Here is a 115,343-nt window from a genome sequence, read left to right on the forward strand (position 1 = left end):
GCTCCAGTCCGGCGGCGTCTACTCCGGCGCCCGCGCGGACGAGATGCTCCGCCACGTGGCCCGGTTGCACGCGCACCCGCTGGACGTGGACGCGCTGATCGAACGCCTCGGCCTCGGCAGCTGCGGCCGGACCTCCTACCGTCGCCTCTCCGGCGGCCAGCAGCAGCGGCTCGCGCTGGCGATGGCCGTGGTCGGGCGCCCGGAACTGGTGTTCCTGGACGAGCCGACCGCGGGCCTCGACCCGCAGGCCCGCCGCGCCACCTGGGATCTCGTACGGGACCTGAAGGAGGACGGCGTCTCCGTGATCCTCACGACCCACTACATGGACGAGGCCGAACAGCTCGCGGACGACGTCGCGATCATCGACGGGGGCAGGGTCATCGCCCAGGGCTCCCCCGAGGAGCTGTGCCGCGGCGGCGCCGAGAACACCCTGCGCTTCACCGGCCGCCCCGGCCTCGACGTCGGCTCGCTACTCAAGGCGCTCCCCGCGGACTGCGCGGCCGCCGAGCTGACGCCGGGCTCGTACCGGGTGGCCGGCAAGGTCGATCCCCAGCTGCTGGCGACGGTGACCTCGTGGTGCGCACAGCACGGGGTGATGCCGGACCGGATCTCGGTGGAACGGCACACCCTGGAGGACGTTTTTCTCGAGCTCACGGGCAAGGAGTTGCGCTCATGATTCCGGCCAGCACGCGCGTCTGCCGGGGGTCCGGCCCGCGGCGCAGCCGCAAGGGGATGCAGCGTCCCCCGGGAAAGCACAGCCTGGAGCTGGCCGGCAAGGAGCTGCGCTCGTGACGATCACGGCCGACAAGGGCATGTACGCGCCGAAGCCCGGCGCCGCCCCGCTCTCCCGCATGATCACGGCGCAGGCGGCGCTGGAGACGAGGATGCTGCTGCGCAACGGCGAGCAGCTGCTGCTGACGGTGATCATCCCGACGCTGCTGCTCGTCCTGTTCAGTGCGGTCGACATCGTCGACACCGGTGCCGGCGAGGCCGTCGACTTCGTCGCGCCCGGCATCCTCGCGCTCGCCGTGATGTCGACGGCGTTCACGGGCCAGGCCATCGGGACGGGCTTCGAACGCCGTTACGGCGTGCTCAAGCGGCTCGCCTCCTCGCCGCTGCCGCGCTGGGGGCTGATGACGGCGAAGACGGCGTCGGTCCTGGTCACCGAGGTCCTCCAGGTACTCCTGGTGACGGTGATCGCCTTCGCGCTGGGCTGGTCGCCGCACGGCAACCCCCTCGCCGTGCTCCTCCTGCTGATCGTCGGCACGGCGGCCTTCTCGGGCCTCGGCCTGCTGATGGCCGGAACCCTGAAGGCGGAGGCCACGCTGGCCGCCGCGAACCTGGTCTTCCTGCTGCTGCTCGTCGGCGGCGGGGTGATCGTCCCGCTGGACAAGTTCCCGGACGCCGCGCAGAGCGCGCTGGGCCTGCTGCCCATCTCGGCGCTGTCGGACGGCCTGCGGGACGTGCTCCAGCACGGGGCCGGGATGCCCTGGGGCGATCTCGGGATCCTCGCCGCGTGGGCGGTGGTGGGCCTGGCGGCGGCGGGGAAGTTCTTCCGTTGGGAGTGAGGGACGAGCCTCCCCGGGACCCCTCGTGAAAGCGTGCACAAGCCCCCGCCTACGATGGTCGGCGTGCCAAACGTGACCCGCGCCGACGCAGCAGCCGCCGCGCGCAACCCCCTCGCTTTCATCGCCGCACGCTGGACCCCGACACCCCGGACGGTTCAGCGGGCGGCCCTCGCCGCGCTCGTCATGTCGGTGGTCATCGTGGTCACCGGCGGCGCAGTACGGCTGACCGGCTCGGGCCTCGGCTGCCCGACCTGGCCCAAGTGCACCGCCGACTCCCTGACCGCCACCCGGGAGATGGGCCTGCACGGCGTCATCGAGTTCGGCAACCGCCTGCTCGCCTACGTGCTGTGCGCCGCGGTCGGCTGGGCGATCATCGCCGCGCGCTCCGAGAAGCCCCGTCGGCGCAGCCTGACCCGGCTGGGCTGGGCGCAGTTCTGGCTCGTCATGGGCAACGCGGTGCTCGGCGGCATCGTCGTGCTCGTGGGCCTCAACCCGTACACGGTCGCGGCCCACTTCCTCCTGTCGTCGGTCCTGATCGCGGTCGCCACGGTGATGTGGCGGCGCACCCGGGAGGGCGACGAGGCGCCGCGTCCGCTGGTCGGCAAGGTCGTGCAGCAGCTGGTGTGGGTCCTGGTCGGCGTCACCGCCGCGCTGATCGCGGTCGGCACGGTGGTCACCGGCACGGGTCCGCACGCGGGCGACTCCAGCGAGGTGCCGCGCATGGACCTGCCGATGGGCATGACCTGGGAGGACGTCAGCAAGGTGCACGCCGTCCTGGCCTGGGTCGTGGTGACGCTGACCTTCGCCCTGTGGTTCGTCCTCAAGGCGATCGCCGCCCCCAAGGGTCCGCTGAACCGCACGCGTGACCTGTTCCTGATCCTGCTCGCCCAGGGCGCCATCGGCTACGTCCAGTACTTCACGGACCTCCCCGAGGTGCTGGTCGGCGCGCACATGTTCGGCTCGTGCCTGGTGTGGATCGGCGCGGTGCTCGTGCTGCTGTCGCTGCGTGAACGCGGGCCGCTCGACCAGGCCGACGACGTTTCGGCGCCGACGACTCAGGCGTACGCCGCGACCAGCGCGTCGATGGCCGACCCCAGGTAGCTCCTGGTCAGCTCGCCCCGCCGGGCCGTCCACTGCTCGGCGGGCGGGGCGGGATCCCCGTAGCGCCGCCGACGGATGTCCTCGACCACCTCGACGGGCGCCCCGAGAGCGGGCAGCACCTCCAGGGCCTCCCGCTTGGTGATCAGACGGCCCTCCCGCAGGGTGACGCTCGCGCGGGCGAAGGTCGTCAGGCCCACGTCCACCCAGTCGTCCTGCGTCCACGGCCGCGCCCTGCGCACCACCGGCCGCCAGAACTCCCGCTGGTCGCGGACGACGAAGTCGTTGAGCTCCCGGTCCGACACGGGCGGCAGCAGGCCAGCCGGTGGCGCCCCGTGCAGAACCCGGCCGAAGGTGTGCAGTTCGCGGCGGGTGACGGGGGTGACCGGCCGGCGCATCAACCGACGGTGGGCCCAGGTCAGATGCGGTCGCCCGGAGTCGTCGAGAGCGTCGGGAGTGAGATAGCTGCAGTGCAGCTTGGCGGCGAGCGGCTCGGCGCGCAGTCGGTTGTGCAGCACCGCCACACGCCACACGGCGCTCGGCGTCAACGGCCCCGGCACCACCGCGATCAGGTCGAGGTCACTGCGGCCCTCCTGGTAGTCGCCACCGGCGAGCGAGCCGTGCGCCCAGACGGCGACGGGGGCCAGAGCCCGGAGCTCGGTGAGAAAACGGTCGAGTAACGCAGCGGTCGGCATGAACCCAGTCTGGACACCTCACTCCAGCCCGTACACCCTGCGCGCGTTCCCCGCCGCGATCAGCCCGGCGACCCGCTGCGCGTCCTCCAGCGACCAGGCGCCGTCGGCCACCCAGCTTCCCAGCACCCGTCCCAGGGCCTCCCGGAACAGGCGCGCTCCCACCACGTGCAGCTCGGGCAGCCCTTGGGCGCCGCTGGAGAAGAGGATCTTGCCGAAGGGGGCCAGCTCCAGGATCTCGGCAAGGACGGTCGCAGCCCGGGCGCCGGTGCGCACCAGGGCCGCGCCCGAGTCGGCGTAGACATGCGGGAAGACGCCGGCGAGGTGGGCGGCGTGGCGGTGGTACGGGTAGCCGTGCAGCAGGACCAGGTCGGTGCCCAGGCCGGCCGTCGCCCGCACGAAATCGGTGAGCAGCACCGGATCCGTACGGTCGATGCGCAGTCCCGGCTCACCGAGTCCCGCGTGCAGTTGGAGCGGCAGCCCGGAGGCGACCGCGATCCACAGCAGGTGCCGTAGCAGCACCGGGTCGCTCAGCTCCCCGCCGACCCGGCGTGCGGCCAGCCAGCGGCCCGCCGCGCCCCGTACCTCGCCCGGCCCCGGCGGCTCGGGCGCGAGCGCGAGGCCGTGCCGCACGCCCGCCACGGACGTGAAGGCGACGGCGTTCGCGGCGGCTCCGTGCACCGACTCGGCGAGGTTGGCGAGGAACGACTCGACGGTGCCGGAGGTGTCGGCCACCTGCTCGGCCAGCAGCTCCAGACGGACGATCTCACGCGCCTCGGCGGCCGAGGCGGAGGCCATCTCGGAGGGGCCGGTGAGGTCGCCGGGCAGCCCGGTGTCGACCAGATACGTGGTGATTCCGCTGCCACGCAGCAGACGCCGGACCGCATCCGGTACGCCGAGTTCGCGACGCCGGGCGAGATAGCGGGCAGGCGGGCAGTGCGGCTCCAGGCCGAGCAGCGGGGGGCACCATCTCCGTACGGCGAAGCCGGTCTGGGTGTCGAAGAGGGTGGTGCCGGGGGCGGGTGGGCCCTCGGTGCGGACAGCTGGGCCTCGAAGGTGCCGAGGCCCAGCTCTGTTGTCAGGACGCCGTGGCAGTACTGGTCCACCAGGGACGGCGTTTCGATCATCCGGGCTCCCCGTGGCTCGTGCGGTTACGAGTCCTAACGGGTGAACCGGGGGTGAGGTGTTGCGTTCGGGTGCCTGTTCGGCCGCGGGCCCGTGGTTCAGCCGCCCACCTGGATGCCGGCCATGCGCTTCCACTCGTACGAGCCCGTCTTCACCTTCGCCGCGAACTCGCCGTCGAAAGCCTCGTGGACGGTGATGCCGGACTTCTGCACGGCCTGCTCCGCGATCGCGTACGTCGGCGCCACCAGGTCGCCCCAGCCGCCGTCCTCGCCCACCAGGACGATCCGGGCGCCGCGGTCGCCGATGTACGCGACCTGGCCCTCGGCACCGCCGTGGGCCTTGGCGAAGGCGTTGATCTGCTTGGCGAGGCGGGCCACCTTGCGCTCGGCCTTCGCGTCAACCTGCTGCGTGTCTCCCATGGTCAGGATGCTACCGACGAGTAGATCAAACGGCGACGGGCGGGGTGCGTGGCCTTGGCCACGCACCCCGCCCGTCAACGAGTGCTATCGCAGGAAGGGGTCCACCGCCACCGCCACGAACAGCAGCGACACATAGGTGATGGACCAGTGGAACAGGCGCATCTCCTTGAGCTTGGCGCCCGTGACCTCGGCCTGGGCGCGCGCCTGCAGCGCGTGGGCCTCCCACAGCCACCAGCCGCCCGTCACCAGGGCCACCACCGTGTAGAACCAGCCGGTGTAGCCGAGCGGCTGCAGGAGCAGGGACGCACCGACCATCACCCAGCTGTAGAGGACGATCTGCCGGGCGACCACCTTGTTCGAGACGACGACCGGAAGCATCGGCACGCCCACGCGCGCGTAGTCGTCCTTCACCTTCATCGACAGCGGCCAGTAGTGCGGCGGCGTCCAGAAGAAGATGACGAGGAAGAGGATGGCGGCGGCGTACGACAGGGAGTTCGTGACCGACGACCAGCCGATGAGGACGGGCATGCAGCCCGCGATGCCGCCCCACACGATGTTCTGCGACGTACGCCGCTTCAGGATCATCGTGTAGACGACGACGTAGAACAGCAGGGCGCCCAGCGACAGCCACGCGGACAGCCAGTTGACGAGCAGTCCGAACCAGAGCGTGGAGACGACGGCGAGGGTGATGCCGAAGACGAGGCCCTCTCGCGGGGAGACCATGCCGGTGACCAACGGCCGCTGCGAGGTGCGGTCCATGAGCGCGTCGATGTCACGGTCGATGTACATGTTCAGCGCGTTGGCGCCGCCCGCGGACAGATAGCCGCCCATGCAGGTCGCGAGTACCAGCCAGAGGTCCGGCACACCCTGCTCGGCAAGGAACATCACCGGGACCGTGGTGATGAGCAGAAGCTCGATGATCCGCGGCTTGGTCAGCGCCACGAACGCCTTCACACGGGCCCCGAACGGCCGGTGGGTCGGGCTCGTCCCGGTTACTCCCGCAGGACGGGATTCAACGGCCGTCACGCACACCCCTGACAGAGACATCCCAGCAAGCCTCCCCGTGTGAAGTCCCGGTAAAGGCTCGCGCGTACCACGCCACTGTAGACGTTGCCCATACTGCGGCCTTCGCGGGGGTGGGTCGTGTTGGGCGGTGTGCTCAGGGGTGCATGTCGGGGGCCGATTGAGCAGTCGGATGAGCGGCTCCGTATTCATTTGCCGAATGCGGAATGGCCCGGTCGGGGGGCGGATCCCCGCGACTCCCGGCAGTCTGGAATGACGCGAGAAAACGCACGTTCTTACGGGGGTAGGCTCGACAACGGCCGGTGGGCGCGATGTACACCGGCAGCCGGTGTACGTCCAGGTCACCGGCCTTCGACATGTGGAGAGGAGCCCTGACCCAGGGTGAGCACCAAGCCGACCACCACAGACCTCGAGTGGACCGAGCTGGACCAGCGGGCCGTCGACACCGCCCGTGTCCTGGCCGCCGATGCCGTACAGAAGGTCGGCAACGGCCATCCGGGTACGGCGATGAGCCTCGCGCCGGCCGCCTACACCCTCTTCCAGAAGGTGATGCGGCACGACCCGGCGGACGCCGACTGGGTGGCGCGGGACCGTTTCGTGCTGTCCGCCGGCCACTCGTCCCTGACCCTCTACACCCAGCTGTACCTGGCCGGCTTCGGCCTGGAGCTGGACGATCTGAAGGCCTTCAGGACGTGGGGTTCGAAGACCCCGGGCCACCCGGAGTACGGCCACACCGTGGGCGTCGAGACCACCACCGGCCCGCTCGGCCAGGGTGTCGCCAACGCGGTGGGCATGGCGATGGCCGCCCGCTACGAGCGCGGTCTGTTCGACCCGGACGCCCCGCAGGGCGCGTCCCCGTTCGACCACTTCATCTACTGCATCGCCGGTGACGGCTGCCTCCAGGAGGGCATCTCCGCCGAGGCCTCCTCCCTCGCGGGCCACCAGAAGCTCGGCAACCTGGTCCTGCTGTGGGACGACAACCACATCTCGATCGAGGGCGACACCGAGACCGCCGTCTCCGAGGACACCGTCAAGCGGTACGAGGCCTACGGCTGGCACGTCCAGCGCGTTGCTCCGAAGCCGGACGGCGACCTCGACCCGCACGCGATCTACAACGCGATCGAGGAGGCCAAGAAGGTCACGGACCGGCCGTCCTTCATCGCGATGCGCTCGATCATCGCCTGGCCCGCCCCGAACGCGCAGAACACCGAGGCCGCCCACGGCTCGGCGCTCGGCGACGAGGAGGTCGCGGCCACCAAGCGCGTCCTCGGCTTCGACCCGGAGCAGTCCTTCGAGGTCGCAGGCGAGGTCCTCGCCCACACGCGTCAGGCGCTCGACCGCGGGCGTCAGGCCAAGGCCGAGTGGGAGAAGTCCTTCCAGGAGTGGCGCAACAACAATCCCGAGCGCGCCGCCGAGTTCGACCGCATCAGCAAGGGCGAGTTGCCCACCGGCTGGGAGGAGAAGCTCCCGGTCTTCGAGCCCGGCAAGGGCGTCGCCACGCGTGCCGCGTCCGGCAAGGTGCTGCAGGCGCTCGGTCCGGTCATCCCCGAGCTGTGGGGCGGCTCGGCCGACCTGGCCGGCTCGAACAACACGACGATCGACAAGACGTCGTCGTTCCTCCCGGCGGACAACCCGCTGCCGGAGGCCGACCCGTACGGCCGGACCGTCCACTTCGGCATCCGCGAGCACTCGATGGCCGCGGAGATGAACGGCATCGCGCTGCACGGCCACACCCGTATCTACGGCGGCACGTTCCTCGTGTTCTCCGACTACATGCGCAACGCGGTGCGCCTGTCCGCGCTGATGCACCTGCCGGTGACGTACGTGTGGACGCACGACTCCATCGGCCTCGGCGAGGACGGTCCGACCCACCAGCCGGTCGAGCACCTGGCCTCGCTGCGGGCGATCCCGGGTCTGAACGTGGTCCGCCCGGCGGACGCCAACGAGACGGCGATCGCCTGGCGCGAGATCCTCAGGCGCTACACCAAGGAGTTCGGCAAGGGTGCCCCGCACGGCCTCGCGCTCACCCGCCAGGGCGTGCCGACGTACGAGCCGAACGACGATGCGGCGAAGGGCGGTTACGTCCTGTTCGAGGCCGAGGGCGGCAAGCCCGAGGTCATCCTGATCGCGACCGGTTCCGAGGTGCACGTCGCCGTCGAGGCGCGCGAGCAGCTCCAGGCCGACGGCGTGCCCACGCGGGTGGTGTCCATGCCGTCCGTGGAGTGGTTCGAGGAGCAGGACCAGGGGTACCGGGACAGCGTCCTGCCGCCGTCCGTGAAGGCCCGTGTCGCGGTCGAGGCCGGTATCGGTCTCACCTGGCACAAGTACGTCGGGGACGCCGGTCGCATCGTTTCCCTCGAGCACTTCGGTGCGTCGGCCGACGGCAAGGTCCTTTTCCGCGAGTTCGGCTTCACTGCCGAGAACGTGGCCGCCGCCGCCCGGGAATCGATCGCCGCCACCCGGCGCTGACGCTCATATACGACACGTAGGAGATGCAATTTCCATGACAGACGCACTGAAGCGCCTCTCCGATGAAGGCGTCGCGATCTGGCTGGACGACCTGTCGCGCAAGCGGATCACGTCCGGCAACCTCGCCGAGCTGATCGACCAGCAGCACGTCGTGGGCGTCACCACCAACCCGACGATCTTCCAGAAGGCGATCTCGTCGGGTGACGGGTACGAGCAGCAGCTCGAGGACCTCGCCGCCCGCAAGGTCACCGTCGACGAGGCCGTCCGCATGATCACCACGGCGGACGTCCGGGACGCCGCCGACATCCTGCACCCGGTGTTCGAGGCGACCGGCGGCAAGGACGGCCGGGTGTCGATCGAGGTCGACCCGCGTCTGGCCCACAACACCAAGGCGACGATCGCCGAGGCCAGGCAGCTGGCCTGGCTGGTGGACCGGCCGAACACCCTGATCAAGATCCCGGCCACCAAGGCGGGCCTGCCGGCGATCACCGAGACGATCGGCAACGGCATCAGCGTCAACGTCACGCTGATCTTCTCGCTGGAGCGCTACCGCGAGGTCATGGACGCCTACCTCTCCGGCCTGGAGAAGGCGAAGGAGAAGGGCCTCGACCTCTCCCTGATCCACTCGGTGGCGTCCTTCTTCGTGTCCCGGGTGGACACCGAGATCGACAAGCGGATCGACGCGCTCGGCACGCCCGAGGCCAAGGCGCTGCGCGGCAAGGCCGCCGTCGCCAACGCACGGCTCGCCTACCAGGCGTACGAGGAGGTCTTCTCCTCCGACCGCTGGAGCGCGTTGGAGAGCGCGGGCGCGAACAAGCAGCGTCCGCTGTGGGCGTCGACCGGTGTGAAGGACAAGGCGTACAAGGACACCATGTACGTCGACGACCTGGTCGCGCCGAACACCGTGAACACCATGCCGGAGGCCACCCTGCTGGCCACCGAGGACCACGGTGAGATCACCGGCAACACTGTGGCCGGTACCTACGAGCAGGCCCGTGCCGACCTGGACGCGGTCGAGCGGCTCGGAATCAAGTACGACGACGTCGTCCAGCTGCTGGAGGACGAGGGCGTCGAGAAGTTCGAGGCGTCCTGGAACGACCTGCTGGCGTCGACCGAGGCCGAACTCAAGCGCCTCGCCCCTTCGGAGGGCTGAAACCTTGTCGAGCAGCAACCCGCTGCGTGACCCCGCAGACCGACGGCTCCCGCGTATCGCGGGGCCGTCGGGCCTGGTCATTTTTGGCGTCACGGGCGATTTGTCACGAAAGAAGCTGATGCCCGCGGTGTACGACCTCGCCAACCGGGGTCTGCTGCCGCCGGGCTTCTCGCTGGTCGGGTTCGCCCGCCGCGAGTGGCAGAACGAGGACTTCGCGCAGGAGGTCCACGACGCGGTCAAGGAGCACGCCCGGACGCCGTTCCGCGAGGAGGTCTGGCAGCAGCTCATCCAGGGCATGCGCTTCGTCCAGGGCACCTTCGACGACGACGACGCCTTCGACCGGCTGCGCGGCACGATCGAGGAGCTGGACAAGGCGCAGGGCACGGGCGGCAACTTCGCCTTCTATCTGTCGGTGCCGCCGCGGTCCTTCCCGGTGGTCATCCAGCAGCTGAAGAAGCACGGCCTTGCCGACCAGCGGGGCGGCTCCTGGCGGCGCGCGGTCATCGAGAAGCCCTTCGGCCACGACCTGAAGTCGGCCGAGGAGCTCAACAAGGTCGTGCACGAGGTCTTCGCCCCGGACCAGGTCTTCCGCATCGACCACTACCTGGGCAAGGAGACCGTCCAGAACATCCTGGCGCTGCGCTTCGCCAACACGATGTTCGAGCCGATCTGGAACCGGTCCTTCGTCGACCATGTGCAGATCACGATGGCCGAGGACATCGGTATCGGCGGCCGGGCCGGCTACTACGACGGCATCGGCGCCGCCCGTGACGTCATCCAGAACCACCTGCTCCAGCTGATGGCGCTGACCGCGATGGAGGAGCCCGCCTCCTTCGGCGCGGACGCGCTGGCAGCGGAGAAGACCAAGGTGCTCGGCGCCGTGCGGCTGCCGAAGGACCTGGGCCGCGACACCGTCCGCGGCCAGTACGCGGCCGGCTGGCAGGGTGGCGCGAAGGTCATCGGCTATCTCGACGAGGACGGTATCGACGCCCAGTCGAAGACCGACACCTACGCCGCGATCAAGCTGGGGATCGACAACCGCCGCTGGGCTGGCGTCCCCTTCTACCTGCGCACCGGCAAGCGCCTCGGCCGCCGCGTGACGGAGATCGCGGTGGTCTTCCAGCGCGCCCCGCACTCCCCCTTCGACACGACGGCCACCGAGGAGCTGGGCCAGAACGCGATCGTCATCCGCGTCCAGCCCGACGAGGGCGTCACCGTCCGCTTCGGATCCAAGGTGCCCGGCACCTCGATGGAGATCCGGGACGTCTCCATGGACTTCGCGTACGGCGAGTCCTTCACGGAGTCCAGCCCGGAGGCGTACGAGCGGCTCATCCTGGACGTCCTGCTCGGTGACTCGAACCTCTTCCCGCGCACCGAGGAGGTCGAGCTGTCCTGGAAGATCCTCGACCCGATCGAGGAGTACTGGGACTCCAACGGCAAGCCCGCGCAGTACCCGGCGGGAACGTGGGGTCCCGTCGAGGCGGACGACATGCTCGAACGAGACGGACGGAGCTGGCGCCGGCCATGAAGATAGACCTCACCGACACCACCGCCAGCAAGATCAACAAGGCGCTCGTGCAGGGCCGCCGCGCCATCGGCACACCCGCCGTCGGCATGGTCCTCACCCTGGTCATCGTCACCGACGAGGAGAACGCCTACGACGCCCTGAAGGCCGCGAACGACGCCTCGCACGAGCACCCCTCGCGCACCCTCGTCGTCATCAGGCGCGTCTCGCGCTCGCCGCGCGACCGCACGAAGTCCCGCCTGGACGCCGAGGTCCGGGTGGGCGCCGACGCGGGCACCGGCGAGACGGTCGTGCTGCGGCTGTACGGCGACGTGGCCGACCACGCCCAGTCGGTCGTCCTGCCGCTGCTGCTGCCCGACGCCCCCGTGGTCGTCTGGTGGCCGGTGAACGCGCCCCTCGACCCGGCACAGGACCCCCTCGGTGCGCTGGCCCAGCGCCGGGTCACCGACTCGTACGCGGCCGAGCAGCCGGTGCGGGACCTGGCCGCCCGCGCCAAGACCTACACCCCCGGTGACACGGACCTGTCGTGGACCCGCATCACGCCCTGGCGCTCGATGCTGGCCGCCGCCCTGGACCAGGTGGACTGCGAGGTCACGGGCGTCGAGGTGGAGGGCGAGGAGTTCAATCCGAGCTGTGAGCTGCTGGCGATGTGGCTCGCGGACCGGCTGGACGTCCCTGTCAAGCGCTCGCTGTCCTCCGGCCCCGGTCTCACCGCGGTCCGCATGGACACCGACTGCGGTGCGATCGCACTCGACCGCGCGGACGGCTCCCTGGCGACCCTGTCCATCCAGGGGCAGCCGGACCGTGCGGTGGCGCTCAAGCGCCGGGAGACGGCCGAGCTGATCGCGGAGGAGCTGCGGCGGCTGGACCCGGACGACACCTACGCGTCGGCGCTGCGGTACGGCGTGGACCGGCTGAACCCGTCGAGCGGCAAGGCTGCGGAGGCCGGGCCGCCGGCCAAAGGAGAAGCAGTCGCGGTCCGGGCTCCCGTCGACACGGCTGCGAAAGCTCCCGCGAAGGACGCGGCGTCGCCGGCACCGGTGAAGAAGGCGGCGGCGAAGTGAACACTCCCCAACTCGTGGTCCACCACGACAAGGAGCTGATGGCGCAGGCCGCCGCGGCCCGGCTGATCACGAAGATCGTGGACGCCCAGGCCTCGCGCGGCAGTGCATCCGTCGTACTGACCGGCGGCCGCAACGGCAACGGCCTGCTGGCCGCACTGGCCGCCGCGCCCGCCCGGGACGCCATCGACTGGGGCCGCCTGGACCTCTGGTGGGGCGACGAGCGCTTCCTTCCCGAGGGCGACCCCGGCCGCAACGTCACCCAGGCCCGCGAGGCTCTCCTCGACTCCGTCCCGCTGGACCCGAAGCGCGTGCACGCCATGCCCGCGTCGGACGGCCCGTACGGCTCGGACGTGGACGCCGCCGCAGCCGCCTACGCCGAGGAACTGGCCCGCGCGGCAGGCCCGGAGAACCACGGCGCGGTCCCCACCTTCGACGTCCTGATGCTGGGCGTCGGCCCGGACACCCACGTGGCCTCGCTGTTCCCGGAACTGCCCGCCGTACGGGAGACGGACCGCACGGTCGTCGGCGTCCACGGCGCCCCCAAGCCGCCGCCGACCCGGGTCACCCTCACGCTGCCCGCCATCCGAGCGGCGCGTGAGGTCTGGCTGCTGGCGGCCGGCGAGGACAAGGCCAATGCCGCGGCGATCGCCCTCTCGGGCGCCGGCGAGATCCAGGCCCCGGCCGCCGGCGCGTACGGCCGCGCCCGCACCCTGTGGCTGCTGGACTCGGCGGCGGCATCCCAGCTGCCGAGGTCGCTGTATCCGCCGGCGTCACCGTGACGGACGGGGCGGCACGGGGTTCCGGCCCCTGCCGCCCCTGCTTCTACTTCACCGATCCCGCCATCACCCCCTGCACAAAGTGCCGCTGGAAGGCGAAGAACACCGCCACCGGCACGATCAGCGACACGAAGGCGCCCGGCGCCAGTACGTCGATGTTGCTGCCGAACTGCCGGATCTGTGACTGGAGTTCGACGGTCAGCGGCTGCGCGGAGCTGTCCGCGAACAGCAGGGCCACCAGCATGTCGTTCCAGACCCACAGGAACTGGAAGATGGCCAGGCTGGCGATGGCGGGCCGGCCCACCGGCAGGATGAGGCGGGTGAAGATGCGCCACTCGCTGCCGCCGTCCATGCGTGCCGCCTCCAGCATCTCCTTCGGTATCTCGGCGAAGTAGTTGCGCAGCAGGAACACCGCGAACGGCAGACCGTAGGCCACGTGGAAGAGCACCACGCCCGGGATCGTGCCGAACAGCCCCAGCTGGCCGAAGAGTTTGGCCACCGGCAGCAGGCCGATCTGCACCGGCACCACCAGCAGCGCGACCACGAGCAGGAAGAGCGGCTCACGGCCGGGGAAGTCCAGCCAGGCGAAGGCGTATCCGGCGAGTGCCGCGATGACGACGACCAGCACCGTGGCCGGGACCGAGATCAGCACGGTGTTCCAGAACGCCTGTGTGATCCCGGCGTTCTCCAGCAGCGCGGAGTAGTTGTCGAAGGACAGTTGGCCGGGGCTGGTGAACACCGTCCACCAGCCGCCCTTCGCCGTGTCCTCGGCGGACCGCAGCGACGACAGGAACAGCCCGGCCAACGGGGTGAGCCAGATCAGACCCACCACCACGAGGAAGGCCTGGACCAGGCTGTTGCCCAGGCCCCGTCGGACGGCGTTCATCGCTGACTCCTTCGGAAACGGCGGACGTTGAAGACCATCGCGGGGATCACCAGGAGCAGGAGCAGCACACCGAGCGCACTGCCGAGCCCCTGGTCGTTGCCCCCGCCGAAGGACACCAGCCACATCTGCGTCGCCAGGACGGTCGCGTCCTCCTGCACCGGGCCGGGCGCGATGATGTAGACGAGGTCGAAGACCTTCATCACGTTGATCATGAGGGTCACGAACACCACGGTCAGCACCGGCGCGAGCAGCGGCACCGTGATCTTCCGGAAGATCTGCCACTCGTTGGCGCCGTCCATCCGCGCCGCCTCCAGCGCGTCCCGGGGCAGCGTCGACAGCCCTGCGCCGATCAGCACCATCGCGAAGCCGGTCCAGATCCACAGATACGCGCCGATGATCGCGGGCGTCACCAGCGCCGGCCCCAGCCAGGAGACGCCCTCGTAGGGCGGCGCGAAGTTCGAGGCGGGCAGCCGCACCGTGTACGAGCCCGCCTCCAGCCCCTCGAAGCGGAAGGAGCCGTCGGACGCGGTGGTCGTCGTGCCGGCCGTCCTCCCGTCGCGCACCGCTTCGACGGTCATCTCCGGCAGCCCGCTCTCCCGCCGGTCGACCCTGCCCTGCTCCCCTCCGCCGCCGGGCGTGAAGTCCAGGTACACGACTCCGCGCAGCTCACCGGGGGCGGCCTTGCGTTCGGCCGCCGGGTACGCGGGCCCGGCATCGCCGGGCAGGTCACCGGGCAGCACGCCGACCAGGCCGAGCGCCACCGTGTCCCCCGGCGACACGCCCGCGGTCGTCCGGTACGCCCCGCCCGCCTCCTTGGTCATGCCCTGGCCGTCACGCGCCCGGGCCGTCGGATAGGACGACGTGCCCTGGAAGGCGTCGTGGACGCCGACCACAGCGGCGTTCAGGACACCCTTGTCCGGATCCTCGTCGTAGGCGAGCCGGAAGATGATGCCCGCGGCGAGGAAGGACACCGCCATCGGCATGAACAGCAGCAGCTTGAACGCCGTCGCCCAGCGGACCTTCTCCACCAGGACGGCCAGGATCAGCCCCAGCCCGGTCAGCAGCGTCGGCGCCACCACGACCCAGATCGCCGTGTTGCGTACGGCCTTGAGCGTCGCCGGGTCGCGGAACATCTCGGTGTAGTTGTCGCCGCCGACGAACTGTGTCCCGGAGGCGTCGAAGAAGCTGCGGCCGACGGAGAACAGCACGGGGTACACGACCAGCGCACCCAGCAGGAGCAGCGCGGGGAAGACGAACAGCAGGGCGACGATCCGCCCCCGACGCCGCGGGCGCCGGCCGCTTCCGGCACCGGCGGCGGCCGGAGGGCTCGCCTCTTTCACGAGCGTTGCGGTCATGGCGTCAGTTCCCGTACGCCTTGGCCGCCGCGTCCTCCAGCTCGGCGGCGGTGCCCTTCGGGTCCGAGGGGTCGCGCAGGAAGTCCTGCAGGATCTTCCACTCGCCCGCGCCCTTGGTGCCGCCGAAGGCCGCCGGCGCCTGGTCGGACATGTCGAAGCGGACCGAGTCGCCCGCGCCGACCAGGGACTCGGCGGTGGCCCGGGTGACGTCGTCGCCGTAGGAGGCGAGGTCGAGCTTCTTGTTCGGGGAGAGGAAGCCGCCCGCCTCGGCCCACACCGCCGCGGCCTCGGGGGTCGCGAGGTACTCCAGGAGCTCCATGCCGGCCTCGGCGTTCTTGCCGTCCTTCAGGACGACGGCCGCGTCGCCGCCGCTGACGACCGGCGCGGTGTTGCCGTCGACCGCCGGGAACGGGAAGAAGTTCGCGTCCTCGCCGATGCTCTTGCCGAACTGGTCCTTGGCGACCCCGGCGACGAAGTCGCCCTCGTAGACCATGCCCGCCTCGGGCTTCGGCCCGAACACCTTCTCCACCGAGCCCGGGAAGTCGGTGTTGAGGGCTCCCTTCTGCCCGCCCGCCACCAGCTGCTTGTCCTTGAACAGCTTGCCGAGCGTGGTGAGCGCCTCGACCACGGTCGGGTCGGTCCACTTCAGCTCGTGCGCGGCGAGGGCGTCGTACTTCTCGGGTCCGGCCTGGGAGAGGTAGATGTTCTCGAACCAGTCGGTGAGCGTCCAGCCGTCCTGCCCGGCGACCGCGAAGGCGGCGAGCCCGGAGTCGGAGACGGTCTGCCCGGCCTCCAGCATCTCCTCGTACGTCTTCGGCGGCTCGACCCCGGCCTGGGCGAGGGCGTCGGGGCTGTACCAGACGGTCGACTTGTGGGCCGCCTTGAAGTACAGGCCGTACAGCGTGCCGTCGACGCTGCCGTACGTCTTCCAGACATCGGCGTAGTTGGCGTCGACGGACTGCTGTGCGGTCTTGGACAGCGGCTTGAGCCAGTCCTCCTTCGCGAACTGCTGGAGCACGCCGACCTGCGGGACCATCACGACGTCGGGGGCGTTGCCGCCCTCGATCTTGCTGCCGACGACGGTGGAGACGTTGTCCCCGGTGGAGACGAACTGGGTCTTGGCTCCGGTCTTCTCGCTGAAGGCGTCGAGCACCTTCTGGAAGTTCTCCTGCTCGCTGCCGGACCAGACGCCGGCCACGGTGACCGTCTGGCCGCTGAGCGCCTTGTCGCCGCCGCCGGCCGTGACCGGGCCGCCGCCGCAGGCGGTCGCGCCGAGCGCCAGGACGAGGGCGGTGCAGCTCGTGAGCAGGGTGGTACGTCGTCGCATCATCGTTGATGTCCCTTCGAATCATGGGGAGTTGACGGAAGATCAGAGGTCGTTGATCCACCAGGCGGCCGTCGAGCCGGGCAGCACCCCGGCCGGACAGGGGCCGCTGGACAGCAGCGGGGTGCCGGAGACCGGCGCGGGCGTGGGGGCGGTGCCGAAGTTGACGGCACAGACCAGGTCGTCGCCGCGGACGAAGGCCAGGACACCGGGCGGGGTGTCCAGCCAGCGCAGCGAGCCCTCGCCCAACTGAGGCAGTGAAGCGCGCAGTTGGAGGCCGTCGCGATACAGGTGCCAGAAGGAGCGGGTGTCGGCGAGGGCGCGGTCCGTGGCGTGCTCGGCGAACCACTCCGGCTGCGGCAGCCACGGTTTGGCGCCCTCGACCCCGGAGGTGAAGCCGAACGGCGAGGCCTGTCCCGACCACGGCAGCGGCACCCGGCAGCCGTCGCGGATCCGGGCCCGGCTGCCGGTGCGGCGGAAGATCGGGTCGGTGAGCACGTCGTCGGGCAGATCGACGACCTCGGGCAGGCCCAGCTCCTCGCCCTGGTAGATGTACGCGGCTCCGGGCAGCGCCAGCATGAGCAGCGCGGCGGCCCGGGCGCGGGCTGCACCGAGACCACTGCCTTCGGTGGCGGGTTCGCCGTAGCGGGTGACGGTGCGGACCTGGTCGTGGTTGTTGAGGACCCAGGTGACCGTCGAGCCCGTGCCGGCTATGTCCTGCATGGCCTCGGAGATGACCTTGCGGAAGGCGTCGGTGTCCCAGGGGGCGCTGAGCAGGTCGAAGAAGAAGGCCTGGTGGAGCTCGTCGTGGCGGACGTACTGGGCGTGCTCGCGGGCGGTGGGCACGGACACCTCGCCGACCAGGAGCCGCTCGTGGCCGTCGCGGGCGGTGTACTCCTCGCATATGGAACGCCACTGACGCCATACGTCGTGCACTTCGGGCTGGTTCCAGGCCAGCGGGTTGACCGAGTCGCGGGTGCGGGCGTCGGCCTCGGGGTCCGGGGAGTCGGGCAGCTCCGGGTGCTTGAAGAGCCCGGCGGCGACGTCGATACGGAAGCCGTCGACACCCCGGTCCAGCCAGAAGCGCAGGATCCTCTCGAACTCGGCGGGGACCTCGGGGTCGCGCCAGTTCCAGTCCGGCTGCTCGGGCGTGAACATGTGCAGGTACCACTGGCCGGGCCGCCCGTCCGCCTCCGTCACCCGGCTCCAGGCCGGTCCGCCGAACATGGCGTGCCAGTTGTTGGGCGGCTCCGAGCCGTCGGGGCCATGGCCGTCGGCGAAGTGGAAGCGGGCGCGGGCCGCGCTGCCCGGCCCGGCGGCGAGCGCCTCGCGGAACAAGGGGTGCTCGCTGGAGCAGTGGTTGGGCACGATATCCAGCAGCACCTTGATGCCGAGCCGCCGGGCGGCCGTCACCAGCAGGTCGAACTCGGCGAGGTCGCCGAAGGTCGGGTCGACGTCGCAGTAGTCGGCCACGTCGTAGCCGTGGTCGTGCTGCGGCGAGGGATAGAAGGGGCTCAGCCAGATCCCGTCGACGCCGAGCTTCTTCAGGTACGGCAGCCCGGCCCGGACGCCGGCGAGATCGCCGATGCCGTCGCCGGTGCTGTCCAGGAAGCTGCGGACGTACACCTGGTAGATCACTGCGTCGCGCCACCAGTGGCGGGCTTCTGTGCGCTGGAGACTCACCCCGTTGACCTGTCTGTGCGAGCTGACGGTTATGCATGCATGTTAAGTAGGCATGTCGCGAGGGTGTCAACGAACAGACGGAAAGCTACTGGGAGGTTGGGCGATGAAATACTGACTTATCCGGGCATTGAGAGCACAGATGAGACGTCGGCGTTACCTAACATGTAACTCGCGAAGGGCTAGCGGCGAGAGATGGCGGCCAGCTCCCGCGCCAGCCGCCGCACCGCCGCCTCGGGCGTCTGCCGCCCGGTCATCGCGTCGTGCACGACCGCCTGCACCGCCAGGCTGACCTGGTCGTAGTGCGGGCTCTTGGGCCGTGGCGCGGCCGTGAGCACGCTCTCACGCAGGGTCGGCAGGTACGGGAACTCCCCGATGAGCTCGGGATCCTCGTAGAGGTCGGCCCGTACGGGCGGCAGTGCGCCGCGCGTGAGGACCTGGCGCTGGACGCGCTCGCCGGTGAGGTACGCGATCAGGCGCGCGGCGGTGTCGGGGTGCCGGGCGTGTGCGGTGACGGCCAGGTTGGAGCCGCCGAGGACACTCGTCCCCGGCCCGTCCGGCCCCGGCAGCGGTACGGCGCCGATCTTCCCGGCGACCTTCGAGCCCTCGGTGGAGGCACCGACGTACGCGTACGGCCAGTTGCGCAGGAAGAGCAGCCGGCCGTCCTGGAAGGCCTGCTTGGACTCCTCCTCCTTGTACGTCAGCGCCGCTTTCGGTATCCAGCCCTCGCGCACCCCCCGCGCGAGGAACCCGATGCCCTCGCGGGCCGCCGCCGAGTCCACGGTGACGCGCGCGCCCTCGTCGCCGAGGATCGTGCCGCCCGCCGAGTAGACGGCCTCGGCCGCGTTGACGGTGAGGCCCTCGTACGGCAGGAACTGGCCGGCGTAGCCGTCGAGTCCGTACTTCGGGGCGATGGTCCGCGCGGCCCGCTCCAACTCGGCCCAGGTACGCGGCGGTGGGACGCCCTCCTTCGCGAGGACGTCCTTGCGGTAGAGCAGCAGCCCGGCGTTGGTGACGTACGGGACCGCGTAGAGCTGTCCGTCGTAGGTCGCCGTGTCGACGACCGGCGGCAGGAAGGTCCCCAGCCCGAAGCGGTCGCGCGGAAGGGGCCGTATCCAGCCCGCCCCGGCGAACTCCGACGTCCAGTTGACGTCGATGTTGAGGACGTCGAACCGGCTGCGGTCGCCGCCGCGCAGGTCCGTGACCATCTGCGCATGGGTCTCGTCGGCCGAGTCGGGCAGCTCGACGAGGGTCACCTTCTCGTCGGGGTGGGTGCGGTTCCAGCCCTGGAGGAGGGGGCCGAGATAGTTGGTGAGATCTCCGGCGGTGGCGAGCGTGAGCGGGCCGCGGCCGCCTCCGGTGTCCTCCTGCGCCTGGGCGCCGGAGGCGACGTAACCGGTCAGGACCACGAGCAGAACGAGAAGGCCCCTACCGGCGGCGCGCATCCACCGCATAGGTTCCTCCCTGTACACCGGCCACGGGCACCTTCGCCCGGGTCAGAGGCCATGTATACCTGTTAGGTATGGGCGATACTAGGGCCTGGAGCACATTGCCGAGACAGGAGGACTGCACGCGTGCGCCTGCCCCTCCTGGCCCTTCTCGCCCGTGGCCCGGCCCACGGCTATGAGCTCAAGCAGGACCTTGAGCAACTGCTGGGCTCCGCGTACCCTCAGCCGAACGTCGGCCAGATCTACGTCACCCTCGGCCGCCTCGAGAAGCAGGGACTGATCGAGGGCGAGGACGTCGAGCAGTCCAGCCGGCCCAACAAGAAGGTCTACCACCTCACCGAAGCCGGGCGTGAGGCGCTGCGCGCCTGGTTCGAGGAGCCCGAGGACGAGCCGCGGGTGCGGGACGAGTTCTTCATGAAGCTGGCGCTCGCTCCGCAGACCGGTATCGCCGACCAGATCGCCCTCATCAACAAGCAACGGCGCCAGTATCTGAACACCATGCGTCAACTGTCGAAGCTGGCCGCCGCCGAGGACCGGGACAACCGCATCGCCCACCTGCTGATCGAGGGCGCGATGCTGCATCTGCAGGCCGACCTCGACTGGCTGGAGCGGTGCCAGGAAGAGCTGGAGGAGCTTCAGTGAGCAACGGTTCCGCTCCCGTGCTGCGCGCCGAGGGCCTGGTCAGGACGCACTACGGCGAGGGCGCGCCCGCCCATGCCGTGCGCGGGGTCGACCTGAGCGTGCGGCGGGGCGAGTTCGTGGCGATCACCGGCCCGTCCGGTGCCGGGAAGTCGACGCTGCTGCATCTGCTCGGCGGGCTCCAGCGGCCGGATGCGGGAAGCATCTGGCTGGACGGTGAGTGCACCGACGCGTACAGCGAGGCGCGCTGGGCGGTGGAGCGCCGGAAGCGGATCGGGATCGTCTTCCAGTTCTTCAACCTGGTGTCGAACCTGTCCGTCGCCGACAACGTCGAGCTGCCCGCTCTCCTCGCCGGGGTGCCGCCGAAGCGGGCGCGCGCCGAGCGGGAGCAGTTGCTGGCCGAACTGGGGCTCGCGGGCAAGGAGCGCAGCATGCCGGGCGAGCTGTCCGGCGGCGAGCAGCAGCGGGTCGCGCTCGCCCGGGCCCTGGTCAACCATCCGCCCCTGCTGCTCGCCGACGAACCCGCGGGCAGCCTGGACAGCAAGGGCACCCGTGAGGTGATGCGGCTGCTGTCCCGCTTCCACCAGCGCGGCCAGACGATCCTGCTCGTCACGCATGACGCGCGGCTGGCGAGCGCCGCGGACCGGGTGATCAGCTTCTTCGACGGGCGGATCGCAGACGACGCGGAACTGGACGGCGGTCCGCCCCCGCGCCGCTCCGGGATATCGGGTGTGCTGGAGCTCAGGGACTGACATGCGGGCGTACGACCATTGCGCTGCCGTCGGGCCGAGGGGCTGAGGCCCGTGCGAGCCACCCTGCGCTGGGCACACTCCGATCTGCGCACGCATCGCGGCGAGGCGCTGTTCCTCGTTCTCGCCACGGCGGGCATCGTCGTGTCGCTGCTGCTGGCCACCGCCCTCTTCGGATACGCCACCAACCCCTGGCAGCGGGTCTTCACGCAGGCCCGCGGCGCCCACGTCTGGCTGCACACCCAGACACCCGGAAGCTCGCCGCGCTGGACGGCGTCCAGTCCGTCGCCGGTCCCTGGCCCTCCGCCTCCGCCACCGTAGCCTCCCGGGGCACCCGGGCCTCCGTGGAACTGCGCGGCACCGGGAAGCTGCCCTCCGTCGGCCGCCCGCTGCTCACCTCCGGCCACTGGCTGGACCCCGCCACCCCCGACGGCGTGGTCCTGGAGAGCGGTCTCGCCCGCGCCCTGCTGGCCCAGCCCGGCGACCCGCTCACCCTGCCCGGCACCGCACGGAAGCTGACCGTCGTGGGCGTCGCCGACAGCGCCGAGCCCCGTTACCGGCCGGGTGAACAGCCCGGCCTGGTCTGGGCGCTGCCGTCCGCGGTGCCCGACCCCGGCGGACAGGTCATCGGCGTACGCCTGACGGACCCGGACGACACGGACTACGCCGTCCAGCGCGCCGTGACCCTGCTGGGCGCCGGGGCGATCGGCGAGGTCTCCACCTGGCAGCAGGCGCGCGCCGAGGCGCAGGGCGACAACCGGCTGCTCGGCCAGGTGCTGGGCCTGTTCGGTCTGGGCGCGCTGATCGCCGCCGGACTCGCCGTGCACGGGGCGATCGGCACCCGCATCCGCGGCCATCTGCGGGACATCTCCGTACTGAAGGCGATCGGCTTCACGCCCGGCCAGGTCGTCCGGGTCTTTCTGCTCCAGCATCTGGCGTACGCCCTGCTGGGCGCCGTGACCGCCGCCGCGCTCACCGAGGCGCTGGGCAGGCGGATCCCGGGGCGGTTCGGAGACGCGGTCGGCGTGTGGCAGGGGCTGCCCGGGCACACGGCCGCCCTCATCGCGGTACCGGTGGGCGCGGTGCTGTTCATCGGCGCGACCACCGGGCTCGCCGCATGGCGGGCGGGACGAGTGCCGCCGGTGCCCGTGCCCCGGCCCACGGCATCCCTCGGCGGCCGGCTGTCGGGCGTGGGGCGGCGCGCACTGGGCGTACGGGTGCCGCCCGCGTTGGTCCTCGGCTGGCACAAGGCGTTCACCCGCCGGCCCCGGCCACTGGGCACGGTCGCCCGGCTCGCGCTGCCGCTGCTGCTGATCGTGGTGGCGATGAGCGCATGGACCACCCTCGACCGCTTCCACAGCAGCCCCGAGCGGATCGGCCTGCCCGCCGCGCTGACCGTCCGGGCCGACGCGGGCCTGAACGGCCGGGACGCCCGCGCCCTGCTGGAACGCGACGCGCAGGTCGCCGCCGCCTACCCGGGCGTCGAGGTGGCCGCCCTGGTACCGGGCCAGACGGCGACCATCGCCCTGCGCGGCCTCGGCACCCGAACGGAGCCCTACCCGTACACGCTGGCCGAGGGCCGCCCCGCGCGCGGGCCCGACGAGGCGGTGGCCGGGCAGGGGCTGCTCGACCTGCTGGACGTACGGGTCGGGGACTGGGTGCGGATGACCGTCGGCGACCAGCCGCAGGTCCTGCACATCGTGGGCCGCAGCATCGAGCCGGAGAACGCCGGCCGGGTCGTCTCCACCTCCCTGGACACCCTCCGCGAGAACGACCCCGGCCTCCGCCCGACCCTCCACCAGCTCCGCCTGACCGCCGGCGCCGACCCGCACGAGGTCGCCGACCGACTCGCCACGGCCGGACGCGGCCACCTCGACGTGCACACCGTGACGAATCCGGCCGACGGGCTGTCCCCGCTGCGCGGAGTCGTCCTCGGGCTGATCGCCGTGCTCGCCCTGATCGGGCTCATCGAGCTGCTGACCGCGATCGGCGGCACGGTCCGCGAGGGCGAGCGGGACCTGCTGGCCCTGAAGGCGATCGGCCTGTCCCCACGCCAGATCACCGCGATCACGGTCACGGCCACCGGCTGTACGGCACTGGCGGCCCTGCTCGCCGCCCTGGCCCTGGGACTGCCGCTGGCGCACTGGCTGATCGACGCCCAGGGCAGATCCAGTGGCCTCGGCGCCGGCATCGCCCAGGGCCCCTCCCCCGCCCTGCTGCTGCTCCTCGGGGCGTCCGCCGTACTCGGCGCGACCGCTCTCGCCGCGCTCCCGGCCGCCCGAGCGGCCCGGCGCCGCCTCGCGGACACGCTCAGCGCGGTGGCCTGAGCGCGACTCCCGGTGTCGTCACCCGGAGACCGCGGTGACGCGCCGGTAGCTGCTGCCGTCGCGCTCGCGCACGAGCAGACCGTTCTCCACGCAGTAGCGGCGCAGCGCGGACGTGTCGTCATGGACGGTGCGGAACGCCTCGTTGACCTCGCGCTCGGTATAGCTGCGCTCGGCCGCGAAGAGGGTTTCCGTCAGATGCTCGAGCAGTTCACGGCGTACGACCGGACGGACCGGGATCGACGTCAGCCGCCCGTGGGCGAAGAACCCGGTCAGCCGCCGGGGCACGCCGGCCGCCGCCGGTTCGGCGGGGCGGGCGCGGCGGAAGACCGACGCGTCGGCCGTCAGGGAGCCGTCGGGACGGCGTTCCACGAGCCCGGCCGAGAACAGGCGCCCCAGGTGTTTGCGCACGGCGGGAGCGTCCTCCTCGCGTGGCGGCAGGTCCTGCAGCACGATGCGGGCGTACAGCTTCAGCCGTTCCGGGTCGGCGAGCGCGGCCAGGAGCTGGTCCATGGGGTTCCTTCCGGCAGGTGACGGAGCCGGAGCAGTGTCACCCGCCGGCCGGTGGCCGCGCATCCGAATAACGTCCGCGCGGCCACCCGGCGCCGACTCAACGTCCGCGCAGCTCCCGGTACTTGGCGACCAGCGTCTTGGTGGACGCGTCCAGGCCGGGCACCTCGGCGCCCTCGGTGAGCGCGGGCTCGACGCGCTTGGCGAGGACCTTGCCGAGCTCGACGCCCCACTGGTCGAAGGAGTCGATGTTCCAGACCGCGCCCTGGACGAACACCTTGTGCTCGTACAGCGCGACCAGCTGGCCGAGCACCGACGGCGTGAGCTCACGCGCGAGGATCGTGGTCGTCGGGTGGTCGCCCTTGAACGTCTTGTGCGCCACCAGCTCCTCCGGCACACCCTCGGCGCGCACTTCGTCCGGCGTCTTGCCGAAGGCCAGTGCCTGCGTCTGGGCGAAGAAGTTGGCCATCAGCAGGTCGTGCTGGGCCTTCAGCTCGTCGCTGAGCTCGGCGACCGGCTCGGCGAACCCGATGAAGTCCGCCGGGATCAGCTTCGTGCCCTGGTGGATGAGCTGGTAGTAGGCGTGCTGCCCGTTGGTGCCGGGCGTGCCCCAGACGACGGGGCCGGTCTGCCAGTCCACCTCACGTCCGTCCCGGCCGACGTACTTGCCGTTGGACTCCATGTCGAGCTGCTGGAGGTAGGCGGTGAACCTGGACAGGTAGTGGCTGTAGGGCAGTACGGCATGCGACTGGGCGCCCAGGAAGTTGCCGTACCAGATGCCCAGCAGGCCCAGCAGCAGCGGCACGTTGGACTCGGCGGGGGCGGTGCGGAAGTGCTCGTCGACCAGGTGGAAGCCGTCGAGCATCTCCCGGAAGCGGTCCGGCCCGATGGCGATCATCAGCGACAGGCCGATCGCCGAGTCGTAGGAGTAGCGGCCGCCGACCCAGTCCCAGAACTCGAACATGTTGGCCGTGTCGATGCCGAACTCCGCGACCTTCTCGGCGTTCGTCGACAGCGCCACGAAGTGCTTGGCGACGGCGGCCTCTCCCCCACTCTCGGCTTCGCTCGAGCGGGAGGTGCCCCCATCGAGGGCGGCCAGCAGCCACTTCCGCGCGGACGTGGCGTTGGTGACCGTCTCGATGGTGGTGAAGGTCTTGGAGGCGATGATGAACAGCGTCTCGGCCGGGTCCAGGTCGCGCACCGCCTCGTGCAGGTCGGCGCCGTCGACGTTGGAGACGAAGCGGACCGTCAGATCGCGGTCGGTGAAGGCGCGCAGCACCTCGTACGCCATCGCCGGGCCCAGGTCGGAGCCGCCGATGCCGACGTTGACGACGTTGCGGATCCGCCGGCCGGTGTGCCCGGTCCACTCCCCCGAACGGACCCGCTCGGCGAAGTCGGCCATCTTGTCGAGAACGGCGTGCACGGCCGGCACGACGTTCTCCCCGTCGACCTCGATGACAGCCTCGCGCGGCGCCCGCAGCGCGGTGTGCAGGACGGCGCGGTTCTCGGTCGTGTTGATCTTCTCGCCGCGGAACATGGCGTCCCGCAGGCCGAAGACGTCCCGCGCGGCGGCCAGCTCGCGCAGCAGCCGCAGGGTCTCGTCGGTGACGAGGTGCTTGGAGTAGTCGACGTACAGGTCCCCGACCTGCAGCGTGTAGCCGGAGCCACGCCCGGGGTCCGCCGCGAACAGATCCCGCAGATGGGTGTCCGCGAACTCCTCATGGTGCTTGGCCAGAGCGGTCCACTCGGGCGTCTGATTGAGCCTGGTACGGCCGTCTGCGTTCATGGTCCCAACCTAATTGATCAGCGGGAGACGTGAGCTGTCGTCGCGTCGTCGTGCCGTGCAACAACAGATACGTTCACCTTGACCACAGGTGTCAGCACCACAGGTGTCAGCCGTCGTGCCGGGCACGGCTCGGTGCCCGGCCGGAGCTCAATTCCTAGATCTCGCCCCGCAGTTTGGCGAGCGCTTCGGCGAGGATCGCCTCGCCGTCCGCGTCGCTGCGCCGCTCCCGTACGTACGCCAGGTGCGTCTTGTACGGCTCGGTGCGCGGCGGGGCCGGTGGGTTGTCCCGGTCCTGTCCGGCCGGGAACCCGCAGCGCGGGCAGTCCCAGGTGTCGGGAACCTGTGCGTCGCTGGCGAAGCTCGGCTGTGTTTCGTGCCCGTTGGAGCACCAGAAGGAGACGCGCAGACGGGGCGCGGACTCGCCGCGCTCGGCCTCGCCCATCGGCCCCGCCCCGACCCGGCTTCCTCGGATCGCGTTGCCACTTGCCACGGTCGTAACTCCCTGCGTGATGGTGCCGCGAAGCGAGTCGGCGTTTCGCTTCGCTGCGAGCGCCTCAGTCTACGTAAGGCCCAACGCGCGTCCAGTGATTGGAGTTACCGACCCCATATCAAGACGCAAGCCCCATGATAGGCCGCGCTCAGGTGCGCGTACCCCACATGGGGCGTTACGTACGGAATGTGTGTGCCGGTCAGTTGCTGACCTTCATCAGGATGCCCAGCACGACAATGCACGCGAACCACAGCAGACCGACCACCACGGTGATGCGGTCCAGGTTGCGCTCGGCGACCGAGGAGCCGCCGACGGACGACTGCATGCCGCCACCGAACATGTCGGAGAGGCCGCCGCCCTTCCCCTTGTGCATCAGCACCAGCAGCATCAGCAGCAGGCTGAAGACGATCAGGGCGATCGTGAACCCCATAACCACGGCTGGACCAACTTCCTCGGATCTGGATCGACGACGGGGTCCAGCATGCACTGCTGGACCCCGCAAGGGTACGACGTATCGCCGCTACCGCATACTCACTGGTCGCGGAAGCGGACGATCTTGACGAACTCGTCCGCGTCCAGCGAGGCGCCGCCGACCAGCGCGCCGTCGATGTCGGCCTTGGCCATGATCTCGGCGACGTTGCCGGACTTCACGGAGCCGCCGTACTGGATGCGGATCTTGCCGGCGACGTCCTGGGAGTACAGTTCGGCGATCTTGCCGCGGATCGCCGCGCAGACCTCCTGGGCGTCGTCGGCGCCGCAGACCTTGCCGGTGCCGATGGCCCAGACGGGCTCGTAGGCGATCACGATGGACTCGGCCTGCTCGGCCGCCACGCCCTTCAGACCGCCCTCGACCTGGGCGAGCGTGTGCGTGACGTGGTTGCCCGCGTCACGGACCTCCAGCTCCTCGCCGACGCACATGATCGGGGTCAGGCCGTGCTTGAAGGCGGCCTTGACCTTGGCGTTCACCAGCTCGTCGGTCTCGCCGTGGTACTGCCGGCGTTCGGAGTGGCCGACCGCCACGTAGGTGCACTTCAGCTTGGCCAGCATCGCGCCGGAGATCTCGCCGGTGTACGCGCCGGAGTCGTGCGCCGAGAGGTCCTGGGCGCCGTACTTGATCTTCAGCTTGTCGCCGTCGACCAGGGTCTGCACGGAGCGCAGGTCGGTGAAGGGCGGCAGGACGGCGACCTCGACGGCCTCGTAGTCCTTGTCGGCCAGGGCGAAGGCGAGCTTCTGGACGTGGGCGATGGCCTCGAGGTGGTTGAGGTTCATCTTCCAGTTGCCCGCCATCAGGGGCTTGCGGCCCTGCTCAGGAGCAGTCATTGAGGGTCAGTCCTCCAGTGCGGCGAGGCCGGGGAGCGTCTTGCCCTCGAGGTATTCGAGGGAGGCGCCGCCACCGGTCGAGATGTGGCCGAATGCGTTCTCGTCGAAGCCCAGGGTGCGCACGGCCGCGGCGGAGTCGCCGCCGCCGACCACGGTGAAGCCCTTGGAGTCGACGAGGGCCTGGGCGACCGCCTTGGTGCCCTCGGCGTAGTCGGGGTGCTCGAAGACGCCCATGGGGCCGTTCCAGAAGACGGTGGCGGCGTCGGCGAGCTTCGAGGCGTACAGCTTGCGGGTCTGCGGACCGATGTCCAGACCCTCCTGGTCCGCCGGGATGGCGTCCGCGGCGACGGTGGTGGGGTTCGCGGGGGCTTTGGTCTTCAGGTCCGGGAACTCGGGGGCGACCAGGACGTCGACCGGCAGGACCAGTTCGACGCCGGTCTTCTCGGCGCGCTCGATGTACTCGGTGACGGCCGGGATCTGGTCCTCCTGGAGGAGGGAGATGCCGACCTCGTAGCCCTTGGCCTTGAGGAAGGTGTAGGCCATGCCGCCGCCGATGAGGAGACGGTCGGCCTTGCCGAGCAGCTGGTCGATCACGGCGAGCTTGTCGGAGACCTTGGCGCCGCCGAGGGCGACGACGTACGGCCGCTTCACATCCTCGGTGAGCTTCTTCAGCACGCCGACCTCGGTCGCGATGAGGTGGCCGGCGTAGTGCGGCAGCCGGGCCGGGAGGTCGTAGACGGAGGCGTGCTTGCGGTGCACCGCACCGAAACCGTCACCGACGTACACGTCGGCGAGGGCGGCGAGCCGGTCGGCGAAGGCGGCGCGCTCGGCGTCGTCCTTGGACGTCTCGCCGGCGTTGAAGCGCAGGTTCTCGATGACCGCCACCTGACCGTTCGCCAGTCCGGCGACGGTGGCCTGCGCGGACTCGCCGACCGTGTCGGTGGCGAACTGCGCCTCGGTACCGAGGAGTTCACCGAGGCGCTCGGCGGCGGGCAGCAGCGAGAAGGCGGGGTCCGGGGCACCCTTGGGGCGGCCAAGGTGCGAGGCGACGACCACCTTGGCACCGGCGTCCGCGAGGGCCTTGACGGTGGGCAGTACGGCGCGGATGCGGCCGTCGTCGGTGATGACACCGTCGGCCAGCGGCACGTTCAGGTCGGCACGGACGAAGACCCGCTTGCCGTCCACACCTTCCGAGAGAAGTTCGTCGATCGTCTTCATGAGGGGACTCCTGAGAGGGCTGGTCGATCAGTACGTGCGGCAGGGCTCGGACAACGCGGTGTGCGCTGACCGAGCCCTGCTCTCACATCGAGGTGCCTGCTCCGGTGATCAGAGCTGGTTGCCGACGAAGACCGTGAGGTCGACGAGGCGGTTGGAGTAGCCCCACTCGTTGTCGTACCAGCCGATGACCTTCACGTTCTTGCCCTCCTGGACCATGGTCAGGGAGGAGTCGAAGGTGCAGGACGCCGGGGCGTTGACGATGTCCGAGGAGACGATCGGGTCCTCGGTGTACTCGAGAAGGCCCTTCAGCTCGCCCTCGGCGGCCTTCTGGAAGGCGGCGTTGACCTCTTCCTTGGTGACCTCGCGGCCGAGCTCCACGACCAGGTCGGTGACGGAGCCGGTCGGGACCGGGACGCGCATGGCGATGCCGTCCAGCTTGCCCTTGAGCTGCGGCAGGACCAGGGCGGTGGCCTTGGCGGCACCGGTGGTGGTCGGGATGATGTTCTCGGCGGCGGCACGGGCGCGGCGCAGGTCCTTGTGCGGGAAGTCCAGGATGCGCTGGTCGTTCGTGTACGCGTGGACGGTCGTCATCAGACCCTTGACGATGCCGAAGTTCTCGTCGAGGACCTTGGCCATCGGCGCCACACAGTTGGTGGTGCAGGAGGCGTTGGAGATGACGTGGTGGTTCGCCGGGTCGTACTTGTCGTGGTTGACGCCCATCACGATGGTGATGTCCTCGTCCTTGGCCGGGGCCGAGATGAGGACCTTCTTCGCACCGCCCGCGATGTGCTTCGCGGCGTCTTCCTTCTTGGTGAAGATGCCGGTCGACTCGATGACGATGTCGACGCCCAGCTCGCCCCACGGGATGTCGGCGGGGTTGCGCTCGGACAGCACCTTGATGGTGTGGCCGTCGACGGTGATCGTGTCGGCGGTGTGCGACACCTCGGCCTTGAGGCGGCCCAGGATGGTGTCGTACTTCAGCAGGTGAGCGGTGGTCGCGGTGTCACCCAGGTCGTTGACAGCCACGATCTCGATGTCTGCACCCTGCTCCAGCAGCGCGCGGAAGTAGTTACGACCGATGCGGCCAAAGCCGTTGATGCCTACGCGGATCGTCACGAACCGATCTCCTCGTTGGTACGCCGGTGTCTTGACGCCGGCGAGCTGTATGGGATGTCCCCGACCGCATCCGACCCTACCTCCCCGAGGCCCCCGGGGTGACATCGAGATGGCCCATACACGGCACTGCGGTCCGTACCCACCAGTAGGGGTACGGACCGCCCGGGCCGCGAGAGCCGATCACCCTGAATGACTACGCGGAGTCGGCGGTCGTTGACCGTCGTCGACCTTGGGAAACTCAGTCGTCGAGTGCTGCGAGTGCCTCCCCGATCAGGGCTCTGCGGTCGGCCGCCGCGGTGACGTGCTCCAGGCCGAAGCCCAGCAGCACGGTGTCGTCCGTGGTGACCGCTCCGTATGTCTTGAACAGTTCGCCGGACAGCCCCCAGTCCTTGACCACCGCGGGGCTGCCCGAGGGCGGTCCCGGGGTGCTCCAGGCGCCGAGCGATGTCTCGAAGCCCTCCGTCTGGCCCGCCGTACCGCCGATCACGACGGAGGCGTTGTCGGCGAGGACGCCGTGGCCGCCGGAGCCGGGGTCGGTGATGTAGGAGAGGGAGACCTCGACCGTCTTCCCGGCGTAGGCGGAGAGGTCGAACTCGACCTGCTGCCAGCCGTCCGAGGCGCCGGTGAAGCTGTTCCAGGAACCGCTCGTCCCGGTGGGCGTGCAGCCGCCCTCGCCCGGCGTCAGATACCGCTTGAGCGCCGGGTGGGCCTGGACGAAGTAGCCGGCCTCGCACTCGGTGGGCACGGCGGTGCCGGTGGCGCCGCCCTTCTCCGGGAGGGTGGTCCAGTCGTCCGCCCCGGCGGTGTGCGCCTCCAGGACGGCGTGGTCGTAACCCTGCTCGGTGTCCCACAGGAGCCGGGTGCGCAGCGTCGGGGCGTCGGCCGCGCTGACGGAGGTGAGGTCGATGGTCCGGGTCAGACGGTTCCAGGCGTAGTCGGAGTGCGTGACGGCCGCCATGGAGGCGCCTTCGTACGGGCCGTACGGGTTGACCGTCCCCGGGTACTGGCCCGCGCCCGCGCTCTCGAACTGCGGGAACGTCTCCACGGGCAGGGTGTCCGAGGTGACGCCGAAGGATCCGGCCGCGTTCAGCGGGTTGCCGGGCGCGTCGCCGAGGGTTCCCGTGACGCCCGCCAGTCTGCCGGAGCCGGTGAATGCCGTGGCGTTCGGCAGGGACGTGCGGCTGTAGGCGCCCAGGTAGTACTGGCTGAAGTCGTTCGACAGGGCGCCCGAGCCGAGGTCGACCGAGCCGCCGGCCGTCTCGCCCGCCTCGATCAGCCTGCCGCCCTCGTTGAGGTGGGCACGCAGTTCGAGCTGAGTGGCGACGCCGGGCCGGACCGCGCCGGTGTGGTGGACGACGGTGTCGAAGTGCTTCAGGACGCCCAGTGCGTCCGGGGCGCCCTGGGTGGCGACGTCCCAGACGAGTGCCTTCCTGCCGTTGGCCTTCAGGGCGTCCACGTACGTCTGTGCCTGGGTCGCGGGCGCCCCCTCCTCGGCGACGACGAGCGTGTCCGCGCGCGGGCGTTCGGCCACTGTGTACGTGAAGTGCTCGCTCTCGGTGCGCTTCCCGCTCTTCGTCTCGCCGATGAACCAGACCTCGACCCTGTCCCCGGGATCGCCGCCCGCGACTCTGGCCCGGTACTCGTCGAAGTGGAGGTTGTCGTCACCGCCGAACGTCTCGCCGCCCTTCCACGGCCTCAGCGCCACGTCCTGCGTACGGCCGCCGTTGATGCGGTACCTGAGCTCCTTGTCCCGCACGGACTTCCGTACGACGACGGAGACCTCCTGGTCGGCGCCGCGCGCGTACGACGTCGTGAAGGCCGCCGGTGTGAAGTCGGGGGCGTCGATGCCGACCGACGACTTCGGCCGGTCCGGCCGGGCAGCGGACTCGGCGACCGAGAGCGCGAACGGGATGTTCTTCTCGAACTCCTGCTGGATCAGCTTCTCGTCGTCCGGGAAGGTGAAGATCGACGCGCAGTCCGCGGGCTTCCAGGCGTCGTCCGGGTCGACGTTCGAGGCCGTCTGACAGGTCGACATCTCCGGTGTGAACATCGCGGTGCCGTTGATGTTGGCCGCGTGACCGTCCGCCTCGCCGTTGGTGGTGTAGAGCTCGGAGGAGAGCTGCGGGTGGTAGCCCGGGATCGCGGAGTTCTCCGGCGTACCCGCGAGGGCCTTGTAGAGCACGTCGTCCGGGGTCGGCGTGGCCACCTGCCAGCCGACCCCGTAAAGAAGGAGTTCGGCGGCGGAGTGGTAGTTGATGCCGTACTCGAAGCCGATACGCCGCTCGAAGGCGTCGAGCGCCTTGGTCTCGGGTTCGGAGTTCGGGCCGGGGCCTCGGTAGGTCTGGCTGGTGGGGTACGGGGACGAACCCTCGTCGTCATAGCCCCACTTGTAGGCGAAGTTGCGGTTGAGGTCGACACCGTCGCCGATCGTCCAGGCACCGTCGCCGTTGTTGTCGCGCATGTTCTTGCGCCACTGGCGGTCGCCTTCGGGGGCGTGGGTCCAGTCGTAGCCGTCGGGGTTGGCGACGAGGACGAACCACAGCTCGGTCGTGTCGACGATCTTCTTGATCCGCTTGTCCGTGGCGTAGTTGTCCAGGTAGTGGTGCATCAGCCGCCGGGTCATCTCCGGGGTGATCCACTCGCGCGCGTGCTGGGAGGACATGTACAGGGCGGAGGGCTTGGCTCCGTCCTTGGTCCGCTTCGCGTTCCTGGTGAGCTTGAGAGCGAGGATGTCCTGGCCCTGGACCGTCTTGCCGATGGAGACGACCTTGGTGAGGGACGGATGCTTCTGGCCGGTGCGGAGGATCTCCTCCTTGAGGCCGCCCGCTCCGCTGTACGGCCGGTAGACGCCGTCCCCGGCGGCGGCCACACGCGCGCGTGCCTGCGCCGAGAGCGTGTGCTCCTTGAGGTCGACGCCCTGCTTTTCGAGTTTCTCGGCCTGCTTGTCGGTGAGGTAGACCTCGACGGTGGCGGTGCCCTTGTCGGGAGCCTGCTCGCCGAGTTCGTGACCGTCCTGACCGGTTGCGAGCAGCAGGGGGATCTGCTGCTTGGTGACTTCGGCGCGGTAGACCTTGACCTCTTCCGCGTCGGGACCCGATGAACTGGTGCCCTGTGCCTGGGCGAAGGGTGCGATGCTCGCTCCACCGATCAGGAGCGCGCCGACAGCGAGGATCGATCTCGCTCTGTGTCTCATGAAGCCCCCTGGTACTGGATCGCCCCAGTGGCGAATAGGTGCCAGGCTCATGACAGTTCACGATCGAGTCAAGAGCGCCTCCGACACGCACACACGCCGGTGCCGACCACCCAAGTGGGCGTCGGCACCGGCGTGCTGATCGCTCGTCAGGTCATCCCGCGAGGTTGTCCGCCAGCTCCTCGGTGAGGTTGGCCTCCGTGCCCGGGATACCGAGGTCGGCGGCCCGCTTGTCGGCCATGGCCAGCAGGCGGCGGATACGGCCCGCGACGGCGTCCTTGGTCAGTGGCGGGTCGGCGAGGGCGCCCAGCTCCTCCAGGGAGGCCTGCTTGTGCTCCATGCGGAGCCGGCCGGCGGCGGCGAGGTGCTCGGGGACGTCGTCGGCGAGGATCTCCAGGGCGCGTTGGACACGGGCGCCGGCGGCGACGGCCGCGCGGGCGGAGCGGCGCAGATTGGCGTCGTCGAAGTTGGCGAGGCGGTTCGCCGTGGCGCGCACCTCGCGGCGCATCCGGCGCTCCTCCCAGGCGAGCACCGACTCGTGGGCGCCGAGGCGGGTGAGGAGGGCGCCGATGGCGTCGCCGTCCCGGACGACGACCCGGTCCACGCCGCGCACCTCGCGGGCCTTCGCGGCGATGGACAGCCGGCGGGCGGCGCCGACCAGCGCGAGCGCGGCCTCGGGGCCGGGGCAGGTCACCTCCAGGGAGGAGGAGCGGCCGGGCTCGGTGAGCGAACCGTGCGCCAGGAAGGCGCCCCGCCAGGCCGCCTCGGCGTCACAGGTGGCCCCCGAGACCACCTGCGGGGGCAGACCGCGGATCGGGCGGCCCCGGCCGTCCACGAGGCCGGTCTGCCGGGCCAGCTGGTCGCCGCCCGCGACGACGCGCACGACGTAGCGCGAACCGCGCCGCAGCCCGCCCGGCGCCATCACGATCAGCTCCGAGCTGTGCCCGAAGATCTCCAGGACGTCCCGCTTGAGGCGGCGGGCCGCCATCGCGGTGTCCAGCTCCGCCTCGATCACGATGCGCCCGCTGACCAGGTGGAGGCCGCCGGCGAACCGCAGAATGGCGGAGACCTCCGCCTTCCTGCAGCAGGTCCGGGTGACGGGGAGCCGGGAAATCTCGTCCTTCACCGCTGCCGTCATCGCCATGGGCCGATCCTTCCATGCATCCGAAAAATACGGTCGTACGCGGCAGCCAGCAGCTCCGGATCGTGCCGCGGAGTGCCGTCCCTCCGGGCCACCGGCGCCAGCTCGACCGCGGCCCCGAAACGCCGGGCGGCGTCGGTCAGCGAGTCGCGGTCGGGCACGGCGGCCTCGTCGGCCAGCACCACGTCCAGGGCGAGTTTAGGGGCGTGTCGCCCCAAAACCTCCAAATGACGCTGCGGGGAGAAGCCCTCGGTTTCTCCGGGCTGCGGGGCGAGGTTCAGCGAGAGTACCCGGCGTGCCTTCGTCTCCAGGAGGGCGTCCAGCAGTTCGGGCACGAGCAGGTGCGGGATGACCGAGGAGAACCAGGAGCCGGGGCCGAGCACCACCCAGTCCGCATCCAGGACCGCCTCGACGGCCTCGGGTACGGCGGGCGGGTCGTTCGGCACCAGGTGCACGGACTGCACCTCGCCGGGGGTGAGCGCCACGGTCGCCTGGCCGCGGACCGTCTCGATCTCCTCCGGCCGGTCCGGGTCGTGCCCCTTGACCAGGGCCTGGAGCTCCAGGGGCACGGCGGACATGGGCAGCACGCGCCCCTGCGCGCCCAGCAGCTTGCCGACCAGGTCGAGCGCCTGAACGTGGTCGCCGAGCTGCTCCCACAGGGCGACGATCAGCAGGTTGCCCACCGCGTGTTCGTGCAGTTCGCCCTGGGACTGGAAGCGGTGCTGGATGACCCGGGCCCAGGTCTGGCCCCACTCGTCGTCCCCGCACAGCGCGGCCAGCGCCTTGCGCAGGTCGCCGGGTGGCAGCACGCCCAGCTCGTCGCGCAGCCGGCCGCTGGAGCCGCCGTCGTCGGCCACGGTGACGACGGCGGTGAGGTCGCCGGTGATCCGGCGCAGCGCGGCGAGCGAGGCGGACAGGCCCATGCCGCCGCCGAGGGCGACCACCTTGGGCTGGGCGCCCCGGCGGCGCGCCCGGCCACCCCGGGGCTCGGCGAGCCGGCCGCCGCGCCCTTCCGGGGCGACCCCGCGCAGCCTGCTGAGCCGCGACGTACGTCCGGTCATTCGCGTCCCATGTCCCGGTGCACGATCACCGTCTCCACGCCCTCGGCCGCGAGGCGCGCGGCGAGCTTCTCCGACATGGCGACCGAGCGGTGCTTGCCGCCCGTGCAGCCGACCGCGATGGTCACATACCGCTTGCCCTCGCGCCGGTAGCCGGTCGCGATGAGCTGGAGCAGCTCGGCGTAGCGGTCGAGGAACTCCTTCGCGCCGGGCTGGTTGAAGACGTACGAGGCGACCTCGTCGTTCAGGCCGGTGAACGGGCGCAGCTCGGGCACCCAGTGCGGGTTGGGCAGGAACCGGCAGTCGACAACGAGGTCGGCATCGACGGGGAGGCCGTACTTGTAGCCGAACGACATCACGGTGGCCCGCAGCTCGGGCTCCTCCTCGCCGGCGAACTGGGCGTCCATCTTGGCGCGCAGCTCGTGCACGTTCAGGCTGGAGGTGTCGATCACCAGGTCGGCGTCGCCGCGCAGCTCGCGCAGCAGCTGACGCTCGGCGGCGATGCCGTCGACGATGCGGCCGTCGCCCTGAAGGGGGTGCGGGCGGCGCACGGACTCGAAGCGGCGCACCAGGGCCTCGTCGGAGGACTCCAGGAAGACGATGCGCCGGGTGACGCCTCTGCTGTCGAGGTCCGCGAGGGACTCGCGGAGGTTGTCGAAGAAGCGGCGGCCGCGGACGTCGACGACGACCGCGATCCGCGCCACGTTGCCCTGGGAGCGGGCGCCGAGCTCCACCATGGTGGGGATCAGGGCGGGCGGCGGAGGTTGTCGACGACGAACCAGCCGAGGTCCTCCAGACACTTCGCGGCCGTCGAGCGTCCGGCTCCGGACATGCCGGAGATGATCACCAGCTCGGGGATGGCCGTCTCGGGGACCCCGTTGCCTTCGACGCCCGTACCCACCTGTGCTCCGCTTTCCCGAGGCGCATCCTGCCGGGTGCGGTCCTCGCCGGTTTCCTTGTGCGTTTCCCTGGGTGCCTGATCTCGCTGGGCTGTGGGCTGCTTCTCGTGCTCGGTCATCTCTCCTGCCCCCGTCGCTCGTCCGGGGCGCCCGTGGGCACGGGCTCCCCTGGGGGACCCGCCGTCGTCTCGGGTGCCCCGTCTTCCACGTCATCCATGATCTCTCCAGTTGCCGTGTTCACGGCGGGCGCGGCCGGAGCCGCCTGGGCAAGGGCCACGGCGATGGTCTCGGCCGTTTTACGACCTATGCCTGGAACCTCGCAGATCTGGTCGATTGTCGCGGATCGCAGCTTCTTCACCGACCCGAAGTGCTTGATCAGCGCCTGTTTGCGGGTCTCGCCGAGCCCGGGCACATCGTCCAGGGGGCTCGCACGGAAGCGCTTGGCGCGCTTGGTCCGCTGGTAGGTGATCGCGAACCGGTGGGCCTCGTCGCGGACCCGTTGCAGCAGGTAGAGGCCTTCGCTGGTGCGGGGCAGGACGACCGGGTCATCGTCGTCCGGCAGCCAGACCTCCTCCAGGCGCTTGGCGAGGCCGCACACGGCGATGTCGTCGATGCCGAGCTCGTCCAGGGCCCGCTTGGCCGCCATGACCTGCGGCTTTCCGCCGTCGACGACGACCAGCTGCGGGGGGTAGGCGAAGCGCTTGGGGCGGCCGTCGTCCTCGGTGAAGGCGGTGGGTGTGCCGTTTCCGGCGGCGTCCGCGGTGCCGTTCGTGAGGTCGGGCTCGCCCTCGGCCCACTCACCGGTCTTCTCCTTCTCGGCGAGGTAGCGCCGGAAGCGGCGGGTGATCACCTCGTGCATGGAGCGGACGTCGTCCTGGCCCCGGAAGCCCTTGATCTGGAAGCGCCGGTACTCGCTCTTGCGCTGCAGCCCGTCCTCGAAGACGACCATGGACGCCACCACGTCGTCGCCCTGGAGGTGCGAGATGTCGTAGCACTCGATCCTGAGCGGTGCGCTGTCCAGCTCGAGGGCGTCGGCGATCTCCTCCAGGGCGCGCGAGCGCGTGGTCAGGTCGGAGGCGCGCTTGGTCTTGTGCAGGACGAGCGCCTGCTGGGCGTTGCGCTGCACGGTCTCCATCAGCGCCTTCTTGTCGCCGCGCTGGGGGATGCGCAGCGAGACGATCGATCCCCGGCGCCCGGTCAGCCACTCCTGCACCGGCTCCACCGGGTCGGGCAGGGCGGGGACGAGGACCTCCTTGGGGACGGCGTCGCCGCTCTCCTCCCCGTACAGCTGCTGGAGGGCGTGCTCGACGAGGGCGCCGGTGGTGATCTCCTCGACCTTGTCGGTCACCCAGCCGCGCTGACCGCGGACGCGACCGCCGCGGACGTGGAAGATCTGCACGGCCGCTTCCAGCTCGTCCTCGGCGACCGCGATCAGGTCGGCATCGGTCGCGTCCGCAAGCACGACCGCATTCTTCTCCATGGCCTTCTTCAGGGCCTCGATGTCATCGCGCAGCCGGGCCGCCCGCTCGTACTGAAGCTCCTCGGCCGCCTCGGCCATCTGCTTCTCGAGGCGACGCAGGTAGGTGCCCGTACGGCCGGTCATGAAGTCGCAGAACTCCTCCGCCAGGTCCCGGTGCTCCTCGGCGTCGACCCGGCCGACGCAGGGGGCGGAGCACTTGCCGATGTAGCCGAGCAGGCAGGGGCGGCCGGTGCGGGCGGCGTTCTTGAAGACTCCGGTCGAACAGGTGCGCACCGGGAAGACGCGCAGGAGCAGGTCGACGGTGTCCCGGATGGCCCACGCGTGCGCGTACGGCCCGAAATAGCGCACGCCCTTCTTCTTGTGCCCGCGCATCACCTGCACGCGCGGGAACTCCTCGTTCATCGTCACCGCGAGGTAGGGGTAGCTCTTGTCGTCGCGGTACTTGACGTTGAACCGGGGGTCGAACTCCTTGATCCAGGAGTACTCCAGCTGCAGCGCCTCGACCTCGGTGGACACCACCGTCCACTCCACCGACGCGGCCGTGGTGACCATGCTCCGGGTGCGCGGGTGCAGTCCCGCCAGGTCCTGGAAGTAGTTGGCCAGGCGCTGGCGCAGGCTCTTCGCCTTTCCGACGTAGATCACCCGGCGGTGCTCGTCACGGAACCTGTACACCCCGGGAGAGTCCGGGATCTGTCCCGGCTTGGGGCGGTAGCTGGAGGGGTCGGCCATGTCTCACACCCTACTGGCGAGCAGTGACACTCCGGCGAGCCTGTGGACAACGCCCACAGGTCCTGCGGGGTGGCCGGCGGACGCCCGCCCGAGGACACCGGTCGAAGCTCGGCCAAGAGGACGCCACGGTTGGGCATCAGGTGTTGTCGAGGCATGGTCAACACGCTTCAATGCGGGGGAACTCGGGAGGGCGGCGTACGGATGTGAAGAAGCCCGACGCCGACAGGGGGACCCGACACCCGCGCGAATGGTCTGACCAGCCGTTGTGATCCAGCACAGAAAGGCCCCTGCATGCCGCACGCCACACAGCACGCGGACACCGCCGCCGACGCCGCCGAAGACGTCGCCGCCGCCGCGGAACTGGACACGGTCCTGCAAGGCGGCCCCTTCCACGTCGCGCTGCGCGCCGCGATAGCCGCCCGCGGACTGCCCCTGCAGCGCGTGCAGCACCATCTGTCGCGGTACGGCGTGAAGGTCGGCGTCACCAGCCTGAGTTACTGGCAGCAGGGCGCCCGGCGCCCCCAGCGCCCCGAGTCGCTGCGTGCCGTGCGGGCCCTGGAGGAGATCCTCCAGCTACCCGAGGAGTCACTGATCCGGCTGCTCTCCGACACCGACGAGCGGGTCTCCGCGCGGCGCCGAGGGGCCCGCTCCTACCGTGCCCTCGTCGAGGCCTCGGGCGTCCTGGAACGGCTGCTCGCCGAGCTGGACACACCCCTCGACGGCGGGCTGCACATGCTCGGGCACCACGAGCACGTACGGATCGGGGCGGGTCGCGAGCTCATGGGGTGCGAGTCGCACCACATCGTGCGCGCCCACCGGGAGGGCGTCGACCGCTTCGTGGCCGTTCACCACGGCGACCCCGGATGCGCACCGGAGCGGGTGAGGGTGCACGCGCTGGAGAACTGCCGCACGGGACGCATCCGTTGGCACCACGAGACCGGGGTGCTCGTCGCCGAGCTGCTCTTCGACACCCGGCTGCGGGCCGGCGACACCTACCTCTTCCGCTACGGCGTCGAGGACGGCACCGCCGGCGCCTCGCGCGAGTACGTCCGCGGCTTCGGCCCCGCCGGCGGCCAGTACGCCCTTCAGGTGCGGTTCGCCGAGAACGCCCTGCCCGTGCGTTGCCACCGGTTCACCCAGCAGTCGGCGGCGGCCCCGCGCAGCGGCCGCCAGGAGCTGCCGCTCACGGACCGCCACCATTCGGTGCACCTCGTCGAGCCTCGGGTGCGGTCGGGGATCGTCGGCATCGGCTGGGACTGGGAGTCGTAGTGCTTCGTCAGGTACTGCCGGGGATCCTCCGGCGGATCAGGCTCCCGGCCCGGCCACGATCCTGCCGTTCTCGGTCCTGACCGGGAGTTCGCTCAGCGGCACGGTGGCCGGGGCGTGCAGCACTTCGCCGGTCGTGGCGTCGAACTCGCTGCCGTGGCAGGGGCAGACGAGTTTCGTCCCCTCCAGCTTGTTGATGGGGCACGCCGCGTGCGTGCAGATCGTGCTGTACGCCTTCAACGAGCCGTCCTCGGCCCGGCTGACCACCACGTTGTGATCGCGGTACAGCCTGGCGCTGCCCTTCGTGACCTCGGTCTCCGCGCCGAGCTCGACCGGCGCGGTGGGCGCACCGGCCGGCGCCCCGCCCCCCGGGGAACAGGCCGCGAGCCCGAGCCCGGCGACCGGCGCGAGGGCTGCGCCTCGCAGGACGGTGCGGCGGCTCGGGGTGGGGCGGGCGGGCATGGGGGTCTCCACGGGTCGGGGGCTCAGGGGCGCTTCAGGGATGGTTCGGGTGCAGGCCAGGGGTATCTGGGTGGTGCCTGCCGACGATAGCGGCCGGTGATCGAGCGGGGGCGTCTGGGGTGGGCTCGGGATCCCGGCGTAAACGCTTGCGCAAGCGTTTACGTCCGCCGCCGAATGGGATACGGTCCCGGCCAGAAGGCGCGCATCGGACCGCAGCGGGCGCGCTCGGGAGGGAACCCATGCCAACCATGGCCGACGTGGCACGCAGCGCCGGTGTCTCCGTCGCGACCGTGTCCCATGTGCTGAACGGCACCCGGCCCGTGCTCCCGGGGACCCGCCAGGCCGTCCTGGACGCCATCGACGAGCTCGGCTACACCCCGAACACCCTCGCCCGCTCCCTGGTGACCTCCCGCACCCGTTCCATCGGCCTCGCGGTGTCGGCCATCAGCAATCCCTACTTCACCGAGATCCTCCAGGGCGTCGAGGCGACCGCCCTGGAACACGGCTACAGCCTGCTCATCGCCGATCCGCACGACGACCCGCAGCACGAGCGCAAGGTCGTCCAGCTCCTGCACGAACGACGCGTGGACGGCCTGATCGTCGCGCCCTCGGCCAACCCGCGCGAACTCGTCACCTACCTGCATCGCCACAACGTCCCGACCGTGCTCCTGGACCGCCTGGTCGACCAGCCGGGGACCAGCGCGCCACGCTTCGACCAGGTCTGCGCCGAGAGCGCTGAACCGGTGGCCCGGCTGGTGAGCCATCTCGCCGGGCTCGGCCACCGCCGGATCGGCCTGGTCGCGGGCCGTCGCGGGCTCAGCACCACCGGCGAGCGCATCACCGGCTACCGCCACGGTCTCGCGGCCGCGGGGCTCCCCTACGACGAACGCCTCCTCGTACACGGCGACTCCGAGTCGGCCGGCGGCGAGCAGGCCACGGCGACCCTGCTGTCGCTTGCCGTGCGGCCCACAGCGCTCGTCACCGCCAACAACGCGATGACCATCGGCGCGCTGCGCGCCCTGCGCGAGCACGGCCTGTCCGTACCCGACGACATCGCGCTGTGCTGCTTCGACGATTTCGCCTGGGCAGACCTCTTCTCGCCCCGGCTCACCGCGATCGCCCAGCCCAGCAAGGACGTCGGCGCCCAGGCCGTGCAGGTCCTCCTGGAGCGCCTCACCGCGCCGGACCGGCCCGCCCGGACCGTGCGGCTTCCCTGCACCTTCGTCCACCGCACGTCCTGCGGCTGCCCCGAGCAGTCCGAGAAGGCCGACAAGGCCGAGCACCGAACCGCCCAGAAGGGACCCGTCTCGTGATCGTCGTCGCCGGTGAGGCCCTGATCGACCTGGTACCGCAGGGCCCGGGTGCCCTCGCCGGCCTGCAGCCGGCCCTCGGCGGCGGCCCGTACAACACAGCCGTCGCGCTCGGCCGCCTGGGCTCGCCCACGGCCTTCTGCTCCCGTACCTCCCACGACGCCTTCGGCGAGGCCCTGCTCGACGGGCTGCGCAAGGTCGGGGTGGATGTCTCGGCGGTACAGCGCGGCACGGAGCCGACCACCCTGGCGGTCGCCACGATCGACGGGAACGGCTCGGCCGCCTACTCCTTTTACGTCGACGGCACCGCCGACCGCCTGTTCACACCCCCTGACCGCCTCCCCGCCGGAGCACGCGCGGTGTCGTTCGGCACCTGCTCCCTGGTCCTGGAGCCGGGGGCGAGCGCCTACGAGAAGCTGATGCGCAGCGCGGCCGCGCAGGGAGTGTTCACCGCGCTCGACCCCAACATCCGGGCCGGGCTGATCCCCGACGCGGACGCCTACCGGGCCCGGTTCGCCGACTGGCTGCCGTCGGTGACGCTGCTCAAGCTCTCCGAGGAGGACGCCCGGTGGCTGGGCGGCACCCCGCGCGAGTGGCTGGCCGCGGGTCCCGCGGCGGTTGTGATGACCCGGGGTGGCGACGGGCTGACCGTCTTCACCGGGGACGGCGCGGAACACTCCGTGCCGGGCGAGCAGGTCGCCGTGGTGGACACGATCGGCGCCGGCGACACGGTGAACGCGGCCCTGCTGCACGGCCTGTCCACCTGGGACGCCCTGTCCTCCGACGCACTCAGAGCCCTCGGCGACGACGGCTGGACACGACTGCTGAGGTTCGCGGCACGCGCGGCGGCGATCACCTGCTCCCGTGCGGGCGCGGAGCCGCCGTACGCGTCGGAACTGGGTGAGCTGTAAGGCGGCTGACTGTGCAACGGGCGGCGTCCCGCCGGGAGTTCCCGCGGGGCGCCGCCCTTCGCATGGTTCTTGCGAGGTGTTGCTCAGGCCTTGCGGGCCCGCGTCGTCTTCTTCGCAGGCGTCGTCTTCTTGGTGACCCCGGCCGCCTTCGTGGTCGACGTGTTGTTGGCCGTCCTGGCCGTCGCCGTCTTCTTCGCCGACGCCTTGGCAGCCACCGTCTTCTTCACCGCGGACTGGCGCGGGACCTGCACCGCAGCGGCGTCGCTGATCCGGTCGGCGCCGAGGATCTCCCGCAGGAACTTGCCGGTGTGGCTGGTCGAGACCGCAGCGACCTGCTCGGGGGTGCCCTCGGCGACGACGAGGCCACCGCCGGCTCCGCCTTCGGGGCCCATGTCGACGATCCAGTCGGCAACCTTGATCACGTCGAGGTTGTGCTCGATGACGATGACCGTGTTGCCCTTGTCGACCAGGCCGGACAGCACCGTCAGCAGCTTGCTGATGTCCTCGAAGTGCAGGCCGGTGGTCGGCTCGTCCAGGACGTAGACCGTACGCCCCGTGGAACGCCGCTGAAGCTCACTGGCGAGCTTGACGCGCTGGGCCTCACCGCCGGACAGGGTGGTGGCGGACTGGCCGAGCCGGACATAGCCGAGGCCGACGTCGTGCAGCGTCTTCAGATGGCGGGCGATCGCGGGGACGGCCTCGAAGAAGTCGAGGGCCTCCTCGATCGGCATGTTCAGGACTTCGGCGATGGACTTGCCCTTGTAGTGGACCTCCAGCGTCTCCCGGTTGTAGCGGGCGCCGTGGCAGACCTCGCACGGGACGTAGACGTCCGGGAGGAAGTTCATCTCGATCTTGATCGTGCCGTCGCCCGAGCAGTTCTCGCAGCGGCCGCCCTTGACGTTGAAGGAGAACCGGCCGGGCATGTAGCCGCGGACCTTCGCCTCGGTCGTCTCGGCGAACAGCTTGCGGATGTGGTCGAAGACGCCGGTGTACGTCGCCGGGTTCGACCGCGGGGTGCGGCCGATGGGCGACTGGTCGACGTGCACGACCTTGTCGACGAGGTCGTCGCCGTCCACGCGCGTGTGCCGCCCGGGCACGTTCCTCGCGCCGTTCAGCTCGCGGGCCAGGTGCGTGTACAGGATGTCGTTGACCAGCGTCGACTTTCCGGAGCCGGACACGCCCGTGACCGCGGTGAACACGCCCAGCGGGAAGGACACGTCGATGTCCTGGAGGTTGTTCTCGCGGGCACCGTGCACGGTGAGCTGCCGGGACGGGTCGCGGGGGCGACGGATGTCCGGCATCGGGATGAACTTCTTCCCGGCGAGGTACTGACCGGTCTGCGACTCCTCGTTGGCGAGCAGTTCCTTCAGGGAGCCGCTGTGCACGACCTTGCCGCCGTGCTCGCCCGCGCCGGGGCCGATGTCGACGACCCAGTCGGCGGTCTTGATCGTGTCCTCGTCGTGCTCGACGACGATGAGCGTGTTGCCCATGTCGCGCAGCCGGACCAGGGTCTCGATCAGCCGGTGGTTGTCGCGCTGGTGCAGGCCGATGGACGGCTCGTCGAGGACGTACAGGACGCCGACGAGGCCGGAGCCGATCTGGGTGGCCAGGCGGATGCGCTGGGCCTCGCCACCGGACAGCGTGCCGGCGGCGCGGTTCAGCGAGAGGTAGTCCAGGCCGACGTCGACCAGGAAGCGCAGCCGCTCGTTGACCTCCTTCAGCACGCGCTCGGCGATCTTCTTGTCCCGGGCATTGAGCTTCAGCTCGCCCAGGAACTCCGCGCAGTCGCTGATCGACATCGCGGAGACCTCCGCGATCGACTTCTCCATGATCGTGACCGCGAGGACGATCGGCTTCAGGCGCGTGCCCTCACAGGTGGGGCAGGGCACCTCGCGCATGTAGCCCTCGAAGCGCTCACGGCTGGCGTCGCTCTCGGCCTCGCTGTGCCGGCGCTTGACGAAGGGGACGGCACCTTCGAAGGGCGTGGTGTAGACGCGCTCGCGGCCGTACCGGTTGCGGTAGCGGACCTCGATCTGTGTCTTGTGGCCGTGGAGCAGCGCTTTCCTGGCACGCTGCGGCAGGCCCGCGAAGGGGATGTCCGTCCGGAATCCCAGCGCGTCCGCGAGCGCGCCGATCAGGCGGCCGAAGTAGTCCTTGGTGTGCCCGTGCGACCAGGGGTGGATGGCGCCCTCGTCGAGGGACTTCTCCTCGTCCGGGACGATCAGCTCGGGGTCGACCTCCATGCGCGTGCCGATGCCGGTGCAGTCGGGGCAGGCGCCGAAGGGTGAGTTGAAGGAGAAGGAGCGCGGCTCCAGCTCCTCGAAGGAAAGGTCGTCGTACGGGCAGTACAGGTGCTCCGAGTACATGCGCTCGCGCTCGGGGTCGTCCTCGGGGAGGTCGACGAAGTCGAGCACGACCATGCCGCCGGACAGGCCCAGGGCGGTCTCCACGGAGTCGGTGAGGCGGCGCTTGGCGGAGTCCTTCACCGTGAGACGGTCGACGACCACCTCGATGGTGTGCTTCTCCTGCTTCTTCAGGGTGGGCGGGCTGGAGAGCTGGATCGTCTCGCCGTCCACCCGCGCGCGGGAGTAGCCCTTGGTCTGGAGATCGGCGAACAGGTCGACGAACTCGCCCTTGCGCTCGCGCACCAGCGGCGACAGCACCTGGAAGCGGCTCCCCTCCGGCAGCTCCAGGACCTTGTCGACGATGGCCTGCGGCGACTGCCGCGAGATCGGGCGGCCGCATTCGGGGCAGTGCGGCTTGCCGATCCGCGCGAAGAGCAGACGCAGATAGTCATAGACCTCGGTGATGGTGCCGACCGTGGAGCGCGGGTTGCGCGAGGTCGACTTCTGGTCGATCGAGACGGCCGGGGACAGGCCCTCGATGAAGTCGACGTCCGGCTTGTCCATCTGGCCGAGGAACTGGCGGGCGTACGAGGAGAGCGACTCCACGTAACGCCGCTGACCCTCGGCGAAGATGGTGTCGAAGGCCAGGGAGGACTTGCCCGACCCGGACAGGCCCGTGAAGACGATGAGCGAGTCCCGAGGCAGGTCGAGCGAGACGTTCTTCAGGTTGTGCTCGCGCGCGCCACGGACGATGAGACGGTCGGCCACGCCGGTCCGCACCTTTCTTGAGAGAAGTGACAGGGGCGGGGCCCCCGTGCTTTCTCAGACTAGGGGGAGCCACTGACAACGCCGGTCGGATTCCCGAGTTGCATAGCAATCCCCGACCATCCAGCATGCCCGACGCCACAGCCGACCATATAGCACGCGCATTCGATTTACGGGCCGGGTCCACCACCTTCACCCAAACGTGTGGCGGGAGCTAGGGTCGGCATCATGACTGATCACGCGCGTGACCTGGTGTCTGTACGTGAAGCGACCGAACGGCTGCTCATCGCAGTCGGCAAGCTGGACAACGCGTCCGTGTCGCAACCGTCACGGCTCCCCGGCTGGAGCCGCGGTCATGTTCTCGCCCACCTCGCCCGCAACGCGGACGCCCTCGTGAACGTCCTGGAGGGCCGTCCCATGTACGTCTCCGGTCAGGCCCGGGACGCTGACATCGAACGGGACGCGCCCCGTCCGCTGGACGTCCAGCTCGGTGATCTCCGCGAGAGCGCGGCCCGCTTCCAGGAGGCGGCGGCCGTGCCCGCCGACTGGTCGCGCACGGTGGAGCTGCGCAACGGCGTCACCGACTCCGCGTCCCGGTTGCCCTTCCGGCGGTGGGCCGAGGTCGAGCTGCACCATGTGGACCTCGGCATCGGGTACGAGCTGGAGGATCTGCCGACGGAGTTCGTGGAGCGGGAGATCGACTTCCTCGCGGACAGGTTCGCCGGTCATCCAGAGGTGCCGTCCACCCGGCTGACGGACGGCACGCGCGCGTGGAGCACGGGCAGCGCAGCACCTGAACCCGAGATCACCGTGACGGGATCCCGGGCCGACCTTCTGGGCCGGCTCGCCGGCCGCCGCGACGGAGCCGGCCTGACCGTGTCGGGCGGCCCCCTGCCGACGCTTCCACCTCTGTAGCCGACAGGCAGCTCACACTCCTCCGGGCCGGGGTCGTGCCCGCCGCTCCCGGCCGCCCATGGTGGTGGCCCCCTCGGCGGGCCCCGGCCCGGACTCCCGGCGATAGGCTGCCACCATGACGTACAGCGGACAGGTGACGGTCGGCGGCCCGGCGGACGTGCACGAGCTGAAGGACCTGATGATCACCAAGATCGCGGTGGGCCCGATGGACAACAACGCCTATCTGCTGCGCTGCCGGGCCACGGACGAGCAACTGCTGATCGACGCGGCGAACGACGCCCACACGCTGCTCGGCATGATCGGTGACGACGGCATCGCGTCCGTCGTCACCACGCACCGGCACGGCGACCACTGGCAGGCGCTCGCCGAGGTCGTGGCAGCCACGGGAGCACGCGCCTACGCGGGCCGGGACGACGCCGACGGAATCCCCGTACCGACCGACGTCCTGGTCGACGACGGCGACACCATCCGGGTCGGGCGCGTGGAGCTCACCGCGCGCCATCTGGTCGGGCACACGCCGGGCTCGATCGCCCTCGTCTACGACGACCCGCATGGGCACCCGCATGTGTTCACGGGGGACTGCCTCTTCCCGGGAGGTGTGGGCAACACCCACAAGGATCCCAAGGCGTTCGCCAGTCTGATCCACGACGTCGAGACGAAGATCTTCGACGTACTTCCGGACGAGACATGGGTCTACCCGGGACACGGCAACGACACCACGCTGGGAGCCGAGCGGCCGCATCTGCCGGAGTGGCACACGCGGGGGTGGTGACCCCCGTCCCGGGGGGCGTGAATCGCCAAACGTGCGCCCCGTGTGAATCCTCTGCACGCGTCGGCCTCCCGCGCGCACTCCCCGCGCACGCGGTTGCGCGGTCAACTGGATGCAGCCCCGCGCGGGATGACGGCACCTGCGCGGTATGGGCCGCCGGTCCCCATCGATCCCCGCCCTCGGCCGGCGGCCCGGGCAACACCCATACCCCAGCGCCACCTTGACGGCGCTTCAGGACTGTGTGTCGGCCTGTGCCGACCCGACCAGCGCCGCGACCCGCTCCACCCCGAACACATACCCCTGGACTCCGCATCCCGCGATGACCCCGTCGGCGCGCAGGGAGACGTACGAGTGGTGCCGGAACGACTCGCGCTTGTGGATGTTGGAGATGTGGACCTCCAACACCGGAAGGTCATCACAGGTGTTGAGCGCATCCAGGATCGCGACGGATGTGTGCGAGTAGGCGCCGGGGTTCATGACGATGCCGCAGTGATTCAGCCGCGCCTCGTGGATCCAGTCGACCAGCTCACCTTCGTGGTTGGACTGCCGGAAGTCGATCGTGCCGCCGTGCGCGGCCGCCGCCTTGGCGCACAGGGCCTCGACGTCGGCCAGGGTCTCGGAGCCGTAGATCTCCGGCTGGCGCTGGCCGAGCAGGTTCAGGTTGGGGCCGTTGAGGATCATGATCGGGGCGTTGGCCAGGGTGCGGGGCACGGTTCCTCCGGTCCGTTCGGGGTCGGGCGGTCCGTCGATGACCGCTGCTCAGACCCCCGGTTTATCACGCTGCACGGACCACTCCATGGGTCATACCCTCCGGGTATGACCGTGATCTCGTATCCGCCCAAGCCCTCCCCCGGCGACCGCATCGCCGTCCTCTCGCCTGGCGCGGGCCTTCCCGGTCTCTTCCCACGCCCCTTCGAACTGGGCCTGGAGCGGCTGCGCAAGGACTACGAACTCGAACCGGTCGAGTACCCGGCGACCCGCAAGATGGGCTCGACGCCGCAGGAGCGGGCCGACGACATCCACGCCGCGTTCGCCGGCCCCGACATCAAGGCGGTCATGGCGTCGATCGGCGGCGACGACCAGATCACCGTGCTGCCGCTGCTGGACCGGGAGTTGATCCGGGCGAACCCGAAGCCGTTCTTCGGGATGAGCGACAACACGAACCTGCTCATGTTTCTGCGCAACACAGGAATCGTCGGCTATCACGGCGCGACGGTGATGACCGCGCTGGGCCGCCCGGGCGCCATGGACCCGCTGACGGCAAAGTCGCTGCGGGCGGCGCTGTTCACGTCGGGCGAGTACGAGTTGAAGCCCGCCGAGCGTTGGAACGACGTCGACCGCGACTGGGCCGACCCGGCGACTTTCGAGGCGGAGCCGGAGACGCGGCCCGGCGCCGGGTGGAGCTGGGTGAAGCCCGACCGGGTGGTGGAGGGCCACAGTTGGGGTGGATGTCTGGAGATCGTCGGCTGGCTGCTGATGGCCGACCGGGAGATCCCGCACGACCTGTCGGAGTTCGACGGCGGCGTACTGCTCCTGGAAACCTCGGAGGAGATGCCGAGCGGCACGGAGGTCTTCCGCACCCTGCGGAACATGGGCGAGCGCGGGCTGCTCCAACGCTTCTCGGCGCTGCTGATGGGCCGTCCGAAGACCTGGTCCTTCGACCGCCCCAACAGCGCGGAGGAAGCCGCTCGTTACGCCGCCGGGCAGCGCGAGGCCGTCCTGCGCGTCATGGAGGCCTATGCCCCGGACACCACGATCGTCTTCGACGTCGACTTCGGGCACACCAGTCCGCAACTGGTGGTCCCTTACGGCGGCCTGGTGCGCGTCGACGGGCCCGCCCGGCGCATCACCGTCACATACTGACGGGGCCGATCACCCCCGCGCGCCCCCGTAACCCGTCGTCACTGTGGGTAGTTGACGCAACATGCGCGACGTACGCACCGTAAGGGCACCCTCCATGCTGCGGCTCGCAGCCGCCTCGCTCGCCGGAACGGCCATCGAGTTCTACGACTTCTTCGTCTACGGGACCGCCGCGGCGCTGGTCCTGGGGCCACTGTTCTTCCCGACGTTCTCGCCGGTGGCTGGGACCCTGGCCGCCTTCGCAACGTTCGGGGTGGGCTTTGTGGCGCGGCCACTGGGATCGGTGCTGTTCGGGCACATCGGGGACCGGCACGGACGCCGGCCGGTCCTCGTCGCCTCGCTGCTGCTGACCGGCGCCTCCACGGTCGCGGTCGGCTGCGTGCCCACGTACGACACGATCGGTGTGGCCGCTCCCCTGCTGCTGCTCGTGCTGCGCTTTCTGCAGGGGCTGGGGCTCGGCGGCGAATGGGGCGGGGCCGTGCTGCTGACCGTGGAGCACGCGCCTGCCGAGCGGCGAGGTCTGTGGTCGAGCTTCCCGCAGGTCGGGCCGGCGCTGGGCTTCCTGCTCGCCAACGGCGTGGTGCTGGGGCTGTCGGCCACGCTGTCCGACGCCGAGTTCGCCGCCTGGGGATGGCGGGTGCCGTTCTGGGCGGCGGGGGTGCTGGCCCTGCTGGGGCTGTGGCTGCGGTCGTCGCTCGCCGAGAGCCCCCGGTTCCTCGAGATCGACGACCACGCGCGCGTGCCGCTCGCCGAGGTGGCACGCGACCACTGGCGGCTCCTCCTGCTGACGGCCGGGGGGCTGTCCATCGGATACGCAATCTTCTACGCCGTGACGACCTGGTCGCTCGCGTACGCCACGGAGCGGCTCGGTGTGAGCCGCAGTGTCATGCTGACCTGCATCATGGGCGCGGTGGTGGTGAAGGGCTCGCTCACACCGCTGATGGCGCTGCTCGGCGACCGGTACGGGCGGCGGCCTCTGTGCCTGATCGGGTGCGCTGCCGCCGCCCTGTGGATGTTCCCGATGGTCGCGCTCCTCGCGACGGGCGCGCCGTTGCCGATGTTCCTGGGCTTCGTCGGGGCAATGCTCGCGTTCATCACGATGTTCGCCGTGATCGCCGCGTATCTGCCGGAGCTGTACGAGCCCCGGGTGCGCTGCACGGGCGCCGCGGTGGGCTACAACCTCGGCGGCGTCCTCGGGGGCGCGCTCACGCCGATCGTGGCGACGGCGCTGGCCGAGCAGGGCGGTCGGGTGCCCTGGGGCGTCGCCGCGTACCTCACCACCATTGCGTTGCTCAGCCTGGGATGCTTCGCGCTGCTCCCGGAGACCCGTCCGGTACGGGTGGCGGCGGCAGAGGCGACGGCCGGCTGACGCAGGACGTCCATGGGTGGCTCGTACGCCTCCTAGGGATTGATCGCAAGTTCCAGGTAGGCCGCGAACATCACCAGGTGGACGCCTCCCTGGAGGGGTGTGGCCCGGCCCGGCACCACGGTCAGGGAAGTCACCACGACGGTGAGCGCGAGCAGCACCATGTGGGTGGCACCGAGGCCCAGGACCAGGGGTCCGGAGAGCCAGATGGAAGCCAGGGCGACTGCTGGAATGGTCAGGCCGATGCTGGCCATCGCGGAGCCGAGGGCGAGGTTGAGGCTGGTCTGCACACGGTCGCGGCGGGCGGAGCGCAGCGCGGCGATGGTCTCGGGGAGCAGGACGAGCAGCGCGATGATCACACCGACGACGGCGTGGTGCAGACCGGCGGCCGCCACTGCGGACTCGATGGTGGGCGACACACCCTTGGCCAGTCCGACCACCCCCACCAGCGCGAGCCCCAACAGAGCCAGGCTGATCCAGGCGGTGCGCGCGGACGGCGCTTCGGCGTGGTCGTCCGCGGTGATCACCTCGCCCTGCCGGGTGATGGGCAGGAAGTAGTCGCGGTGCCGCACGGTCTGGGTCGCCACGAACAGGCCGTAGAGGATCAGCGAGGACAGTGCGGCGAAGGTGAGCTGTACGCCGGAGAACTCCGGGCCCGGCTTGCTCGTGGTGAACGTGGGCAGCACCAGGCTGAGTGTGGCGAGCGTCGCGACGGTCGCGAGGGCGGCGCCGGTGCCCTCGGGGTTGAAGACGGCCGTGCCGTGGCGCAGGGAGCCCACGAGGAGGCTGAGGCCGACGACGCCGTTGCAGGTGATCATCACCGCCGCGAAGACGGTGTCCCTGGCCAGGGTCGAACTCTTGGCGCCGCCGTCGGCCATCAGGGTGACGATCAGGGCGACTTCGATGATGGTGACAGCGACGGCGAGGACAAGCGAACCGAAGGGCTCGCCGACCCGGTGGGCAACGACCTCGGCATGGTGCACGGCGGCCAGGACCGCCCCGGCCAGCACCACGGTGACCACCGCTACGACCGCGGCCGGCAGATCCCGTCCCCAGGTGAGGACGAGCAGGACCACCGCGAGCACCGGCACGAGGGACGTCCACTGGGCCGTGAGCGACCTGAGCCGAGGGGTCATGCGGCGATCGTCGCAGACGGGCCGGGGCCCCGCATTCCGGTCGGTGTGGGCCTTGTCGTCTCGGGTTCGCTGCTTCACATCGCCTCCTCCTGCGCACGCCCTGCGCGTTGGAATCCATCACCACGGGACAGCGGTCGTCCTGGTCTCCTCCATCAGTTCGGTGGGTGCGGTCTCGGCATCAATGTCCGCACGAACGACCAAGGCGGTGGACGGCAATCCGCCGTACACCGCCCTGGCTGCGTTGCTCTCGCGTCTCCGCGCGGTCAGGCGTCGATGCTGTCCTTCGGAGCGCCCGCGCTCGGCGCCTGCGCCGCTTCGGCGGCCGCCTGCTTCCTGGAGGCCCTGAGGCTGGTGATCGTGGTGATGACCAGGACCGAGCAGATCACGCCGAGCGAGACCGGGATGCTGATCTCGGGGACGTGGACCCCCGACTCGTGCAGGGCGTGCAGCACCAGCTTGACACCGATGAAGCCGAGGATGATCGACAGGCCGTACGACAGGTGGACCAGCTTCTTCAGCAGGCCGCCGATGAGGAAGTACAGCTGCCTGAGGCCCATCAGGGCGAAGGCGTTGGCCGTGAACACGATGTACGGGTCCTGCGTGAGACCGAAGATCGCGGGGATCGAGTCGAGCGCGAAGAGCACGTCCGTGGTGCCGATCGCAAGGATCACGACCAGCATCGGGGTCATGACCCGCTTGCCGTTCTGCTGGATCCACAGCTTGGTGCCGTGGTAGCGGTCGGCCACACCGAAGCGCCGCTCGGCCGCCTTGAGCAGCTTGCTCTCCTCGTACTCCTCGTCCTCCTCCTCGGCCCGGGCCTCCTGGACGAGCTTCCAGGCCGTGTAGATCAGGAAGGCGCCGAAGATGTAGAACACCCACGAGAAGCTGGCGATGATCGCGGCGCCCGCGGCAATGAAGATCGCACGCAGTACGAGGGCTATGAGCACGCCGATGAGGAGCACCCGCTGCTGGTACTGCGAGGGCACGGCGAACTTCGCCATGATCAGCACGAAGACGAAGAGGTTGTCGACACTCAGCGACTTCTCGGTGATGAAGCCGGCGAAGAACTCACCAGCGGGCTGGCCTCCGCCGAAGACGAGCAGCCCGAGGCCGAAGAGGCCCGCCAGCACGATCCAGACGACGGTCCAGATCCCGGCTTCCTTGATCGATACATCGTGTGGCTTGCGGCCGATGAAGAAGTCGACCGCGATCAGCGCGGCCAGTCCTACGACGGTCAGGACCCACAGGGTCAGGGAAACATCCACTGCGCCTCCGGCAGTACGTAACGGCAAACAGTCAGTCAGCGTCGTCGCTGCCGGAGGTCTCTTCCACCCATAAGCGGGCCGACGCCCCGGGATCTGGCCTGATCCGTATTGACGGGTACGCCGCAGTAGTCAGGGAGTACTCCCCTCCGTGCTGAAAAGAGTACCCAATCACCAAGGAAAGGCAAAGTGGTTAGTAAAAGAATGACCAAGGATGCAGGTCAGAGCGCTTTGCATGCGCTTGGTGCAGGCGGCGGTGACGGTCACCGGTGCCACGCGCGGCGAGCCGCGGCCACCTGCGTGAGCACCTGCTGGAGCACCTGGCTGCCGGAGGGCACGACCGGCGGCTCGTACGTCCAGGCGTGCCCCACCCACGGGTCGGCGAGGTGGTCGTCAGCCACCGGAGTCAGTCGCAGAAGCGAACGCCACAGGGGGTCGAGCAGCGGTCCGTAACCCGCGGAGTCCTCGCGGTCGGCCACCATCATCAGATGGACGCCGACAGCCGGGCCCTCGTCGGCGAGATAACGCAGCTGGGTCACCGCCCGGTCGTCGAAGCCGTGCGGGAAGTCGTTGACCACCAGCAGGTGCTGGGAGGTGTCCACGCCCGGTGGCAGGGCGTCGGCCGCGCCGCCCCGCACCGCCATCTGCACGAGGTCGACGCGCTGAGTGAGTCCGGCCAGGGCGTCCGCCACACCGGCGGCACCTACGGCAGGCGGCGCCGCGAGCGCTCCGGTCTGCACCAGCGGTGCCAGCGCCTGCGCTCCGGAACCGGCCGGGTCGATCACATGCACGGTGAACTCGCCCGCCGGATGGATGGCGAGCAGCCGGGCCGCGTGGGCCACCGCCGATTCCATCGCCAGGCGCCGCAGATCGTGCGAGTCGGCGAACGAGCCGTCGAGCGCCCCGGCACGTCCGCTGTCGATCCACAGGCCGCGCTCCAGCGGCAACCGGACCAGCATCGGGATGCGCAGCTGGGCACACTCGGGCAGATGCAGCTCGCCCAGGCGCAGGGCCATCGGCATCTCCATCGGCACCCGGTAGCCGTGCCAGACGGGGTTGTCCCAGCCCGCGTACGCCGGTGGCAGCGCGGGTTCGACGACAGCGGCCTCGGCGGTGAGCTGGGCGACATCCCGGTCGAGGGCCTCTTTGGCCTGGTCGACGAGTTGGGTGTGCCGGGCGCGGGCGGCCTCGCGCGCGGCGTCGGCCTGCCCGCCGATCCGGCCGCGCGGGTCGGACAGGACCTGTTCCAGCTCCTTGTCCATGCGCGATTCGGCGAACTCGACTGTGCTGCGGTAGGCGGCCGTGGTGCGGGCCAGGTCCTCGAACATGCCCCACACCTGGTTGTAGAGCCGCTCGTCCATGGACCAGCCGGTGGCGTCGCCCGCGACGGGCTGGGCGGGCCGACCCGGCGCCGCAGGGGCGCGGTCGGCGGGGCGGGGGCGGCGCCCCGTTCTGCCGACGGGGATGGTTGTAGTCGATCGGGCCGGCGGCGGTGGGCGCGGACGGCTCCGTGAGGGCGGACGGGTCGGCCGAGGCCGGTCCTCCGGGGTAGCCCGTACGGGATCCCGCGCCGGTCTGGGGGCTCTGGGCGCCGTAGGGTGAGCCGCTCTGGTCCGGGCCGAGGGTGGGGGCGGCCGACTGCCTCGTGCGGTCACCGTCCGCCGTGCGCGGTGGGGGCGCCGCCACGGAGCGGGCCAGTCCGCGGGCCACGGCGTCGTTGATGGTGCCGGCAAGCTGGTGGGCCTGGGGCAGGTGCTGGTCGGTGAAGAGCTCGGCGAGCCCGCCTGCATAGCCCTGACCGACCGCGCGCACCTTCCAGGCACCCTGTCGGCGGTAGAGCTCCAGGGCGACGACGGCCGTTTCCGCTTCCAGGCCGGTGATCGTGTAGCTGGCGACCTCGGTTCCGTCCAGCCCGGTGACGGCGACGTAGGGGGCGGCCAGGGCACCGAAGCGGTTCGGCCCTCCCCCGACGCCGCCCGGCAGGGCGAGCAGCACATGGACGCGGTGCACCGTGTCCGGCATGGCGTCCAGATCCACCGCGAGGCGATGGTCGGCGGCCGCCTGCCGGGGGACCTCGAGTCCGGGCAGGGTGGGTGCGCCCGGGTGGGCCACCCGCTCCACTGCGTGGACCTTGCCCTGGTCGTCGCTGAGCGTGGCCACGGCCACGATCGGCGTGCCGGCCGAGACCCGGATCTCGAGACGGGCCTGGGAGAGCGGGTGGTTCTGCCCCCGCACCAGTTCGGCCGTCATCGCCTTCGTCCCCCTGTGTCGTGTCGGTGTCGTGTGCCGCTCGCCGGGCCCGTCCTAAAGGAGCGGCAGGATCGCCGGCATCAGGTCCTGGAAGGTGCGACCGTTGGCCGGGTTGCCGAGGGCCGTCATCGTCCAGCCCGGGCCATTGCGATGCACCTTCGCCATGATCTGGGCCGTGTACTGGCCGCCGCCCGCCAGCGTGTAGCGGGCGAGCTCCTGGCCGTTGGTCTCGTCGACGAGGCGGCAGAACGCGTTCTGCACCTCCTGGAAGGTCTGGCCCGTGAAGGAGTTCACGGTGAAGACGATCTGGTCGATGTGGACCGGGAGGCGCTGCAGGTCGACGAGGATCGCCTCGTCGTCGCCGCCCTGGCCGACACCGCCGACGAGGTTGTCACCGGTGTGCCGAACGGAGCCGTCGTCGCTCACCAGGTGGCGGAAGAAGACGACGTCGACCGGCTGCTTGTCCGCGAACAGGACGGCGGAGGCGTCGAGGTCGATCTCCCGGGTGCGCGAACCGAACAGGCCGCGGCGCGGGGCCGCCTGCCAGCCGAGACCCATGCGCACCGCGGTCAGGCTGCCGCCGTCGTTCTTCTGCAGACTGATGGCCTGACCCTTGGTCATGTTGACGGTCACGCGCTGTTTCCCCTCTCGAGCATTCCCCTGTTGCCGCGATGCCGCGGATGACCAGAACCCTACGCAGGGGCACTGACAGTGCCGTACCCCGGTCCGCACTTTGTGTCGGTCTTGCAACACAGCGCATTCCCGGCGAGGTCACTGAGGCCTCCGAGGCCCGTCAGGCCAGTCCCGCCTCCTTCATCTGGCGGAGTTCCTTCTTCATCTCGGAGACCTCGTCGCGCAGCCGGGCGGCGATCTCGAACTGCAGGTCCGCGGCTGCGGCGCGCATCCGCGCGGTCAGCTCCTCGATCTGCTCGGCGAGTTCGGCCGCGGGACGGTCGGTGGGCACGGTTTCCCCGGCCTTGCCCTTGGCCCGCTTGGCCGCCTTCCCACCCTTGGCCGCGTGCTCGCCCAGGGAAGGCACCGGGGCCTTGGTGCCGCGGCCGTCCTTCTTCGCCTTGCGGTAGCCCGTACCGAGCAGCTGCTCGGTGTCGACGTCCTCGCGCGCGATCTGCGCGACGATGTCGTTGATCTTCTTGCGCAGCGGCTGGGGGTCGACGCCGTTCGCCTTGTTGTACGCGACCTGCTTCTCCCGGCGGCGGTTGGTCTCCTCGATGGCCTTCTCCATCGCCGGGGTGATCTTGTCGGCGTACATGTGGACCTGGCCGGAGACGTTGCGCGCCGCACGGCCGATGGTCTGGATCAGTGAGGTGCCGGAGCGCAGGAAGCCCTCCTTGTCGGCGTCGAGGATCGCCACGAGGGAGACCTCGGGCAGGTCCAGGCCCTCACGCAGGAGGTTGATGCCGACCAGCACATCGAACTCGCCGGAGCGCAGTTCGCGCAGCAGCTCGACGCGGCGCAGGGTGTCGACGTCGCTGTGCAGATAGCGGACCTGGATACCGAGTTCCAGGAAGTAGTCGGTGAGGTCCTCGGCCATCTTCTTGGTGAGCGTGGTGACCAGGACGCGCTCGTCCTTCTCCACGCGCGTGCGGATCTCGTGCACCAGGTCGTCGATCTGGCCCTCGGTGGGCTTGACGACGACTTCCGGGTCGACCAGGCCGGTGGGGCGGATGATCTGCTCGACGACGCCGTCCCCGCGGGAGAGCTCGTAGGTGCCCGGGGTCGCCGAGAGGTAGACGGTCTGCCCGATGCGCTGCTGGAACTCCTCCCACTTCAGGGGGCGGTTGTCCAGAGCGGAGGGCAGCCGGAAGCCGTGCTCGACGAGGGTGCGCTTGCGGGAGGCGTCGCCCTCGTACATGGCGCCGATCTGCGGCACGGTGACGTGCGACTCGTCGATGACGAGCAGGAAGTCCTCGGGGAAGTAGTCCAGCAGGGTGTTCGGCGCGGAGCCGGGCAGGCGGCCGTCGAAGTGCATCGAGTAGTTCTCCACGCCGGAGCAGGTGCCGATCTGGCGGAGCATCTCGATGTCGTACGTCGTCCGCATCCTGAGGCGCTGGGCCTCCAGGAGCTTGCCCTGCTTCTCCAGCTCGGCCAGGCGCTCGCCGAGTTCCTTCTCGATGTCGTTGACGGCCCGCTCCATGCGCTCGGGGCCCGCGACGTAGTGGGAGGCCGGGAAGACGTACAGCTGCTCGTCGTCGCTGACGATCTCACCGGTGAGCGGGTGGAGGGTGGAGAGCGCCTCGATCTCGTCGCCGAACATCTCGATGCGGACGGCCAGCTCCTCGTAGACCGGGAAGATCTCGATGGTGTCCCCGCGCACCCGGAAGGTGCCGCGGGTGAAGGCCATGTCGTTGCGCGTGTACTGGATGTCCACGAAGCGGCGCAGCAGCTCGTCGCGGTCGATCTCCTCGCCGACCCTGAGCGGGACCATGCGGTCGACGTACTCCTGCGGCGTACCGAGACCGTAGATGCAGGACACCGAGGCGACCACGACGACGTCGCGGCGGGTGAGCAGCGAGTTGGTCGCGGAGTGACGCAGGCGCTCGACCTCCTCGTTGATCGAGGAGTCCTTTTCGATGTAGGTGTCCGACTGCGGGACGTAGGCCTCGGGCTGGTAGTAGTCGTAGTACGAGACGAAGTACTCGACGGCGTTGTTCGGCAGGAGCTCTCTGAACTCGTTCGCCAGCTGGGCGGCCAGGGTCTTGTTCGGGGCCATCACCAGGGTGGGGCGCTGAAGCTTCTCGATCATCCACGCGGTGGTGGCGGACTTGCCGGTGCCGGTCGCACCGAGCAGGACGACGTCCTTCTCGCCGGCTTCGATGCGCCGGGCGAGATCGGCGATGGCCGTCGGCTGGTCGCCGCTCGGCTGGTAGGGGCTGACGACCTCGAAGGGCGCCACCGTGCGTTCGATGCTGGAAACGGGCCGCATGGAATCCACCGTACGACCCCGCACTGACAACAGGCTCGGATCACCAGTTCTGCGGGGTGCGGGAGCGGTGGCGGGTCGGGTGCCGACGGGAGCGGAGCGCGATGCGGCGGGACTGGTGGGGCCGGTCGGGCGCGTGGGCCGGGACGCCGGGCTTGTCTTCGGCTCGCGGCCAGTGGGGCTTGCCCATGACCATGAGGGGGTCGAACAGCACGACGACGCCCGCGAGGCAGAGGAAGGCGAGGGGGCCGATCAGCATGGGGGCGAGCAGCGCCGCCGGTGAGTCGCCCGTGGACGGGTCGGCGGGGGCGTGGAGGTGGACGCTGAGGGCTGCCATGCCCGTGTAGTGCATGCCGCTGACCGCGAGCCCCATGACGAGGCTGGCGCCCACGCTCCACCACAGTCCTCTGACCTGTCCGGCCGCCCACAGGGCGGCCGTGGCGGCGACCATGGCTATGACGACGGAGGCGGCGACGGTGAGCGTGTTGTACTCCAGTTTGCCGTTCAGCTGCATGCCGGCCATGCCCAGGTAGTGCATCGACGCGATACCGAGGCCGGTGATGGTGCCTCCGGTGAACAGGGCGGTGCCCCTGGCACCCCGGTAGCCGACGATGAAGATCCCGAGGCCGACCATCACGATGGCGATGCCCAGGCTGGCGTACGTCATCGGTTTGTCGTAGTGGATCGGCGCTTCTTCGACCTTGAAGCCCATCATCGCGATGAAGTGCATGGTCCATATGCCGGAACCGATCGCCGCGGAGCCCAGGGCGAGCCACCCGGGGCGCCAGGAGCCGGCCACGAGCATGGATCTCGTGGTGCAGCGCAGGCCGAGCGCACCGCCGAGGCATGCCATGAGGTAGGCCACCACGGGTGTGACGAGGCCGTAGCTGAATCCGTCGACCGTGCCTTGCATGCGCGGCTGCCTTTCCGCCCTCTTCCGTCCCGGAATGCCCTGATGTGCGCCCCTCCCAGGACCGCAACGAACGGTCAGGGTTGAGGCAGAGAGTATGACTCGCACCGGAATGCTCGAACGATTTTCCGGCAAAGAAACACGTCCCTGCCTCAGTTGTGCCGCTACGGTGAGCGGTCTCGGGCATCACCATTCAATCTGTGGCCATCCTGTACTCCTCTGGCATTGACCCTCTGCTGTCACGGTGGAGCCGTCCGTGATTCTTCGACGCGAGGAGTACGCATGCACGCGCGCGCAGTTGCCGCCACGACCACCGCGCTCCTGGGGACCGTCGCCCTGTTGCTCCCCGCCGACGCCGCCGCCGACGCCGACAGTGCTGCCGAGCAGCCTGTGGTCATCGCCCACCGGGGCGCCTCGGCGCAGGCGCCCGAGAACACCCTCGCCGCCGTCGACAAGGCGGCCGAGCTGGGCATCCAGTGGGTCGAGAACGATGTGCAGCGGACCAAGGACGGCGAGCTCGTGGTGATCCACGACGACAGCCTGCAGCGCACCACCGACGTGGAGGAGGTCTTCCCCGACCGCGCGCCCTGGAAGGTGAAGGACTTCACGGCCGCCGAGATCGCACGCCTCGACGCGGGGAGCTGGTTCGCCCCCTCCTACGCGGGCGCGCGCGTGCCGACGCTCAAGGAGTACCTGCGTCGAGTCGAGCACCATCACCAGAAGCTCCTTCTCGAAATCAAGAAGCCGGAGCTGTATCCGGGAATCGAGCAGCAGACGCTCAAGCTCCTCGGCAACGAAGGCTGGCTCGACCGGCAGCACCTCACGGGCCGGCTGATCGTGCAGAGCTTCAGCGCGGACAGTGTGCGGGCCGTCCACGAGCTGAAGCCCGCCGTCAGGACGGGTTTCCTCGGGACACCGTCCATGGCGGAGGTTTCCGGGTACGCGCGCTTCGTCGATCAGATCAACCCGTCGTACGGGACCCTCTCGGCCCGCTATGTCTCCGCCGTCCGCGGCTTCACCGGCGCCCACGGCAGGCCGCTGGAGGTCTTCACCTGGACCGTGGACGACGCGGCCACCGCCCGGCGGGTCGCCAGGTACGGCGTCGACGGCATCATCACCAACAAGCCCGACGTGGTGCGCGAGGCCCTCGGCGGGGAGTGACGGGTCCGGGGCCGGTCGCCGGTCATTGTCAGTGGCGGGTCGTACGGTAGGCGCATGAACAGCCATGGGCAGGACGAGCAGCAGGTCGTGTGGACCGTCGTCGACAGCGACATCGGTCCGCTGCTGCTGGCCGCGACGACCGAGGGCTTGGTCAACGTCGTGTTCCACGCCACGGACGCAGTGCGCGACAGGGCGCTCGCCCGGCTGGCGTCCCGGCTGGGCGCCGAGCCGGTCGAGGCACCCGGCTCTCCCCTGCTGGCCGAGGCGATACGTCAGGTGGAGGCCTACTTCGCGGGTGAGCGGCGGGACTTCCGGCTGCCGCTGGACTGGTCATTGATCTCGGGCTTCAACCGTCAGGTGCTGCGCGAGCTGGCGTCCGGCGTGCCGTACGGCACGGTGGTCGGTTACGGCGATCTGGCCGACCGGGTCGGTCAGCCGGGTGCGGCCCAGGCGGTGGGCATGGCGATGGGCTCCAATCCGCTGCCGGTGGTCGTGCCCTGCCACCGGGTCGTCGAGAGCGACGGCGGCATCGGCGGGTTCGGCGGCGGTCTGGAGACCAAGCGGAGGCTGCTGGCGCTGGAGGGCGTGCTGCCCGAGCCGCTGTTCTGAGGCCCGGCCCCACTCACGCGTAGTGACGTGCCTCCAGAACGTTGCCGTCCGGATCGCGGAAGTAGAAGCTGCGGGGCGCCTTGCCGCGTGCGCCGAAGGAGTCGCGGGAGATGTCCGAGACGGGGACCGAGCGCTCCTCCAGGCGTGTGCGCAGTGCGTCGAAGTCGTGCTCCGACAGTGCCAGGCAGACGTGGTTGACCGGGTGGCCCGCGCTCCCGGCGGCGTCGGGGAGCATGTTCATGCGTTCGGCCATGCTGAGAGGTGCGAGGTCGAAGATGGTCTCGTCATTGAGGCGTACGGAAGGGAAGGACACCTTGCCCGCGGCGAACTCGGTGACTCTCAAGGGCTCCAGGCCCACCGCCTTCTCGTAGAAGTCTGCGGCGGCGGCCGGGTCGCGCACCCACAGGACGACGTGATCGAGACGTGTCGTGTTGTCCGTCATGCTCCCCAGGCTGGTGTCGTCCCTCACCGGCCGCAAGGGTTTGACTGGGCCCGCCGCCCGCCAGAGATGAGGGAAGACCGACAGACAGGAGGCAGGCGCGTGACGCTGGTGGTGTCTGAAGAGGTACGGGAGGCGGTCCACGCGCGCCGGCCCGTGGTGGCCCTGGAGTCCACGATCATCGCGCACGGGCTGCCGCGGCCACGCAATCTGCAGGTGGCGCTCGAGCTGGAGGAGGCCGTACGGCAGGAGGGCGCCGTCCCGGCGACGATCGCCGTGCTGGACGGACGGCCCCGGGTCGGCCTGGACAAGGAGCAGCTGGAGCGGGTCGCCAGCGAGGACGGGATCCGCAAGCTGGGCCACCGTGACCTGGCCCTCGCCGTTGCCTCCGGGGCGAGCGGGGCGACCACGGTCTCCGCGACCGCGCTGCTGGCGGCGCTGGCCGGAGTGCGGGTCTTCGCCACCGGCGGGCTCGGCGGGGTGCACCGGCAGTGGACGGTGACGCAGGACGAGTCCGCCGACCTGGGCCTGCTGGCGCGCACGCGGATCACGGTGGTGTGCGCGGGGGTGAAGTCGATCCTGGACGTACCGGCGACTCTGCAGCGGCTGGAGACACTGGGCGTCGCGGTGGCCGGGTACGGCACGGACCGTTTCCCCGGCTTCTACCTCTCCGACTCGGGACACCCGGTGGACTGGACCCTGGACAGCCCGCAGCAGGTGGCGGAGGTCATGCGGGCCCAGGACACGCTCGGTGTCCCGGACTCGGCGCTGATCGTGGCCAACCCCGTTCCGGAGGCGGAGCAACTGGATCCCGGGCTGCACGCACGTGTGCTCACCGACGCGCTGCGGGCCTGCGAGGAGGAGGGAGTCAGCGGCCAGGCCGTCACACCGTTCCTGCTCGACCATCTGGTACGACACACCGACGGTGCCTCGCTGCGGGCCAACCTGGCCGCAGTACGCGGCAACGTACGGCTGGCGGGGCGGATCGCGGCGGCCTGGGCCGGCGCGTGAGCGGCTCGGGGACGCCGGGGCAGGGGGCCGCTTCGACTCGCCGGGGTTCCCCGAGCGGTGCGCTGCTGGTGGTCGGGGACGTGGTGACGGACGTCGTTGCCCGGCATCGAGGGCCTCTGGCCGCGGGCACCGACACAGCCGCCGTGATCCGGACGGTGCCTGGTGGCGCGGGCGCCAATGTGGCCTGCTGGGCTGCCCATTGGGGTTGCGCGGAGGTGCGGCTGCTCGGGCGGGTGGGGAAGGACGCGGCGGATTGGCACGAGCGGGAGCTGGCCGCCGCCGGAGTGCGGTCACGTCTGGTCATCGATCCGCAGGCGCCGACCGGGACGGTGATCTGCCTCGTCGACACAGGCGCTTCGGCAGAGCGGACGTTCCTCACCGACAGCGGTGCCTCGCTGCGTCTCGAGCCCGGTGACTGGTCGGACACCTTGCTCGACGGCGTCGCATGGCTGCATCTGTCCGGCTATCTGCTCTTCTCCGAGCAGAGCTGTGCGCTGGCGGCGCTGGCCCTGGCATCGGCACGCGCACGTGGGGTGCCGGTGAGTCTGGATCCGGCGTCGGCCGGTTTCCTCGTGGAGCTGGGCGTCGACCGTTTCCTTGCGTCGGTCGAAGGGGTGGAGGTCCTGCTGCCCAGCCGGGACGAGGCGTGCCTGCTCACCGGGTTGCCGGATGCGGCGGACGCGGTGGCGAAACTGAGCCGCCACGTCCCGCTGGTGGTCGCCAAGCAGGGGGCGGACGGGGCTCTGGTCGCCCGCTCCGGGACCGTGCACAGTCGGGTGCCCGCCGCACCCGCGAGGCCCTTGGACACCACCGGCGCCGGCGACGCGTTCACGGGCGCGTTCCTCACCGCCCTCCTCGCAGGCGCCGAGCCCGAGGCCGCGGCGGCGGACGGGTGTCTGGCGGGTGCGCGGGCGGTCGAACAGGTGGGCGGCAGGCCTCCGGTGAGCAGCTGACAGCAGGCAGAACGGCGAGCCTGGTCCGCCTTGTCGACCGCCTCCTGGGTGCGGCAGTTCCCCTCACGTCCACCCCTTGCGTCCCACGCCGAAATCATCGGAACCGCGGCAAGATCCATGGTGTCGGAGGGTGGTGAGGGCCTCGGAGCGCGCTCCCGCCCCGGACTGCCGGTTGTCCAGGAGAGACCCGTCCATTGACGTCATACCGAGATCATCCCATTTATCCGACTTGCCGGGAGGGGGCGACGCTCCGGCACGACGGGAGGTCCACGATGAGGTGGACGAGGTGGACGAGGTATCGGGCGCCGGGCGCATCGAGACGGGCGGTCGGCCCCGTGCCGACGCCAGGTGGCGTAATTCCCGCCACGGGACCGCCACAGGCCCCACGGGCCAACTCTCGTTGTCCACAGGCCGGAACCAAGCGGAACCCGTGGTTTCCACAGGCTTACCCGCCGCTCACGCGGCCCTGGCACACTGGCGCGACAGGCGCAGGATGCGGCGCGAGGGGATCCGGGCAAGGAGATCCAGATGTCCATGGCAGGGAATCTGCGGAAGGTCACGAGCCTCGGCACGGTCGACGGCCTCCGCAAGGTGGCTCGGCTGGCCCGGCGGCGCAGGCGTGTCGACCTGAGCCACCCCGCGCGATCCCCGCTGGGTTCCTCGGTGGTCAACTGCGTGGCGTACGAGGAAGGGGGCCGCGTCCCCGTCGGCGGCGACCTGGTCGACACGGTGGAGCGGGTGCGCAAGAGCGGTGACGGTTTCGTCTGGCTCGGTCTCCACGAGCCGACGAACCAGGAGTTCGCCGGCATCGCCGAGCTGTTCGACCTGCATCCGCTGGCCGTCGAGGACGCGATCGAGGCACATCAGCGCCCGAAGGTCGAGCGGTACGGCGAGACGCTGTTCGCGGTGTTCAAGACGGTCTGCTACGTCGAGCACGAGGAACTCACGGCCACGAGCGAGGTGGTGAACACCGGCGAGATCATGGTGTTCGTCGGCCAGGACTTCGTGATCAGTGTGCGGCACGGACGGCACGGTTCGCTGGGCCCGCTGCGCGAGGAACTGGAGGCGGAGCCCGGCCAGCTCGCCAAGGGGCCGTCCGCGGTGCTGCATGCGATCGCGGACCATGTGGTCGACGACTACCTCAACGTCATCGACTCGGTACAGGCCGACATCGAGCACGTCGAGACGGATGTCTTCGCGGAGAACGGCGCGCGAGCGGATCCCGGCCGCATCTATCAGCTCAAGCGTGAACTCCTGGAGCTGAAGCGTGCGGTGGTCCCACTCGGCCGTCCGCTCGCGGATCTCGCCAACCGGCCGATCCGGGTGGTGGAACCGGAGATACAGGCCTACTTCCGCGACGTGTCCGACCACCTGCAGCGGGCCACGGAGCAGATAGCCGCCTTCGACGAGCTGCTCAACTCGATCCTGCAGGCCCACCTCGCCCAGGTGACGGTGGCGCAGAACGAGGACATGCGGAAGATCACGGCATGGGCCGCGATCGTCGCGGTGCCGACGATGGTCTGCGGGCTCTACGGAATGAACTTCGACCACATGCCGGAGCTCCACTGGCGATACGGCTACGGCATGGTCATCGGCGTCATATCCCTCGTCTGCCTGGTGCTCTACCGCGGTTTCCGGCGCAACGGCTGGCTCTGAGCGGGCCCGTGATGCGCGCCGGACGGGGCCGCGGTGCCGGCGAGGCGGGGCAACGGGTCAGCGGGCCGTGCTCCTGGCGTAGACCCGCTCGGCCCAGGCGCCGATCTGGTCCTCCGTCAGATGCTGGGCCAGGTCGGCCTCGCTGATCATGCCGACCAGTCGCTTGTTCTCGATGACGGGCAGACGGCGGATCTGGTGGTCCTCCATCTCCTGGAGCACCTCGCTGACATCGGCGCCGGCGTCGATCCAGCGCGGCGTGCCCTTGGCCATCTCGCCCGCCGTGACCTTGGACGGGTCGTGACCCATGGCCACACAGCCGACCACGATGTCCCGGTCGGTGAGGATGCCGCAGAGCCGTTCGTTCGCGTCGCTGATGGGCAGGGCTCCGACGTTGAGCTCACGCATCAGCTGGGCGGCACGGTCCAGGGTCTCGTGGGCGGGGATCCACTGGGCACCACGGTGCATGATTTCTCCGGCGGTGGTCATGGGTACCTCCCGGTGCCGGACGGCCGGCGCGGCGCAGGACACACCGCTAGTCCCGGCGCCCTACATTCTCGCCGGGTCGCGCGGCGCACGCACCCGGAACTCCGGCAGCCGGAGCGGGCACGGGGAGGCGCTCACGGAGGGGATGGATCACGTACTCCGCTCAGCCGTTCCAGGCCGGGCGGCGCGGATCGTCGAGGCGTACCAGGAGGTCGGCCGTGCCGGCGGGATCGGTCTCGTGCTCGTAGCGCTCGAACGCGGGAAGGGTCCAGTGCTCGGGCTCGGGCGTACGGCGGCGCAGGGCGCCCGGCGACAGGAAGAGGTGAACTGTCAGATCGAAGGGGAACCAGTGGCGCAGGAGAAGGGGACCGTGCAGCAACAGGAGACCGCCGGGAGGGAGCTGGACGTACGGGCTGCGGGTGGCGCGGTCGGTGACCGGGTCCAGGAGATCGGGCAGGACACGCCCGTCGCCACCGGGTTCGAGAGGGCCGAAGACCTCGCGCCACAGTGCGCCTGTGTCGAACCAGCCGTCGTAGTAGGCGTCCACGTCCTGGTGGCCGTGCTCCAGCCGGAGGGAGGCGGGGCGCAGGAAGCCCTCCGTGCCGACGACCAGCGACGGGCGGCCGCGCATACGCAGCGCCTCGTGGACGCGCTCGGCGAGGTCTCCGGGCCGGGCCGCCGGGGCACCGTCGAAGGCGATCCGCGGCCAGGGACCACCGTCGGTCGGCTCCAGGTCGAGCAGGCGCTCGGCGAGGCGGTCGCCGAGCCGGTCCCAGGTGATCGCTTCGAGTCGCACAGGGCCATGATGCCGCGCGCTGCCGAAAGCACCGATGGCCGGGCGCCGGGCTCTCGGTGCGGTCGGCGGCGGAGAGTCGCGAGTGAGCCCAGGTGCGGGGAGACGGGTGAGGTGAGGTGCGGTACGAGGTCGGCGGTACGGCGTAGATCCCGGGGGTCCGCGGGCATGAAGCGGACATGGCGGATCATGAAGCGAATATGACGGACAAGGCAGTGCCCGTGACTCCTTCGTCCCGCACCGGACTCGTCGCCATCCAGCCCCTGAAGAAGAAGCGCTGTGCCGCGTGCCGGCGGGGACCGCTGTCGCTGCTCGTCCTGGAGGAGGGCGTGCCACGGTGCCTCGACTGTGCCGACCTCGGGCACCTGGTGTTCCTGCCGCGCGGGGACACCGCCCTGACCCGCAGGGCGCGCGAGGAGAGCACGCTGTCGGTGATCGTCATGCGGTTCAACCGGCGCAAGAGCCGGTACGAGCGTCAGGGCGTCCTCGTCGAGGAGGAGGGGCTCGCCCGGGCCGAGGAGCGGTGTCTGGCGGACGCGGAGGCGCGACGGCGGCGCCGGGCGAGGGACGCGCAGCGCAGGGCGGTCGAGGACGACCGGTTCACGGAGGCGTTCGCGGCGGAGATCCTGCGGCTGTTTCCCAGGTGTCCGGCTGAGCGGGCGCGGGCGATCGCCGCGCACGCGTCCGTGCGGGGCAGCGGGCGGGTGGGCCGAGAGCGCGGCGGCGGGCTCACCGAGGGGGGGTGACATCGGCGGTCGTGGCGGCCGTACGGCATGTGGACACGCCGTACGACCAGCTGCTGATGAACGGGGTGGCGAGGTACGAGGCACGGCGGCGGACAGCGGCGGCGGTGGACGGTGCTGCGGGAGTGGCGGGAGGCGGCGTCCGGCTTTCCGCAGTAGTCGCAGCCGTTCCAGCCATGGGCAGGTGGCGGCGCCGGCAGCGGATCGGCGTACGGCACCCACCCCTCCCCCGGCTCGGCCGGCCTCACATGGCCCGCCCCAGCCTGGACGCTCGCGTATGTGGGCGCGGCGATGGGGCATGGTCCGGGTTCTCGTGCGGACATTCACTGGTGGTGAGCAGTGAGCAGTGAGCGGTGAGCGGTGAGTCGTGATCAAGGATGGGCTGGGCGCGGGCCCGGTCCGAAGTGGGAGATGAGGGGCAACATGATCAATGGGCCGTACTTCGTGCTGACGGTGCTGGGAGTGCTCGGGACGGGCCTGGTGGCCGGGGTCTTCTGCGCCTTCTCGACGTTCGTGATGCGAGGACTCGCCGCGCTGCCGCCCGCACAGGGCGTGGCCGCGATGAAGGCGATCAACGTGACGGCCGTGCAACCGGCTTTCATGATCGTGTTCCTGGGGTCGGCGCTGCTGTGCGCGGTGATCGCCGTGGTGACGTTGGTGGTCTGGCCGGAGGAGGGGGCGGTGGAGGTGCTGCTGGGCAGCGCGCTGTATCTGATCGGCTCGTTCGGCGTGACCGTGGTCGCGAACGTGCCGCGCAACAACGCGCTGCTCGAGCTGGACGCGGGGACACCGGAGGCAGCCGCGTACTGGCCCACGTATGTCAGGGAGTGGACGGCGTGGAACCACGTCCGCATGATCGCCTCGGCTGCCGCGGCGGTGCTGTACGTGCTGGGGCTCACGTGACGACGCCCGCGAGGTCGGAAGGCTCCCGGTCAACCCGCCAGAAAGCGCTGTCCCACGCTCTGCACCCGTGGCCGACGGGACGTATCGTGGCCGAAAGAGCGCCGCCCGAAGACGCACGGCCTGTCGTACGCGTACGCAAGGAAAACGGCCATGGGCGATCCCAAGGGTTTTATGACCACCCCCCGCGAGGAATGGCCCCGCCGGCCCGTCGAGGAGCGGGTGCGGGACTGGAACGAGGTCTATGTCCCGGGGGCGCTGCTGCCCATCATCAACAAGCAGGCCGACCGCTGCATGGACTGCGGCATCCCGTTCTGCCACGAGGCCTGCCCGCTGGGCAATCTGATCCCGGAGTGGAACGATCTGGTCTCCCGCGACGACTGGCGGGCGGCGAGCGACCGGCTGCACGCCACCAACAACTTTCCTGAGTTCACGGGTCGGTTGTGCCCGGCGCCGTGCGAGGCGGGTTGTGTGCTCACCATCAACCAGCCGGCGGTCACGATCAAGAACGTCGAGTGCGCGATAGCCGACCGGGCCTGGGAAGAGGGTTTCGCGCCGCCGCGGCCGCCCGAGCGGCTCAGCGGGCGGACGGTCGCGGTCATCGGGTCGGGGCCCACCGGACTTGCCGCGGCTCAGCAGCTGACCCGGGCGGGCCACACCGTGGCGGTGTACGAGAAGGACGACCGGCTCGGCGGGCTGATGCGGTACGGCATCCCGGCGTTCAAGATGGAGAAGCACCATCTGGAGCGGCGGCTGGAGCAGATGCGGGCAGAGGGGACCAAGTTCCGTACGTCGACGGTGATCGGGCGGGACATCGGGGCAGCGGAGTTGCGGGCGCGCTACGACGCCGTGGTGATCGCGACCGGGGCGACCGCGTGGCGTGAACTTCCCGTTCCGGGGCGGGGGTTGGCCGGTATCCATCAGGCCATGGAGTATCTGCCGCTGGCCAACCGGGTGTGCGAGGGGGATCTGGAGGTCTCCCCGCTGTCCGCCGTCGGCAAGCATGTCGTGATCGTCGGTGGTGGTGACACGGGAGCAGACTGTCTCGGCACGGCCGTACGCGAGCGTGCCGCCTCCGTCACACAGCTGGACATCTACGCCCAGCCCGGCGCCGAGCGCGACGAGGACGCCGAGCCCTGGCCGACGTATCCGAAGATCTACCGGCTGTCGGCCGCGCACGAGGAGGCCGGTGCTCTGCGGACCGCGCCGGCGGCGGACGCCGACGCCCGGTTGTTCGCGGCGTCGACGCTCCGCTTCACCGGTGACGCCGACGGACATGTGCGGTCGTTGCACCTCGTCGAGGTGGACGCGCAGCGACGCCCGGTGCCGGGCACCGGGCGGGTACTCCCGGTCGACCTCGTGCTGCTGGCGCTCGGTTTCTCCGGGCCCGACCGGGCGGACGGCCTCATCGACCAGCTGGAACTGGCGTTGGAGCCGCGCGGCACGATCGCACGGGATGCCGGATTCGCGACCAACGTCCCGGGCGTGTTCGCCGCCGGAGACGCCGCGCGCGGGCAGTCGCTGATCGTGTGGGCGATCGCGGAGGGGCGGGCGGTGGCGGCGGCCGTCGACCGCCATCTGACGGGGAGTTCACAGCTGCCGGCGCCCATAGGGCCGTATGACCGGCCCATGAGGGTCTAGGCCTGTCGTCAAATTCCCGCCTGCCTGGCGGGCGGACGACGGGAATTTGACGACAGAGCCTGGTGCCGCGGCACCAGCTCGGCGCTGGACGCGCTGTGCGGGTGCCGCCGCGGTGAACGACGCCCAAAGCCCGCCCGGCGCCCCGAGCCCGAAGTCCCGTCGGCCTCACCCCCACAGCCCAGCCCTGGTCGGCAGCCCTACGGCTTGCGCCCCACCGCCCCGTACCCGGGAATGACCCCGTCGTCCTGCCCCGGCACCGGCTCCCCCAGCTCCGGATGCCACTCGTGGACCACGGAGACCCCCGGTTCGACCAGTTCCAGTCCGTCGAAGAACCGGGCGAACTCGGCGCGGGAGCGGAGGGCCAGGGTGACGCCCGCGGCCTTCAGTTTCGCGGTTGCCGCCGCCGACTCCTCTGGCGTGAAGTCGGCGGTGGCGTGGGTCATCATCAGGTAGCTGCCGGAGGGCAGTTCGGACAGCAGGCCGGCGACCAGCTCGTGCGCGCCGTCCTCGTCGGAGACGAAGTGCAGCAGCGCGACGAGGGAGAGCGCCACGGGCCGGCCCAGGTCCAGGACCTTCCTGGCCCCCTCGATGATGGCGGCCGGATCCCGCACATCGGCCTGCAGATACTCGGTCACGCCCTCGGGCGTGCTGCGCAGCAGGGCCGCCGCGTGGGCCAGCACGATCGGGTCGTTGTCGCAGTAGACCACGCGCGCGTCGGGCGCGATGGCCTGGGCGACCTGGTGCAGGTTCGGCTCGGTCGGGATGCCGGTGCCGATGTCCAGGAACTGCCGTACGCCGTTCCCGGCCAGCCAGCGGGTGGCCCGGTGCATGAAGGCACGGTTGACGCGCGCCATGACCGGCACGCGCGGGTCGAGGGCCAGCATCTGCTTGCCCATCTCCTCGTCGACCGGGTAGTTGTCCTTGCCGCCGAGGTACCAGTCGTACATGCGCGCGGGATGCGGCTTGCTGGTGTCGATCTGGATGGCGCCGGTGGGGTCCTGCCCGGTCATGAGCCACTCCGTAAGCGTCGAATGCGATAGGTGATCAATTCACTGCTCAAATCGGTACTCTTCATCAGTCAGATCGCTTCAGGACAGCAGAAAGTCCGCCTCCCCCGCCTTCGCGCCCTTGATGAACGCGGTCATCTCGTCGGAGGTGTAGATCAGCGCCGGTCCGTCGGGGTCGGTGGACTGCCGGACCGCTATCCGGCCGTCGGCCAGCTTCATCGCCTCCAGACAGTTGCCCCCGTTGCCGCCGCTCCACGGCTTGTGCCAGCCCTCGCTGCCCAACTCCCGGGCGGGCATGCCGTTGTAGATCCGCTCGGTGCGGATCCGCGGCCTGGGCTGGGACGTGCTGCGATCCATTCACAACTCCTTGCGGAGATCCCTGAGGATCTCCTTCGTGCGATGTGCCGTAGCGGCCTGCGCCGCCATGCGGTCCATGACCTCGAGATGTGTCGCCACCTCGGCGCGCGCGTCGAGATAGACGGCGCCGGTCAGGTACTCGCTGTAGACCATGTCCGGCAGTTCGGGCATGGCGAACCGGAACAGCACGAAGGGCCCGTACGTGCCGGGGTGCGGACCCGTGGCGAACGGGACGACCTGCAACGTCACGTTGGGCAGCTTCGTGGCCTCGAGCAGTTTGTCGATCTGCGCACGCATCACCTCCGGACCGCCGACCGGGCGCTGCAGCGCGGTCTCGTCCATCACGACCCACAACCGGGGTGCGTTCTGACGGGTGAGCAGTTCCTGGCGTTGCATGCGCAGGTCGACATGGCGCTCGATGTCCTCGGGCCGGGTCTGGCCGACGGCGCCCGACCTCAGCACACCGCGCGCATAGTCCTCGGTCTGCAGGAGGCCGGGCACGAAGTGGGGGTCGTAGCTGCGGATGAGGGCGGCGGCGCCCTCCAGGCTGACGTACATCGAGAACCAGCCGGGCAGGATGTCGTGGAACCGCTGCCACCAGCCGGGTTTGTTGGCCTCCTCGGCCAGTTGCACGAAGGCCTCGGACTCGTCGTCGGGGATGCCGTAGGCCTTGAGGAGCAGTTGGAGGTACGGGATCTTGAGGGCGACCTCGGCCGTCTCCATACGACGGACGGTGGCAGGGGCGACGCGGAGAATGCGGGCGGCCTCCTCGCGCTTGAGGCCGGCGCGTTCCCGCAGGTCCTGCAGGCGTCGACCGAGGACGACCTGGCCGACCGTCGGCGCGGACCGCGGCTCGCTCACGCTCCACCTCCACTCACGGGAACTGACGACGCCAGGGCGCCCCCTGACAACCCTGGCGGCACCCCTGGCGCGAATCCTGCACAGCCCAGCGGCGCCATTCGAAGATCTATTCGAAGACCGAGGCCGACCTCCGCCGATCCCAACTGGCGCCGCGTCACATGCTGTTGCGAGCAGTGTGCCACGACCCTTCGCCGCGTCACACGGCACTCTGCAATTTTCAGAGTGACACTTGCCAAGTGTTCACGCCGGGGCGATAGTGGCAAGCGTGATTCCGTCCGCACCCTTAGGAACAGACGCCGCCGCAGGCCGCTTCGGCCTCGGTTCCGCTTCGGGAGCCGGCCCCCTCAGGGCGGCTGCCGAGCGCCGGTTCCGCTTCGAACTGGCCGCACATCCGGGTTCCCCCGCTCAGGCCAGACGCCTGACGCGTACCCGGCTGACCGGCTGGTCGGTGTGCGAGGACACCTGCGACACGGCCGCCCTGGTGGTGTCGGAGCTGGTCACCAACGCGATCATGCACACCGCGAGCGAGGTCGTCGTCTGCGAGTTGCACGACCGCGACGACGTGGTGCGCATAGCGGTGCGTGACGAAGGGTGCGCTCCGGGTGCTCCGCACCCGTCCCCGCGCCGGCCCGAGGAGGAGCATGGGAGGGGACTGCTCCTCGTCGACGCCCTGTCGCACTCCTGGGGCGCCCAGGAGCACGGCCCCGGGCTGATGGTCTGGGCAGAGCTGCCGCGCCAGGCCGACGCACCCCGCGACGATCTCGGCTGGGGCGCCCGCCCCAAGCCGGGCCCGTCCGGCGGCTCGGACGAGGGGGACGAGGCGCACCGCGGGGCGCCGGACGCGACGCACCGCGAAACGGGGGCCGAATGGGTCTGACGGCTGCCTCCGGCGGCGGACAGGTGCTCAGTCTGGACACCCTGGTCCGTCTGGGTCGCGGGCTGCGCACCCCGGACACGCCCCGGCGGCTGTCCGTGCCGGACGGTATGACGGCCCCCCTGGGATGCGACGCGGTGGCGGTGCCCGCCCGCTTCGGACCCCTCGTACTGCCCCGGCTGCCCCGCGTGGGATGCATCTACGCGGATGAGGCGCACTGGTGGTGGCTGGTCCCGTCGGACTCCGACTACGCCCTGGAGTGGCCCGCCCCCGCGCGGTACGCCACCGGCGCGCTCGTCCCGGAGACCCCGCGCCTCATCCACCGCCCGGACGGCACGTTCCCCTACACCCCGCCGATCCCGCTCTATCTGGCCCTGTGCCGGATCATGGGGACGACCCCGGCGTGGTCACGGCCGGTCAGCGCCTGAGACGCACGGCGCGCCCCACTCCGCTGCGCCCTGAGGCGCCCGCCCGAAGGCGGGCCCGCCGGCTCACTCGGTACCGTCGCCACCCCGAACGATCACCAGGAACGTGTCCGTCGCGAGGTCCATGACGACCTCGGCGGGCAGGCCCTCCATCCGGCGCGCCTGCGCGAACTCCTCCGCCGGCCACGATCCCCGCGGCCCGCCTGCGGGAAAGCGCTCGAGCACCCTTCGCCCGTTCACCATCTCGCACCTCCAGTAAGCGTCGTACTTGTTGGAGTTAACGCCTTCCAGAGGTGAATGGCCTCGCGAAGTGACGAGACTGAGACGTACTTGACACGCGTTCAACTTGGATGGTGAGAAGCATCTCGCCACTCCGGGGTTTCGGCGACGCTCCGTTTCGCTCCCCGTACTCGTCGAGTCAGGATCAGGTGTCGTACTCCTGGATCCGCTCACCGTGGCTCCGGTCCAGGAGTGCCGGCATACGTTCCCCCAGCTCCCGTACGACGGCGGGCACATCCAGCGTCAGCAGCTCGCGGTCGCGCATGAGGATCCGCCCGTCGACGATCGTGGTGCGCACGTCGGCGGAGCGGGCGCTGTGCACCAGGGTCGCGGCGAGGTCGTGCACGGGCTGGGTGTGCGGGCCGGTGAGGTCGACGAGGATAATGTCGGCGCGGCGGCCGGGTGCGATGCTGCCGATGTCCTGGCCCAGCCCGACGGCCCGCCCGCTCTGGAGGGTTGCGTGATGCAGGGCTTGACGGGCGGTCAGCCATCGCGGGTCACCCTCGGTCGACTTCTGGATGAGGGCGGTGAGCGCCATCGACTCCCATACATCGAGGGAGTTGTTGGAGGCGGCGCCGTCCGTGGCGAGGCCGACGGGGATGCCGATGTCGTACAGCGCGCGTACCGGTGTGGTGGTGGGCCAGGCGAACTTGAGATAACCGCGCGGTGCGCAAGCGACGGCGATACGTCCCGTGGCTCGCTGAAGGACGGGCAGGTCACGGTCGAGGATGCCGGTGCCGTGGGCGATGAGCACGTCGGTGTCGAGGAGCCCGGCGGCTTCGAGGACCTCGATGGGCGTACGGCCGTGGCGGGCGAGGCTGGTGTCGGCCTGGTCGCGGTTCTCGGAGGCGTGGATGTGGACGGGCAGGCTGTGGGCACGGGCGAGCGCGGCGGTGGCGGCGAGGTCGGCGTCGTCGACGGTGTAGGGGGCGTGCGGGGCGAGGGTGGTGGTGATACGACCGTCGGCGGCGCCGCGGTGCCGCAGCGCGAACTCCAGGGACTTCTCCCGCCCTTGAGCGCCTTGTGAGGAGAAGTAGGCCTCACCGAGATGAGCCCGCATGCCGCACTCCTCGACCACGGCGGCGACCGCGTCCATGGCGAAGTAGTGGTCGGCGAAACAGGTGACCCCACCACGGATCATCTCGGCGCAGGCGAGCCGAGCACCCAACTCCACATCCTTCTCGGTGAGGTTGGACTCGATGGGCCACACGACGTCGTTGAACCACTCCTCGGTCGGCAGGTCCTCGGCGACACCGCGCAGCGCGACCATCGGGGCGTGCGTATGGCAGTTGACGAGGCCGGGCATGGCGACCTGCCCGCGGGCGTCGAGGCGTTCGCGTGCCGCCAGGTCCTCGGCATCGGCGGCGCTGATGACAGCCTCGACGACTCGGTCCCGTACGACGATGGCGGCATCCTCCTCGAACCCGATCCGCTCGTGATCGTCGTGCACGAGGACGGTGCATCCGGTGATGATGAGATCAGCTTCCGCGGGAGAAGGCGTCATGGGGCCAACGTACGACGGTGCCGTGCCGTGACGTCAGCCCCACCGCGCATCCCGTCGCGCCCGTCTCGCCGGCCGGTCACCCTGGCCTCGCACAGCCCGCACCGACGGCCCGGGCCCGGGGGAGCCGGCCGGGAACAGCCCTCCTGAGCCGACCACGCCCTACACGGCGAGGGGCAGATCGGGCAGTCGTAGCCCCACGCGATCACGCCGCTCGGCGAGTTCGTCGAGGAGCTCGGTGAGCCGCTCGGTGTGCCGGGGAGTGAGCCGGCCGGAGTCGTCGAGGTGGACGGCGCACGCGGTGGTCGTGTCGACGAGCCGTTCGAGGACGGCGACGATCTCCTCCGCGCCTTCCGAGTGCCGGGCGAGCGCGGGGAGTTCGGCGGCCGCGAGCGCGATGGCGGTACGGGCCTCGGCGAGGGCCCGGTAGGCCTCGCGGCGGAGGGTCCAGCGGACGGCGCGGGTGTCGGAGTCTGGGTCGGTCTCGTGCAGAACGTGGGCGAGGTACGCCTGAGCCGCGCCGCCCGCCGCAGCGAGCCGGGCCCGCACACCCCACCCGCTGCCCCGGCATCGGCAGATGTCCCACGATCAGCACGATCGCGCAGGCCAGCAGCGTCTCCCCGATCCGGCTGACGGAGGCCTGCGGCTCGCCGCCCACCATCACCAGGGCGAGCACAAGGACGGTCACGACGGCGGTCTGCGCGGCGAAGTGCCGCGTGGCCACGGGAATGAGCGCACCACTGACGGCGACGAGCGCGATGAGCCCCTCCGGCCGCGGCAGCACGGCGGCGAACCCGGCGAAGACGAGAGCACCGAGGACGGTCCCGGCGGCCCGGCACAGCACCCGCGAAACGAGCGGCCCGAGATCGGGCTTGACGAGGAAGACGACGGTGGCGGGCAGCCAGTACCAGTGCTCGTGCTGCCCGTACCACTGGGCGTGGTGCAGAGCCTGGGCGACAGCCGCGCCGACCCCGAAACAGAGACCGGCACGCAGCCCGTACTCCCGCCCACCGACCCCGAAAACGGTGCGGAGCAGATCCCCGGCCGTACGCCTCCGGGAGTGCAGGTCGGCCCCCGTGCCCCGGTCGAAGGCCTCGGCGGCGTGCAGCAGGGCGTCGTCGAGGGCGCGCAGGGCAGGCGCGTTCCGGTTGGGCGCGGGCAACGGCCCGGTGTGCGTGTTGCCGCGTACGGCGGCGGCGAGCCGCCGGGGCCCTTCGGAGGCCCGCTCGGAGACAGCCTCCCCCGCCCACGCGAGCGCGGTGGCGGCCTCGGCGAGGGGAAGGGCAGCGGCGTACTGCGCATGCAGCCGCCGCTCGGCCGCGGAACTGGCGTACCGCCGCAACCGGGGCCCGGCAAGGGCGTCCTGCGCATGATCGAGGGCGGTGGTGAGGGCGGCCCGGCGCGCGGTGGCGTGCGCGGTACCGACGGCGTCGAGAAGCCCGGCGACGGCGTCGTACACGTCGGCCACGGCCTCCCGCTCCCCGTCGAACCGGAAGTCCCCGGCGATCGCCCCGGGCGTCGGCAGCACCAGCCGCAGCCCGAGCAGCCACCCGGCCCCCGCGAGATAGGCGAGAGCCCGCTGCCACCCTTCCTCCGGCAACGGCATCCCCGCCCCGATGGCAGCGGCGACGAGCAGCTGGGTCCCGGCCCCGGAGGCAACGGGCCCCACGGCACTCATACCGCCGGCGACCAACCCGACAAGGGTGAGGAGAACGCTCAACGCCACGGCCCCGGCATGGTCCCCCGCATACGTCCCGACGAGCATCCCACCGGCTCCCGCGAGCGCAGGCACCCCGAGCCGCCTGACGGAGGCCCGCCGGCTGCCGGGGCGGTCGTTGATGCCCGCAAGCATGGCGGCGATGGCGGCCACTACGCCGAGGGAGGCGCGGTCGACAAGCACGGCAACAAGCAGCAACGGCCCGCTGGACAGGGCGCCGCGCACGACCGCGGGCCAGGGCACGGGACCCCGCTGGGTGCGGAGGGCGTGGGCGAGCCAGGGCGGAAGGTGGAACGCGGGGGCGGGACGGGGCACGGGGCTCCTGTCGGGGGCGAGGGCGGGGTGGTGCCTTCGGGACGGTGGCCGGGCGATGGGTGGGACCCAGTGGGACCCACCGTAGCTCGGGGATCTGGAGAAAATGGAGCGCAATGATTTCCCCGAGGTGACACTTGACCTGGATGCCGTGTTCTTTATGTACGCAATCCGGCATGACAGTGCCCCGTGACGGACAGCGCGGTCATGGGGCACTGCAAGGGTCACGCCTGGCGGGCAGCGAAGTCGGCGAACTCGCTCAGCGACTCCCCCACGTCCCCGGCCGCGACTTCCACCTCCGCCTCGCCTTCAGCGAAACCGAGGGAGTCATCCGCGTCGAGGTCACCGACACCCGCAGCAAGAAACTCCCCGCACCGAACGCCCCGGCACGGACGCCGAACCGGGCCGCGGCCTGCTCCTCATCGCAGTCCTCGCGAACGACTGGGGCATCACCCCGCCCGGCGGCACCTGGCAAGACCGTATGGGCGGAGTTTCTCCTATCGCACCGCCGATGAAAGCCCGGCAACCTTTCCGGCCCCGGTGACCACTGATGAGTCGGAAGCCGTGTTCTCCTGAACCACGTAAGGACTCATCCGTGGCATCCCCTTCCCACCGTCGTCCGCTCCGCAAGCGTCGACGCACCGCCCTCATCTCCGCTGTCGCCGTGGCAGCCGCCGTGCTCGTCGTCTCGCTGGTCGTGGCTCTCGCCGACGGGATGCCAACGTGCAGGCACGGCACGCCGTGCCGGCACCCAGGTGAGCGCCTCGCCGACGAAGCCGACGCCGACGCCGAAACCGAAGCCGAAACCGAAGCCGAAGCCGTCCACGGCGTCCCCGAACCCTACGCCGACGAGCACCCGTCGGCGCGCGTCGCCGGAGCACCGAACCCGCCCCACGCCCGGCTTCCGGCACGGCACCACTGGCGGGACGGATTCAGCCCGACGTCACCTACCAGGGAGCCGCCACCCACTACGACGCCGGAGACGGCGACGGCGCCTGTCTGTACGGCCCGAGCCCCGACCTCATGGTCGCGGCGATGAACCACACGGACTACGAGTCGTCCAAGGCGTGCGGGGCGTACGTGCTGGTCCGTGCGGCCGGCGGCGCCTCCGTAACGGTCCGGATCACCAACGAATGCCCGCTGCCCTGCGCACCCGGGCAACTCGACCTCAGCAAACAGGCCTTCGCCGAACTCGCCGGTCTTTCCGCCGGCCGGATCCCGATCACCTGGAGCCTGCTGAGCCCCAGCACGTCCGACACGGTCTCGATCCGGTACAAGACCGGGTCCAGCCGCCACTGGTGCGGCATCCAGGCGATCGGCCACCGCAACCCGCTGGCCCGGCTGGAGGTCGGCGTCGGCAGCGGCTGGCGTCAGCTCTCCCGTACGGACTACAACTACTTCCTCTCCGCCGACGGCACCGGCTGCGGCGGCCCGCTGAGGCTCACCGACATCTACGGAGAACAACTGACCGTCAACGGCGTCGCCATACGCCCGGACGCCGTACAGCCGACCCGGGTCCAGTTCACCCAGCACTGATCAGTAGACGATGGACACGATCTGACATGCAGCTTCGGCCAGTCGACGCTCCCCCTGGACGCGGGCTCGGCCAAGGGCGGTGTCGGGATCGATGCCGCGCGTGCACAGGCGCCAGGCGGTCTCTGTATCCAGGACTACCGAGGCGGTCGGCCTGCCGCTGGGCGGTACGGCCAGTGACCAGCGGTCCGCGGTGGCGGTGGCGGTGGCCGTCCGCCTGCCACCGGCCGGCCCCTCGGCGATCACTTCGATTTGGGCCCCGACCGGTGCTGCCGTATGCCGCAGGGTGTGAGGGAGGGCCCGCATGAAGGTGTCCAGGACGGTGGACAGGGCATGTGGTTCCGGGCCGGTGTCACGGCCCGGCATGGCGGATCTGCTGCCGGTGGGTCCAGTACTCGGTGAACTCCCGGGCGATGTCCAGCCATCCTGGCGCCGGGTCGACTCCTGCCCACGACACCCCCAGGGCGGGCGCTTCGAGGTCAGCGGTGGCGAATCGATCGGCGAGCCGGGACCCGGCCATGTCCAGGGCATCGATGAGCGAGGCAGGGCTGTCATCGGCGCGGAGGTCGACCCATTCCTGATGGGTGCGGTGGATGAATGCCTCCAGCGTCTCCCCAGGTTTGAAGACACGCTCGTATCCTCCTGGGGTGCGGCCCAGGCGGCCGCAGTAGTCGCCGAGAATGTGGGCGGCGAGGTCATTGCACAGTCCAGCGCGGGAGTGCCGTCCTGCTCCAGTCAGCGAGCCGCAGACCGCGCAGGGTGTCGAGCAACGCCTGCAGCTCAGAACCGAACAACGGGCGGGCGTCGACCGGGTCGCCCAACCAGGAAGTGGTCATCGGCGGGCCACCTCCACGGCCCGGCCGAGGAGCATCTCGGCCTCGGTGACCGACCGGGCGAGCGCCTCCGGATCGCGCGTCAGATTTCCCATCAGTACGTCGACTTCCTGCAGCCCGGCCCGCTCGACGAGGCCCTTCTCGTTGGTGACCCACTCCCCGCGCGCCGCCAGCACCGCATGTGCCGTCTGCGTCGCGGCCAGGGCGATCGCGCCCGCGACCTGGGTGAGGGCGCCCTTGGGGGCGTGTCCCGCCTTCGCGTACGCGAGGGTGGCAGCGGCCACGCCGTACCACCGTGCCGGGGCGTTCTCGCGCAGCGCCGACGGATAGGCTGCGGGGCGCGGCAGCTCGCCCCGCAACACCTTGTTGACGGCGAGTTCGGCGACGAGCAGGTACGTCGGGATGCCCGCCAGGTGGAACATCAGCGGTTCGACACGGAAGCGCCCCGCCTCTGCCTCCGCCAACTCGTGCTCAACGACGTCGAGATCCCGATAGTGGACGTCCACGCGCCTGCCCTCGATCGTCAGCCAGGCGCCGCCGTTGAATACGCCGCCGCCCCAAGCCCCGATCTCGGTGACCTCGCCCTCCCAGCCAACCGCACGCAGGTCGGCGGGGTCGAAGGGGCCGCGGTAGTAGATGGCCAGGTCCCAGTCGCTGTCGGGGCGTTCCGTGCCTTGGGCGCGGGAGCCGCCGAGGGTTACCGCCCGGACCGTGGGGAGAGTGGCCAGGCGGTCGGCGGTGGTGTTGAGGAAGGTGGCGTCGTCACGGGAGGGCATGTGTGCAGCGTATGTAGCTGTGTGCCATGGCTCCACGCGATTACGCAGTCGCCGCCCGCCCCGGAACCCTGGGCCTCACCCCCGTCGCCGCCGCTTTGAAGTCCGCCCCTGAAATACCGCCCAGTCTCTCCACGATCCGCAGCAACGGCTCCCGTAGGGCAGCCAGGTGGTGGTGAAGTGGATCAACGACTCAGCGAGGTCAGTGCCTCGCGCAGGCTTCCCCCCGGGGGGCCTGACGGTTCCGGCAGTTGAGTACGGCCCTGACCGCCGACGGTTGACCCTGACGGCCTGACGTCTCGCGCCGACCTCCGGAGTCGCCGCGAGGGGCGATTGTCAGTGGTGCGCGTTATCAATGAACTCGTCACTCAGAGTAACGATGACGGGGGAAGCAGTGATGACGACGCACGAGAAGGATCACAACGGTCAAGAGGCCCACGCCGGCCAAGACCCGCAGCCGCCCCGCACCCACCTGTCCGTCGCGGGGCTACGGGCTCGCGGCTGGACTCCCGGCATGGTGCGGCAACTGCTCGGCGAACCCGATCAACTGCGCACCAATCCGCACTTCCGCTCCGCCCCGCAGACCCGCCTCTACCGCACCGAGCGCGTCGAAACCGCGGAGCGGAGTGAGGAGTTCCGGGCCGCTTCGGCCGCTGCCGCGCGACGGTCCGCCGCGGCGCGGGCTGCTGCTCTGCGCAGGCGGCGGGAGGTGTTGGCGCGGATCGCGGCGGAACCCATCGATGTGCCGCGGCTCGCCCCGCACACGCTGGCAACGCTGGCGGTCGAGCACCGCAATCGCCGGGACGAGGAGCGGGCGTTGTGGCGATGGGGGCACGTGGCGGATCCGGCCACGGTGGAGAGCGCCGAGCCCGGCGCTCTCGATCGCTGGAAGGTCAACTACCTGCGCCATCGGCTGACTCGCTACGACGAGATCCTCGACGAGTTGTTCGGGCGCATCGGACGCGCGGCTGCGGAGGACCTGCTGCGACGCAGGGTCTACGCGGCCATCTCCAAGGCGTACCCGGACCTTGCACAGGAGTGCGAACGTCAGCTGCGTGAACGGGAGTGCGGTCCATCGCCCGGATGACATTCCCAGGTGAAGCTCCGAGGACGCAAGGTCGGGCCGTCGGACACGTCCCTACGCTCCGGGCCCATGAAGGATGATCAAGTCGCCCGCCTGCACGAACGCCTCGCGGCCCGCGCCGAGTTGTGTCCTGTCACCTTCGGCGAAGGCCGTCGGTTCGAGCTCTGGGACCTCGCCTCACTCGCCGAAGGTGCCCTCGGCGTGTGTGTCGACCCGGAGTCGCTCACCGTCTCGAGCGAGAAGCGGTGGCGGCTCCGGCTGGGCTCGGAGGGGCGTGAGCACAGGCACGACGACGACTTCCGCAGGAGATACTGGATCTGCTCGCCGGGCGGCGGACGCGGCGGGCCCATGGGGACCATCGCCGTCGACACCTGGCCCGTGGGCGTGGGCGCGGTGCGCATCTCGTCGCTGTACGTCCATCCCGTCGCCCGCCGGCAAGGACTCGCCTCGGCCGCGCTGGACATGGTGTACGACGCCTGCCGCGCCGAAGGGCTGCACGGGTTCCGTCTGGACACGTACTGGACCTGGCAGCCGACCGTCCGCTATTACCTCGGCCGAGGGCTGTGGGTCACCTCGTGGAAGCATGCGCTGGGGCTCGCCCGGCTGTCATATCTGCCTCGGTACGAGGTCCGGGAGAACGAGGAGGGTGAGGTGACGTTCCTGGTGGCCGACACCGAGGGGCAGTTGGTCCCGCTCCTCGTCGCCGGAAGCGACGGCGGGCGGCTGCGCCTGCGGGAGACGGAACGGTACCGGCGTATGAGGGAAGAGCGTGATGCCGTACGGGTGTATGCGCGCTCGACTCTGGCATTGCATCTGGCCGTGCGCGGGCGGCCGCTGGTGCGCGGGGAGGAGGAATGGGCCAAGGCCCACTGGTCGTGTGACATCGGGGAGCCGGAGGGGCTGGCGTACAAGATCGGCGTCTTCGAGCGGGTGGCGCGGGAAGGGGATGGCGGGTGGAGAGTCCGTACGGCGGTCTTTCGGCCGTGTGACGCGGACGCGCGGAAATTCGGGTGCGGGCCCGGCCGAGAGTTCGGATGATCGGCAGGTTGACCGTCCCCCCGCACGTGGAGCCGCCGTGATCCAGCGCGTCACCGTCCCCAGCCTCTTCCCTCCGCCCACCTACTCCCACGCCTCCGTCGTCGAGGCCGGCACGAAGCTCGCGTTTCTCGCGGGAGCCGTGCCGCTCGACGCCGACGGGAAGCTGGTATCGGAAGGGGATCCCGTGCGGCAGGCCGAACAGGTGATCGCGAACCTGAAGGAGCAACTGTTCGCCGTCGGCAGCGACTTGGCGCACGTCGTGTCGACCGACGTGTACGTCGTGAGCAGTGAGCCCGCGGTGCTGTCCGCCGTATGGGACGTGGTCGAGGCGTCGGGGCTCAGTACGGGTCCGCACTCGTCCACGCTCATCGGTGTGGCCTGCCTCGGGTACACCGGGCAGCTGGTCGAGATCACGGCGACGGCCGTCGTCCCGGAAGGGGCCGGCTCATGAGTTCCGTCGTTCTCCGCCGGGCCGCCGCCCCCGATGCCGCCGCCGTGGCGGACGTCTGGCTGCGGTCCTACAGCGCCGCGCTGCCCACCGTGCGGCGGGCCCACTCCGACGACGAGGTCCGCGCCCACATCCGGGATGTCGTGGTGCCACGGGGCACGACCTGGGTGGCGGAGACAACCGGTGAGAGCCCAGCTGCGGTGGTCGGCATGATGACCCTCGACGGTGAGGAGGTGAACGCCCTGTATCTCGCCCCCGGTTGGCGAGGGCGGGGCATCGGGGACCGTTTCGTCGCGCTGGCCAAGGAGCTCAGCCCCACCGGCCTCGCCCTGTGGGCCTTCCAGGTCAACCACCCCGCACAGCGCTTCTACGAACGTCACGGCTTCGTCGAGGTGAACCGCACCGACGGCAGCGGCAACGAGGAGCGGGAGCCTGATGTGAGGTACGCCTGGCGGCCATGAGCCGGTCACTCCGACAGTGCCCCACACCCCCTCCTCTTCGGCAGCGGCTTCGCACAACTCCCCGCCTTGCTGGTCGTCAGCCCTGGCCCAACCCGCGACTCCGCGAGCTTCACCGCCGCCCCGACCCTGCCGCGTACTTGTCCGTCGCCGCCACCAACACCTCCGTCATCCCCGGCGCACCCGCGTTGTGCCCGACCTCGTCGACCACCACCAGCTCGCTGCCCGGCCACGCGTGGTGCAGCCGCCAGACGATGCCGAGCAGGTTGCCGAAGTCGAGGCCGCCCTGGACGAGGGTGCCGGGGATGCCCTTCAGCAGGTAGGCGTCGCGCAGGACGACATCGTCGTCGACGCCCTCGCCCAGCAGGTGGCCCTTGCCCCAGTAGTGCGTCACCGTGCGGGCGAAGCCCATGCGGAACGCCGGGTCCTCGTAGCGTTCCACGGATCGCGGCGGCGCTGGGATGATCGCCGTCTCCCAGTCGGTCCAGGCACGCGCCGCCCGCTCCCGCACCGCCGGATCGGGGGACTCCAGCAGCCGGTTGTACGCGGCGGCGAGGTTTCCTTCGCGTTCGGCCACGGGCAGCTCGCCCATGAAGCGTTCGAAGGCCTCCGGGAAGATCCGGCCAAGCCCCCTGGTCATCAGGGCCACTTCGGCGTTCGAGCCGGTCGCGACACCGGTCAGCACCAGCTCGGACACCGCACCGGGGTGCGTCTGCGCGTACCGCAGCCCGAGCACCGACCCCCATGACACGCCCCACACCAGCCACCGCTCGATCCCGAGGTGGCGCCGCAGCAGCTCCAGGTCGGCGATGATGTGCGGCGTCGTATTGACGCTCATGTCGGTGTCGTACGCGCTCGCCGGCGGTGTCGAACGCCCGCAGCCGCGCTGGTCGAGCAGCACGATGCGGTAGGCGTCCGGGTCGAAGTAGCGCCGGAAGCTCGGGGAGCAGCCGGAGCCGGGCCCGCCGTGCAGCATCACCGCGGGCTTGCCGTGCGGGTTGCCGCAGGTCTCCCAGTAGATGCGGTTGCCGTCACCGACGTCGAGCATGCCGTGGTCGTACGGTTCGATCTCCGGATAGAGGCCCATCGGGGCACCGTAACGTCGCTACGGCGGCCCTGTCCCGTCAGTTTCACGCCGCCAGGCCCGCCGTACGCGCCGCTGTGCGCAGCACGTCCCGCAGCATCTGAGGGGTGAGGCGGCCGGTGAAGGTGTTGCGCTGGCTGACGTGGAAGCAGCCGAAGAGGTCCAGTCCGTCGAGGGTCACCCGCGCGCCGTGCGCGAAGGCCGGCCGGGGCCGCGGCACCGTCCAGCCCGCCTCCGCGAACGCCGGCAGCGCGGCCTGCCAGCCGAAGGCGCCGAGCACGACCACCGCCCGCAGGGTGGGGCGCAGCAGGTGCAGTTCCTGTACGAGCCAGGGGCGGCAGGTGTCCCGTTCCTCGGGGTGGGTTTGTTGGCGGGCGGGGCGCAGTGGACGGGGGCGGTGACGCGTACGCCGTAGAGCTCCAGGCCGTCGTCGGCGGTGCGGGAGGTGGGCTGTGAGGCCAGGCCCACGTCGAACAACGCCTCGTACAGCACGTCCCCGGACCGGTCGCCGGTGAACATCCGGCCGGTGCGGTTGCCGCCGTGCGCGGCCGGGGCCAGGCCGACGATCAGCAGCCGGGCGTCCGCCGGGCCGAAGCCCGGGACGGGCCGCCCCCAGTACGTCCAGTCGGCGAAGGCGGCGCGCTTGGTACGGGCCACCTCCTCACGCCAGGCAACCAGCCGCGGGCATGCCCGGCAGCCCGCGATCCGCTGGTCGAGGGCGCAGAGGCTGCCGGTGTCCATGGGTCCACCGTAGATCCGGGTGCGCCGGGCGGTCAGCCCAGCTTGCGGCAGTACAACGCATCCGGCGTCCGTGCCGACCCCACCCGGCCCGTGTACGCGATCCCGGCCGCGTACTCGTCGTCCGCGCACTGCCCCTTGTAGTGACCCTGCGCGAAGTCCCCGCCCTTGGGGGCCGATCCCCTGTTGTCGCCCCGGTCGAACCAGACCGTACGGCCGCTCGTGCCGAGCCTGCCGGACGGTGCGGCCGCGCACAGGGCGGCGGAAACGGCGGCTCCGCGGATGCTGTACCCGGTCAGGAACCGACCGTCGGCGCACTGCAGCTTGGTGTAGCCGGACGCCCAGTCCTGGCCGGGCCTGACGTGCCGCTCGTCGACGACTGCTTCGTGTCCGCCGGCCGGGTCCCACAGGGCACCGGCGGACACGTCCGTGCACAGGCCGCGGTTGCCCGTGTGGCTGAGGCCGAGTAGGCGCTGCCCGTCGGGGCAGACGGCCTTGCGGGCGCCGGAGTCCCAGTCGGGGAGCGCGCGCATCCGCCGCGACTGGACGAAGTCGCCGTGGTCGGGGCTGAGCATCGACCACTCCGTCGCGGGGGCGACGCGACCGGTGCGGCCCTGGGCGCCGATCAGCCGGGTCCAGGCGGCGGCCCGCCAGTCGTCGCCGTCATACAGGCCCATACGGTTGCCTGCGGAGTCCCAGTGCAGCAGGGCCCAGCCGTTGCCCTTGCGGTCCTCGTGCCAGCCGACGAGCGGCCAGTACGCGAAGTCGGCGTCGGTACGGATCAGGTGGTCGACGAAGTTCTCGAACCAGGCTCGCTGTTTCACACCGGTCTCGTCCCGGCCGCCGATGCCGAACTCGCTGATCCAGACGGGGGCGGTGAAGTGCTGGTCCTGTTCGGCGGTCACGAACGAGGCCTGGCGGTTCAGTACCTCGATCAGTTCGGCGGGGCTCAGGTCGCGGTAGCGGGGGTCGCTGGTCTCCCCCGTTCCGGTCGCTCCGCTGTGGTTCGGGCCGGTGTAGTCGTAGAAGTGGGCGGAGTACACGAGCTTGCCGGAGTCGACGAGGGTGTGCGAGAGGCGGCGTACGGGCTCCAGGGTGGGGCGTTCGTGCGCGAAGCCGTCGACGGGGATGCCCGTCCAGTTGATGCCCTCGACGATGATCAGGAGGCCAGGATTCGCCTCCGTCAGGATGCGGTCGCCGACGCGCTGCGAGGCGGCGAACCAGTCGTGGTTGTCGCCGATCCCCCAGTTGGGGTCGTCCCAGACATTGCGACGCACCTCGTTGTAGAGGTCGGCGCCGACCACGCGCTGGTTGTCCTTGTAGCGGCGGGCCATGAACAGCCAGTCGTTCTCCCATGTCCCGGTGGACTGGCTCGCGTTCCAGCGCTCGTTGCCGTCGACTCCGCAGCACCAGCGGGTGGTGTTGGTGTGGTTGTTGAGGATCACCGCGAGTCCGGCAGCAGTGAGCTCACGGACCACGACGTCGTACACCTCGAGCGGGGTTCTGCCGCGCAGGGAGGGGTTGGCGGCGACGGAATCGTCGGTGACAGGACGGCTGTCGTGGATCATCTCGTTGGAGAAGGGCAGCCGGATGCTGTTGATCCCGAGCTCCTGGAAACCGGCGATGATCTCGGCCATGGGGGCGCGGTCCAGGCCGAGCGGTATCCGGCCGGAGTTCTCACCGGCGTGGTGGTTGACGTCCTCGTCCGCGCTTCCCGAACCGTTCCAGGTGCCGCTCGCTCCGTGCCAGTTGCCTGAGCGCAGCTTGAAACGGTCACCGTCGGCGTCGACGATCCAGCGGCCCCGGGTGCTGAGCGGGGGCGTCCAGTCCCCGGCGGCGGCATTGGCCGCGGGTTGAGCGGCGGACTCCGGTTCCTCGGCTGCGCGGGGGGCCTGTGTGGTCGCGGTCTCCTGCGCGACCGCGGGGAAAGGCGCCATCAGGAGTACGGCGGCCAGTGTGGCTCTGACGAGGGATCCGCGCACGGTCACCATCCGAGGACTACGTTGTCATGGCGACGTCATCATGGTGGGTGCTGGGCCATTGGTCCAGACGTATGCCTTGACCGGCGGCAAAAGGCATTCGGACGCGACCGACCCGGAGGGCTAAGGTCGAGACATGGGCTCGGAGCGCACCGGCAGGGACAGAAGCGGCAGCAACGGCCGGAAGGGCACGCATGCCCAGGCCGGTGGAGATCCGCAGACCGGCACGGACACGACGGTCGGCCTGGCCCCGCAAGCTGAAGAACCTGAGGAACTGGGTCCGAAGGCCGAAGAACCAGAAGAACCAAAGGCCATGGATCCGAAGATCGCCGCCGCCGTGGCAGCCGCCGAGGCGGCCGGACCGGCGAACGGCGAGACCGTCCGCATCGACAGCTGGATCTGGTCCGTACGGCTGGTCAAGACCCGTTCCCAGGGCGCCACGGCCTGCCGGGGCGGCCATGTGCGCGTGAACGGCGAGCGGGTCAAGCCCGCGCATTCCGTCCGCGTCGGCGACGAGGTGCGTCTGCGGCAGGAGAACCGGGAGCGGATCGTCGTCGTCAAGCGGCTGATCCGCAAGCGGGTCGGCGCCCCGGTGGCCGTCCAGTGCTACATCGACAACAGCCCGCCGCCCCCGCCCCGCGAGGCCGTCGCCCCCGTCGGCATCCGCGACCGAGGCACCGGCCGACCGACCAAGCGGGACCGCCGCGAACTGGAACGCCTACGCGCCCTGGGCGGCCTCGGTGGTCCGGGCGGCTTCAGCGGTCCAGAGGCCCCTGGCGGCCGGGGGCGGACGGAAGGCCGTGCCGGGGGACGATGACCGGTCGCCCACTGGACGACCGGCCACCACCGCCGAGGACCTCCCCGGGTGGGGCTCACCGAGTGTCGCCCACGTCGATCCGTGCGCGCCCTCGGCACGACCGCCCGTGGCCGGAACACTCACCCCCGTCGAAGCACCACCCGCAGCAACTCCCCGTTCTGCCGCCGCCGCGCCCAGGCGATCAGGGTGAGCGGCACGAGCAGGATCAGGGGTGTCGCCGCATGCTCGCCGTCGAAGACGGTGAGCTGGACGATGAACGCGCCCACCATCAGCCCGCTCAGCCCGATCGCCGCGACGGACTGCAGCAGCGGCAGCAACAGGCCGGCTGCACCGGCCAGTTCAAGCGCACCGATGCTGTACATCCCGACGCTGCCCCAGCCCATGTCGTCGAAGATCTCGGTGGCCGAAGAGTGGCCGATCAGCTTGGGGAGGGCGCTCGCGGTCGCGAAGAAGAGCGCGAGCACGACCTGGAGAGAACGCAGGGCGATACGGGCACGACGCCCCCGCGCCGTCTCGGACTCGGCGACGACGGTGCCGGACGAGGCGACGGAGGCTGCGGAAGCGGTGGACTCGGACATGAGGGTCTCCTGGGCAGGTGAAGCGGTCCGTGATGCTGTCACCTGGACAGACCCGCCCGCGCTTCGGAACTCATCGCATCCGAGGGAAATCCCTGCGTGCCCTCCCCGCAGCCGCCCGCCCCGGCCATCAGCCCGCCGCGACCGCCCTCACCCATATCCGGTCCTCCGTCAGGTACTCGTCCACTCTTAGCCCCGCCTCCGCCAGCGCCTCCTCGAACTCCTCCTTCGTCAGCGGCCGGGCCCGGAACGTCTGGGTCCAGGTCGCGTCGGGGAACTCGTACTCCGCGCGGACCGAGTTCGTGCCGTCCCCGAGCGGTTCCGACGACACGATCCGCAGGGTGAAGCCGGAGGCATCGACCCGCTCGCGCGGTACGTTCGTGTGGTAGTCCTCGCCCTCCCGCTGGATCAGCACGCAGCCGCCGTCCGCCAGGTGGCGGACGCAGGTCCGCAGCAGGCCGTGCCGCACCTCCACGTCCCCCGTGTGCACCAGGAACGACGCGAGCAGGACCGCGTCGAACCTCTCGCCCAGGTCGAGTTCCTCGATCGGGCTGCATATCGTGCGGGCACCGCGGACGCGTACGAGCATGTCGGGGGACTCGTCCACCGCGGTGATCGCGTAGCCGCGCTCCAGCAGCGGGTGCGTCATGCGGCCCACCCCGCAGCCGAGTTCCAGGATGTGCGCGCCCGCGGGTACGGCCGCGGCGATGATGTCCGGCTCGGTGCCGACGGGCAGCCGTGAGTAGAGCTCGACTGCGCAGCCGTCCGGGGTGATGGCTCCGGGACCTGTCCCGTGGTGTCCTTCTCGCATTTTCAGCTCCATGCCAGTCCAACGGACCGCATCCGCACGCCCGTTCCCGCCCACCTCGGGTTCACCCGTTCGAGTGGCGAAGGCGGAGCAAAGGCGCTGGTCTCACCACGGAAACGACCCTGCGAGGCCCCCCGTCTCCCCCCTTGGAGAACGTCCGCACCGAAGAGTACGTTTCAAGAAGGAGTGGTGATCCGATGCGTACGGGCAGTGAGCCGGTGACAGCGCGCAGTGCACTGCGTATGCGCTTCTGGCTGAGCGTGTGGGGGCTGCTCTGGGCGACCTTCGGGACGGTCGCGTTCGCTCTGGCAGGGCGGCCGGGGTGGGCGATCGCCTGCGGTGTGCTCTGGCTGGTGGTCACCATCGATCTTGCCGTGGTCCTCAGGCACATCCGCCAGGGCCCGCACTACCAGCCGGGCCCGGACGTCCCACCGTACCGGCCGCCGGACGACCGGGCCCCGTAGCGCCTGCTCAGGGGGCGCCGACGCGCTCTCACCCCTCGAACCGGGCCGCCTTCAGATACTGCGGTTTCGGGTCCAGCGCCGCCGCCAGGCGGAAGTGGCGCTTGGCCTGCTCGGGCCGCCCTTGGCGTTCGTACGTCCGGGCGAGCGCGAAGTGGGCGAACGCGTTGTCCGGCTCGCGCTCCAGGACGATGGTGAACTCCAGCTCCGCTGGCCGCAGCTGCGCGGCCGCGAAGAAGGCACGCGCACGCAAGAGCCGGGCCGCGGTGTTCTCCGGGTGCGCGGCGATGACTCCGTCGAGCAGCTTCACCGCACCCCGCGGATCCCGTGCGGCGAGCAGGTGCTCGGCGGCTCGGAAGTCGATGACATGCGTCTCCGGAGTACGTCCGGTCGATCCGCTGGTGTCGGGCACGGCAGAGTCCTTCCCTTACTGACCGGTTTCAACGCCCGGTCACGGGGCCGCTATTCCTGGTGCGGCTCCTGGGACGTCTGCGCCCTCCGGACGAGATCGGCCCATACGTCCTTCACACGCTGCTGAAGCTCCCCCAGCGGTACGTCGTTGTCGATGACGATGTCCGCGATCTTCAGGCGCTGCTCGCGCGTCGCCTGGGCCGCCATACGCGCGCGTGCGTCTTCCTCCGTCATGCCTCGCAGCTGTACGAGACGGTCGAGCTGGGTCTCGGGGCTCGCGTCGACGACGACCACCAGGTCGTACAGCGACGCCAGCCCGTTCTCGGTGAGCAGCGGGACGTCATGGACGACGACGGCGTCCTCGGCGGCCGCCGCCTCCAGCTCGCGGGAGCGGGCCCCCACCAAGGGGTGCACGATCGAGTTCAGGACGGCGAGCTTGTCCGGGTCGGCGAAGACGATGGAGCCCAGCTTGGGCCGGTCCAGGCTGCCGTCTTCGGCGAGCATGTCCTCGCCGAAGGCCTCGACGACCGCGGCGAGACCGGGCGTGCCCGGCGCGACCACCTCGCGCGCGATGCGGTCCGCGTCGATCAGCACGGCCCCGCACTCGACGAGCAGCCGTGACACCTCACTCTTGCCGGCGCCGATCCCACCGGTCAGGCCCACCTTCAGCATGACCGGAAGTTTAGGGTCTGCCAGTGACAACGCACCCAGCCGGTGCTGCGACCACCGGGCGGGCGCCCTGGGACCGGCCTGGCCCCCGGGGCGAGCCCTAGTTGTCCCCTTCCCGCTCCGCCAGGAACCTCTCGAACTCCCGCCCGATCTCGTCCGCCGACGGGATCTCGGCGGGCTCGGCGAGCATGTTGCCGCGGGTTTCGGCGCCCGCGACGGCGTCGTACTGGTGCTCGAGGCCCTGGACCAGGGCGGTGAGGTCCTCGTCGCCCTCCTGGATCTGCCGGTCGATCTCGGTCTGCGTACGGTAGGCCTCCGTGCGCAGGGAGTGCGCGATGCCGGGAAGGACCAGTCCGGTGGCCGCCGTGATGGCCTCCAGGGCGGTGAGCGCCGCGTCCGGGTACGGGGAGCGGGCGATGTAGTGCGGGACATGTGCGGCGACGCCCAGGACGTCGTGCCCGGCCTCCATGAGGCGGTACTCGACGAGTGCATCGGCGCTGCCGGGCACCTGGGCCTCGTCGAAGGGGCTGCGGTGGCCCGGTACGAGCTCGGTGCGGTTGCCGTGCGGGGTGATGCCCACGGGGCGGGTGTGCGGGACGCCCATGGGGATGCCGTGGAAGGTCACGGCGAGGCGGACGCCGAGGCGCTCCACGATCTGCTCCACGGCCGCGGCGAACCGCTCCCATTCCACGTCCGGTTCCGGGCCGGACAGCAACAGGAAGGGGGCTCCGGTGGCGTCCTGGACCAGTCGCACGGCGAGTGTGGGCTCGTCGTAGGCCGTCCAGCGGTCGCGCCGGAAGGTCAGCAGCGGGCGACGGGCACGGTAGTCCACGAGCCGGTCGTGGTCGAAGCGGGCGACGACCTGGTGGGGCAGCGAGTCGAGGAGCCGGTCGACGATCTGGTCGCCGGTCTCGCCCGCGTCGATGTATCCGTCGAAGTGGTAGAGCATGACAAGACCGGCCGACTCCTGGGCGAGCGCCATGTCGACGACGGCCAGCCCCTTCGGCTCCCACGTGTACAAACCCTGCGGATCAAGCACTGTGACCGCTCCTCCTCGTGTTCGTACTGCACAACGCGCGGGCGGGCATGGCCATTCCCGGCCTACGCACTTGATCACCTGAGCCTTACAGCCCGTCAGTTACTGGTGTATCCCGCACGTTTCCGCAACGGCGAGGGCAACGCCGCCCAGGGGCGCGGGGAACTGCGCGACAAGCCACCGACGGCCCGCAGTCGAACGACAACGGACACCCCCAACACGACAAACACGACAAAGGGGCCATACCTCGAAAGGTACGGCCCCATTGTCAACGGCTAAGCCTCAGCGGCAGCGTTTCAGCTCTGGCCGCCGGCCAGCTTCTCGCGCAGCGCAGCCAGCGCCTCGTCCGAGGCGAGGGCACCGGACTGGTCGCCACCCTCGGAGGAGTACGAACCGCCGGTCGCGGCCGGAGCCGCAGCCTCGCCGCCCTCGGCGGCAGCCGCCGCGTCGGCCTCGCGGGACTTGATGACCTGCTGCTGGTGCTGCTCGAAGCGCTGCTGCGCCTCGGCGTACTGACGCTCCCACTCCTCGCGCTGCTTCTCGTAGCCCTCGAGCCAGTCGTTGGTCTCGGGGTCGAAGCCCTCGGGGTAGATGTAGTTGCCCTGGTCGTCGTACGACGCGGCCATGCCGTACAGGGTCGGGTCGAACTCGACCGAGGCCGGGTCGGCACCGAAGGACTCGTTGGCCTGCTTCAGCGAGAGGCTGATGCGACGGCGCTCGAGGTCGATGTCGATGACCTTGACGAAGATCTCGTCGTTGACCTGGACGACCTGCTCCGGGATCTCCACGTGGCGCTCGGCCAGCTCGGAGATGTGGACCAGACCCTCGATGCCCTCGTCCACGCGGACGAACGCACCGAACGGAACCAGCTTCGTGACCTTGCCGGGCACGACCTGGCCGATCTGGTGGGTGCGGGCGAACTGCTGCCACGGGTCTTCCTGGGTCGCCTTCAGCGACAGGGAGACACGCTCGCGGTCCATGTCGACATCGAGGACCTCGACGGTGACCTCCTGGCCGACCTCGACGACCTCGGAGGGGTGGTCGATGTGCTTCCAGGACAGCTCGGAGACGTGAACCAGACCGTCCACGCCACCCAGGTCCACGAAGGCGCCGAAGTTGACGATCGAGGAGACGACGCCGGAACGGACCTGACCCTTCTGGAGGGTCGTGAGGAACGTCTGGCGAACCTCGGACTGGGTCTGCTCCAGCCAGGCGCGGCGGGACAGAACCACGTTGTTGCGGTTCTTGTCCAGCTCGATGATCTTGGCCTCGAGCTCCTTGCCCACGTAGGGCTGAAGGTCGCGGACGCGGCGCATCTCGACCAGGGAGGCCGGGAGGAAGCCACGGAGGCCGATGTCGAGGATGAGACCACCCTTGACGACCTCGATGACGGTACCGGTGACGATCCCGTCCTCTTCCTTGATCTTCTCGATGGTGCCCCAGGCACGCTCGTACTGGGCGCGCTTCTTCGAGAGGATCAGGCGGCCTTCCTTGTCCTCCTTCTGGAGAACAAGGGCTTCGATCTCGTCACCGACGGCGACGACCTCGTTGGGGTCGACGTCGTGCTTGATCGAGAGCTCGCGGCTCGGGATAACGCCTTCGGTCTTGTAACCGATGTCGAGCAGGACCTCGTCCCGGTCGACCTTCACGATGACGCCGTCGACGATGTCGCCGTCGTTGAAGTACTTGATCGTCTCGTCGATCGCTGCGAGGAAGGCTTCCTCGTTACCGATGTCGTTGACCGCTACCTGCGGGGTGGTGGCGGTGGTCTCGGTGCTGCTCGTCATGTGGGAAAGGGCTCCGGTACGGACATTGAAGTCGTAGGTACTGCTTACGCCGGGAGCCCGTTTCGCTCTGTAGAAGCCGGACAGCCAAGGAAGCGCCCCACCAGTGACTGATGGTGGCGCCTCGACAACCGAGGGGACATACAACAGATGCGAGCGCAGCCTGCTACGTCTGAGGTGCGCAGGCCCGCAGCGCAACTTGTAGCATACGGGGGCAGCCGGGCATGGTCAATGCGCGAAGCCGCACACCCGGGGCGGATCGCCGCATTCCCGGCACAAAACCTGTCTCTTCAGGCCATGTGGGCCTGGTGCGCCCCTCGTGTGACACCGCCGGGGCGGGTTGGACGGAAGAGTACGACGAGGGAGCCGATCATCCAAGAGCCCGAAGCGAGCGAGACCGAAGCCACCCGACGCCACGCGGACGTCACGGAGAGCGCCCGGGCCAACCGGGGCTGGTGGGACCGCAATGCGGACGAGTACCAGGTCGAGCACGGCACCTTCCTCGGCGACGACCGCTTCGTGTGGGGGCCGGAGGGTCTCGACGAGGTGGAGGCGGAGCTGCTCGGCCCGCCGGAGCAGCTGAAGGACAGGGACGTCCTGGAGATCGGCGCCGGCGCGGCCCAGTGCGCGCGCTGGCTGGCCGCGCAGGGTGCCCGTCCGGTCGCCCTGGACCTCTCCCACCGCCAGCTCCAGCACGCGCTGCGGATCGGCGGATCGTTCCCTCTCGTGTGTGCGGACGCGTCCGCGCTCCCCTTCGCGGACGGCTCGTTCGACCTGGCGTGCTCGGCGTACGGTGCGCTTCCGTTCGTCGCCGATCCGCGGCTGGTGTTGCGGGAGGTCCGGCGGGTGCTGCGGCCCGGCGGGCGTTTCGTGTTCTCCGTGACGCACCCGATCCGCTGGGCGTTCCCGGACGAACCGGGCCCCGAGGGCTTGAGCGTGTCGGGGTCGTACTTCGACCGCACGCCCTACGTCGAACAGGACGACGAGGGCCGCGCGGTCTACGTCGAGCACCACAGGACGCTCGGCGACCGTGTGCGGGACATCGTGGCGGCGGGTTTCCGGCTGGTGGATCTGGTGGAGCCGGAGTGGCCGGCCTGGAACACCTCCGAGTGGGGCGGCTGGTCGCCGCTGCGGGGGAACCTGATCCCGGGGACGGCGATCTTCGTCTGCGAGCGAAGCGAGACGGGGGTCCCCCCGGCCGAAGTCACCCGGCCGTCGGCCGGGGGCGCCCCCAGGGGGAGGGACTGACGCACGCGCGCGTGCAGGGCGTTTCCGGGTACGTACGACACTGGAGTGCGTGATCCGCTACGACGCCCTGGACGCGCTGCCCGTCCGCACTGCTCTGCCCGCCCTGCGCGAGGCCCTGGACGGACACGGCACGGCCGTCCTCGTCGCCCCGCCCGGCACCGGCAAGACGACGCTGGTGCCGCCGACGCTGGCGGGGCTGCTCGGCGAGGGACCGGCACGGCGGGTGATCGTCGCCGAACCTCGGCGGATCGCGGCCCGGGCTGCGGCGCGGCGGATGGCGTGGCTGCTGGGCGAGAAGGTCGGCGAGAGCGTCGGCTACACCGTGCGCGGCGAGCGGGCGGTCGGGCGGCACACGCGCGTGGAGGTCGTCACGACCGGTGTGCTGCTCCAGCGGCTCCAGCGGGACCAGGAGCTGAGCGGCGTCGACGTGGTCGTGCTCGACGAGGTTCACGAGCGGCATCTGGACGCGGACACGGTGGCGGCGTTCCTGTGGGACGTACGGGAGGCGCTGCGGCCGGAGCTGCGGCTGGTGGCCGCGTCGGCGACGACCGACGCCGAGGGGTGGGCGCGGCTGCTGGGCGGGGCGCCGGTCGTCGAGGCGGAGGGCGCTGCGCATCCGGTCGAGGTGATGTGGGCGCCGCCCGGACGTCCGGTGCGGCCGCCGCACGGCATGCGGGTCGATCCGGCGTTGCTGGCGCACGTGGCGTCGGTGGTGCGGCGGGCGCTGGCCGAGCGGTCGGGGGACGTGCTGTGCTTCCTGCCCGGCGTCGGGGAGATCGCCCGCGTCGCCGGGCAGCTGGGCGATCTGGGGGATGTCGACGTGCTCCAGGTGCACGGTCGGGCGCCGACGGCGGTGCAGGACGCGGTGTTGTCGCCCGGGGCGCGGCGCCGGGTGGTGCTCGCGACGGCGGTGGCGGAGTCGTCGCTGACGGTTCCCGGCGTGCGCGTGGTCGTCGACTCGGGGCTGGCGCGGGAGCCACGGGTGGACCATGCGCGCGGGCTGAGCGCGCTGACGACGGTGCGGGCCTCGCAGGCGGCGGGACGGCAGCGGGCGGGGCGCGCGGGGCGTGAGGCGCCGGGTGCGGTGTACCGCTGCTGGGCGGAGGCCGAGGACGCGCGGCTGCCGCGTTTTCCGTCGCCGGAGATCCTGCTGGCCGACCTGACGGCGTTCGCGCTGCAGACGGCGTGCTGGGGGATCCGGACGCCTCCGGGCTGGCATTGCTGGATCCGCCGCCGGGTGGGGCGATGGCGGCGGCGCGGGCCGCTCTCGCGGGAGTGGGCGCGGTGGACTCCGCCGGCAGAGCCACGCAGCGGGGTGTGCGTCTGGCTCGGCTGGGGCTGCATCCCCGGTTGGGGCGGGCGCTGCTGGACGCGGGTCCCTTCGGTGCGGTCGCCGAGGTTGTGGCCCTGCTCAGCGAGGAGGCGCCGCGGGAGTACGGGGATGATCTCGCCGGTGCGTTGCGGGCTGCCCGGCGTGGGGGCGACGCCTACGCAGGGCGGTGGCGGGCGGAAGTCCGGCGGCTGCGGGCCGTCGTCGGGGAGTCTTCACCCTCGCCCACCCGTGACTCTCTCCCGGTGGAGGTGAACGTCGAGGCCGACCGCGCGAACGTCGGTGAGGACCGTCTGGTCGGACTCGTTGCCGCGCTTGCCTTCCCTGAGCGTGTCGCCAAGGCCGACGGCGGTTCGTATCTCATGGTCTCCGGGACGCGGGCCGAGGTGGCTGAGGGGAGCGGCCTGCGTGGTGCGCCCTGGATTGCTGTCGCTGCGGCTGATCGCCCCGTCGGGAAACGGCACGCGCGCGTGCAGGCCGGGGCCGTCGTGGATGAGGACATCGCGCGGCAGGCGGCCGGCGCACTGCTCGACGAGCGGGACGAGGTCCACTGGGCCGGCGGGGACGTCGTAGCGCGGCGTGTCGAGCGGCTGGGGGCCGTCGAACTGGCCTCGCGGCCGCTTGCCGACGCCGATCCCGTGCTCGTACGCGACGCGCTCCTCGAAGGCCTACGGCGAGAAGGGTTCGGCCTGTTGCGCTGGTCCGCCGACGCGGGCGTACTGCGGCAGCGGCTCGCCTTTCTGCATCTGCACCTCGGCGAGCCCTGGCCCGATGTCTGCGACGACGCGCTCCACGCGCGCGTGGACGAGTGGTTGGAGCCCGAGCTGAGCCGGGCCCGGCGGCGGGCCGACCTCTCGCGGATCGACGCCGGGGAGGCGCTCGCCCGGCTGTTGCCGTGGGCCTCCGGGGAGGCTGGGCGGCTCGACGAGCTTGCCCCGGAGCGGATCACCGTACCCAGTGGGTCCAGAATCCGGATCGACTACGGCAACCCCGAACAGCCCGTCCTCGCCGTGAAGTTGCAGGAGATGTTCGGGCTGCACGAGTCGCCCTCGGTCGCCGGGGTGCCGCTCCTGGTCCATCTGCTCTCCCCCGCCGGGCGCCCCGCCGCCGTCACCGCCGACCTCGCCTCCTTCTGGAAGGACGGCTACAACGGCGTACGGGCGGAGCTGCGCGGCCGCTATCCGAAGCATCCGTGGCCCGAGGACCCCGCCACCGCCGAGCCGACCCGGCACACCAACGCCCGGCTCAGGCGGTGACCGGTTCGGGTTCGGTGTTCTTCGTCGGCTCCGGGTCGCCGGGGCGGCGGCTGCGTGCCTCCAGGTAGAGGGAGAGCGACAGGAGCAGCACGCCGAGGGTCAGGAAACCCCACGGCAGATACGACGTCATCAGCAGGACCAGCGTGCGGTTGGACTTGACCAGGTTCACGGTGTGGTCGATGTAGTCCTCGCGCATCTTCACGTGGCCGGCGAACGCGGTGACCTTGTCGCGGTCGCCGAGCAGGGTGCCGCCGCGCAGTTCCTCCTTGTGGATCTCCTCGCCGTAGACGGGGGCGCCGGTCAGCGGCTCGACCCAGAACTTGCGGACCGTGGTGTACCAGCGGGTCGTGCCCGTCTCGGCGACGGACTCGGGGGTGATTCCCTCGACGGGCATGGCCTTGGGGAAGGCGACCTTCGTCCAGGGGATGGTCTGCTCGAAGTAGTAGACCTCGACGCCGCGGAAGTTCTGGGTGCCCTTGTAGTGGATCGGGGCCGTGATGCGGGCCTGTGCGTCGAAGTACTCGTAGTCCCTCTTCTCGGTGAGGAAGGGCCATTTGAACTCGATGCCCTCGCGTTTCACGCGATCACCGTCGACCATCTCGCCCGTGGCGTGGACGGGTTCCTGAGTGTGGGCGTCGAAGATGTACCGCTCGGGGATCTGGGAGACCATCTTGCCGTCGGGGCCCTGGACGTAGGACAGGCCGTCCCAGACCACGACATCCCGGTCCGCCGTCTTCTCGATCCGTTCGGAGGCCTCCACGTTGCCCTTGAGGGTCTGGACGATGGTCACTTTGTCGACCTTGCGGGCCGTCATCGTGCCGTAGTCGAGAAGGGTGGCGTCCTCGGCCTCCAGGACCATGTCCTGGTACTGGCTCGGCGGGATCTTGGCCAGGCGCGGGAAGGCGTACCAGCGCAGCAGCGGGGACAGCGCCGCGAAGAACACGGCGAGGGCGAGCAGGATCAGACCGGCCTTGCGGCGCATCTCGGCCTCCCTCCCGGGCGGTTACGGGTGCGACGGCACCGTCGTCAGCAGCGGCTTGGGTGATGTCTTGCCCGTCGGGGAGCCGAGCGCCGTGATCGTGAGGACCAGGGCGAACGCGAGGGCGAGACCGGCCGCGGCGGCGATCAGGGCGCGCATACGGGCCTCCCGGGGCGTCGGTACGGACGGGACCTGATACTTCGTCAGGTCCGGCACCGTAGCAACGCACGCGCGAGATGAGAACACGTTGCACACACGACGAGGGCGCCCCGCCGCCGAAGCCGAGGGGCGCCCTGGTTGCCGTGTGCCTACGCCGAGGGCGAGGGTGAGGCGTCGGCGGATGTGCTTGCCGTCGGGCTCGGGGAGGGCGCCGCCGTCACGGTCAGCTCGACCGTCAGCACCGCGCCGCCCGTGGTGGTGATGCGCAGCAGATACGTGCCTGCGGTGTCGTCCGCATACAGCTTGGGCAGCGTCAGCAGGCCGTCCGCGTCCGTCTCGAGACCTGTCAGGGTCCGTACGGCGGTGCCGTCGGCGTCCTTGAAGTAGGGGCCCTTGTCGTTCGTGGTCGGGTCGTCCGCCGACTTGATCAGTGTCGCGGTGGCCGCGACACCGTCCGCGGCGGCGCCCTTGTACGTCGCCTTCACCTGGACCTGGTTCGCGAACTCGCCGCCCGTCACGCAGGTCAGCGCCTCGTCGCCGGTGCGGGCCAGGCTGTCGGCGGCGCGGGCGGTGACGGTGGCGGTGTAGCCGACGCCGGGAATCGAGCGGCCCACGACGGAGGCCCGGACGGTGAAGTCGCCGGTCTTCTCGCCCGCCTTCAGCGCCGGAGCGAGGGCCACGCCGGACGTGCCGGTGACCATCGTGGCCACCTTCTCGCCGCCGGTGAAGGTGGTGTCGGTGTCGCCGACGATCGAGAACCGGATCCGCACCTTGGCGACGCCCTTGCCGGCCTCGGTCTCGGCGCGGGCGCTGATCCGCTCGCCGAAGGTGTCGCCCGCCATGGCGGTCAGCTGCGCCGTGCCCGCGTCCTCGAGGTGGTCCACCGTGTCGGTGGGGGTCGGCGGGGTGCTGGGTGGGGTGCTCGGCGGGGTCGAAGGGGGAGGCGTCGGGCTGGTGGAACCGCCGCCGGAGGGCGGCTCCGGCGTCGGCGACTGGGTCCCCGGCTTCTTGGTCGGCGGCTTCGGCGAGGGGCTCGACCCGGCGGGCTCGTCGCTGCGGTCGGAGGGGAGCTGGCCGGTGCCGTCCGGGACCTCATGGGTGCCCTTGCGGTAGTACTCCAGCCACGACAGGACGGTGTTGAGGTAGTCCGTCGAGTTGTTGTAGCTGAGGATCGCGCTGTTGAGGTCGGAGTCGGTCGACAGGTCCCAGCCGAAGCGGCACAGGTAGTGGCCGGCCGCGAGGGCGGCGTCGTAGATGTTGTTGGGGTCCTTCAGGCCGTCGTCGTTGCCGTCGCGGCCGGCCCACGCCCAGGTCGACGGGATGAACTGCATGGGGCCCACGGCCCGGTCGTACGCCGAGTCGCCGTCGTAGCGGCCGTTGTCGGTGTCGCTGATGTTCGCGAAGCCGTTGCCGTTCAGCTGGGGGCCGAGGATGGCGGTGATCGTGGTGCCGTTCGCGTCGACGTTGCCGCCGCGCGCCTGGCCCGACTCGACCTTGCCGATGGCGGCGAGGAGCTCCCAGGGCAGGTTGCAGCCGGGCTTCGACGCGCGCAGCTCGTCCGCGGCCTTCTTGTAGGCGTCCAGGACGGTCGCCGGTATGCCGGCGGCCGCGTCGCCCGTGATCGGATCCGCCGTGGCGCTGGGTGAGGGGGTGGGGCTGTCCAGCGGCGGCAGGTCCGTGTAGTACGGCGAGTTGCCGGTCGCGCTGTCCCCGGCAGGCGCGTCGGGTGAGGGCTGGGTGCCGGTGGCGGACTGTCTGCCGGAGTCGTCGGTCACCAGTCCCGGGCCCTGGGACGCGGCCAGCGCCGCGACCGCCACCGCGGCCACGGTGGTGTTCATCGCCCCCTTGCGCAGCCTCCTGCCGAATTGCGCCGCCATGAAGTGAACCCCTCCCATGGGCGTCCGGGCGCCCGCCGCTGTCTGCCCTGTCGCGATGTCCTGTTCGCGACGTTCCGTATCAGGTGCCCTGTGGCATTGTTCTGTTGGCGGTACGACGTGCTCCCCGGCACGTCAACCCAGGCGACCCTACGACAACTTCCTGCGCACGGGCACCCGTTCGTGCCCGATTTTCACCGCTTGGCCATACACCGTTGGGCCGTCGGCCGCGCCTCGGGCCCCGCATACTGGACGTCGACGTCCGCCATGGGGAGCACTGTTGCCGTTCACTCTGAGTCACGCCGCAGCCGTGCTGCCCGCGGTACGCACCGATGGCACCGGCCGTGGCCCGCTGGTGCCGTCCGTCCTTGTGGCAGGCTCCTTTGCGCCCGACATGACCTATTACGCGGCGAGTGTTCTGCCCGGTGCGATGGAATTCGGCGAGGTGACGCACTCCTTCCCGGGCGTGTTGACGGTCGATGTTCTGGTCGCCTGGGTGCTGGTGGGGCTGTGGCTGCTGGTCCGCGAACCGCTGGTGGCTCTGCTGCCGCGGGGGTGGCGGCCACGGGTGGCCACGCTCCTGCGCTGCGGGGCGCCACGCGCGCGCGTGCGGCCGGTTTCGGTGGCGTGGTGGTACGTGTCCGCGGCGCTCGGAGCGCTCACGCATGTCGTGTGGGACGCGTTCACCCATCTCGACCGGTGGGGGATGCGGCTGTTTCCCGTCCTGGGGCAGGAGGTGGCGGGGTCACCGCTGTACTGGTACCTGCAGTACGGGGGTTCGGCTGTGGCCGCGGCCGTCATCGCCGTGTTCGTGGCCGGCGCGCTGCGGCGCGTGTCCGCGGCCGAGCCGGTGGGCGTGCCCTCGCTGTCGGTACGGGACCGCTGGTGGGCCGGTGCCGTGATCGGCGGCTGCGCGCTGGTCGCGGCGGTGCACCGGGCGGCGCGGTGGTGGCAGTACTGGGGATCCGTCGCCAAGCCGTGGGAGCTGATTCCGACGCTGTGCTTCGGAGCCGGGGCGGGACTCGTCCTGGGGGTGCTGCTGTACGCCGTGGGGGTGCGGCTCCGGCGACCGGCTCGGGTCGCCTCTAGTGATTCCAGAGGGGTCGGCAGGGAGCGGGACCGGAGCCGTCAGGGGGCTTGATGGCTGGGACGGTGGGGAGGGTCGCGGTGAACACGGTGAGTGTGTGCGTCGGGCGCGGCGGCCGGGGCAGCCGGGCGAGGAGCAGGGCCAGGTAGCCGCGGGCCAGGTCGGCCCACAGGCGCCAGACGGCGGTGTCCCGGGCGCGTACGACGGCGGGTTTCCGGAATTCCCGGTGAGCGAGGCGGCGGCGTAGCTCCGCGGTGGCGTGTCTCAGGGCCGTCACCGGGTCGGTGGGGATGCGGGCGGTGCTTGCGCCGACCGCGTGGGGCGGGGCCGGCGGGATCGCCGTCCGGCGGTTGAGCATGCGTATACCCATGGCCGCATCTTGACGGGCGGGGGCGGCCGGGGGCTTTTCCGCGTGGGCCACGCGGGTGACGGGTCCCTCCGGGGTGGGCCGGGTGCCTCGCGTTTGCCTGGTTGCGGTGGGCCTTGGGGCTGCGGGTGGTCCGTGGCCGGTCGCTCCCCCACTCTCGGCTTCGCTCGTGCGGGGGACCCCCATCGCGGCGGAGCCGCATATCGACGCAGCCCCGCGCCCCTGAGGGCGCTGCAGTCCCGCCCCGCAAAGCACCACGGGATGCCGGGCCGGTTGGGAACCTGGCCCGGCATCGAGACGTGGCCCGCCTTGCGGCGGCTAGTGTGCTGCCGACTCCCAGTCGGGGCCCACGCCCACCGAGACGTCCAGGGGGGCCCTGAGGTGGACGGCGTCGGCCATTTCGCGGCGGACGATCTCCTCGGCCGCCGCCCGCTCGCCGGGGGCGATCTCCAGGACGATTTCGTCGTGGACCTGGAGGAGCATGCGGGACTTGAGGTCCGCCTCCCGCAGGGCCCGGTCCACGTTGAGCATGGCGATCTTGACGATGTCCGCCGCCGTGCCCTGGATGGGTGCGTTGAGGGCCATGCGCTCGGCCGCCTCGCGGCGCTGGCGGTTGTCGCTGTTGAGGTCGGGGAGGTAGCGGCGGCGCCCGAAGAGCGTCGCCGTGTAGCCCGTCGCCCGTGCCTCGTCGACCGCCCGGCGCAGATAGTCCCGTACGCCGCCGAAGCGCTCGAAGTACGCGTCCATCAGGGTGCGGGCCTCGGCCGCCTCGATGTTCAGCTGCTGGGACAGGCCGAACGCCGACAGCCCGTACGCCAGGCCGTACGACATCGCCTTGATCTTGCGGCGCATCTCGGCGTCCACCGCGGAGGGAGCGACGGCGAACACCTGCGCGGCAGCCGTGGTGTGCAGGTCCTCGCCGGAGGTGAACGCCTCGATCAGACCCGCGTCTTCGGAGAGGTGGGCCATGACGCGCAGCTCGATCTGGCTGTAGTCCGCCGTCATCAGCGACTCGAAACCCTCGCCGACCACGAAGCCACGGCGGATCGCCCGGCCCTCGTCGGTGCGGACCGGGATGTTCTGCAGGTTCGGGTCCGTGGAGGACAGGCGGCCGGTGGCGGCGACGGTCTGGTTGAAGGTGGTGTGGATACGGCCGTCCGTCGCGACGGTCTTGATCAGGCCCTCGACGGTGACCCGCAGCTTCGCCTGCTCGCGGTGACGGAGCATGATCACGGGCAGTTCGTTGTCGGTCTGGGTGGCCAGCCACGCCAGGGCGTCGGCGTCGGTGGTGTAGCCGGTCTTGGTCTTCTTGGTCTTCGGCAGGGCCAGCTCACCGAAGAGGACTTCCTGCAACTGCTTGGGCGAGCCCAGGTTGAACTCGTGCCCGGCGGCCGCATGGGCCTCCTTCACGGCCTGCTGCACGGCACCGGCGAACATCTGCTCCATGGCTTCCAGGTGGGCGCGGTCCGCCGCGATGCCGTGCCGCTCCATCCGGGCCAGCAGCGCCGACGTGGGCAGCTCCACATCCCGCAGCAGATCTGCTGCGCCGACCTCCTGCAGCCGGCCCTCGAAGGCCTGGCCCAGGTCGAGGACGGCGCGGGCCTGGATCATCAGTGCCTCGGCCTCGGCGCCGTCGTCCGCGCCGAAGGCCAGCTGTCCGTCGGCCGCGGCGGCGGGCGCAAGCTCGCGGTGCAGGTACTCCAGGGACAGCGCGTCCAGGTCGAAGGAACGGCGGCCGGGCTTGACCAGATAGGCGGCGAGCGCGGTGTCCATGGTGACGCCGGCGACGGTCCAGCCGTGCTCGGCGAAGACCCGCATCGCGCCCTTGGCGTTGTGGAAGACCTTGGGCCGGGCGGCGTCGGCCAGCCAGGCCGCGAACGCCTTCTCGTCGGCCTCGTCCAGCTGGGACGGGTCGAACCAGGCCGCCGGTCCCGACGGTGTGGCGAGCGCGACCTCGGCGACCGCGCCCGTGCCGAGCGCCCACGTGTCCACCGTGGCGACGCCCAGGGGGCCTGCGCCGTGCTCGGCGAGCCAGGGCGCCAGCTCGCCCGTGCCCAGCACCGTGCTGTCCAGTTCCACGCCGTCGGCCACGACCGGGGTGACCTCGGTCTCCTCGGCGCCCGGGTCGACGCCGAAGAGCCGTTCGCGCAGCGAGGGGTTCCTGATCTCCAGGGTGTCCAGCACCATGGAGACAGCCTTGCGGTCGTACGGCGCGCGGGCCAGGTCGGCGACCGTCCTGGGCAGTTCCACCTGGCGCTCCAGCTCGGTGAGCCGGCGGTTCAGCTTCACCGCCTCCAGGTGGTCGCGAAGGTTCTGCCCGGCCTTGCCCTTGACCTCGTCGACGCGCTCCACCAGGTCGGCGAACGAGCCGAACTGGTTGATCCACTTCGCGGCCGTCTTCTCGCCGACCCCCGGGATGCCCGGCAGGTTGTCCGACGGGTCGCCGCGCAGGGCAGCGAAGTCGGGGTACTGCGCGGGCGTCAGTCCGTACTTCTCGAAGACCTTCTCCGGCGTGAACCGGGTCAGCTCCGAGACGCCCTTCGTGGGGTAGAGCACCGTGGTGTGCTCGGAGACCAGCTGGAAGGAGTCACGGTCGCCGGTGACGATCAGCACCTCGAAGCCCTCGGCCTCGGCCTGCGTGGCGAGCGTGGCGATCACGTCGTCCGCCTCGTACCCCTCGACCGCGAAGCGCTGGGCGTGCATCGCGTCGAGCAGCTCGCCGATCAGCTCCACCTGGCCCTTGAACTCGTCCGGAGTCTTGGAGCGGTTCGCCTTGTACTCCGTGAACTCCTGGGAGCGCCAGGTCTTGCGCGAGACGTCGAAGGCCACCGCGAAGTGCGTGGGCGCCTCGTCGCGGAGCGTGTTGGCCAGCATCGACGCGAAGCCGTAGATCGCGTTCGTCGGCTGGCCCGTCGCGGTCGTGAAGTTCTCCGCGGGCAGCGCGAAGTACGCGCGGTAGGCCAGCGAGTGCCCGTCCATGAGCATCAGGCGCGGACGGGTACCGCCGGGGCTGTTGTCGGTCTTCTTCGATGCTGTCTCTGCCACGCCCCCGATCCTGCCACGACCCACTGACACTCAGCCCCGGGCGCCGTCCACGCTCCTCGGCGCAGGCATTGCTCACGCCCTCCGCACGACCGCACCGTCAACGGTGTCACCGGCACGTGCGAGGATCGGAGACCTATCTCACACACGCACTCGAAGGAGAGGCGATGGCAACGAAGCCGCCCAACGCCGACCCGGTTCAGGACGCGCCCGACGTCGCCGAGCCGCAGCACGCGGCGGCCGGTCTGCCGGCCATCGGGCACACCCTGCGCGTCGCCCAGCAGCAGATGGGCGTGAAGCGCACCGCGCTGACGCTGCTGCGGGTCAACCAGAAGGACGGCTTCGACTGCCCCGGCTGCGCCTGGCCGGAGCCCGATCACCGGCACAGGGCGGAGTTCTGTGAGAACGGCGCGAAGGCGGTCGCAGAGGAGGCCACCCTGCGCCGGGTCACCCCGGAGTTCTTCGCCGCGCACCCGGTCGCCGACCTCGCCGGCCGCAGCGGCTACTGGCTCGGCCAGCAGGGGCGGCTCACGCACCCCATGTATCTGCCCGAGGGCGGCGAGCACTACGAGCCGGTCACCTGGGAGCGCGCCTTCGATCTCATCGCCGAGGAGATCACCGCGCTCGGCTCCCCCGACGAGGCCGTCTTCTACACCTCGGGGCGTACGAGCAACGAGGCCGCGTTCCTCTACCAGCTCTTCGCGCGCGAGCTCGGCACGAACAACCTGCCCGACTGCTCGAACATGTGCCACGAGTCGTCCGGCTCCGCGCTGTCCGAGACGATCGGCATCGGCAAGGGCAGCGTCCTGCTGGAGGACCTCCACAAGGCCGACCTGATCATCGTCGCCGGCCAGAACCCCGGCACGAACCACCCGCGGATGCTGAGAAGGCCAAGGCAGGCGGCGCGAAGATCATCAGCGTCAATCCGCTGCCCGAGGCCGGCCTGGAACGCTTCAAGAACCCGCAGACCCCGAAGGGGCTGGCCGCCGGGGCCTCGCTCACCGATCTGTTCCTGCAGATCCGCATCGGCGGCGATCAGGCCCTCTTCCGTCTCCTCAACAAGCTCGTCCTCGAGACCGAGGGCGCCGTCGACGAGGACTTCGTGCGCGAGCACACGCACGGCTACGAGGAGTTCGCGGCGGCCGCCCGCGCGGCCGACTGGGACGAGACGCTCACCGCGACGGGCCTCACGCGCGCGGAGATCGAACAGGCCCTGCGGCTGGTCCTCGCCTCCGAGCGCACCATCGTCTGCTGGGCGATGGGCCTCACCCAGCACAAGCACTCCGTGCCGACCATCCGCGAGGTGGTCAACTTCCTCCTCCTGCGCGGCAACATCGGCCGGCCCGGCGCGGGCGTGTGCCCGGTGCGCGGCCACTCGAACGTGCAGGGCGACCGCACCATGGGCATCTTCGAACGGCCGGCAACCGCCTTCCTGGACGCCCTGGAGAAGGAGTTCGGCTTCGCGCCCCCGCGGGAGCACGGCTACGACGTCGTACGCGCCATCCGCGCCCTGCGGGACGGCGAGGCGAAGGTGTTCTTCGCGATGGGCGGCAACTTCGTCTCCGCGTCTCCCGACACGGAGGTCACCGAGGCGGCGATGCGACGCGCCCGGCTCACCGTGCACGTGTCGACGAAGCTCAACCGCAGCCACGTCATCACCGGCGCACGAGCACTGATCCTGCCCACCCTGGGCCGCACCGAGCGCGATCTTCAGGGCAGCGGCGAGCAGTTCGTGACCGTCGAGGACTCCATGGGCATGGTGCACGCCTCCCGCGGCCGGCTGCAGCCCGCGAGCCCGCACCTGCTGTCCGAGCCGGCGATCGTCTGCCGTATGGCACGCCGCGTGCTCGGCGAGAACAGCACGGTGCCGTGGGAGGAGTTCGAGAAGGACTACGCCACCGTCCGTGACCGCATCGCGCGTGTGATCCCCGGCTTCGAGGACTTCAACGCGCGCGTGGCCCGGCCCGGCGGCTTCACGCTCCCCCACGCCCCGCGCGACGAGCGCCGCTTCCCCACGGCCACCGGCAAGGCCAACTTCACCGCGGCGCCCGTGGAGTACCCGAGGCTGCCCGAGGGCCGGCTGCTGCTGCAGACGCTGCGTTCGCACGACCAGTACAACACCACGATCTACGGCCTCGACGACCGCTACCGGGGCATCAGGAACGGCCGCCGGATCGTCCTCGTCAACCCCGAGGACGCGCGGGAGCTCAAGGCCGCGGACGGGTCGTACGTCGACCTGGTCAGCGAGTGGACGGACGGCGTCGAGCGGCGCGCGCCCGGCTTCCGGGTCGTGCACTACCCCACGGCACGGGGCTGTGCGGCCGCCTACTACCCGGAGACCAACGTCCTCGTCCCGCTGGACGCCACCGCCGACGTCAGCAACACCCCGGCCAGCAAGTCCGTCGTCGTCCGTCTGGAACAATCTGCGACCGACTGAGCGTTTGCTCAGCCGGATGCGTTTCCAGACGCGTGCGACGAGAAGACGACGAAACGGAGCCCGGCCCATGGGTGAGCAGCAGACCGTGAAGTTCCCGCAACAGGTCATCGACGAGTACGCGGCGCTCGGCGTCGACCTGCCCGCCCTGTTCTCCGCCGGGCACCTGGGCACGCGCATGGGCGTACAGATCGTGGAGGCCTCCGCGGACCGTGTCGTCGGCACGATGCCGGTGGAGGGCAACACCCAGCCGTACGGGCTGCTGCACGGCGGCGCGTCCGCGGTGCTCGCCGAGACCCTGGGCTCGGTCGGCTCCATGCTGCACGGCGGCACCTCGAAGATCGCCGTGGGCGTCGACTTGAACTGCACCCACCACCGCGGCGTCCGTTCCGGCCTGGTCACCGGCGTGGCCACGCCCGTGCACCGGGGGCGCTCCACGGCGACGTACGAGATCGTGATCAGCGACGAGCAGGACCGACGTGTGTGCACCGCCCGCCTGACCTGCCTGCTGCGGGACGTGAACCCGGGCGACGGGGAGCACGTGCGCGCGGCGGACTGATCCGGACACCGGGCCGGGCTCGCAGGGTGGTTGACCCGCATCAGTCGCACCGCACCTCAGCCAGGACGGCGGGGCCCCGCGGTCCGGCCCCGCACGTCGCTTTTGCGGAAAAGTGCCGCGGAACGACGCATTCTTTTTCCCATCTGTAACTCTACGTAATACGCGCGCAATTGAGGGCTGCACTTTCAGCCGGGATCCAGCGCAGGGGCGACGCCCCACAAGCAACACCAGGTAGCCTGCAGCAACCACTCCCCGCCATTACCAAAACCAAAAACACTGCTGATCACAGCAGGCGAATCCTGCGAGTCTCAACATGCGGACAGGGCGAATCGGTTGGAATTCCGCGCTTCTACCCGCCTAGTACCGCTCTGCATTACGTCGTGTCATAACAAGAGCGTCACAGCCTTGGCCAGACACTCCTCCACGGTTCCCGCACACGCTTAGAGTCACGGCCAGTCACCGCTCCAACGGGAGTTCGGTACCAGCGCAGCACCCGCTATCCCCCCGCAGGGGGTGGCCGAGCCTGCCGAAAGGACTGATTGTGCGACAGCGTTCTTTGGTGATCCTTACCTCCGTCCTCACGACCGGAGCTCTGACGCTCACCGCCTGCGGCTCCCGAGACGACAACGGCGGCGGCGACAGCGGCGGCGGGGACACCACCACCCTGACCATCGGCGTGGACGCCCCGCTGTCCGGCGAGAACTCCCAGACCGGCCTCGGCATCCAGTACGGCGCCCAGATCGCCGTCGACGACGCCAACGAGAAAAACCTGGTCCCCGGCGTCAAGTTCAAGATCAAGGCCCTGGACGACAAGGCACAGCCCGCCACCGGCCAGTCCAACGCCACCGACCTGACGGGTGACCAGAGCGTCGTCGGCGCCGTCGGCCCGCTGAACTCCGGTGTCGCCCAGTCGATGCTGCAGGTGTTCTCCGCGGCCAACATGGTCCAGATCTCCCCGGCCAACACCAACCCGGAGCTGACCCAGGGCAAGAACTGGCAGACCGACAAGAAGCGGCCGTACAAGACCTACTTCCGCACCTCCACCACCGACGAACTGCAGGGCAGCTACGCCGCCGACTACGCCTTCAACGGTCTCAAGAAGAAGGACGCCTTCGTCGTCGACGACAAGCAGACGTACGGCGCCGGCCTGGCGAAGATCTTCAACGAGCAGTACAAGAAGCTCGGCGGCAAGGTGGTCGGCACCGACCACGTCAACACCGGTGACAAGGACTTCGGTTCGCTCGTCACCAAGATCAAGAACTCCAAGGCCGACCTGCTCTACTACGGCGGCCAGTACGACGAGGCCCAGCTGATCACCAAGCAGCTCAAGGACGCCGGCGTCAAGATCCCGCTGTTCGCCGGTGACGGCACGTTCTCCACCACCTACATCGAGACGGCCGGCGCAGCCGCCGAGGGCGACCTCGTCACCGCCATCGGCGTCCCCGCGGACACCCTGCCCGCCGCCAAGGACTTCATCGCCGAGTACAAGGCCAAGGGCTACAAGGGCGACTACGGCGCCTACGGCACCTACGCCTACGACGCCACCACCGCCATCATCAACGCCGTCAAGGCCGCCGTGGACGCCAACGACGGCAAGCTGCCCGAGATGAACGAACTGCGTCCCAAGGTCGTCGACGAGGTCCAGAAGTCCGACTTCGAAGGCCTCACCGGCAAGGTCTCCTTCGACGAGTACGGCGACACCACCAACAAGCAGCTGACGGTCTACCAGGTCGAAAAGGGCGAGTGGAAGGCCGTCAAGACCGGCACCGCCGACCTCGGCTGACCCAGGCCACCCAAGCACGCCACACGGGCCGCGCGGAAGGAGGACCCCGACCGCGCGGCCCGTTTCCACACCCAGACCACCCCCCGGCACGCAACCAGTGCACACGACCACCAGCGACATGGAGGCCACGCGGTGAACACCCTGCCGCAGCAGCTGGCCAACGGGCTGCTTCTAGGCTCGATGTACGGGCTGATCGCCATCGGCTACACGATGGTGTACGGCATCGTCCAGCTCATCAACTTCGCGCACGGCGAGATCTTCATGACCGGGGCCTTCGGCGCCCTCACGGTCTACTTCTACATCCTGCCCGACGGCACCTCGATGGCAATCGCCGTCCCCCTGATGCTGCTCGGCGGCGCCATCGTCGCCATCCTCATCGCGGTCGGAGCGGAACGGTTCGCCTACCGACCACTGCGCGGAGCACCACGCCTGGCACCGCTCATCACAGCCATCGGCCTCTCCCTGGCCCTCCAGGAAGTCGTCCGCAACTTCTACCCCGAGGCCGACGGCGCCCGCCCCTTCCCCGGCCTCGACACCACCCACGACATCGGCTCCATCACCATCAAGGACGCCGACATCTTCCTGATCGTCGCCGCGATCCTCTGCATGTCCGCCCTCGCCTGGTTCGTCCGCAAGTCCCGCACCGGCCGCGCCATGCAGGCCACCGCCCAGGACCCGGACACCGCACAGCTCATGGGCATCGACACCAACCGCATCATCGTCATCGCCTTCGCCATCGGCGGCTTCTTCGCCGCCGTCGCCGCCGTCGCCTACGGCCTCAAGTACGGCAACGTCGACTACCGCATGGGCTTCCTCATGGGCCTGAAGGCCTTCACCGCGGCCGTCCTCGGCGGCATCGGCAACATCTACGGCGCCATGCTCGGCGGCATCGTCCTCGGCATCGCCGAAACACTCGCCTCCGCCTACATCGACGAAATCCCCGGCATGCAGCAGCTCGGCGGCCAGAGCTGGGCCAACGTCTGGGCCTTCTGCCTCCTCATCCTCGTACTCCTCGTCCGGCCACAAGGCCTGCTCGGCGAGCGTGTAGCGGACAGGGCGTGATCACATGACCGACATCGACAAGACCACGCCAGCCACCCCGGCCACCACCGCCCCCGCGGCCCGCGGCCTGCTGCCGCTGCCCGTCCCGGCCGCCCGCGCCCTCCTGCTCGCCGGCGGCACAGCCACCGCCGCCTCCGCCTTCCTCGCCTGGACCTGGACCGCCGAATTCCCCGGCGACCTCACCATCACCGGCTACCCCGGCGGCCTGCAGTGGCTGACCTTCACCGCCGGCATCATCACCGCGCTGTTCGCCCTCGCCTCGTACGGCATCCGCGGCCTCGGCTGGCTGCTGCCCGCCCGCAACAACGCACCCCTCGTGCTGAGCGCCGTCAGCGGCTTCGCCACCACCTGGTTCACCATCATCGCGATCAGCGTCGAACTCGGCGGACTCGCCAACCTCGAACCCGGAGGCTGGATCGCGGCCGTCGCCGCCCTCCTCCCCCTCCTCGGCGCCTCGCCCTCCCCGAGAAGAACACCGGCGACGCCAAGGACACCCTCAAGGCCTACGTCACAAAGGCCGACAAAATCCCCGCACCGACCCCCGTCGCACCCTGGGTCGAGCGACTCCTCCTCACCATCATCACGATGATCGGCCTCGGTGTCTTCACCTACGGCATCGACACCGAGTACGGCGAACTCTTCGTCGGCTACCTCATCGTGGTCGCCTTCACCGCCTGGGCCCTGCACACCGCAGGACTCCTCGACCGGCTCTCCCGGCTCGTCGCCCACAACCGCAGCTTCACGCTCGCCATGGGCTTCATCGCCGCCATCGCCTTCCCCTTCACCCAGACCAACGACCACTACGCCAACATCGGCGTCAACATCCTGATCTTCGGAACCGTCGCCCTCGGCCTCAACATCGTCGTCGGCCTCGCCGGACTCCTCGACCTCGGATACGTCGCCTTCCTCGGCGTCGGCGCCTACACCGCCGCCCTGGTCTCCGGCTCCGAGTTCTCCCGGTTCTCCGGCGTCCAGTTCCCCTTCTGGGCCTCCGCCCTGACCGGTGCCGCCGCATCGCTCATCTTCGGCGTCCTCATCGGCGCCCCCACCCTGCGCCTGCGCGGCGACTACCTCGCCATCGTCACCCTGGGCTTCGGTGAAATCTTCCGCATCGCCATCAACAACATGGACGGCGACTCCGGACCCGACATCACCAACGGCCCCAACGGCATCGCAGCCATCCCCGACCTGAAGATCTTCGGATTCAACCTCGGCGAATCCCACGACATCGCCGGATTCACCCTCGGCCGCTTCGCCAACTACTACCTGCTGATGGTCCTCATCATGGCCATCGTCGTCCTCGTCTACACCCGCGCCGCCGACTCCCGCATCGGCCGCTCCTGGATCGCCATCCGCGAGGACGAGACCGCCGCCACCGCCATGGGCATCAACGGCTTCCGCGTCAAACTCATCGCCTTCGCCCTCGGCGCCGCCCTCGCCGGCCTCGCCGGCACCGTCAGCGCACACGTCACCTACAGCGTCGTACCGACGCCGTACCAGTTCGCCGGATCCACCGCGCCCAACTCGGCCTTCCTGCTGGCCGCCGTCGTCCTCGGCGGCATGGGCACAGTCGCCGGCCCACTCCTCGGCGCGGCACTGCTCTACCTCATCCCGGAGAAACTCGTCTTCCTCCAGGAGAAGCAACTCCTCGCCTTCGGCATCGCGCTCGTCCTGCTGATGCGCTTCCGCCCCGAAGGCATCATCGCCAACCGCCGCCGCCAGCTCGAATTCCACGAGACCGGCCAGACCGACGTACCAGAACAAGCAACGCTGACCGACGAACCGGCGGCCGTCACCAAGGCGGGTGCGTGACCACCATGACGACACCAGTACTCGAAGCCCGCGACGTCACCATGCGCTTCGGCGGCCTCACCGCCGTCCGCTCGGTGGACTTCACCGTCAACGAAGGCGAGATCGTCGGCCTCATCGGCCCCAACGGCGCCGGCAAGACAACCTTCTTCAACTGCCTGACGGGCCTGTACATCCCCACCGAGGGCACAGTCTCCTACAAGGGCACCGTCCTGCCACCCAAGCCACACCTGGTGACCAAGGCGGGTATCGCCCGCACATTCCAGAACATCCGGCTCTTCGCCAACATGACGGTCCTCGAGAACGTCCTCGTCGGCCGCCACACCCGCACCAAGGAAGGCCTCTGGTCAGCCCTCCTACGCGGCCCCGGCTTCAAGAAGGCCGAAAAGGCAAGCGAAGAACGGGCCATGGAACTCCTGGAGTTCATCGGCCTCGCCCACAAACGCGACCACCTCGCCCGCAACCTGCCCTACGGCGAACAGCGCAAGCTCGAGATCGCACGGGCGCTGGCAAGCGAGCCGGGCCTCCTCCTGCTGGACGAGCCCACAGCCGGAATGAACCCCCAGGAGACACGAGCCACCGAGGAATTGGTCTTCGCCATCCGCGACAAGGGCATCGCCGTACTCGTCATCGAGCACGACATGCGCTTCATCTTCAACCTGTGCGACCGCGTCGCCGTCCTCGTCCAGGGCGAAAAGCTCGTCGAGGGCACCTCCGAAGTCGTCCAGGCCGACGAACGCGTCATCGCGGCCTACCTCGGCGAACCCTTCGAGGGCGACCCCGGCGAGGCCGAAGTCGCGGAGGTGGAGGCAGCCGAGGCCCACGCCGACGCCGCGCAGAGCACCACCAGCACCAAGGGAGACGCCCAGTGACCGCACTGCTCGAGGTCGAGGACCTCCGAGTCGCCTACGGCAAGATCGAAGCCGTCAAAGGCATCTCCTTCAGCGTCGAAGCCGGCCAGGTCGTCACCCTCATCGGCACCAACGGCGCCGGCAAGACGACCACCCTGCGCACCCTCTCAGGCCTCCTGAAGCCGACAACCGGGAAAATCGTCTTCGACGGCAAGCCGCTCACCGGCGTCGCCGCCCACAAGATCGTCGCCCTGGGCCTGGCCCACTCCCCCGAAGGCCGGCACATCTTCCCGCGCCTGAGCATCTTCGAGAACCTCCAACTCGGCGCCTTCCTCAGAAACGACAAGGCGGGCATCGAGAAGGACATCCAGCGAGCCTACGACCTGTTCCCCATCCTCGGAGAACGCCGCAACCAGGCCGCAGGCACCCTCTCCGGCGGTGAGCAGCAGATGCTCGCCATGGGCCGGGCACTGATGTCCCAGCCCAAACTGCTGATGCTGGACGAGCCCTCCATGGGCCTGTCCCCCATCATGATGCAGAAGATCATGGCGACGATCGCCGAGCTCAAATCGCAGGGCACCACAATTCTGCTCGTCGAGCAGAACGCCCAGGCGGCACTCTCACTCGCCGACCACGGCCACGTCATGGAGGTCGGCAACATCGTCCTCTCCGGCACCGGACAGGACCTGCTCCACGACGAGTCCGTCCGCAAGGCATACCTCGGCGAGGACTGAGCGCCCTCGCAACCACGACGAGGCCCGCGCCCCCTGCTCACCAGGGGGCGCGGGCCTCGTGCCGCTGTCCGAGGGCTCAGCCCTTGTCCGCAGCCTTGCCCGCCTTCTTCTCGGCGGCATCCTCAATGACAGCCTCGGCCACCTGCTGCATCGACAGCCGCCGATCCATCGACGTCTTCTGAATCCACCGGAACGCAGCCGGCTCCGTCAACCCGTACTCCGTCTGCAGAATCGACTTCGCCCGATCCACCAGCTTGCGCGTCTCCAGCCGCTGGGAGAGGTCCGCAACCTCCTTCTCCAGCTCCTTGAGCTGCGTGTACCGCGAGACGGCCATCTCGATCGCCGGTACGACATCACTCTTGCTGAACGGCTTGACGAGGTACGCCATGGCACCGGCGTCGCGAGCCCGCTCCACGAGATCACGCTGCGAGAACGCCGTGAGCATCAGCACCGGCGCGATCGACTCCTCGGTGATCTTCTCCGCCGCGGAGATACCGTCCAGCTTGGGCATCTTCACATCGAGGATCACGAGGTCGGGCTTGTGCTCACGGGCCAGCTCGACGGCCTGCTCACCGTCACCGGCCTCACCGACGACCGTGTACCCCTCTTCCTCGAGCATCTCCTTGAGGTCGAGCCGGATCAGTGCCTCGTCCTCGGCGATGACGACACGGGTCGTCAGCGGAGGCACGTGCGACTTGTCGTCGTCGGGCGCGTCTGCGGGCTGGGGCGACTCGGGGGCGGTCACGGGGGCTCCTTGGTACGGGCCGGGCAGGTGCTGCTGCCTATGCAGCCTACCTAGAGGCGGGGAGCTGCGGTGAGCCGGTATGCTTCTCAGCGGTCCCCTGGCCTGCCCGGTTGGAGGAACTGGTCAGACTCGCGGCACTCAAAATGCCGTGCCCTTTGGGCATGTGGGTTCGAATCCCACACCGGGCACTTCGAGACAGGAAGCGGAGGATCACGTTCGCGTGGTTCTCCGCTTTTTGCTGCACTGAGTGCGCGAACCGGAACGCAAAGTGTTCGCATGAACTTTCACAGTACTCAAGTGCGACAGACCGCCCTCACCCTGCTACGCAGTGGCGTGAAGAACGCCGATGTCGCCCGGAAGCTCGACGTCCCGCTCGGAACGGTTGGCTACTGGAAGCACATGGACCGAGCGAAACGCGGCGAATGTCCCGGCCCGCATGAAGCGCCGTGCCCCCGATGCGACGGGCGGGAACTCGACAGTTCCGCGTACAGCTACTTACTTGGCCTCTATCTCGGCGACGGCCACATCAGCCACTACTCCGGACATCGCGTACCCAACCTCATGATCGCCTGCACCGAGTCATGGCCCGGCCTCATGGATGACTGCGAGAAAGCCATGAGTACCGTCTTCCCTCACAACTCCGTCTGCCGCGTCCGCAAGACCGGCTGCCGGAACGTGAAGGTCTATTCGAAGCACCTGCCCTGTCTGTTCCCCCAGCACGGCCCTGGCAAGAAGCACGAACGCCGCATCCTCCTCGAACCCTGGCAACAAGAAATCGTCGACGCTCACCCCTGGGATTTCATCCGCGGCCTCATCCACTCCGACGGCTGCCGCATCACCAACTGGACGACCCGCATGGTCGGCGGCGAGCGCAAGCGCTATGAGTACCCCCGGTACTTCTTCTCCAACAAGTCGGACGACATCAGGCGGCTCTTCACAGACGTCCTCGACAAGGTCGGCGTCGAGTGGACCACGCTGGCCCGCGGAAGCGACCCGTTCAACATCTCCATCGCCCGCAAAGCCTCCGTCGCCCTCATGGACACCCACGTAG

The 115,343-nt window shown here is 70.3% G+C and carries 93 protein-coding genes, 1 tRNA gene and 11 pseudogenes (2 of these 105 only partly in view); 47 read left to right on the plus strand and 58 right to left on the minus strand.

Annotated features, from left to right (window positions below; genetic code table 11):
• The 3 genes from StrepF001_RS06320 to StrepF001_RS06330 form a co-directional block, all read left to right on the plus strand.
• Positions 1-676 carry the 3' portion of an ABC transporter ATP-binding protein gene (locus StrepF001_RS06320; RefSeq protein ID WP_129797262.1) on the plus strand. The gene continues 248 nt to the left of window position 1, outside the view, so 676 of the gene's 924 nt are visible here — the last part of the coding sequence; its start codon lies off the left edge, out of view; it ends in the stop codon at positions 674-676.
• A gap of 136 nt (positions 677-812) precedes the next feature.
• Positions 813-1,568 (plus strand): ABC transporter permease, encoded by a 756-nt coding sequence (locus StrepF001_RS06325; protein WP_129797526.1) that lies wholly within the window; start codon positions 813-815, stop codon positions 1,566-1,568.
• A gap of 54 nt (positions 1,569-1,622) precedes the next feature.
• Positions 1,623-2,669, plus strand: coding sequence for a COX15/CtaA family protein (locus tag StrepF001_RS06330; protein ID WP_129797263.1), 1,047 nt, complete (start codon positions 1,623-1,625; stop codon positions 2,667-2,669).
• Here the strand turns inward: StrepF001_RS06330 and StrepF001_RS06335 are convergent.
• The 4 genes and pseudogenes from StrepF001_RS06335 to StrepF001_RS06350 form a co-directional block, all read right to left on the minus strand.
• The gene (locus StrepF001_RS06335) at positions 2,624-3,361 is read right to left on the minus strand and encodes a nucleotidyltransferase domain-containing protein (RefSeq protein WP_129797264.1); all 738 of its coding nucleotides are present in this window, start codon (positions 3,359-3,361) and stop codon (positions 2,624-2,626) included. The genes StrepF001_RS06330 and StrepF001_RS06335 overlap by 46 nt on opposite strands.
• Before the next feature lie 18 nt (positions 3,362-3,379).
• Positions 3,380-4,485 (minus strand): annotated as a pseudogene (locus StrepF001_RS06340) (amidohydrolase family protein).
• Between the two features lie 96 nt (positions 4,486-4,581).
• Positions 4,582-4,902, minus strand: a complete 321-nt coding sequence (locus StrepF001_RS06345; RefSeq protein WP_165396162.1) for a hypothetical protein — start codon at positions 4,900-4,902, stop codon at positions 4,582-4,584.
• A gap of 84 nt (positions 4,903-4,986) precedes the next feature.
• The gene (locus StrepF001_RS06350; RefSeq protein ID WP_129797266.1) at positions 4,987-5,928 is read right to left on the minus strand and encodes a heme o synthase; all 942 of its coding nucleotides are present in this window, start codon (positions 5,926-5,928) and stop codon (positions 4,987-4,989) included.
• Positions 5,929-6,306: 378 nt separating this feature from the next.
• On the opposite strand from StrepF001_RS06350, the gene tkt reads away from it, so the two are divergent.
• From tkt to pgl, 5 genes are read left to right on the plus strand one after another with little or no spacing between them, the layout of a single operon-like run.
• Positions 6,307-8,394, plus strand: a complete 2,088-nt coding sequence (gene tkt / locus StrepF001_RS06360) for a transketolase (RefSeq protein ID WP_129797267.1) — start codon at positions 6,307-6,309, stop codon at positions 8,392-8,394.
• 34 nt (positions 8,395-8,428) lie between these two features.
• On the plus strand, positions 8,429-9,547 hold the full coding sequence (gene tal / locus StrepF001_RS06365) for a transaldolase (RefSeq protein WP_129797268.1): 1,119 nt from the start codon (positions 8,429-8,431) through the stop codon (positions 9,545-9,547).
• 4 nt (positions 9,548-9,551) lie between these two features.
• The gene (gene zwf, locus StrepF001_RS06370; protein WP_129797269.1) at positions 9,552-11,075 is read left to right on the plus strand and encodes a glucose-6-phosphate dehydrogenase; all 1,524 of its coding nucleotides are present in this window, start codon (positions 9,552-9,554) and stop codon (positions 11,073-11,075) included.
• Positions 11,072-12,136, plus strand: coding sequence for a glucose-6-phosphate dehydrogenase assembly protein OpcA (gene opcA / locus StrepF001_RS06375; RefSeq protein WP_129797270.1), 1,065 nt, complete (start codon positions 11,072-11,074; stop codon positions 12,134-12,136). The genes zwf and opcA overlap by 4 nt, the downstream gene beginning before the upstream one ends.
• On the plus strand, positions 12,133-12,915 hold the full coding sequence (gene pgl / locus StrepF001_RS06380) for a 6-phosphogluconolactonase (protein ID WP_129797271.1): 783 nt from the start codon (positions 12,133-12,135) through the stop codon (positions 12,913-12,915). The genes opcA and pgl overlap by 4 nt, the downstream gene beginning before the upstream one ends.
• A gap of 43 nt (positions 12,916-12,958) precedes the next feature.
• On the opposite strand, the gene StrepF001_RS06385 is transcribed toward pgl, so the two are convergent.
• The 5 genes from StrepF001_RS06385 to StrepF001_RS06405 all read right to left on the minus strand — a co-directional run bounded on the left by StrepF001_RS06385 (position 12,959) and on the right by StrepF001_RS06405 (position 19,611).
• Entirely contained in the window at positions 12,959-13,798 is an 840-nt protein-coding gene (locus tag StrepF001_RS06385; protein ID WP_129797272.1) for a carbohydrate ABC transporter permease, read from the minus strand.
• On the minus strand, positions 13,795-15,153 hold the full coding sequence (locus StrepF001_RS06390; RefSeq protein WP_129797273.1) for a sugar ABC transporter permease: 1,359 nt from the start codon (positions 15,151-15,153) through the stop codon (positions 13,795-13,797). The genes StrepF001_RS06385 and StrepF001_RS06390 overlap by 4 nt, the downstream gene beginning before the upstream one ends.
• A gap of 4 nt (positions 15,154-15,157) precedes the next feature.
• Positions 15,158-16,483, minus strand: a complete 1,326-nt coding sequence (locus StrepF001_RS06395; RefSeq protein WP_129797274.1) for an ABC transporter substrate-binding protein — start codon at positions 16,481-16,483, stop codon at positions 15,158-15,160.
• 39 nt (positions 16,484-16,522) lie between these two features.
• On the minus strand, positions 16,523-18,160 hold the full coding sequence (locus StrepF001_RS06400) for a glycoside hydrolase family 13 protein (RefSeq protein ID WP_129797275.1): 1,638 nt from the start codon (positions 18,158-18,160) through the stop codon (positions 16,523-16,525).
• Between the two features lie 179 nt (positions 18,161-18,339).
• Complete coding sequence (locus StrepF001_RS06405) at positions 18,340-19,611, minus strand: ABC transporter substrate-binding protein (protein WP_129797276.1); 1,272 nt, start codon at positions 19,609-19,611, stop codon at positions 18,340-18,342.
• Positions 19,612-19,731: 120 nt separating this feature from the next.
• Between StrepF001_RS06405 and StrepF001_RS06410 the strand changes: the two genes are divergently transcribed.
• From StrepF001_RS06410 to StrepF001_RS06420, 3 genes and pseudogenes are all read left to right on the plus strand, one after another.
• Positions 19,732-20,247: a PadR family transcriptional regulator gene (locus StrepF001_RS06410; protein WP_129797277.1), complete on the plus strand. Its 516-nt coding sequence runs from the start codon at positions 19,732-19,734 to the stop codon at positions 20,245-20,247.
• On the plus strand, positions 20,244-20,996 hold the full coding sequence (locus StrepF001_RS06415) for an ABC transporter ATP-binding protein (protein WP_129797278.1): 753 nt from the start codon (positions 20,244-20,246) through the stop codon (positions 20,994-20,996). Before StrepF001_RS06410 ends, StrepF001_RS06415 begins: the two co-directional genes overlap by 4 nt.
• 51 nt (positions 20,997-21,047) lie before the next feature.
• Positions 21,048-23,320 (plus strand): annotated as a pseudogene (locus StrepF001_RS06420) (FtsX-like permease family protein).
• Positions 23,321-23,338: 18 nt separating this feature from the next.
• Here the strand turns inward: StrepF001_RS06420 and StrepF001_RS47300 are convergent.
• The 12 genes and pseudogenes from StrepF001_RS47300 to uvrC all read right to left on the minus strand — a co-directional run bounded on the left by StrepF001_RS47300 (position 23,339) and on the right by uvrC (position 38,254).
• Positions 23,339-23,605 (minus strand): DUF2087 domain-containing protein, encoded by a 267-nt coding sequence (locus tag StrepF001_RS47300; RefSeq protein WP_240797313.1) that lies wholly within the window; start codon positions 23,603-23,605, stop codon positions 23,339-23,341.
• A 322-nt stretch (positions 23,606-23,927) separates the two neighbouring features.
• Positions 23,928-25,613: a glucose-6-phosphate isomerase gene (pgi, locus tag StrepF001_RS06430; protein WP_129797280.1), complete on the minus strand. Its 1,686-nt coding sequence runs from the start codon at positions 25,611-25,613 to the stop codon at positions 23,928-23,930.
• 154 nt (positions 25,614-25,767) lie between these two features.
• Positions 25,768-26,103, minus strand: a complete 336-nt coding sequence (locus tag StrepF001_RS06435; RefSeq protein WP_129797281.1) for an RNA polymerase-binding protein RbpA — start codon at positions 26,101-26,103, stop codon at positions 25,768-25,770.
• Positions 26,104-26,302: 199 nt separating this feature from the next.
• Positions 26,303-26,533: a preprotein translocase subunit SecG gene (gene secG, locus StrepF001_RS06440; protein WP_129797528.1), complete on the minus strand. Its 231-nt coding sequence runs from the start codon at positions 26,531-26,533 to the stop codon at positions 26,303-26,305.
• Positions 26,534-26,634: 101 nt separating this feature from the next.
• Positions 26,635-27,390, minus strand: coding sequence for a triose-phosphate isomerase (gene tpiA, locus StrepF001_RS06445; RefSeq protein ID WP_240797314.1), 756 nt, complete (start codon positions 27,388-27,390; stop codon positions 26,635-26,637).
• A 39-nt stretch (positions 27,391-27,429) separates the two neighbouring features.
• Positions 27,430-28,641 (minus strand): phosphoglycerate kinase, encoded by a 1,212-nt coding sequence (locus StrepF001_RS06450; protein WP_129797283.1) that lies wholly within the window; start codon positions 28,639-28,641, stop codon positions 27,430-27,432.
• Between the two features lie 108 nt (positions 28,642-28,749).
• Positions 28,750-29,757 carry a type I glyceraldehyde-3-phosphate dehydrogenase gene (gene gap / locus StrepF001_RS06455; RefSeq protein ID WP_129797284.1) on the minus strand — a complete coding sequence of 336 codons (1,008 nt, stop codon included), beginning with the start codon at positions 29,755-29,757 and terminating at the stop codon, positions 28,750-28,752.
• Positions 29,758-29,995: 238 nt separating this feature from the next.
• On the minus strand, positions 29,996-32,950 hold the full coding sequence (locus StrepF001_RS06460; protein ID WP_129797285.1) for a M14 family metallopeptidase: 2,955 nt from the start codon (positions 32,948-32,950) through the stop codon (positions 29,996-29,998).
• A gap of 151 nt (positions 32,951-33,101) precedes the next feature.
• Complete coding sequence (gene whiA / locus StrepF001_RS06465; protein ID WP_129797286.1) at positions 33,102-34,091, minus strand: DNA-binding protein WhiA; 990 nt, start codon at positions 34,089-34,091, stop codon at positions 33,102-33,104.
• A complete protein-coding gene (gene yvcK / locus StrepF001_RS06470) occupies positions 34,082-35,149 on the minus strand; it encodes a uridine diphosphate-N-acetylglucosamine-binding protein YvcK (RefSeq protein WP_129797287.1) in 1,068 nt (355 codons plus the stop codon). The genes whiA and yvcK overlap by 10 nt, the downstream gene beginning before the upstream one ends.
• Positions 35,146-36,164, minus strand: a pseudogene (rapZ, locus tag StrepF001_RS06475) (RNase adapter RapZ). The gene yvcK and the pseudogene rapZ overlap by 4 nt, the downstream one beginning before the upstream one ends.
• Positions 36,161-38,254 (minus strand): excinuclease ABC subunit UvrC, encoded by a 2,094-nt coding sequence (gene uvrC, locus StrepF001_RS06480; RefSeq protein WP_129797288.1) that lies wholly within the window; start codon positions 38,252-38,254, stop codon positions 36,161-36,163. The pseudogene rapZ and the gene uvrC overlap by 4 nt, the downstream one beginning before the upstream one ends.
• Before the next feature lie 291 nt (positions 38,255-38,545).
• On the opposite strand from uvrC, the gene StrepF001_RS06485 reads away from it, so the two are divergent.
• Positions 38,546-39,523, plus strand: a complete 978-nt coding sequence (locus tag StrepF001_RS06485; RefSeq protein WP_129797289.1) for a hypothetical protein — start codon at positions 38,546-38,548, stop codon at positions 39,521-39,523.
• A gap of 36 nt (positions 39,524-39,559) precedes the next feature.
• On the opposite strand, the gene StrepF001_RS06490 is transcribed toward StrepF001_RS06485, so the two are convergent.
• Positions 39,560-39,982 (minus strand): Rieske (2Fe-2S) protein, encoded by a 423-nt coding sequence (locus StrepF001_RS06490; protein ID WP_129797290.1) that lies wholly within the window; start codon positions 39,980-39,982, stop codon positions 39,560-39,562.
• Positions 39,983-40,221: 239 nt separating this feature from the next.
• Here StrepF001_RS06490 and StrepF001_RS06495 point away from each other — a divergent pair, with 239 nt between their 5' ends.
• Entirely contained in the window at positions 40,222-41,295 is a 1,074-nt protein-coding gene (locus StrepF001_RS06495; RefSeq protein WP_129797291.1) for a LacI family DNA-binding transcriptional regulator, read from the plus strand.
• Positions 41,292-42,203: a carbohydrate kinase gene (locus StrepF001_RS06500; protein WP_129797292.1), complete on the plus strand. Its 912-nt coding sequence runs from the start codon at positions 41,292-41,294 to the stop codon at positions 42,201-42,203. The genes StrepF001_RS06495 and StrepF001_RS06500 overlap by 4 nt, the downstream gene beginning before the upstream one ends.
• Positions 42,204-42,286: 83 nt before the next feature.
• On the opposite strand, the gene uvrA is transcribed toward StrepF001_RS06500, so the two are convergent.
• Positions 42,287-45,316, minus strand: a complete 3,030-nt coding sequence (gene uvrA / locus StrepF001_RS06505; RefSeq protein WP_129797293.1) for an excinuclease ABC subunit UvrA — start codon at positions 45,314-45,316, stop codon at positions 42,287-42,289.
• Positions 45,317-45,541: 225 nt separating this feature from the next.
• On the opposite strand from uvrA, the gene StrepF001_RS06510 reads away from it, so the two are divergent.
• Positions 45,542-46,228, plus strand: a complete 687-nt coding sequence (locus tag StrepF001_RS06510; protein WP_129797294.1) for a maleylpyruvate isomerase family mycothiol-dependent enzyme — start codon at positions 45,542-45,544, stop codon at positions 46,226-46,228.
• A gap of 115 nt (positions 46,229-46,343) precedes the next feature.
• On the plus strand, positions 46,344-47,000 hold the full coding sequence (locus StrepF001_RS06515; protein WP_129797295.1) for an MBL fold metallo-hydrolase: 657 nt from the start codon (positions 46,344-46,346) through the stop codon (positions 46,998-47,000).
• 228 nt (positions 47,001-47,228) lie between these two features.
• Here the strand turns inward: StrepF001_RS06515 and aroQ are convergent, their stop codons facing one another.
• A complete protein-coding gene (gene aroQ, locus StrepF001_RS06520; protein ID WP_129797296.1) occupies positions 47,229-47,708 on the minus strand; it encodes a type II 3-dehydroquinate dehydratase in 480 nt (159 codons plus the stop codon).
• A gap of 105 nt (positions 47,709-47,813) precedes the next feature.
• Here aroQ and StrepF001_RS06525 point away from each other — a divergent pair, with 105 nt between their 5' ends.
• Both StrepF001_RS06525 and StrepF001_RS06530 read left to right on the plus strand, forming a co-directional pair.
• Positions 47,814-48,860 (plus strand): S66 peptidase family protein, encoded by a 1,047-nt coding sequence (locus StrepF001_RS06525; RefSeq protein WP_129797297.1) that lies wholly within the window; start codon positions 47,814-47,816, stop codon positions 48,858-48,860.
• A 94-nt stretch (positions 48,861-48,954) separates the two neighbouring features.
• On the plus strand, positions 48,955-50,226 hold the full coding sequence (locus StrepF001_RS06530; protein ID WP_129797298.1) for an MFS transporter: 1,272 nt from the start codon (positions 48,955-48,957) through the stop codon (positions 50,224-50,226).
• A 32-nt stretch (positions 50,227-50,258) separates the two neighbouring features.
• On the opposite strand, the gene StrepF001_RS06535 is transcribed toward StrepF001_RS06530, so the two are convergent.
• The 6 genes and pseudogenes from StrepF001_RS06535 to StrepF001_RS06560 form a co-directional block, all read right to left on the minus strand.
• Entirely contained in the window at positions 50,259-51,359 is a 1,101-nt protein-coding gene (locus StrepF001_RS06535) for an ionic transporter y4hA (RefSeq protein ID WP_129797299.1), read from the minus strand.
• 263 nt (positions 51,360-51,622) lie between these two features.
• A complete protein-coding gene (locus StrepF001_RS06540) occupies positions 51,623-52,624 on the minus strand; it encodes a TerC/Alx family metal homeostasis membrane protein (RefSeq protein ID WP_129797300.1) in 1,002 nt (333 codons plus the stop codon).
• 260 nt (positions 52,625-52,884) lie between these two features.
• Positions 52,885-54,871 (minus strand): annotated as a pseudogene (locus StrepF001_RS06545) (TerD family protein).
• Between the two features lie 54 nt (positions 54,872-54,925).
• The gene (locus tag StrepF001_RS06550; RefSeq protein WP_129797301.1) at positions 54,926-55,504 is read right to left on the minus strand and encodes a TerD family protein; all 579 of its coding nucleotides are present in this window, start codon (positions 55,502-55,504) and stop codon (positions 54,926-54,928) included.
• 160 nt (positions 55,505-55,664) lie between these two features.
• A complete protein-coding gene (gene uvrB / locus StrepF001_RS06555; protein WP_129797302.1) occupies positions 55,665-57,815 on the minus strand; it encodes an excinuclease ABC subunit UvrB in 2,151 nt (716 codons plus the stop codon).
• Between the two features lie 40 nt (positions 57,816-57,855).
• A complete protein-coding gene (locus tag StrepF001_RS06560) occupies positions 57,856-58,725 on the minus strand; it encodes an MHYT domain-containing protein (protein WP_129797303.1) in 870 nt (289 codons plus the stop codon).
• Between the two features lie 279 nt (positions 58,726-59,004).
• On the opposite strand from StrepF001_RS06560, the gene StrepF001_RS06565 reads away from it, so the two are divergent.
• Together StrepF001_RS06565 and StrepF001_RS06570 are read left to right on the plus strand one after the other, a co-directional pair.
• On the plus strand, positions 59,005-59,883 hold the full coding sequence (locus tag StrepF001_RS06565; protein ID WP_129797304.1) for a glycerophosphodiester phosphodiesterase family protein: 879 nt from the start codon (positions 59,005-59,007) through the stop codon (positions 59,881-59,883).
• Positions 59,884-59,937: 54 nt separating this feature from the next.
• Positions 59,938-60,492, plus strand: a complete 555-nt coding sequence (locus StrepF001_RS06570) for a methylated-DNA--[protein]-cysteine S-methyltransferase (RefSeq protein ID WP_129797305.1) — start codon at positions 59,938-59,940, stop codon at positions 60,490-60,492.
• A 13-nt stretch (positions 60,493-60,505) separates the two neighbouring features.
• Here the strand turns inward: StrepF001_RS06570 and StrepF001_RS06575 are convergent, their stop codons facing one another.
• Positions 60,506-60,934, minus strand: a complete 429-nt coding sequence (locus tag StrepF001_RS06575) for a VOC family protein (protein ID WP_129797306.1) — start codon at positions 60,932-60,934, stop codon at positions 60,506-60,508.
• Between the two features lie 66 nt (positions 60,935-61,000).
• Between StrepF001_RS06575 and StrepF001_RS06580 the strand changes: the two genes are divergently transcribed.
• The 3 genes from StrepF001_RS06580 (at position 61,001) to StrepF001_RS06590 (ending at position 64,551) form a co-directional block, all read left to right on the plus strand.
• Positions 61,001-61,942, plus strand: coding sequence for a pseudouridine-5'-phosphate glycosidase (locus StrepF001_RS06580; RefSeq protein ID WP_129797307.1), 942 nt, complete (start codon positions 61,001-61,003; stop codon positions 61,940-61,942).
• Positions 61,939-62,895, plus strand: a complete 957-nt coding sequence (locus StrepF001_RS06585; protein ID WP_129797308.1) for a PfkB family carbohydrate kinase — start codon at positions 61,939-61,941, stop codon at positions 62,893-62,895. Before StrepF001_RS06580 ends, StrepF001_RS06585 begins: the two co-directional genes overlap by 4 nt.
• Before the next feature lie 528 nt (positions 62,896-63,423).
• Positions 63,424-64,551 (plus strand): magnesium and cobalt transport protein CorA, encoded by a 1,128-nt coding sequence (locus tag StrepF001_RS06590; protein ID WP_129797309.1) that lies wholly within the window; start codon positions 63,424-63,426, stop codon positions 64,549-64,551.
• A 57-nt stretch (positions 64,552-64,608) separates the two neighbouring features.
• Here the strand turns inward: StrepF001_RS06590 and StrepF001_RS06595 are convergent, their stop codons facing one another.
• Positions 64,609-65,037 carry a CBS domain-containing protein gene (locus tag StrepF001_RS06595; protein ID WP_129797310.1) on the minus strand — a complete coding sequence of 143 codons (429 nt, stop codon included), beginning with the start codon at positions 65,035-65,037 and terminating at the stop codon, positions 64,609-64,611.
• Between the two features lie 160 nt (positions 65,038-65,197).
• The gene (locus StrepF001_RS06600; protein WP_129797311.1) at positions 65,198-65,830 is read right to left on the minus strand and encodes a uridine kinase; all 633 of its coding nucleotides are present in this window, start codon (positions 65,828-65,830) and stop codon (positions 65,198-65,200) included.
• A gap of 197 nt (positions 65,831-66,027) precedes the next feature.
• Between StrepF001_RS06600 and StrepF001_RS06605 the strand changes: the two genes are divergently transcribed.
• The 3 genes from StrepF001_RS06605 (at position 66,028) to StrepF001_RS06615 (ending at position 69,111) form a co-directional block, all read left to right on the plus strand.
• Positions 66,028-66,573: a DUF2293 domain-containing protein gene (locus tag StrepF001_RS06605; protein ID WP_346656907.1), complete on the plus strand. Its 546-nt coding sequence runs from the start codon at positions 66,028-66,030 to the stop codon at positions 66,571-66,573.
• 420 nt (positions 66,574-66,993) lie between these two features.
• Positions 66,994-67,473 carry an anthrone oxygenase family protein gene (locus StrepF001_RS06610; RefSeq protein WP_129797312.1) on the plus strand — a complete coding sequence of 160 codons (480 nt, stop codon included), beginning with the start codon at positions 66,994-66,996 and terminating at the stop codon, positions 67,471-67,473.
• A gap of 150 nt (positions 67,474-67,623) precedes the next feature.
• Entirely contained in the window at positions 67,624-69,111 is a 1,488-nt protein-coding gene (locus StrepF001_RS06615) for a glutamate synthase subunit beta (RefSeq protein WP_129797313.1), read from the plus strand.
• 197 nt (positions 69,112-69,308) lie between these two features.
• Here the strand turns inward: StrepF001_RS06615 and StrepF001_RS06620 are convergent, their stop codons facing one another.
• From StrepF001_RS06620 to StrepF001_RS06630, 3 genes are all read right to left on the minus strand, one after another.
• Positions 69,309-70,121 (minus strand): SAM-dependent methyltransferase, encoded by an 813-nt coding sequence (locus tag StrepF001_RS06620; protein ID WP_129797314.1) that lies wholly within the window; start codon positions 70,119-70,121, stop codon positions 69,309-69,311.
• A gap of 78 nt (positions 70,122-70,199) precedes the next feature.
• The gene (locus StrepF001_RS06625) at positions 70,200-70,475 is read right to left on the minus strand and encodes a DUF397 domain-containing protein (protein WP_129797315.1); all 276 of its coding nucleotides are present in this window, start codon (positions 70,473-70,475) and stop codon (positions 70,200-70,202) included.
• Complete coding sequence (locus StrepF001_RS06630; RefSeq protein WP_129797316.1) at positions 70,476-71,336, minus strand: helix-turn-helix transcriptional regulator; 861 nt, start codon at positions 71,334-71,336, stop codon at positions 70,476-70,478.
• 256 nt (positions 71,337-71,592) lie between these two features.
• Here StrepF001_RS06630 and StrepF001_RS06635 point away from each other — a divergent pair, with 256 nt between their 5' ends.
• A complete protein-coding gene (locus tag StrepF001_RS06635; RefSeq protein ID WP_129797317.1) occupies positions 71,593-72,213 on the plus strand; it encodes an ATP-binding protein in 621 nt (206 codons plus the stop codon).
• Positions 72,204-72,638: a hypothetical protein gene (locus tag StrepF001_RS06640; RefSeq protein WP_129797318.1), complete on the plus strand. Its 435-nt coding sequence runs from the start codon at positions 72,204-72,206 to the stop codon at positions 72,636-72,638. The genes StrepF001_RS06635 and StrepF001_RS06640 overlap by 10 nt, the downstream gene beginning before the upstream one ends.
• A 63-nt stretch (positions 72,639-72,701) precedes the next feature.
• Here StrepF001_RS06640 and StrepF001_RS45440 read toward each other — a convergent pair whose 3' ends face one another.
• From StrepF001_RS45440 to StrepF001_RS49410, 4 genes and pseudogenes are all read right to left on the minus strand, one after another.
• Positions 72,702-72,878, minus strand: coding sequence for a hypothetical protein (locus tag StrepF001_RS45440; RefSeq protein WP_165396163.1), 177 nt, complete (start codon positions 72,876-72,878; stop codon positions 72,702-72,704).
• Between the two features lie 181 nt (positions 72,879-73,059).
• Complete coding sequence (locus StrepF001_RS06645) at positions 73,060-74,418, minus strand: amidohydrolase (RefSeq protein ID WP_129797319.1); 1,359 nt, start codon at positions 74,416-74,418, stop codon at positions 73,060-73,062.
• Between the two features lie 159 nt (positions 74,419-74,577).
• Positions 74,578-76,447: pseudogene (locus StrepF001_RS06650) on the minus strand (FUSC family protein).
• 586 nt (positions 76,448-77,033) lie between these two features.
• The gene (locus StrepF001_RS49410; protein ID WP_276322798.1) at positions 77,034-77,270 is read right to left on the minus strand and encodes a hypothetical protein; all 237 of its coding nucleotides are present in this window, start codon (positions 77,268-77,270) and stop codon (positions 77,034-77,036) included.
• A 173-nt stretch (positions 77,271-77,443) separates the two neighbouring features.
• Between StrepF001_RS49410 and StrepF001_RS49415 the strand changes: the two genes are divergently transcribed.
• Positions 77,444-77,980: an expansin EXLX1 family cellulose-binding protein gene (locus StrepF001_RS49415; RefSeq protein WP_276322801.1), complete on the plus strand. Its 537-nt coding sequence runs from the start codon at positions 77,444-77,446 to the stop codon at positions 77,978-77,980.
• Here the strand turns inward: StrepF001_RS49415 and StrepF001_RS06665 are convergent.
• Positions 77,981-78,813, minus strand: a pseudogene (locus tag StrepF001_RS06665) (maleylpyruvate isomerase family mycothiol-dependent enzyme).
• Positions 78,810-79,586, minus strand: coding sequence for a nucleotidyltransferase domain-containing protein (locus tag StrepF001_RS06670; RefSeq protein WP_129797320.1), 777 nt, complete (start codon positions 79,584-79,586; stop codon positions 78,810-78,812). The pseudogene StrepF001_RS06665 and the gene StrepF001_RS06670 overlap by 4 nt, the downstream one beginning before the upstream one ends.
• A 394-nt stretch (positions 79,587-79,980) precedes the next feature.
• On the opposite strand from StrepF001_RS06670, the gene StrepF001_RS06675 reads away from it, so the two are divergent.
• From StrepF001_RS06675 to StrepF001_RS06690, 4 genes are all read left to right on the plus strand, one after another.
• Complete coding sequence (locus StrepF001_RS06675; RefSeq protein ID WP_240797293.1) at positions 79,981-80,670, plus strand: hypothetical protein; 690 nt, start codon at positions 79,981-79,983, stop codon at positions 80,668-80,670.
• 66 nt (positions 80,671-80,736) lie between these two features.
• Positions 80,737-81,705, plus strand: coding sequence for a GNAT family N-acetyltransferase (locus tag StrepF001_RS06680; RefSeq protein WP_129797321.1), 969 nt, complete (start codon positions 80,737-80,739; stop codon positions 81,703-81,705).
• Positions 81,706-81,742: 37 nt separating this feature from the next.
• Positions 81,743-82,156, plus strand: a complete 414-nt coding sequence (locus tag StrepF001_RS06685) for a RidA family protein (protein ID WP_129797322.1) — start codon at positions 81,743-81,745, stop codon at positions 82,154-82,156.
• A complete protein-coding gene (locus StrepF001_RS06690; protein WP_129797323.1) occupies positions 82,153-82,614 on the plus strand; it encodes a GNAT family N-acetyltransferase in 462 nt (153 codons plus the stop codon). Before StrepF001_RS06685 ends, StrepF001_RS06690 begins: the two co-directional genes overlap by 4 nt.
• A gap of 5 nt (positions 82,615-82,619) precedes the next feature.
• Here the strand turns inward: StrepF001_RS06690 and StrepF001_RS47310 are convergent.
• The 4 genes and pseudogenes from StrepF001_RS47310 to StrepF001_RS06710 form a co-directional block, all read right to left on the minus strand.
• Positions 82,620-82,739 (minus strand): annotated as a pseudogene (locus StrepF001_RS47310) (Asp/Glu/hydantoin racemase); the annotation flags it as partial.
• Positions 82,724-83,698, minus strand: a complete 975-nt coding sequence (gene pip / locus StrepF001_RS06700; RefSeq protein ID WP_129797324.1) for a prolyl aminopeptidase — start codon at positions 83,696-83,698, stop codon at positions 82,724-82,726. The gene pip and the pseudogene StrepF001_RS47310, both read right to left, overlap by 16 nt.
• Positions 83,699-83,741: 43 nt before the next feature.
• Positions 83,742-84,436, minus strand: a pseudogene (locus tag StrepF001_RS06705) (uracil-DNA glycosylase).
• Between the two features lie 32 nt (positions 84,437-84,468).
• Positions 84,469-86,424, minus strand: coding sequence for a cellulase family glycosylhydrolase (locus StrepF001_RS06710; protein WP_129797325.1), 1,956 nt, complete (start codon positions 86,422-86,424; stop codon positions 84,469-84,471).
• Positions 86,425-86,548: 124 nt separating this feature from the next.
• Between StrepF001_RS06710 and StrepF001_RS06715 the strand changes: the two genes are divergently transcribed.
• A complete protein-coding gene (locus StrepF001_RS06715) occupies positions 86,549-87,229 on the plus strand; it encodes an RNA-binding S4 domain-containing protein (protein WP_346656908.1) in 681 nt (226 codons plus the stop codon).
• A 119-nt stretch (positions 87,230-87,348) separates the two neighbouring features.
• Here StrepF001_RS06715 and StrepF001_RS06720 read toward each other — a convergent pair whose 3' ends face one another.
• Positions 87,349-87,807: a DoxX family protein gene (locus tag StrepF001_RS06720; RefSeq protein ID WP_129797326.1), complete on the minus strand. Its 459-nt coding sequence runs from the start codon at positions 87,805-87,807 to the stop codon at positions 87,349-87,351.
• 127 nt (positions 87,808-87,934) lie between these two features.
• On the minus strand, positions 87,935-88,615 hold the full coding sequence (locus StrepF001_RS06725; protein ID WP_129797327.1) for a class I SAM-dependent methyltransferase: 681 nt from the start codon (positions 88,613-88,615) through the stop codon (positions 87,935-87,937).
• A gap of 194 nt (positions 88,616-88,809) precedes the next feature.
• Here StrepF001_RS06725 and StrepF001_RS06730 point away from each other — a divergent pair, with 194 nt between their 5' ends.
• Entirely contained in the window at positions 88,810-89,076 is a 267-nt protein-coding gene (locus StrepF001_RS06730; RefSeq protein ID WP_129797328.1) for a DUF6343 family protein, read from the plus strand.
• A gap of 28 nt (positions 89,077-89,104) precedes the next feature.
• Here StrepF001_RS06730 and StrepF001_RS06735 read toward each other — a convergent pair whose 3' ends face one another.
• From StrepF001_RS06735 to rpsA, 4 genes are all read right to left on the minus strand, one after another.
• Positions 89,105-89,485, minus strand: a complete 381-nt coding sequence (locus StrepF001_RS06735) for a tetratricopeptide repeat protein (RefSeq protein ID WP_129797329.1) — start codon at positions 89,483-89,485, stop codon at positions 89,105-89,107.
• Positions 89,486-89,535: 50 nt separating this feature from the next.
• Entirely contained in the window at positions 89,536-90,156 is a 621-nt protein-coding gene (coaE, locus tag StrepF001_RS06740; RefSeq protein ID WP_129797330.1) for a dephospho-CoA kinase, read from the minus strand.
• Between the two features lie 97 nt (positions 90,157-90,253).
• Positions 90,254-91,192, minus strand: a complete 939-nt coding sequence (locus tag StrepF001_RS06745) for a PAC2 family protein (RefSeq protein ID WP_129797331.1) — start codon at positions 91,190-91,192, stop codon at positions 90,254-90,256.
• Positions 91,193-91,485: 293 nt separating this feature from the next.
• Entirely contained in the window at positions 91,486-92,976 is a 1,491-nt protein-coding gene (gene rpsA / locus StrepF001_RS06750) for a 30S ribosomal protein S1 (protein ID WP_129797332.1), read from the minus strand.
• 294 nt (positions 92,977-93,270) lie between these two features.
• On the opposite strand from rpsA, the gene StrepF001_RS06760 reads away from it, so the two are divergent.
• The gene (locus tag StrepF001_RS06760) at positions 93,271-94,221 is read left to right on the plus strand and encodes a class I SAM-dependent methyltransferase (protein ID WP_240797315.1); all 951 of its coding nucleotides are present in this window, start codon (positions 93,271-93,273) and stop codon (positions 94,219-94,221) included.
• A 49-nt stretch (positions 94,222-94,270) separates the two neighbouring features.
• A pseudogene (gene hrpB / locus StrepF001_RS06765) lies at positions 94,271-96,807 on the plus strand (ATP-dependent helicase HrpB).
• Here the strand turns inward: hrpB and StrepF001_RS06770 are convergent.
• From StrepF001_RS06770 to StrepF001_RS06780, 3 genes are all read right to left on the minus strand, one after another.
• On the minus strand, positions 96,797-97,789 hold the full coding sequence (locus StrepF001_RS06770) for a DUF3068 domain-containing protein (protein ID WP_129797333.1): 993 nt from the start codon (positions 97,787-97,789) through the stop codon (positions 96,797-96,799). The pseudogene hrpB and the gene StrepF001_RS06770 overlap by 11 nt on opposite strands.
• Positions 97,790-97,810: 21 nt before the next feature.
• The gene (locus StrepF001_RS06775; protein WP_129797531.1) at positions 97,811-97,945 is read right to left on the minus strand and encodes an SPW_0924 family protein; all 135 of its coding nucleotides are present in this window, start codon (positions 97,943-97,945) and stop codon (positions 97,811-97,813) included.
• A 149-nt stretch (positions 97,946-98,094) separates the two neighbouring features.
• Positions 98,095-99,822, minus strand: a complete 1,728-nt coding sequence (locus StrepF001_RS06780) for a lytic transglycosylase domain-containing protein (RefSeq protein WP_129797334.1) — start codon at positions 99,820-99,822, stop codon at positions 98,095-98,097.
• 277 nt (positions 99,823-100,099) lie between these two features.
• On the opposite strand from StrepF001_RS06780, the gene StrepF001_RS06785 reads away from it, so the two are divergent.
• Positions 100,100-100,960, plus strand: coding sequence for a DUF4184 family protein (locus tag StrepF001_RS06785; RefSeq protein WP_129797335.1), 861 nt, complete (start codon positions 100,100-100,102; stop codon positions 100,958-100,960).
• On the opposite strand, the gene StrepF001_RS06790 is transcribed toward StrepF001_RS06785, so the two are convergent.
• Positions 100,905-101,276 (minus strand): hypothetical protein, encoded by a 372-nt coding sequence (locus tag StrepF001_RS06790; protein WP_129797336.1) that lies wholly within the window; start codon positions 101,274-101,276, stop codon positions 100,905-100,907. The genes StrepF001_RS06785 and StrepF001_RS06790 overlap by 56 nt on opposite strands.
• Positions 101,277-101,591: 315 nt before the next feature.
• Positions 101,592-104,318, minus strand: a complete 2,727-nt coding sequence (polA, locus tag StrepF001_RS06795) for a DNA polymerase I (protein ID WP_129797337.1) — start codon at positions 104,316-104,318, stop codon at positions 101,592-101,594.
• A 164-nt stretch (positions 104,319-104,482) separates the two neighbouring features.
• On the opposite strand from polA, the pseudogene StrepF001_RS06800 reads away from it, so the two are divergent.
• From StrepF001_RS06800 to StrepF001_RS06830, 7 genes and pseudogenes are all read left to right on the plus strand, one after another.
• Positions 104,483-106,752: pseudogene (locus StrepF001_RS06800) on the plus strand (FdhF/YdeP family oxidoreductase).
• A 67-nt stretch (positions 106,753-106,819) separates the two neighbouring features.
• Entirely contained in the window at positions 106,820-107,308 is a 489-nt protein-coding gene (locus StrepF001_RS06805) for a hotdog fold thioesterase (RefSeq protein ID WP_129797338.1), read from the plus strand.
• Between the two features lie 556 nt (positions 107,309-107,864).
• Positions 107,865-109,091, plus strand: a complete 1,227-nt coding sequence (locus StrepF001_RS06810; protein ID WP_129797532.1) for a branched-chain amino acid ABC transporter substrate-binding protein — start codon at positions 107,865-107,867, stop codon at positions 109,089-109,091.
• A 132-nt stretch (positions 109,092-109,223) separates the two neighbouring features.
• Positions 109,224-110,153, plus strand: a complete 930-nt coding sequence (locus StrepF001_RS06815) for a branched-chain amino acid ABC transporter permease (protein WP_129797339.1) — start codon at positions 109,224-109,226, stop codon at positions 110,151-110,153.
• Positions 110,154-110,157: 4 nt separating this feature from the next.
• A pseudogene (locus StrepF001_RS06820) lies at positions 110,158-111,965 on the plus strand (branched-chain amino acid ABC transporter permease).
• A 5-nt stretch (positions 111,966-111,970) separates the two neighbouring features.
• A complete protein-coding gene (locus StrepF001_RS06825; protein ID WP_129797533.1) occupies positions 111,971-112,834 on the plus strand; it encodes an ABC transporter ATP-binding protein in 864 nt (287 codons plus the stop codon).
• The gene (locus tag StrepF001_RS06830; protein WP_129797340.1) at positions 112,831-113,547 is read left to right on the plus strand and encodes an ABC transporter ATP-binding protein; all 717 of its coding nucleotides are present in this window, start codon (positions 112,831-112,833) and stop codon (positions 113,545-113,547) included. Before StrepF001_RS06825 ends, StrepF001_RS06830 begins: the two co-directional genes overlap by 4 nt.
• A 76-nt stretch (positions 113,548-113,623) precedes the next feature.
• Here StrepF001_RS06830 and StrepF001_RS06835 read toward each other — a convergent pair whose 3' ends face one another.
• Positions 113,624-114,292 carry a response regulator gene (locus tag StrepF001_RS06835; RefSeq protein ID WP_129797341.1) on the minus strand — a complete coding sequence of 223 codons (669 nt, stop codon included), beginning with the start codon at positions 114,290-114,292 and terminating at the stop codon, positions 113,624-113,626.
• Between the two features lie 104 nt (positions 114,293-114,396).
• On the opposite strand from StrepF001_RS06835, the gene StrepF001_RS06840 reads away from it, so the two are divergent.
• Positions 114,397-114,480 (plus strand) — tRNA-Leu (locus StrepF001_RS06840).
• Between the two features lie 88 nt (positions 114,481-114,568).
• Positions 114,569-115,343 carry the 5' portion of a helix-turn-helix domain-containing protein gene (locus StrepF001_RS06845; protein ID WP_129797342.1) on the plus strand. The gene runs 14 nt beyond the window's last position, so the window shows 775 of its 789 coding nt (coding positions 1-775); its start codon is at positions 114,569-114,571; its stop codon lies off the right edge, out of view.

It is taken from the genome of Streptomyces sp. F001, assembly GCF_004187715.1.
In the GTDB taxonomy this organism is placed as follows: domain Bacteria; phylum Actinomycetota; class Actinomycetes; order Streptomycetales; family Streptomycetaceae; genus Streptomyces; species Streptomyces flavusporus.

Excerpts from the sequence above, each read along its gene's own strand:
- StrepF001_RS06615 (WP_129797313.1), top strand. The coding sequence starts at position 67,624 with ATGGGCGATCCCAAGGGTTTTATGACCACCCCCCGCGAGGAATGGCCC.
- StrepF001_RS06790 (WP_129797336.1), bottom strand. The coding sequence starts at position 101,276 with ATGGGTATACGCATGCTCAACCGCCGGACGGCGATCCCGCCGGCCCCG.
- StrepF001_RS06535 (WP_129797299.1), bottom strand. The coding sequence starts at position 51,359 with ATGACCCCTCGGCTCAGGTCGCTCACGGCCCAGTGGACGTCCCTCGTG.
- StrepF001_RS06575 (WP_129797306.1), bottom strand. The coding sequence starts at position 60,934 with ATGACGGACAACACGACACGTCTCGATCACGTCGTCCTGTGGGTGCGC.
- StrepF001_RS06690 (WP_129797323.1), top strand. The coding sequence starts at position 82,153 with ATGAGTTCCGTCGTTCTCCGCCGGGCCGCCGCCCCCGATGCCGCCGCC.
- StrepF001_RS06525 (WP_129797297.1), top strand. The coding sequence starts at position 47,814 with ATGACCGTGATCTCGTATCCGCCCAAGCCCTCCCCCGGCGACCGCATC.
- opcA (WP_129797270.1), top strand. The coding sequence starts at position 11,072 with ATGAAGATAGACCTCACCGACACCACCGCCAGCAAGATCAACAAGGCG.
- StrepF001_RS06715 (WP_346656908.1), top strand. The coding sequence starts at position 86,549 with ATGGGCTCGGAGCGCACCGGCAGGGACAGAAGCGGCAGCAACGGCCGG.
- StrepF001_RS06385 (WP_129797272.1), bottom strand. The coding sequence starts at position 13,798 with ATGAACGCCGTCCGACGGGGCCTGGGCAACAGCCTGGTCCAGGCCTTC.
- StrepF001_RS06595 (WP_129797310.1), bottom strand. The coding sequence starts at position 65,037 with ATGACCACCGCCGGAGAAATCATGCACCGTGGTGCCCAGTGGATCCCC.
- StrepF001_RS06625 (WP_129797315.1), bottom strand. The coding sequence starts at position 70,475 with ATGGATCGCAGCACGTCCCAGCCCAGGCCGCGGATCCGCACCGAGCGG.
- tal (WP_129797268.1), top strand. The coding sequence starts at position 8,429 with ATGACAGACGCACTGAAGCGCCTCTCCGATGAAGGCGTCGCGATCTGG.
- StrepF001_RS06725 (WP_129797327.1), bottom strand. The coding sequence starts at position 88,615 with ATGCGAGAAGGACACCACGGGACAGGTCCCGGAGCCATCACCCCGGAC.
- StrepF001_RS06335 (WP_129797264.1), bottom strand. The coding sequence starts at position 3,361 with ATGCCGACCGCTGCGTTACTCGACCGTTTTCTCACCGAGCTCCGGGCT.
- StrepF001_RS06670 (WP_129797320.1), bottom strand. The coding sequence starts at position 79,586 with ATGCCCTCCCGTGACGACGCCACCTTCCTCAACACCACCGCCGACCGC.
- StrepF001_RS06565 (WP_129797304.1), top strand. The coding sequence starts at position 59,005 with ATGCACGCGCGCGCAGTTGCCGCCACGACCACCGCGCTCCTGGGGACC.
- StrepF001_RS06580 (WP_129797307.1), top strand. The coding sequence starts at position 61,001 with ATGAGGGAAGACCGACAGACAGGAGGCAGGCGCGTGACGCTGGTGGTG.
- StrepF001_RS06560 (WP_129797303.1), bottom strand. The coding sequence starts at position 58,725 with ATGCAAGGCACGGTCGACGGATTCAGCTACGGCCTCGTCACACCCGTG.
- StrepF001_RS06330 (WP_129797263.1), top strand. The coding sequence starts at position 1,623 with ATGGTCGGCGTGCCAAACGTGACCCGCGCCGACGCAGCAGCCGCCGCG.
- StrepF001_RS06570 (WP_129797305.1), top strand. The coding sequence starts at position 59,938 with ATGAACAGCCATGGGCAGGACGAGCAGCAGGTCGTGTGGACCGTCGTC.
- StrepF001_RS06395 (WP_129797274.1), bottom strand. The coding sequence starts at position 16,483 with ATGATGCGACGACGTACCACCCTGCTCACGAGCTGCACCGCCCTCGTC.
- StrepF001_RS45440 (WP_165396163.1), bottom strand. The coding sequence starts at position 72,878 with ATGGTGAACGGGCGAAGGGTGCTCGAGCGCTTTCCCGCAGGCGGGCCG.
- StrepF001_RS06770 (WP_129797333.1), bottom strand. The coding sequence starts at position 97,789 with ATGCGCCGCAAGGCCGGTCTGATCCTGCTCGCCCTCGCCGTGTTCTTC.
- StrepF001_RS06780 (WP_129797334.1), bottom strand. The coding sequence starts at position 99,822 with ATGGCGGCGCAATTCGGCAGGAGGCTGCGCAAGGGGGCGATGAACACC.
- StrepF001_RS06515 (WP_129797295.1), top strand. The coding sequence starts at position 46,344 with ATGACGTACAGCGGACAGGTGACGGTCGGCGGCCCGGCGGACGTGCAC.
- StrepF001_RS06675 (WP_240797293.1), top strand. The coding sequence starts at position 79,981 with ATGACGACGCACGAGAAGGATCACAACGGTCAAGAGGCCCACGCCGGC.
- coaE (WP_129797330.1), bottom strand. The coding sequence starts at position 90,156 with ATGCTGAAGGTGGGCCTGACCGGTGGGATCGGCGCCGGCAAGAGTGAG.
- StrepF001_RS06590 (WP_129797309.1), top strand. The coding sequence starts at position 63,424 with ATGTCCATGGCAGGGAATCTGCGGAAGGTCACGAGCCTCGGCACGGTC.
- yvcK (WP_129797287.1), bottom strand. The coding sequence starts at position 35,149 with ATGACCGGACGTACGTCGCGGCTCAGCAGGCTGCGCGGGGTCGCCCCG.
- StrepF001_RS06645 (WP_129797319.1), bottom strand. The coding sequence starts at position 74,418 with ATGACGCCTTCTCCCGCGGAAGCTGATCTCATCATCACCGGATGCACC.
- uvrB (WP_129797302.1), bottom strand. The coding sequence starts at position 57,815 with ATGCGGCCCGTTTCCAGCATCGAACGCACGGTGGCGCCCTTCGAGGTC.
- uvrC (WP_129797288.1), bottom strand. The coding sequence starts at position 38,254 with ATGGCCGACCCCTCCAGCTACCGCCCCAAGCCGGGACAGATCCCGGAC.
- pip (WP_129797324.1), bottom strand. The coding sequence starts at position 83,698 with ATGGGCCTCTATCCGGAGATCGAACCGTACGACCACGGCATGCTCGAC.
- StrepF001_RS06825 (WP_129797533.1), top strand. The coding sequence starts at position 111,971 with ATGACGACACCAGTACTCGAAGCCCGCGACGTCACCATGCGCTTCGGC.
- StrepF001_RS06620 (WP_129797314.1), bottom strand. The coding sequence starts at position 70,121 with ATGACCGGGCAGGACCCCACCGGCGCCATCCAGATCGACACCAGCAAG.
- StrepF001_RS06640 (WP_129797318.1), top strand. The coding sequence starts at position 72,204 with ATGGGTCTGACGGCTGCCTCCGGCGGCGGACAGGTGCTCAGTCTGGAC.
- StrepF001_RS06775 (WP_129797531.1), bottom strand. The coding sequence starts at position 97,945 with ATGCGCGCCCTGATCGCCGCCGCGGCCGGTCTCGCCCTCGCGTTCGCC.
- StrepF001_RS06680 (WP_129797321.1), top strand. The coding sequence starts at position 80,737 with ATGAAGGATGATCAAGTCGCCCGCCTGCACGAACGCCTCGCGGCCCGC.
- StrepF001_RS06510 (WP_129797294.1), top strand. The coding sequence starts at position 45,542 with ATGACTGATCACGCGCGTGACCTGGTGTCTGTACGTGAAGCGACCGAA.
- StrepF001_RS06485 (WP_129797289.1), top strand. The coding sequence starts at position 38,546 with ATGCCGCACGCCACACAGCACGCGGACACCGCCGCCGACGCCGCCGAA.
- StrepF001_RS06345 (WP_165396162.1), bottom strand. The coding sequence starts at position 4,902 with ATGGGAGACACGCAGCAGGTTGACGCGAAGGCCGAGCGCAAGGTGGCC.
- whiA (WP_129797286.1), bottom strand. The coding sequence starts at position 34,091 with ATGGCGATGACGGCAGCGGTGAAGGACGAGATTTCCCGGCTCCCCGTC.
- StrepF001_RS06605 (WP_346656907.1), top strand. The coding sequence starts at position 66,028 with ATGACGGACAAGGCAGTGCCCGTGACTCCTTCGTCCCGCACCGGACTC.
- StrepF001_RS06325 (WP_129797526.1), top strand. The coding sequence starts at position 813 with ATGTACGCGCCGAAGCCCGGCGCCGCCCCGCTCTCCCGCATGATCACG.
- StrepF001_RS06710 (WP_129797325.1), bottom strand. The coding sequence starts at position 86,424 with ATGGTGACCGTGCGCGGATCCCTCGTCAGAGCCACACTGGCCGCCGTA.
- StrepF001_RS06495 (WP_129797291.1), top strand. The coding sequence starts at position 40,222 with ATGCCAACCATGGCCGACGTGGCACGCAGCGCCGGTGTCTCCGTCGCG.
- StrepF001_RS06805 (WP_129797338.1), top strand. The coding sequence starts at position 106,820 with ATGGGTGAGCAGCAGACCGTGAAGTTCCCGCAACAGGTCATCGACGAG.
- StrepF001_RS06530 (WP_129797298.1), top strand. The coding sequence starts at position 48,955 with ATGCTGCGGCTCGCAGCCGCCTCGCTCGCCGGAACGGCCATCGAGTTC.
- StrepF001_RS06450 (WP_129797283.1), bottom strand. The coding sequence starts at position 28,641 with ATGAAGACGATCGACGAACTTCTCTCGGAAGGTGTGGACGGCAAGCGG.
- secG (WP_129797528.1), bottom strand. The coding sequence starts at position 26,533 with ATGGGGTTCACGATCGCCCTGATCGTCTTCAGCCTGCTGCTGATGCTG.
- pgi (WP_129797280.1), bottom strand. The coding sequence starts at position 25,613 with ATGAACGCAGACGGCCGTACCAGGCTCAATCAGACGCCCGAGTGGACC.
- StrepF001_RS06460 (WP_129797285.1), bottom strand. The coding sequence starts at position 32,950 with ATGAGACACAGAGCGAGATCGATCCTCGCTGTCGGCGCGCTCCTGATC.
- rpsA (WP_129797332.1), bottom strand. The coding sequence starts at position 92,976 with ATGACGAGCAGCACCGAGACCACCGCCACCACCCCGCAGGTAGCGGTC.
- StrepF001_RS06730 (WP_129797328.1), top strand. The coding sequence starts at position 88,810 with ATGCGTACGGGCAGTGAGCCGGTGACAGCGCGCAGTGCACTGCGTATG.
- StrepF001_RS06720 (WP_129797326.1), bottom strand. The coding sequence starts at position 87,807 with ATGTCCGAGTCCACCGCTTCCGCAGCCTCCGTCGCCTCGTCCGGCACC.
- StrepF001_RS06390 (WP_129797273.1), bottom strand. The coding sequence starts at position 15,153 with ATGACCGCAACGCTCGTGAAAGAGGCGAGCCCTCCGGCCGCCGCCGGT.
- tpiA (WP_240797314.1), bottom strand. The coding sequence starts at position 27,390 with ATGGCGGGCAACTGGAAGATGAACCTCAACCACCTCGAGGCCATCGCC.
- StrepF001_RS06610 (WP_129797312.1), top strand. The coding sequence starts at position 66,994 with ATGATCAATGGGCCGTACTTCGTGCTGACGGTGCTGGGAGTGCTCGGG.
- StrepF001_RS06760 (WP_240797315.1), top strand. The coding sequence starts at position 93,271 with ATGTGGGCCTGGTGCGCCCCTCGTGTGACACCGCCGGGGCGGGTTGGA.
- StrepF001_RS06405 (WP_129797276.1), bottom strand. The coding sequence starts at position 19,611 with ATGCGGTGGATGCGCGCCGCCGGTAGGGGCCTTCTCGTTCTGCTCGTG.
- StrepF001_RS06490 (WP_129797290.1), bottom strand. The coding sequence starts at position 39,982 with ATGCCCGCCCGCCCCACCCCGAGCCGCCGCACCGTCCTGCGAGGCGCA.